Genomic DNA, 86467 nt, shown 5'->3' on the forward strand with positions numbered 1-86467 from the left:
GTCGCCGGGGACACCGCCGCCCGGGCGGCCAGGTCCGCCACGGTCAGCGGCTCCGCCAGCCGCTCCTGCGCCCACGCCAGCAGTGGGCCCAGGGACTCGTCCGGCACCCTGGGCAGCGGCCGCTCCACGAACTGCTTCTGACCGCCGTCCCGGTGCGCGGCGAACACCAGGCGCCGGGAGACGGCGCCCGCGATCTCGGCGCCGTGGTCCCGGCGCCAGATGTACAGCCCGAGGTCGAGGGCCGCCGCACTGCCGGCCGCGGTCAGGAGGTCGCCCTCGTCCACGAAGAGCACGTCCGGCTCCAGCCGCACCTTCGGGTGCAGCTCCCGGAACGCCTCGGCCCAGCGCCAGTGCGTGGTGGCCCGGCGACCGTCGAGCAGCCCGGCCTCGGCGAGCGCGAAGCCACCGGTGCAGAAGCTCACGACGCGAGCCCCGCGCGCGTGGGTACGCCGGATGGCGTCCAGGACGGCGGGGGCGCGCGGCACCACGTTGTCGGGGCGGCCGGGTACGACGAGGGTGTCGGCCTCGTCCACGGCCTCCAGACCGGGCACGCCGGTCAGGGCGAAGAAGCCGTGGTTCATCCGGACCTCGGGCGCGGGTGTGCACAGGGTCACCTCGTAGAGGGGCGCCGGGAGGCCGAGTTCGGGACGTGGCAGCCCGAACAGCTCGGTCGCGACACCCACCTCGAACGGATTGGTGCCCTCGTCGACGATCACCGCGACGCGATGCGGCCCCGCCTGCTGAGAGGATCCTTGCGACATGTGCGATTCCTAGCACTCGTGTGCGTACGGCGCCACCGCGCACGATGACCTCATGGAACCGATCTCGCTGACCAGGGCCCTGGCATCCTTCACCGACCAGTGGAGCCCCCGCATCGTCACCGCCGTCAACGACTACGACGTACGCGTCGCCAAGGTCGAGGGCGAGCATGTCTGGCACGTGCACGACCACACCGACGAGTTCTTCCTGGTCATCGAGGGTGAGCTGCACATCGCCCTGCGGGAGGCCGACGGCGAGCGCACGGTCGTCCTGCCACAGGGCTCCCTGTTCACCGTGCCGCGCGGGACCGAGCACAAGCCGTACGCCCCGGTCCCCACCGCGATCCTCCTCTTCGAACCCACCGGCACCCTCACGGTCGGCGACCGGCACGACGAGGTGCCGGCCCATGTGGACGCCACCACGGGACACGCGCTGTCCTAGTCGGTGGGCCCGAGTTCATCACCTTCGACGCTGCATGTCCCCTCCCAGCGTGAGCAACTCAGGGAGGGGACATGGAGCGCTCTGATTCGCACGCCGATATCTATCTGCGTCTGTCGCTGGACCGCGAGGGCAAGACGGCCATTGAACGGCAGGAGGCACGTCCTATGTGTGCCAGGGGGTGCGGCTCGGGCACACCTGCCCAGGGGCGCGTGCCTTGGCGAACCGTGTCGAGGAAGCGGTGATCCATGCGTTTCTGGCGCGGCATCCGACACAGGTGACGCTTTGGGAGGAGAGCGGGACCTCGCAGCGGCGGGCCCTGCTGTCCGATGCCGTGGAGCGAGTGTGGGTTACCCGGGCTCCGAGGAGGGGATGCCGCTTCGATCCTGAGAAGCGGATTCGCATCGTTGGGGCCGGTCCGTAACCACGAGCATCGGGCCTGAGACGGTGTGGTTGGCTGGGGACATGGCAAAGCGAGCACGTGTCCGTGCCCCGGAGCTGGTCGGCAGGGGCGGATGGATCAACACAGGAGGCGAGGAGCTCGGTCTCGGCAAGCTCCGCGGACGCATCATAATTGTTGATTTCTGGACATTTTGTTGCGTGAACTGCCTGCACGTCCTCGACGAGCTGCGTGAGCTGGAGGCCACGCATCAGGACACCGTCGTCGTCATCGGCGTCCACTCGCCCAAGTTCGTGCACGAGGCCGAGCACAAGGCGGTCGTCGATGCCGTGGAGCGGTACGGCGTCGAGCATCCCGTCCTGGACGACCCCGAGCTGGCGACCTGGAAGCAGTACGACGTGCGCGCGTGGCCGACCCTCGTGGTGATCGACCCCGAGGGGTACGTCGTCGCCCAGCATGCCGGTGAGGGGCATGTGCACGCCATCGACCGGCTGGTGACCGAGCTGGAGGCGGAGCACGCGGCCAAGGGCACGCTGCGGCGCGGCGACGGGCCGTATGTGGCGCCGGAGCCGGAGCCGACGGTGCTGCGGTTCCCGGGCAAGGCGCTGCTGCTGCCCGGCGGGACCTTCCTGGTCAGTGACACGACCCGGCATCAGCTGGTGGAGCTGGCGCAGGACGGGGAGAGCGTGGTCCGCCGGATCGGGTCCGGCGCGCGCGGGTTCGCCGACGGTCCGGCCGAGGCGGCGTCCTTCAACGAGCCCCAGGGGCTCGCGCTCCTCGGCGACGGCTCGGTGGTGGTCGCCGACACCGTCAACCACGCCCTGCGCCGCCTGGACCTCACCTCCGGTGAGGTCACCACGCTCGCCGGGACCGGCAGGCAGTGGAGGCAGGGCGACGCGACGTCCGGCCCCGGCCGTGAGGTCAACCTCTCCTCACCGTGGGACCTGGCACTCTTCGCCGGCCGGGTGTGGATCGCCATGGCGGGAGTGCACCAGCTCTGGGCCTACGACCCCGCGGACGGCACCGTCGCCGTGGCGGCCGGAACCACCAACGAGGGCCTCGTCGACGGCCCCGGCCCGGAGGCCTGGTTCGCCCAGCCGTCCGGCCTCGCGGCCACGCCCGACCGGCTGTGGCTGGCGGACTCCGAGACGAGCGCCCTGCGCTGGGTGGACCTCGACGGCACGGTCCACACGGCCGTCGGCACGGGCCTGTTCGACTTCGGTCACCGCGACGGACCGGCCGGCCAGGCCCTGTTCCAGCACCCGTTGGGCGTGACGGCCCTCCCCGACGGCTCGGTGGCCGTCAGCGACACCTACAACCACGCCCTGCGCCGCTACGACCCCGCGACGGGCGATGTCACCACGCTGGCCACGGACTTGCGCGAGCCGAGCGACGCGGTGCTGGTCGGTGACGACATCGTGGTCGTGGAGTCGGCCCGGCACCGGCTGACCCGGCTGCGGCTGCCGGAGGAGGCGGTCCGCGTCGAGGCGGTCGCGCACCGCACGCAGCGTGCCCCGACGGAAGTCACCCCGGGGCGGCTCCAGTTGGAGGTGATCTTCCAGGCTCCCGCAGGCCAGAAGCTCGACACCCGAATACGGCCCCTCGACCCGACTGCTGGTCTCGGCGACCCCGCCGGAGCTCCTGACACACGGCGAGGGCGCGGGACCAGACCTGTCCCGCGCCCTGGAACTCAACCCCGCCGTGCCGGAGGGCGTCCTGCACGTCTCCGCGATGGCCGCGTCCTGCGACGACGATCCTGCGAACGAACACCCCGCCTGCCACGTCCACCAGCAGGACTGGGGCGTCCCGGTCCGCCTCACCGACAGCGGTGCGGACCGCCTGCCGCTCGTCCTGGCCGGCCTGGACGCCTGACCTGGCGGGGCGTCACACCCCGTACCCGTCGCTGTAGCCGTCGCGCCGGTGGTGGCGCCCTTCCTCCTCCACGACCGGCGCCGTGGGCGGCATCACGACACGGCGCCGCCGCGCGATGCTGCTGAACGTCGTGACCCCGATCAGTCCGACGATCATCAGGATGACGCCGACGAGATCGAGGTTGACCCCCTCCATGTTCCAGTCGGTAGCGAACGTGAGGATGGCTCCCACGGCGATGAGGATGATGCACCCGCCGAGGCCCATGAGCGTTGCCTCCCTGTTCCGGTCCGGTGCTTTCCGGAGCTTCCGGTTCAAGGCGGGTACCCCGGTGCGTGAGAGCCATGCTGAAAGCGGGCGCGCGGCGCCAATGCGGCCGCGTGAGTTGGACGTGTGGAGGCCCGTCCGTAGGGTCGTCGCTCAGCCCTCCAAAAACGCAACCAGCGCCCGCGTCAGCAGGTAGGGGTCGTCCGCGCCGCACAACTCCCGGGCGCTGTGCATCGACAGGATCGCCACGCCGACGTCGACCGTGCGGATGCCGTGCCGGGCCGCGGTGATCGGGCCGATGGTGGTGCCGCAGGGCATGGAGTTGTTGGACACGAAGGACTGGAAGGGCACACCGGCCTTGTCGCAGGCCGCCGCCCAGACCGCGCGGCCCGAACCGTCCGTGGCGTAGCGGTTGTTGACGTTGACCTTGAGGATGGGGCCGCCGTTGACGCGCGGGTGGTGGGTCGGGTCGTGGCGCTCGGCGTAGTTGGGGTGGACCGCGTGGCCGGTGTCGGAGGAGAGGCAGAGCGTGGCCGCGAAGGCGCGTGCCCGGTCCTCGTAGGAGCCGCCGCGGGCGAAGACGGAGCGCTCCAGCACGCCACCGAGCAGCGGGCCGTCCGCGCCGGTGTCCGACTGGGAGCCGTTCTCCTCGTGGTCGAAGGCGGCCAGCACCGGGATGCAGGACAGTTCCTCACCGCCGGTCGCGGCGGCGGTCAGCGCGGCCACGCCCGCGTGCACGGAGAGGAGGTTGTCCAGGCGCGGCCCGGCCATCAGCTCCTGGTCGCGGCCGAGATACGCGGGCGGCTCGACGGAGTGCACCATCAGGTCCCAGCCGGCCACCTCGCCCTTTCCGATCCCCGACTCCGCCTCAAGGAAGGCGATCAGGTCGCCGTCGCGCACGTCGTTGCCGAGGCCCCACACGGGCTGAAGGTGCCGCTGCTTGTCGAGCTTGAGGCCCTCCGAGGACACCGAGCGGTCCAGGTGGATCGCCAGCTGCGGCACCCTCAGCAGCGGCCGGTCCACGTTCACCAGGCGCGTCGTACCGTCGCGCAGCGTCAGGCGGCCCGCGAGGCCGAGGTCGCGGTCCAGCCAGGAGTTCAGCAGTGGCCCGCCGTAGATCTCCACGGCGACCTGGCGCCAGCCGTGCGTCCCGGTGTCGGGCAGTGGCTTGACCCGCAGGTTGGGGGAGTCGGTGTGCGCGCCGATGATCCGGAACGGGGTGTGCGGCGCGGCGCCCTCCGGGACGTACCACGCCACGATCGCGCCACCGCGCAGCACGAACCTGCCACCGCTCGTCCCGTCCCAGGCGTCCGTCTCCGCGACCTGCCGGAAGCCCGCCTTCTCCAGTCGCTCGGCGGTGTTCGCCACGGCGTGGTACGGCGAGGGGCTCGCCGCCAGGAAGGACATGAGGTCGTCGGTGTGGCCGCGCTCGAAGCGGGAGGGTTCGCTCATGGGGTTCACCTTAACGACGTACGAGGGCCCGCTCCCCCTTGCCGGGAGCGGGCCCTCGTAAGCGCGATGGGGAAATCGCGGCTAGAACGCCGCCTCGTCCAGCTCCATCAGGTCAAGGTCCACGCCCTGGGCGACCTTGCGGGCCAGCGTCACGCCCGGCAGCACGGTGGCCGCGAAGAACTTCGCCGCCGCGATCTTGCCGGTGTAGAACGCCTTGTCCTTGGCGGAGGCCGACTCGATCTTCTCGGCGGCGACCGCGGCGCCCTTGAGCAGCAGGTAGCCGACGATCACGTCACCGGAGGCCATCAGCAGGCGGGTGGTGTTCAGGCCCACCTTGTAGATGTTCTTGACGTCCTGCTCGGTGGCGGCGAGGTCGGTCAGCATCAGGCCGACGATCGCCTCCAGCTCGACGGCGGCCTTCGCGAGGTGCTCGCGGGCACCGGCCAGCTCCTCGCCGCCCGTGCCGACGGCCAGGAACTTCTTGATGTCCTCGGCGAGGGAGTTCAGCGCTGCGCCCTGGTTGCGGACGATCTTCCGGAAGAAGAAGTCCTGGCCCTGGATCGCGGTGGTGCCCTCGTACAGGGTGTCGATCTTTGAGTCCCGGATGTACTGCTCGATCGGGTACTCCTGCAGGAAGCCGGAGCCGCCGAAGGTCTGCAGCGACTGGGCGAGCTGCTCGTAGCCCTTCTCGGAGCCGTAGCCCTTGACGATGGGGAGGAGGAGGTCGTTGAGCGCGTGCTCGACCGAGGCGTCCTCGCCCGCCGCCTCCTTGACGGCGATCGCGTCCTGCACCGACGCCGTGTACAGCACCAGCGCGCGCATGCCCTCCGCGTACGCCTTCTGCGTCATCAGCGAGCGGCGCACGTCGGGGTGGTGGGTGATGGTGACCTTGGGCGCGGTCTTGTCCATGAAGTTCGCCAGGTCGGGGCCCTGGACGCGCTCCTTGGCGTACTCCAGCGCGTTGAGGTAGCCCGTGGACAGCGTGGAGATCGCCTTCGTGCCGACCATCATCCGGGCGAACTCGATGATGCGGAACATCTGGCGGATGCCGTCGTGCTTGTCGCCGATCAGCCAGCCCTTGGCGGGGTGCCGGTCGCCGAAGGTCATCTCGCAGGTGTTGGAGGCCTTCAGGCCCATCTTGTGCTCGACGTTCGTGGCGTAGACGCCGTTGCGCTCGCCCAGCTCGCCGGTCTCGAAGTCGAACAGGTACTTCGGCACGAGGAAGAGGGAGAGCCCCTTGGTGCCCGGACCGGCACCCTCCGGACGCGCCAGCACGTAGTGGAGGATGTTCTCCGACATGTCGTGCTCACCGGACGTGATGAAGCGCTTCACGCCCTCGATGTGCCAGGAGCCGTCCTCCTGCTGCACGGCCTTGGTGCGGCCCGCGCCCACGTCCGAGCCGGCGTCCGGCTCGGTGAGCACCATCGTCGAGCCCCACTGCTTGTCGACGGCGATCTGCGCGATCTTCTTCTGTACGTCGTTGCCCTCGTCGTAGAGGATCCCGGCGAAGGCCGGGCCGGAGGAGTACATCCACACGGCCGGGTTGGCGCCCAGGATCAGCTCCGCGTACGACCAGATCAGCGACGGGGGAGCCGTCGTACCGCCGATGGCCTCGGGCAGGCCGAGGCGCCAGTACTCGGAGTCCATGAAGGCCTGGTAGCTCTTCTTGAAGGACTCCGGGATCGGCGCGGTGTTGGTCTCCGGGTCGAAGACCGGCGGGTTGCGGTCGGCGTCCGTGAAGGACTCGGCCAGCTCGTTCTCCGCGAGCCGGGTCAGTTCGTCGAGGATGCTCTTGGCAGTGTCGACGTCCATCTCCTCGAACGGGCCGGTGCCGTACAGCTTGTCGCGCCCGAGTACTTCGAAGAGGTTGAACTCGATGTCGCGGAGATTCGACTTGTAGTGCCCCATGGCGACTGGCTCCGTTGAGAGAGATCGGCGAGGCACTGACTCCTCGCGCCCAAGTTCACGTACCAACTAGTAGCTAAGATGATGCTACCCGCCAGTAATAAGACGCAACCCCGATCCGGTCATCTGTGACGGGTCACACCGGCACCGTGAGCGTCGCCGTGTAGCCCCGCTCGACGCTGCCCGTGACCGTGGCCAGCTGCTGGTCGTAGCCGTCACTGAAGATGTTGTCCGTCTCCAGGGACAACTGGCCGAGGTTCCGCACGCTCTGGCTGTAGCCGTCCGTGGCGTACACCGTGTCGCAGATGTCCTTCGGCAGCGCGAGCTGGGAGGTGTTCGTGATCGCGGTGGCGGCGGTGGCGTCCGCCAGGCTGCCGTAGACCTCGAAGTGGATGTGCGGCCAGCGGCCCGGGTAGCAGGCCGGGAAGATGCTCTGGAACGTGACCCGGCCCGTGTCGTCGGTCTCCTGGACGCCCCGCAGGTAGTTCTCGTCGGTGACGCCCTCGGAGTACAGGGAGTAGTTGCCGTCCCGGTCGCAGTGCCAGAGGTAGACGGCGGCGCCCTGCTTGGGGGTGCCGCAGCCGGAGGCGGCGTCGACGACGGTGAGCGTGACGGTCAGGGGCACGCCCTCGGCGGTGCCGCCGGCCGAGTCGCCGAAGCTGGAGGTGATGTCACTGCGGACGACACCGCTCTCCTTGAGGACGTTCACGCCGTTGGAGCCGTCGCCGGGGTAGGGTCCGGCGGTCTCGTTCGGGATGGTGGAGCACTCGGTGGACGACGTGGCGGACGAGGAGGTCGAGGAGTCCGAGGAGGGGGAGCTCGGTGAGCTGCCGCCGGTGGCGGTGTCGTCCTTGGCGGAGCAGCCCAGGAGCGGCACCAGGCTCGCGCCCGCCATCAGCCGGATCATCCGGCGGCGGGCGAGGAGGGGCAGGTCGTGGGAGAGCCCTCGGTCGTGCTCGTGGACCTCGTCGTCGTGGTGTCCGTGCATCGCTGTCCCCTTGCTGGTGTGGTGTGGTGTGGTGTGGTGGTGTCGTGTCCGCCGCTCGACTCGATGCGGCAGACGCTAGGAGTGGCAGCTGTGGGAAACCAGCGCGGGGGCTGTCGACCCGCTGTCGACTCGCTGTCGGTTTGCCGGGGTCCCCGTACCGGCCCGCCGTCCCGGCCGCTCTCGGTACGCTTGCGCCCATGTACGGCTACGACCAGAACGTCGGTGCCCAGCAGGGCTACGTCCCCCCGCAGCAGATGCCCGGCGGGTACGGACAGCAGCAGCCGCCGCTGTACCCCGAGCCGTCCCCGCCCTCGCTCGCGGACGCGGTGCGTGCCTTCACCACCGGCCAGATGTCCGCGGAGGACTTCCAGCAGGTCTTCGCGACGTCGAAGGTCTACTGCCCGCGCGGTGACAACCCCGGCTTCCTCGCCCTGCACAACACCCAGCAGCCGGTGATCCCGATGTTCACCTCGCTGAAGGAGCTGCGCCGGTACGCGGGCAAGGAGTCCAAGTACTTCGTGATCACCGGCGCGGAGGTGATCGACCTGCTGCCGACCGGGTACGGCTTCGTCCTCGACATGGAGGGCGAGCACCGGATGGTGTTCGACGCGAAGGCGGTCGAGGAGATGGTTGATTTCGCCATGCGGCGGATGTACGGCTAGCCGTCCGGTCGACGTCGGCGGTCCGGAAACCCCCTGATTGTCTCCCTGATTGTCGCGCCCATGCCATAAGCTGCCCGGCAGCCGTGCAGCGATGCGGCTGGGAGGAGGCCCGGAGGGAATGCCCTCCGGGTCTTCGGCGTTCCAGGTGGCAGAAAGTTCAACGCTCAACTAAAGTGGAGCGCACGTCGCCCAAGGAGGTACCGACATGCCCGCAGTGACCGTCGAGAACCCGCTGACGCTGCCCCGCGTGACCGCGCCGGCCGACGCCGTGGCACGTCCCGTGCTCGCCGTCACGACCGCGCCGAGCGGATTCGAGGGTGAGGGCTTCCCGGTGCGCCGGGCGTTCGCGGGGATCAACTACCGCCATCTCGACCCGTTCATCATGATGGATCAGATGGGTGAGGTGGAGTATCAGCCCGGGGAGCCGAAGGGGACCCCGTGGCATCCGCACCGCGGCTTCGAGACCGTCACGTACATCATCGACGGGACCTTCGACCACAAGGACTCCCAGGGCGGTGGCGGCACCATCACCAACGGCGACACCCAGTGGATGACGGCGGGCTCGGGCCTGCTGCACATCGAGGCGCCGCCGGAGCACCTCGTCATGTCGGGTGGTCTCTTCCACGGTCTGCAGCTGTGGGTGAACCTTCCGGCCAAGGACAAGATGATGGCCCCGCGCTACCAGGACATCCGCGGCGGCAACGTCCAGCTGCTCACCTCCCCCGACGGCGGCGCGCTGCTCCGCGTCATCGCCGGTGAGCTGGACGGCCACGCCGGTCCCGGTGTCACGCACACGCCGATCACCATGATCCACGCGACGCTGGCGCCGGGTGCGGAGATCACGCTGCCGTGGCGGGAGGACTTCAACGGGGTCGCGTACGTGCTGGCGGGGCGGGGTGCGGTGGGCGCGGAGCGCCGCCCGATCCACCTGGGCCAGACGGCCGTCTTCGGCAACGGCGGCTCGCTGACCGTCCGCGCGGACGAGAAGCAGGACTCGCACACACCGGACCTGGAGGTCGTCCTCCTCGGCGGGCAGCCGATCCGTGAGCCCATGGCCCACTACGGCCCGTTCGTCATGAACACCAAGGACGAGCTGATGCAGGCCTTCGAGGACTTCCAGAAGGGGCGGCTGGGGACGATACCGGCGGTGCATGGGATGTCTGAGGGCGGGCTGTAGGTCTCGCCAGGTACCACACATGAAGGAGCCCCTGTCCGACCATGAAGGAGCCCCTGTCCGACCATGGAAGGGGACTCCTTCGCGCTTTTTCGCGGCGCAACAGCGGTCGACGAGCGCCAGCGGCCCCAGGGAACGGGCGTTGGTGGCTCCCTGTACGAGCGCTTGGAAAGGGGCTTGATGCCCAGTTCGTTGTGGACTTCGCGTACGCAGGCTTGCACGGGGATAGACCAGTTCGGTGAACCGTACGAGGTCGGAGCCTGGCAAACGCGAAACGATCACGGCGAGTGGAAGCCGCCCCTACGGGTCCTGGGCCACGGCTGGGCGGCGCCCACGTGCGGGGGCGAGCGAGACATCGACCGCACGCGGGCCAACGCAGCTGGCGCATCACCGGACACGGTGAGCCGATGGCCCACTACGGCCCGTTCGTCATGAACACCAAGGACGAGCTTGAGACGGTTCCGGCGGTGCACGATATGACGGAGAGTGGCCCGCGCGACTGATGCCCTGACGACCCGTCACCCGGCCGGGCGGTCCGCGCAGGACAGCCCGGTCGTCGCGTGGTCGGGTGGGAGGCGTGCATCTGCTTCCCGTTCCCGTACGGCGGTTCGCCGCCTGGTGTGCGGTCGTGCTGCTGGCCGCCGCCGTCGGGTGGGTCGGGGTCCTGCTCTGCGCTGTGCTGCGCACGGCCGTCGTGCCGGTGCTGCTCGCGCTGCTCGGGAGCGCCCTGCTGGGGCCGATGTACCGGCGGCTCGTCAAGGTCGGCGTCAACCGGTCCGTCGCCGCCGCGCTCACCTGCGTCGCCGTGGTGGCCGTGGTCGGCGGGGCGGTGTACATCGTGGTCGCCGCGCTCATCGACTCCGGTGAGCAGATCATCGGCTCGCTGCGGCGGGCGGCGCAGGACATCGCCGAGCGCTTCGGGGCGGTCGGCACCTCGCTGGACGACATCGCCGCCAACGCACGTGAGCTGCTGAGCCGGTTCGGCCAGACGGCCGCCTCCGGTCTGATCAGCGGGGTCAGCGTGGTCGGCGAGACCATCGCCATGGCCGTACTGGCGCTGCTGCTCGTCTTCTTCTTCCTGCGGGACTCCCACCGGGCCTCGGGCGGTCTGCGCGCGCTCGCCCCGCGCGGCACCGCCGACACCGTCGAGGCCATGGCGCGGCGGGCCTTCCAGGCCGTCGAGGGGTTCATGCGCGGGACCACCTTCATCGCCTTCATCGACGCCGTGTGCATCACGGTCGGGCTGCTGGTCCTGGACGTGCCGGGCGCGGTCGGCCTTGGGGCGCTGGTCTTCGTCGGCGCGTACATCCCCTACCTCGGCGCGTTCATCTCCGGCGCCGTGGCCGTGCTGGTCGCGCTCGCCGACCGGGGGTTCGTCATCGCGCTGTGGGCGCTCGGGGTGGTGCTCGCCGTGCAGATGCTGGAGGGGCATGTGCTGCAGCCGATGATCCAGAGCCGGACCGTGCAGATGCATCCGGCGGTGGTGATGCTCGCGATCACCGCGGGGGCGTCGGTCGCCGGGCTCCTGGGCATGCTGCTGGCGGTGCCGCTCACCGCCGCCGCCTTCGGGGTCGTGCACGAGCTGCGGGCGCGGTACGGAACTGCCCCCGAGCCTTCGAAGCCGTAGCCCGGGCCGGTCGGCCGTACGCCCCGTTACGGCTTCGGCTGCCCGTCGGGCTCGGCGTCCCCGCCCGAACCGTCCGGCTCGTACAGCTCGAACCAGATGCTCTTGCCCTCGCCCCGCGGATCCACCCCCCACGCGTGCGCCAGCAGCTCGATCAGCATCAGGCCGCGCCCGGAGGACGCCAGTTCCCCGGGTCTGCGCCGGTGCGGCAGGTCGTCGCCGGCGTCGGTGACCTCCACCCGTATCCGCCGCGCGCCCGGCTCCCCGGCGATCTCGGCGACCAGCAGCGCGTCGGTGTCGGTGTGCACGAGGACGTTGGTGAGCATCTCGGACAGCAGCAGCACCGCCGAGTCGACCTGGTCGGCGCTGCTCCAGTCGTGCAGCAGCTCGCGCAGCTGCTGCCGGGCCACGGCGACCCGCTCGGGTTCGGCCTGGGCCACCGTCAGCATCGTGCGCCGCACTCTTCGCGGCCGTACGGTCACGGTGTCGCCGCAGCCGCAGCCCTCGGCCTCCCGGCACAGCAGCAGGACGGCGATGTCGTCCTCGCGCCGGTCGGCGAGCGGGCCGGTGGTGTGGTGGGAGGACGGGCCGTGCACGGCCTGGACCAGGGAGTCGGCGAGCTCCTCCAGGTCGCCCTTGTGCTCCTCCAGGATGGTGCGGATGCGCACCCAGCCGGTCTCCAGATCGTGCCCGCCGGTCTCGATCAGACCGTCGGTGCAGATCAGCATGGTCTCGCCGGGTTCGAGGACCAGCTGCGTGGTGGGGTAGTCGGCGTCCGGGTCGATGCCGAGGGGCAGCCCGCCGGCCGTCGGGCGCTTCAGGACGGTGCCGTCGGCCATCCGGATCGCCGGGTCCGGGTGCCCGGCGCGGGCGATGTCCAGCACGCCGGTCTCCGGGTCGGCCTCGACGTACAGGCAGGTCGCGAAGCGCAGGTCGGTGGGGTCCTCGTCGGTGGTGGAGATGCCGTGCAGGAAGCGGGAGGCGCGGGACAGTACGGCGTCGGGGCGGTGGCCCTCGGACGCGTACGCCCGCAGGGCTATCCGCAACTGGCCCATCAGGCCCGCCGCCCGCACGTCATGCCCCTGGACGTCCCCGATGACGAGGGCGATCCTGCCGCTGGGCAGCGGGATCATGTCGTACCAGTCGCCGCCGACCTGAAGCCCGCCGCCGGTGGGGATGTACCGGGCGGCGACGCTCATGCCGGGGATCTCCGGGCCCAGCGTGGGCATCATGGAGCGTTGCAGGCCGTCGGTCAGCTCCCGCTGGGACTCGGCGGCGCCGGCCCGGGTGAGGGCCTGCGCGAGCATCCGGGCGACCGTCGTCAGCACGGACCGCTCGTCCGGTGTGAACGCCACCGGATAGGCGAAGGCCGCCATCCAGGCGCCCATGGTGCGCCCCGCGACGGTCAGCGGCAGAAAGGCCCACGACTGGCGGCCGAACTGCTCGGCGAGCGGCCAGGTGAGCGGGTAGCGGGCCTTGTAGTGCTCGGGCGAGGAGAGATAGACGGCACGGCCGGTGCGTACGACCTCCGCCGCCGGATAGTCCGTCGCCAGGGCCATGTGCGAGAAGGGGCCCTCGTCGCCGGGCCGGTGACCGTGGTGGCCGATGATCGTCAGCCGGTCGCCCTCCACGCCGAAGACGGCGAGCCCGTCCGGGGAGAAGCCCGGCATCGACAGCCCGGCCGCCACCCGCAGTACCTCCGCCGTGGACCGGGCCTCTGCCAGCGCCCGGCCCGCGTCCAGCAGGAACGCCTCCCGGGAGCGCCGCCAGTCGCCGGTGACGGTTCGGCGGTCCGCGGGGGTGCCCGGCGAGGGGTCGGTGACCTCCTGGAGGGTGCCGATCAGCTCGAAGGCCCTCAGTTCGCGGTCGTAGCTCGGCTTGGACCGGCTGCGGACGGTACGGATCACCCGGCCCCGCTCGTCCATGATCCGGACCCGCACCTCGGCGAGCGTGCCCTCGGCGGCGGCGAGGCCGACGACGCTGACGATCTCGTTCCAGTCCACGGGGTGCAGCCGGGCCCTGACCTGGGCCTCGGTAAGGGTCGCCTGCTCGACGGGCAGCCCGAGCAGCCGAGCGGCCTCGGCGTCCACCGTGACCAGCTTCGTGGCCGTGTCCCAGTGCCACAGGCCGGTCGCGAGGGCGGCGAGGACCTGACCCACGGCGGGCAGGGGCTCACCAGTGCGCATTGCCCCACTCTAAGAAGAAGTGATCGAATGCTGCCACCCATGCCGTACACCGGTCATCGTGGAGAGGCCGTTCCGGGCGGCCGGTACCCTGGGGGTGTTTCACGTGAAACGACCCCGATCTGCGAAGGCTGGATGAACGACGATGCATCGGTACAGGTCCCACACCTGCGGCGAGCTCCGCGCCTCTGACGTCGGCACCGACGTCCGGCTGAGTGGCTGGCTGCACAATCGGCGCGACCTGGGCGGCATCCTCTTCATCGATCTGCGCGACCACTACGGCATCACGCAGCTGGTCGCCCGGCCGAACACGGCCGCCTACGAGGCGCTGGACAAGCTCTCCAAGGAGACTGTCGTCCGCGTCGACGGCCAGGTCGTCTCCCGTGGCGCCGAGAACATCAACCCCGACCTGCCCACCGGCGAGATCGAGATCGAGGTCGGCGAGGTCGAGGTGCTGGGCGCGGCCGCCCCGCTGCCCTTCACGATCAACACCGAGGACGGGGTCAACGAGGAGCGGCGCCTGGAGTACCGCTTCCTGGACCTGCGCCGCGAGCGCATGCACCGCAACATCATGCTGCGTACGGCGGTCATCTCGGCGATCCGGCACAAGATGACGGCGCTGGGCTTCAACGAGATGGCGACGCCGATCCTGTCCGCCACCTCCCCCGAGGGCGCCCGCGACTTCGTCGTCCCCTCCCGCCTGCACCCGGGCAAGTTCTACGCCCTCCCCCAGGCCCCTCAGCAGTTCAAGCAGCTGCTGATGATCTCCGGCTTCGACCGCTACTTCCAGATCGCGCCCTGCTTCCGCGACGAGGACGCGCGCGCGGACCGCTCGCCGGGCGAGTTCTACCAGCTCGACATCGAGATGTCCTTCGTCGAGCAGGAGGACGTCTTCCAGCCGGTCGAGAAGCTGATGACCGAGCTGTTCGAGGAGTTCGGGGGCGGCCGCCATGTCACGTCCCCGTTCCCGCGGATCCCGTTCCGCGAGGCGATGCTCAAGTACGGCTCCGACAAGCCGGACCTGCGCGCCCAGCTGGAGCTGGTGGACATCACCGACATCTTCGAGGGCTCCGAGTTCAAGGCGTTCGCGGGCAAGCACGTCCGGGCGCTGCCGGTGCCGGACGTCGCCGCGCAGCCGCGGAAGTTCTTCGACCAGCTCGGCGAGTACGCCGTCTCGCTGGGCGCCAAGGGCCTGGCGTGGGTGCGGGTCGGCGAGGACGGCACGCTGTCCGGCCCGATCGCGAAGTTCCTGACCGAGGACAACGTCGCCGAGCTGACCAAGCGGCTCTCGCTGGCCGCCGGGCACGCCGTGTTCTTCGGCGCGGGCGAGTTCGACGAGGTCTCGAAGATCATGGGCGCGGTGCGGGTCGAGGCCGCGAAGCGGGCCGGGCACTTCACGGAGGGCGTGTTCCGCTTCTGCTGGATCGTCGACTTCCCGATGTACGAGAAGGACGAGGAGACCGGCGCGATCGACTTCTCGCACAACCCGTTCTCGATGCCGCAGGGCGGCCTGGAGGCGCTGGAGACCCAGGACCCGCTGGACATCCTGGGCTGGCAGTACGACATCGTCTGCAACGGCGTCGAGCTGTCCTCCGGCGCGATCCGGAACCACGAGCCGGAGATCATGCTCAAGGCCTTCGAGATCGCCGGGTACGACCGGGAGACCGTCGAGGAGAAGTTCGCCGGCATGCTGCGCGCGTTCCGCTTCGGCGCCCCGCCGCACGGCGGCATCGCGCCCGGCGTCGACCGCATCGTGATGCTGCTGGCCGACGAGCCCAACATCCGCGAGACCATCGCGTTCCCGCTCAACGGCAACGCGCAGGACCTGATGATGGGCGCTCCGACGGAGCTGGAGGAGGCCCGGCTGAAGGAGCTGCACCTGTCGGTGCGCAAGCCGCAGCCGAAGTAGTCCTGCTGAGCGCGGGTGGCCCGGAACCGACGTCGGTTCCGGGCCGCTTTCGTATGCAGGTCGTACGCAGTTCGTAGGCAGGTCGTATTGAGAGCCCTCGGCTCACCTCGCCACGAACTGCGTGAGGATCGCCTGCACCTCGTAGATGTCGACGCCCTTGGTGAAGGTCTTCTGGATCGGGGCCTGGGAGCCGGAGAGCCAGATCTTCAGTTCGGCGTCGAGGTCGAAGGTACCGGCGGTCTCGACGGCGAAGTGGGTGATGCTGCGGTACGGGATGGAGTGGTACTCCACCTTCTTCCCGGTGATGCCCTGCTTGTCGACCAGGATCAGACGGCGGTCGGTGAACAGGATGGTGTCGCGGATCAGCAGGTACGCGGCGTGCACCTGCTCCCCCTGACCCAGCAGACGTGCGTAGTCCTGCTGGGCGGCGCTTGGATCGATGCTGTGCGCGTTTCCGAACAGTGCCATGGATGGACCCCCCACTCAGTGTCCGTGATTTTGGCCGGTCACGGGATCTTGGCCAGGTATACCTGGTGAGTGAGGGGTCCGAGAAGGGCTGTTACGCGGCTGTTCCGCCGCCGAAGCGCTCCTTGTACGTCTCCAGGTCCTCGTCCGTCAGCTTGGCGAACAGCACCGGGGGGACGGTGAAGGGGGTGCCCGCCGGGACCGAGGTGAGGGACTTCGCCTCGTCCTCGGTGATCCAGGGCGCCGTGTCGTCGGGGAGGGTGAAGACCGTGCGCATGGTGGCGGCCGTGGCCGGGATGAAGGGCTCGGAGACCACCGCGTAGAGGTGGATGAGGTTCATCGCCGTGCGCAGGGTGAGGGCGGCGCCGTCCTTGTCGGTCTTGATCTCCAGCCAGGGGGCCTTCTCCTCCAGGTAGGAGTTGCCCGCGGACCACAGCGCGCGCAGTGCGGCCGCGGCCTTGCGGAACTGGAGGGCCTCCAGCTGCTCCTCGTACTCCGCGAGCAGGCGCGCGATCTCCTCGCCGAGCCTGCGCTCCGGCTCGCCGGGCGCACCGCCGGCGGGGACCTCGTCGCCGAAGCGCTTCTTCGAGAAGGACAGGACGCGGTTGACGAAGTTGCCGAGGGTGTCGGCGAGGTCCTTGTTCACCGTCGCCGTGAAGTGCTCCCAGGTGAAGGACGCGTCGTCCGACTCGGGGGCGTTGGCGATCAGGAAGTAGCGCCAGTAGTCGGCGGGGAGGATCTCAAGGGCCTGGTCGGTGAAGACGCCGCGCTTCTGGGAGGTGGAGAACTTTCCGCCGTAGTACGTCAGCCAGTTGAAGGCCTTGACGTAGTCGACCTTCTTCCACGGCTCGCGCACGCCCAGCTCGGTGGCCGGGAACATCACGGTGTGGAAGGGGACGTTGTCCTTGGCCATGAACTCGGTGTAGCGGACGGTGTCGTCCACGTCGTACCACCAGGACTTCCAGTCCCGGTTCTCCGGGTCCTGGTCCGACCACTCCTTGGTCGCGCCGATGTACTCGATGGGCGCGTCGAACCAGACGTAGAACACCTTGCCCTCCGCCGCGAGGTCCGGCCAGGTGTCGGCGGGGACCGGGACGCCCCAGTCCAGGTCGCGGGTGATCGCCCGGTCGTGCAGACCCTCGTTCAGCCACTTGCGGGCGATGGAGGAGGCCAGCTGGGGCCAGTCGGCCTCGTGGCGGGAGACCCACTCCTCGACCTCGTGCTGGAGCTTGGACTGGAGCAGGAAGAGGTGCTTGGTCTCGCGGACCTCCAGGTCGGTGGAGCCGGAGATCGCCGAGCGGGGGTTGATCAGGTCGGTGGGGTCGAGGACGCGGGTGCAGTTCTCGCACTGGTCGCCGCGGGCCCTGTCGTAGCCGCAGTGGGGGCAGGTGCCCTCGACGTAGCGGTCCGGGAGGAAGCGGCCGTCGGTGGGGCTGTACACCTGGCGGATCGCGCGCTCCTCGATGAAACCGTTCTCGTTGAGCTTGCGGGCGAAGTGCTGGGTGATCTCGACGTTCTGCGGGCTGGAGCTGCGGCCGAAGTAGTCGAAGGCGAGGGCGAAGCCGTCGTAGATCGCCTTCTGGGCGTCGTGCGCCTGGGCGCAGAACTCGTCGACCGGGAGGCCCTGCTCCTTGGCGGCGAGCTCGGCGGGGGTGCCGTGTTCGTCGGTGGCGCAGATGTAGAGGACGTCGTGGCCGCGCCGGCGGAGGTAGCGGGCGTAGACGTCCGCCGGGAGCATGGACCCCACCATGTTGCCCAGGTGCTTGATCCCGTTGATGTACGGAAGGGCGCTGGTGATGAGGTGTCGAGCCATCGGGGGCTGCTCCCAGGTCGCTGCGTGTTTACGAACCTTGAAATCGTAGCCGACATGGGTGGGCCGCCCGCTTCTCGTTTTACGGGGTGAGAGGCGGGCGGCCGGGGGTGGGGATTTCCGCGGACGCTACGGCGGACGCTACGGGCGCCAGTTTGCGAGGACGCCCTCGTAGAACTCGGTGTCGGTGAGTTCCTTCGGGGTGGGGCCCGCGTGGAAGAAGGACGTGTTGCCGGTCTTCAGTTTGCGGAGGTAATCGAAGGCCTTGTTGTCGTGTTCACCGAAGGCGACGAAGGCGAAGTGGATGTGGGGGTGGGTTTTCGCGGCGTTGGTGAGGGACTGGGTGGCGGGGGTCTTGGCGTCGGGGGCGCCGTCGGTCTGGAAGATCACGAGGGCGGGGGTGCCGGGGGTGGTGGTCCTGTCGTGGTGGGTGAGGACGTGCTCGACGGCGACGTGGTAGCTGGTACGGCCCATGCGGCCGAGGGAGGCGTGGAGGGTGTCGATCTTGTTCTCGTGGTCGGGAAGGGTGAGTTCGCCGGTGCCGTCGACTTCGGTGGAGAAGAAGGTGACGTGGACCGTTGCCTCGGGGTCGAGGTGGGCGGCGAGGGCGAGGGTCTGCTCGCCGAGGGCCTGGGCGGAGCCGTCCTTGTAGTACGGGCGCATGGAGGCGGAGCGGTCGAGGACGAGGTAGATCTTGGTGGGGGTGGTGGTGGGGCTGGTGGCGGTGGTGAGGTCGTGGGCTTTGAGGGTGGTGGCGGCTGCGGTGTAGGCCGTGCGGAGGGTGGGGGGTACGGGGGTGTCGTGCCCACCCGCACCACCCGTGCGGCTTTCGTCGTCGGGTGCGGGTGGCCCCTGTGGGGTGTCCTCGCCGTTGGCGGGTGCGGGTTCGGGGGTGGGGGCGGCGGCCGGGGTGGGTTCCGGTTCGGTTACGGCTTCGGGCGCGGGCGCGGGCGCGGGCTCCGGCTCCGGCTCCGGCTCGGTTGAGTCGACCGGGGCGGGGGGCTCGGGCGCCACCGCTTCCGCCGCGACCTCGGCCTCCGGCCGCGACATCGCCCCGCCCTCGGCTACCGCCGCGGTCTCCGGCTGCGCCTCGGTCGTCGGGTCGGCTTCCGGAGTGGTCGGCGTGGTGGCCTCAGGCTGGGCCTCGACCTCGGCGGCGGTCTGCGGCTTCGCCGCGACCTCTGCCTCGGCTTCCGGCTGCGGCGCCGACTCGGCTTCGGGCGTGACGTCGGCCTGGGTCTTTGTCTCCGGCTCCGCCTCGACCTCAGCTCCGGCCTCCGGCTCGGGCTGCGGGGTGGGCCCGGCCGCCTCGGCCTCGGCCTTGGTCTGCGGCTCGGGTTGCGAGGTCGGCGCGGTGTCGGTCGCGGCTTCCGGCTCCGCGTCCGCTTCAGTCTCCGGCTCGGTGTCGGTCTTGGCTTCGGGCTTCAGCCGCGCCTCCGCTTCCGTTGCCGGAACGGCGGCCGCTTCGGTTTCCGCCTCGGTCAGGGGGGCGGGCTCGGTGGCGGTCTGCGGCTTCACCGTGACCTCTGCTTCGGCTTCCGGCTGCGGCGCCGACTCGGCTTCGGGCGTGACGTCGGCCTGGGGCTTGGTCTCCGACTCCGCCTCGACCTCGGCCCCGGCCCCGGCCTCCGGCTCGGGTTGCGGGGTGGGCTCGGCCGCCGCCTTGGCCTTGGGCTCCGGCTCGGGCTGCGAGGTCGGCGCGGTGTCGGTCGCGGCTTCCGGCTCCGTGTCCGTTTCGGTCGTCGGGTTGGCTTCCGGTGCGGTCGGCGCGGTTGCCTCCGGCTCGGTCGTCGGCTCAGGTGTCGCCGCGAGGTCGGTGTCCGGCTTCGGCTCTGCCTTGGTCTCCGGCGTCTTGGTAGCCGCCTCTGCGTCGGCCTCCGGCTTCGCCGTCTCGGCCTCGGCCTCCGGCGTCTCGGTCGCCGTCCCCGCCTCCGGCTCCGGCGTCTCGGCCGCCGCCTCGGGCTCTACAGCCGACGCGGCCTTCTCCGTGGCCGTCGGGTCCTCCGTGGCCGTCGCCTTCTCCGTGGCCGTCAGTTCTTCCGCGACCGTCGGCTTTTCCGCGGCCGTCAGTTCTTCCGTGGCCGTCGGGTCCTCCGTGACCGTCGGCTTTTCCGGGGCCGTCAGTTCTTCCGTGACCGTCGGCTCCGCGACCGTCGGTTGGGAGGGAATGCCCCTTTCCTCCCGGTCTCCCGGTGCGGCCGAAATTGGCTGGCGTGTGGTCGGGTGGGGGACCGTCACCCTGTCGAAAGCCGCCGCCACCAGGTCGTGCTCCTCGCGGGGTTCGGGGACCCGCGGCGTCGGGGTGGGGGTTGGTTGTGGCTGCGTGGGGACACCCTCTGCCTCGGGCTTGCGGCCCTTGCGGGAGCGGCCGAATGCGTTCCGCAGGAGAGTGAGAATGCCCATGTGCGCAACCCTTCGCGTGAGTTGATGCCCGTCAATCCCTGGCCAGGACGGACACGTAAGGTTAGCGGCCCGGGGAGGGTCGACGGCGTCCGCGTCAAGGGTTGGTCCAAGACGTGCTCGGCACAGACCTCAACTCCTTGACAGATGCCTCGGGTTCATGTGGCGTTCATTCGATCGCTCCGCTCTCGCACAAACGTGCTCCTACCGTCCGTCACGCTGGATTCAAGGGGAAGCAAGGGGAGTAAAAGTGCGCAACCTGCTGCCGATTATCAGAACGAATGACTCGCATGCGGGCGGTCGGTCCGCTCTGACCTGCCGTTTCCGCTGTGGTGACGCCTGCTTCCACGAGGTGCCCAACACCACCGCCAACCCGTACGTCGGCGACGTCATCGCCGGCGCCCTGAGCCGCCGCAGCGTGATGCGTGCCGCCGCCGTCGTCACCGCGGCCGCCGCCGCGGGCACGGCGGCCACCGTCGCCGCCGCCCCGCAGGCCGAGGCCGCGCCCGCCGACCGCTGGCACAAGCCGGGCAAGCCGGGCAACAAGGGCGCTCGCGGTCTGCGCTTCACGCCCGTCGCGCCGAACACCCACGACACCGTGACCATCCCCGAGGGGTACGCCCAGAACGTCGTCATCCGCTGGGGCGACCCCATCCTGCGCGGCGCGCCCGCCTTCGACCCGGAGAACCAGACCGCCAAGGCCCAGGCCGGTCAGTTCGGGTACAACTGCGACTTCCTCGCGCTGCTGCCGCTGCCCGGCGAGCGCAACCGCCAGATCCTCGTCGCCAACCACGAGTACACCGATGAGATGCTCATGTTCCGCGACTACGACGAGGACAACCCCACCCGCGAGCAGGTCGAGATCGCCTGGGCCGCGCACGGGCTGTCCGCGGTCGTGGTGGAGGGCGACCGGAGGACCGGCAAGCTGACGCCCGTGCCGCGGCATCACCTCAACCGGCGTGTGACCGCCACGACCGAGTTCCGGCTCACCGGCCCGGTCGCCGGGTCCGACCTGGTCAAGACCTCCGCCGACCCGACCGGCACCAAGGTCCTCGGCACCCTCAACGACTGCGCGGGCGGCGTGACCCCGTGGGGCACCACCCTGCACGGCGAGGAGAACTTCAACCAGTACTTCGCCAACGCGAGCCGTGCGACGGACAGGCGCTACGGCATGCCCACCGGCGGCAGCGGCCGCAAGTGGGAGCTGTTCGACAAGCGGTTCGACGTCGCCCAGGAGCCCAACGAGCCGCACCGCTTCGGCTATGTCGTCGAGTTCGACCCGTACGACCCGACCTCCACGCCGCGCAAGCACACCGCCCTCGGCCGCTTCAAGCACGAGGGTGCGACCGTGCGCCTGACGCACGACGGCCGTCCGGTCGTCTACTCCGGTGACGACGAGCGCTTCGACTACTTCTACAAGTTCGTCGGCAGCAAGCGCATGAAGAAGGGCCACTCCCGCGCCGTCCGCGAGCACAACCTGTCGCTGCTCGACGAGGGCACCCTCTACGTCGCCAAGCTCACCGGTGACTCCCCGGCCATCGAGATCGACGGCACCGGCAAGCTGCCGCGCGACGGCGAGTTCGACGGCTCCGGCGAGTGGATCCCGCTGGCCACGGCGACCGCGGACGGCGCGGTGTCCCACGTCGAGGGCATGACCGCCGAGGAGGTGTTCGTCTTCACGCGGCTCGCCGGTGACAAGGTCGGCGCGACGAAGATGGACCGGCCCGAGGACATCGAGCCCAACCCGCACACCGGCAAGGTGTACCTCGCCCTCACCAACAACAGCGCCCGAGGTGTCGGTTCGAACGCCAAGGCGGACGAGGCCAACCCGCGCAACGCCAACAAGCACGGGCAGGTCCTGGAGCTGACCGAGCGCTGGAACCGCGCCGATGCCACCAAGTTCGCCTGGTCGCTGTTCCTCGTCGCCGGTGACCCGGACGACCCGGCCACCTACTTCGCCGGCTTCCCGAAGGACCAGGTCAGCCCGATCTCCTGCCCGGACAACGTCGCCTTCGACCGGTACGGCAACCTGTGGATCTCCACCGACGGCAACCGCCTGGGCTCCCACGACGGCCTCTTCGGTGTCGCTACGCGCGGTGACCGGCGCGGTGAGCTGAAGCAGTTCCTGACCGTGCCGATCGGCGCCGAGACCTGCGGCCCGATCATCCAGGACCGCCGCGTCCTGGTCGCCGTACAGCACCCGGGCGAGGTCGACGGCGCGTCCGTGGAGAACCCGGCCAGCACCTGGCCCGACGGACCCGGCACGTACGTCCGCCCGGCCGTCGTGGCCGTGTGGCGCAAGGACGGCTGCGACATAGGCGCCTGACCGGCTGCCCGCGGCCGGCGCCTAGGCACGGGGTGTGGCGATGGCTCTCGCCGCCGCCACCTCCTGCCGCAGCGGCTCCAGGACGCTGCCCGCCGGGCCCGTGAGGCCGGTGCGGACGGGCGTGAGGGTCTCCGCCTCGCGAAGGCCCTCGGACAGTTCCCTCAGCTGCCGGGCCACCTGATCGATCTCTGCCTTCGACGGCGGTGCGGATCCGTGTCCGATGCGGACCCGTGCCGCCGTCGTCGCGTCCACGATGCGTTCCACGGCGATCACCAGCGGCCACCACGCGGCGGCCCGGCGGCCGGTGGGCGGGGGTTCGGTGAGGGCGCGCTGGAACTCCGTACGGATGCCGGACAGGTCGCGGTACAGGCGGCGGCGCATCCGGGCGCGGGCCGCGGGGTCCGCCGTGGCGGCGAAGGCCGTCTCGACGTAGCGGGCCGTGTCCGCCACCGCGTCGGCGAGGCGGTCGCCGACCCGGGTGCGCCAGCTCTCCGGCCACAGCAGATACCCGGCGGTCAGCGCGATCGCGCAGCCCATGAGGGAGTCGACCAGGCGGGGCAGCAGCAGGCCGGTGCCCTCCTGGTTGAGGATGTCGGACAGGAGCAGGATCACCGGCGTGATCGCCGCGGTCTGATAGCCGTACCCGCGTGGGGTGAGCGCCGGGATCAGCGGGGCGAGCAGCAGCAGGACCGGTACGTCCCACCAGCCGCGCGGCACCTCCGAGAGCACCGCCGCCGCGACGACCAGCCCGGCGACCGTGCCGAGCGCGCGCAGCAGGGCGCGGGAGAAGACCGAGCCGAAGTCGGGCTTGAGGACGAAGGTGATGGTCAGGGCGACCCAGTAGGAGCGCGGGACGGGGACGAGGGAGACCAGGGCCTGGGCGATGCCGATGCACAGGGCGAGGCGCAGGCCGTAGCGCCAGGAGCCGGCCGACAGGACGGTGTTGCGGGCGGCCCCGGCGGTGCGGACGCCGAGCGAGGCGGGGCCGCCGAGGTCGTCGATGCCGTACGGGTCGACGTCCGGCGCGGTGACGACGTCGGCGGCGTGCCGCAGGGCGTGGTCCACCGCGCGGGCGCTTTCGGTGGCGGGCGTCGGCAGGCGGAGCCGGAGCGGTTCGGTACGGCCGGTTTCGACCGCGTCGGCGAGGGCGTGGATGGCCGCGGGCACCTCGGGCGGCAGCGGCCGTCCGCTGAGGTGGGAGGCGGGGGCGGCCTCGACGAGCGGGGTGACGGCGTTCAACTGGGCGACCAGACGGGTCAGTTCGGGGCTGCGGCCGTGATGGCGGGCGCGGTGGGACAGGACCAGGTCGTAGGCCTCGTTGAGGGCGAGGGTGGCGGAGTGGCGGGCGTCGTCGTAGGCCACCGCGGAGTCGGCGCCGCAGACGGCGAGCAGATCGGCGACGGCCCGGTAGGTGCCGGCGACGGCGGCGCGTTCGGGGACGCCGGAGCGCAGCGGCCAGGCGAGCAGCGCGAGGAGCAGCACGAGCAGCCCGCCGCCGGACAGCAGCAGCGGCGCCGTCCACCACTCGCCCGGCAGCGGCAGCCCCGCCCCGATGACGGCGTTCAGCAGCAGGAGCAGCCCGGAGACGGAGGCGATCGCGCCGATCGTCGAGATCATCCCGGAGACCAGCGCGACGCCGGTGACGGTGGCGACGGCGACCCAGCCGTGGCCGTGGACGAGGGTGCCGAGGGTGACGCCGACGGCGCCGAAGAGCTGCGGCACGGCGATGGTCAGCACCCGCAGCCGGTACGCGGCGGCCGTGTCGCTGATGACGCCGGACAGGGCGCCCATGGCGGCGAGGGCGCCGTAGGCGGGGCGGTCGACGGTGAGCCCGATCGCGAGCGGCAGCGCCAGCGAGACGGCCGCTCGGGCGACGGCGGGCCGGTTGACGGGCGCCGGCTGCGACCGGAGGTTCCTGACCAGCCAGTCGGGCGGTGTGAGACTGACGGGGAACTCGCGGGCCATGGGGCCATTATGGCCGTTTGATCACGTCCGGTCAGGAGCGGCCGGTTCCGCCTGAGCGGGACAGAGCGGGACAGAGCGGGGCTGAGCGTGACGGAGAGGCGCTAGGCGTCCACTCGGGCCAGGAACTCCCTCAGCGCCGCGTTGAAGTCGTCCGGGCGTTCCAGGTTCGGCATGTGGGCCGCGCCGTCGATCACGTGGAGGGTGGAGTCGGGCAGGGCCGTGTGCATGGCCCGGGCGTCGGACACCGGCGTGTACGTGTCGTCCGCGCCGACCACCACCAGGGCCGGGACCGTGACGCGGGTCAGCAGTTCGCGGTAGTCGGGGCGTTCGGCCCGGCCGCGCAGGGCCGCCGCGGCGCCCTCCGGCGGGGTGCCGGTCATCATGCCGTGGACGTGGGCCTTGACCTCGGCGGACGCGTACGGGGCGACCATCTTCTCCAGCACCTCGTCGGCGTACCCCCGCATGCCCTCCCGGAGCAGCCGGTCCGCCGTCGCGGTGCGGGCGCGTCTGCCCTCGGGTGTCTCGGCCGCCGGGAAGGTGTCGGCGAGGACCAGTCCCCGGACGCGGTCGCCGAAGCGGGCGTAGCACTCCATCGCGATCTGGCCGCCCATCGACAGCCCGGCCAGGACGTACGACTCCACCTTCAGCTCCTCCAGCAGGGCCCCGATGTCCTGCGCGAAGACGGAGAGCGGGGTGATGCCGGGGGTGACCGGAGACGCGCCGTAGCCCCTCAGGTCGGGGGCGATGACGCGGCGCTCGGCGGCGAACGCCTCGATCTGCGGTGCCCACATCGTGTGGTCGAAGGGGTGGCCGTGGACGAGGACGAGGGGCGGCCGGGACGGCGTATCGGCGCCTTTGTCCTCGTATGCGAGGAAGGAGGTCATGTGGTCGACCCTAGGTGGGCCCAACTCCTCGGTGCAATAGGATCTTTGCTCTCGGTGCAATCCGGATCCGGCGAGGGTGGGGCGACGTGGACGACTATCTGGCGCTGGCCGACCGCATCGCCGCCGACATCGCCGCCGGGCGGCTCAGGCCAGGCCAACGGCTGCCGCCGCAGCGGGGTTCGCGCGGCGGCGCGGGATCGCCGCGTCGACCGCCGGGCGGGTGTACGGCGAACTCGTGCGCCGGGGACTGGTGGTGGGCGAGGTCGGGCGCGGCACCTTCGTGCGGGCCGCGCCGACGGCGCCAGGGGGCCGGGCGCTCACCGAGCCGTCGACCGCCGCCCCCGTCAACCTCGAACTCAACTACCCCACCGCGCCCGGCCAGTCCCGTCTCCTCGCCCCCGCCCTCGCGCCCCTCCTCGACCCCGACACCCTCACCGAGGCCCTCCGCCCGGCCGCCGCCACCGGCACCGCCCCCGCCCGCGAGGCCGCCGCCGGGCTCCTCGGCTGCCCCGACCCGGGACGGCTGCTGTTCACCGGCAACGCCCGGCAGGCGATCGCCGCCGCCCTCGCCTCCCTGGTCCGGCCGGGCGGCCGGGTCGGTGTCGAGGAGCTGACGTATCCGCTGGTGAAGGAGATCGCCGCCCGGCTCGGCAGCACACTGGTCCCGCTGGCCATGGACGAGGACGGGCTCCTGCCCGAGTCGGTGAGGAGCGCCCACCGCAGCGCGCCCCTGTCCGCCCTCTACGTCCAGCCGACGCTGCACAACCCGACGTCGGTGACGATGAGCGAGGAGCGCAAGCGCCACGTCGCCCAGGTGGCAGTGGACTTGGAGATCCCCGTCGTCGAGGACCGCATCTGGTCCTTCCTCCGGCCCGAGCCGCCCCTCGCCGTCCACGCGCCGCACCTCACGCACGTCGTCGACGGTCTGTCCAAGCGTGTCGCGCCCGGACTCACCGTCGGTTTTCTCGTCGTACCGCCGGGACGGGTGGACGCGGTGGCGGGGGCGATCCGGTCCGGGGGGTGGAGTGCGGGGCGGTTCGCGCTCGAGGCGGCGGTGGGGTGGCTCGGGGACGGGACCGTGGAGCGGCTGGTGGCGGCCAAGCGGGCGGACGCGGCGCGGCGGCAGCGGATCGTGCGGCGGTGGCTGGGCGACTTCGCCGTACGGAGCGACCCGGGGGCCTATTACGCCTGGTGGGAGCTGCCGCCGCCGTGGCGGGCGGACACCTTCACGGCGGCCGCCGCCGCGCACGGCATCGCCGTCACGCCCGGGACCGCCTTCGCCGCGGGCGCGAACCGCACGCCGGACGCCGTCAGGCTTGGGCTCGCGTCGGCTGCTGAGGCGGAACTGGAGCGGGCGTCACGGGTGCTGGCCGACGTCGTGCGAGACGGCCGTAACGGCCGGTGACCCAGGCGGTCAGCGCCACCGCGAGGCCCAGGCCCACGAGCAGCCAGGACGTGGTGCGCAGGGTCGCGGTGAGGGCGTCGTAGACCGCGCCGGCGGCGGGCCGGGAGACCGAGGCGGGCAGGTCGGACAGGGTGAGCGCGCGGCCGACGGCCACGGCCGCGCCGAGCAGGGCGCCGCCGAGGGCCGTGCCGAGGGCGGTGGCGGCGAGCGCGCGGCGGCGGCAGGTCGCGACGGCGATCCCGGCGACGGCGAAGGTGACGGCCGCGACCGGCAGCCAGAGGGCGGCGACTTCCAGCACGTCGTATCCCTTTCGGAGCCGGTCCAGAGCGTCGGGCGCGAGGACCGCGACCTCGGTGTGGCGGACCGGGATGTGGTGGGCCAACGGCACGTTGTCGTTGGCGAGCTGGTGCTTGATGCGGGTGGTGACCGGGGCCAGGTCGACGGTGACGGGGGCGGCGCGCGGGTGGTTGTCGTCGCGCAGGGCGCGCAGCACGGCGTCGTGCACGGCCCGGTTCGCCGCGTCCCAGCCCGCCCGGAAGGCGTCGGTCCGGGTGAACGAACGCGCCGTGTCCCGCACGAACGGGCCCAGCGCGCCCCGCGTGCCGTCGATCCGGTGCGCCACCTCGTCCCCGACGGTGTCGGCGACCGCCTCCCGCACGGCCGGGTCACCGGCCAGCGGCGCCATCGTGCGGACGTAACGGCCGGTGTCGGTCAGGCCGTACGCCGCCCAGGCGGCCAGCGCGCCGAACGGGACCAGCAGGCAGCACAGGGCGATCAGCGCGGCGGACAGGGCGCCGCGCAGGCGGGGGGCGTGTGCTGGTCCGGGGGACACCCCTTCAGACAACGGCCTGGGGGCGGGCGGTGCGAGCGGTACGCCTGCAATCGGGTGTATGTGCCGAGTCGTGGTGGCGGAGCCGGGGTTTCGCTCTCCGGTGGAGGGCTGGGCCGAACGGGTGTTTCCTGGAAGGGAAGCGTTTCTCGGGCCTCGTCGGACGACCGGGGCGTGCTGTCCGTCGTCCGGTGAGTGGAGGGATGAGGGAAGGCGTGGACCCCGGCCACCAAGCCGGGGTCCACGCGCAAGACGGTCTGGGCCGCACACCCGACCAAGCCCCACCCCTCCCGCCCGCCGCGCAAACTCACTCAGCCGGGTGAACATCACCAACTGGGCTGGATTCGGGACGGGTTGCCTGCCCTACGCTCAGCGCAACACAACCGCAGACATGTGACGGCCCTCGCCGGGACGGGCAATCCCGGAGCGAGGGCACGGTGATCGGCAACGACCTCGCTCAGCACCGCGAACTCTCGCTGGTCGCGATGGGCCTGGCCCTGCACATCCAGTCGCTGCCCACGGGTGCCCGCGTCGACATCAAGACCCTCGCCGCCCGCTTCCACGAAGGCGCCACCCGCATCGCCGCCGCCCTGCGCGAACCGGAGGCCCACGGCTACCTGCGCCGCGTCCGCGAACGCATCCCCGGCGGCCGCATCATCACCCGCACGATCTCCTGCAACCAGCCCGGCACCCGCCCGAGCCCCCGCCCGCCGCGACCCGCTGAACCGAAGCGACCGGCCCTCCGCAGGACCCTCCCCGCCGTACCCAAGCCGATCTCCCCCTCCCCGGCCCTCCTCCAGGCCGCCACCGACCTCCTCGCCGGCCTCCGCCGCCACGACCCCGGGCTGCTGCTCTCCGCCTGCGACACGGCCCACCTCGCCCCTGGCGTCGCCGCCTGGCTGGAACGCGACGTCACCCCCACCGCCGTACGCCACGCCCTGACCACCGACCTCCCACCCGAAGGCCTCCGCCGCCCCGCCGCCCTCCTGGCCCACCGCCTCACCGCGCACCTGCCGCCCCCACCCCCGTTCCGCGCCCCCGCCCCACCACCGGAAGCCGTACGTCACCCCCGCCAGACCTGCGACGGCTGCGACCGCGCCTTCCGCGCCCCGAACCGGGCCGCTGCCGCGACTGCCGCACGCCAGTTGCCACGGCTGCCTGACGCCGTCCCGTCCCCTTCCCTATGAAGGCAGTTCGCGAACGAGGGCCTCGACCCGCGTTCCTGCCCGGCGATGGCCTGCCGCGATACGGCGACTAGGCGCCAGGGCCCGTGTCCTCGTGCGTGTAGTAGCGGTAGAACAGCACCACGAACACGGCCCCCGCGATCACCACCGACAAGGCGGCCGAGCGCAGCACGCTGGGGCCGGTCTGGTTGTACAGGAAGCCGAACGCGACGCCCCAGAACGCCGCCCAGGCCAGCGCGTGTGCCCCGCGCCGCAGCCGCGCCGCCGCCTGGCGCACGACGGCGTACACCACGACGAACACGAGCGCGGTGACAAAGCCGAACAGCAGGTTCCAGCCGGTGATGGGGCCGCCGCCGCGCCGGTTCGCCGCGGCCCAGTAGCCGTAGAGCAGCCCGACGCAGATCGGTACGGCCCAGTGTGCGATGGCGTGCGTGCGCGGGCTGAAGATGTCGGGTGTGCGGGTGGCGCCGGGCCGGGTGGCGGGCGCGCCGTGCGGGCCGGTGGCGGGCACGGGGGCGCCGGGCGGCCGTGCGCCGGGCGCGGGTGCCGCGTGAGCCATGGGTGCACTCCTCTCTCCTCGCCCCCGCCTTCCAGGGCACACCGCGGGAGGGCGGGCGGCAAGTCGGGTGGCCGGGGTTCGGATGCGCACGGCACGAGGGCGTGTTTCGCTGTGGTGCATGACCAGGCCCGTGACCGGGGGCGGCGGGATGCACAGCCTGCTCGACCGGTATCCCCGCGCCGGGCGCCGGGAGGCCCTGCCGCACCAGATGCTGCGCGTGCGCGGCCGCAGCGTCGCCTGGGTACCGCCGCTGCTGCTCCTGCTCGGGATCGCGGTGGTGGACGTCTTCACGCCCGACGACTTCCGGATCATCTCCTGGATCGTGCTGGTGCCCGGTATCGCCGCCGCGATCTGCGGGGTGTGGGCCACGGCCGCCTTCGTGGTGCTGTCGCTGCTGACGTACCTCGTCGTGGACAGCGCCTGGCCCGACGAGTTCCATGTCGGGCTGCCCGACCTCATCCTGATCGCGCTGGGCGGCCTGCTCGCCACGGCGGCCTGCGCGGTCCGCATCCGCGGCGAGGAGCGCATCCTGCGCATCCGGGGCATCGCCGAGACGATCCGCCGCACCGTCCTGCGCCCGCTGCCCGCGCGGTGGGGCGGCCTCGACCACGCGGCGGTGTTCCTGGCCGCCGACACCGACGCCCGGGTCGGCGGCGACTTCTACGACATCCAGCCGGGCCCGCACGGCACCCGAGTCCTGGTGGGCGACGTCCAGGGCAAGGGCCTCGGCGCGGTGGAGGCGGCGGCGGCCCTGCTGGGCACGTTCCGCGAGGCCGGCTACCACGAGCCGGACCTCGCCACGGTCGCCGAGCGCCTGGAGGCACGCATCCGGCGGCACCGGGACCACGTCGCCGCCCTCGGCCGCGCGGACTTCGACCGCTTCGCCACCGCCGTACTGCTCGGCTTCCCCCCGGACGCGACGGACGCGGTGGACGTCGTCAACTTCGGCCACGACCCCCCGCTCATCGCCGGCCCACAGGGCGTGCGCACCCTGCCCGCGGGCGGTGGCCTCCCCCTCGGCCTGGGCGACCTCGTCCCCCGGGGTGCGCCCACCCTGCCCCCGGTGCGCAGATTCCCCTTCGTGGCGGGCGAGACCCTGCTCCTCACCACGGACGGCGTCACCGAGGCCCGCGGCCCGGACGACACGTTCTACCCGCTGACCGTCGAGGTGACCCGCGCCGTCACCACCGACCCGCGCACCGCGAAGCCACGGCGCCTGGTGGCCTTCGTACGCGACGGGGTGCTGCGGCACTCGCGGGGGCATCTGGAGGACGACACGACGGTGTTCGCGGTGCGGAGGATCCACAGCGACAGCGGGTCGGGGTGAGGGAGACGATCGACGGCACATCGCGGCACTTCCGGCACAGCGCCTGGGTGGGCGTCCGCCGTCCCGGGTCCGGCGGGCGGCGCAGCGGTTACGGTGCTGACGTACGTGATCGACAGGGAGGGACCATGCCGGGGACCGTGTTGCTGGTGGCCGCTTCGCCGGTGGGGAAGGGGCGGCTGGTGGACGCGGCCTCGGTGCTTCCCGTGCTGGCGGCCGTCGCGCCCGGGGTGCTGGCGGGCACGGACACCGCCAACGTCGTCGAGCTGGCCGACCCGGTGGAGCCGCAGGCCGTGCTGACGCGGCTGCGGGCGGCCGCCGGGACCGTGGGCCCGCTGACGGTGTTCGTCACCGGGCAGCTCCTGCTGGACCGGCGGCAGCGGCTGCCGCATCTGGCGCTGGCACGCACGACACCGGCCACCGTGCGCTACACGGGCTTCCCCTGGCACTGGTTCCGGGAGGAACTGCGGCTGCGCGCCCCGGGCACCACGACCGTCTTCCTCGATCTGCACGCCGACGCGGAGAGCTGGGAGCGGCTGCGGAGCACCCCGCTCGACTCCGGGCGGAACTGCGCCGTGTACGGGCGGATCGCGCCGCCGCCGCAGCGGCGTACGGTGGCCGACCCGTCGTACATGAAGGCCGTCGCGACCCTGCTCCGCAGCGGGCACCGGCCGCCCGTGGAGCAGCTGCACCAGCAGGCGCTCAGTCGGATCACGGGGGAGGCCCCCGGCATCGTGCTCGCCGCGCGGGCGCCCGGCGTGAGCGATCCGCACGCCGCCATCTCCGCCGCCGTGCAGGCCGGGCGGCACGCCGACGCCGACGCCCTGGCCGCCCGGTGGGAGCAGGCCGCCGTACGGGCACACGGGCCCGCTTCCGAGGAGGCGCTGCACTGGACGGAGGTGCGGGCGGACCTGGCGATGTTCGCGGGGGACGCCGCCCGCAGCTGCCGTACCTGGCTCGCGGTGGCGTCGGCGCGGCTGGCCGCCGGGCAGGCGCCGGACGCGCCCGCCGTCGAGGCGGCCGTCGACCGCGCCCACCACCAGTGGGCCGAGATCCGCGACCCGGCGCGGGCCCGCGAACTGGGTGCGGTGCTCGCCGAGGTGCGCGGCCGGGTGCCGGGGCGGCGGGTCGGCGCCCTGGACCACGTACAGCGGCAGCTGCGGCAGCTGCAGACGCAGAACTGAACGCACCGGCCGCGTCCGGACCCTCCCCAGGCGACAACCCCGCTGCCATGATGGTGAGTTATGGCTGACGGGGACGGAGTGACGGGCCGGGTCATCCGCGTCCGGTTGGACGAGACCGCGACCGAGAGCGACATCGGCGCGCTGCGCAAGTGGCTGGAGCGGGAGCAGCGCCTGGACGAGCTGGTGCGGGCGGGGAAGCTCCGCATCCACGAGCGGCGCCGCACCGACGAGACCGGCGCTCCCATGGGCGTCGGCATGGAGATCGTCGTCGCGCTGGTCAGCGCGGCCGCGACCGTCGCCTTCAACCAGCTGCTGGTGCAGGTCGGCCAGGCCGTGGAGGCCTGGCGGGCCAACCGGCGCGAGGTGGAGGACGGCGATCCGCCCGAGGGCAGCGTGGAACCAGTGGACCTCGACGGGTAAACCGGTGACCCGTTTCGACCCGCGGGGGAGGGTGAACCGGGCACTGATCGTGGGTGTCTCCACATACGACTTCACCGAGCCGCCGCACGGTGTGCCCGGCGACCTCCCGGCCGTCGAGCACAACCTGGACCGGCTCAGGGACGCCCTCGCCCGCGGCGGGGTCTTCGGCGCGGACGAGATCACCGTCGAACGCTCGCCCTCGCTGGACGACTTCGACCGCGCGCTGCGCACGGCCGCCGAGGAGGCCGAGGGGCTGCTCCTGCTGTACTTCGCCGGGCACGGCGCCATCCCCAGCGCGGGCGACGAGCTGTTCCTGCAGATGCGCAACGCCAGCGTGATCGCGGGCGGGCACGCCGTCTTCCCCGGCGCGGAGATGTTCACCACCGTGCTGACCTGGCTGGCCAGCAGCCCGGCCGAGCGGATCGTGGTGATCCTGGACTGCTGTTTCGCGGGCAACGCGGCGTGGATCTGGGAGCACTTCCGGGACAAGCGGCGCGTCCTGCTGCTGATGAGCGTGCAGGCCAACCACCGCACCGACGCGGGGGACGGCGGTACGCCGACGCCGTTCACCGGGGAGCTGCTGCACCTGCTCGACGCGCCTGGCGAGCTGGGGTTCCGGGAGGTGTCGGACGCGCTGCGCAAGCGGATGGCGAAGGGGCGTCACGAGACGCTGCGCAAGGAGCCGTGGACGCCGCAGAGCCGGGCGGAGCACGACGAGGACGTGCTGTTGTCGGCGCGGAAGGAGAGACCGACGGGGCCCGACGCGGGTGCCGTACGACCGCCCGAGCCGCGGCCGTCGCGGCAGTCGCGGCCGTCGCATCGGCCGCATCCGCCGCATCTGTCGCATCTGTCGCATCCGTCGCGGCCGGAGCCCTCGAACCCCCGTCCGGCACCGTCACCGCACCGGTTCCTCGCCACCTGGATCACGGCCCTTCTCTCCCTCACCGCCACCGGCCTCGGCCTGTGCGCCCTGACGGGCCTCGTCGGCGGTTCCGCCGCCTGCGTCCCGCCCCTCGAACTGCGCGTCCTGACCGACCCCGACCTGGAGGCGACGGTCAGCGCGGCGGCCGACGCGTATCTGACGTCGGAGGCGAACACCACCGGCGACGGCTGCCGGCGCAGCGGCATCACCGTCTACAGCGCGGGCTCCGCCGACGCGGTCACCGCGCTGCGCCACGAGTCGGCCGCCTGGCACGAGCCCCGTAACGAGGACCTCAACCCGCAGCGCGACATCGGCCCGCAGCCCGACATCTGGATCCCCGCCTCGCGGGCGGACGCCGCCCGCGTCACCGACGACCAGGACACGGACGCGCTGGCCCGCCTGACGCCGGACGACCGGGCGCTGGCGTACTCCCCGATCGTGCTGGCCGTGCCCGCGAAGCTCGCCGCCGCCTCCCTGGACGAGCGGGTCGGCGGCCCGCTGACCGGCATGCTCGACGCCCTGCGCGAGCGGCACGAGGACGCCGAAGTACGCCGTCCCGACCCGGAGTTCGCCGACGCCGCGCTGCTCGCCACGATCGGCCTGTACGGCACGGGCGCCGACCCCGGCCGGGTGGAGCAGCAGCTCGCCCCGCCGGGACCGCCCTCCCCCACCGCCGCCGACCTGCTGTGCGCGCTGCCCGACGACGACGCCGTGGACCACCGCACCGCCGCGCTCGTGCCGGAGTTCCTGATGAAGAGCGGCGTCGGCTGCGACCGTACGACGCGCAGCCCGCGTATCGCCCAGTACCCCGGCGACGTACCGGGCCTGGAGCCCGTCTTCGTCCGGGTCCGCTGGGAGGGCGCCGACCGGGACCGGGCCGCGCGCGACGAGGCGGCCGAGGACTTCCGGACGTGGCTCTCCGGGGAGGGCGGTGGGGCCGCGTTCGGCGCGGCCGGGTTCCGCGCCGCCACCGGCGACCGGCCCCTGCTGGACGCGGACGAGGTCCCCGACGGGGTGCTGCCCGCGCCGTCCCTGCTCATCGAGTCGGCCGGGCGGGACGCGATGGAGACGGCCCTGCGGAAGTACCGGGACGCGCGCGGACCCGGGCGGGTGCTGTTCCTGCTCGACAGCTCCGGTTCGATGGCCGGGCTGTGGCAGGGGCCGAGCGGCGGCCCCGGGCTGCTGAAGCAGTCGCTGGGCGGGCTCGGCAGGCGGGACGCGTACGGCGTGTGGGCGGTGGCGGACATCGGGGACCGCTCGTACGAGACCCTGCTGCCCTTCGGCCCGCACAGCCGCCGGTCCGCCGAGGCCGCGATCGACGCCGGGGCCCGGGTCCGGGACGCCGAGGCCGATCCGTACGCCGCCCTGGTGGCCGCGCTCGACGACATGGCGGAGCGCGGCGCCGACGACGACCGGCCCCAGCTGATCGTGCTCATCACCGACGACGAGGACGCCGGCCGCCTCACCGGCGCCCGCCTCGACGACGTACTGAGCCGGGCCCGCCTGACGAACGTGCCGATCACCATGGTGTCGCTGGCGAGCGGCGGCTGCGCCGCGGGCAAGCCGGACGCCCTGATCGCGGTGGCGAGCGGCGGCCGCTGCCTGGACGCCGATGACGAACTCGGCACGGGCCTGAGCGCGGAGGTCGCCCGGACCGGAACGGGGGAGCGGTGAGGGGAGTGCGGCGGCTCGCGGTGCTGCTGGTCCTGTTGCTGGTCGGGTGCGCGGAGGGCGCGGTGGCGTGCGGTGGCGGTTGTCCGGGCGCCGACGGTGAGCTCGGTGCGGGTACCGGAGCGGGGGTGGGGTGAGGGTGGGGCGGGGGGTGGTGTTGCTGGTTGTGTTGCTGGTCGGGTGCGCGGAGGGCGCGGTGGCGTGCGGTGGCGGTTGTCCGGGCGCCGACGGTGAGCTCGGTGCGGGTACCGGAAGGGGGGAGCGGTGAGGGTCCGACGGCTCGCGGTGTTGCTGGTTCTGCTGCTGGTCGCGGCGTGCACGGGCGGCGGGGACGGTACGCGGGTCCGGCCCACCGCCGATGTGCCCGGTGACATCGTGGTCGCCGGTGGACGGGACGTCACCGGCAAGAACGGCATCCGGCAGCAGCTCATCGACGCCTGGAACCGGCAGCAGGAGCAGGACAACACCGGCTACCGGGCCCGCCTGGTCGAACTCCCCGGCAGCGCCGACGAACAGCGCAGCCAGCTGCTCGGCGCCCTCCAGTCCGGCAGCGCCGCCTACGACGTCGTCATCGTGGACGTGACATGGGTGCCGGAGTTCGCCGCCGCCGGTCTGGTCCGCCCGCTGCCCGGCGAGGTACTCGACCCGGACGTCATCGAGTCCGTCGCCGACACCGCCCGCTGGGACGACAGGGTTTACGCCGTGCCGTTCAACAGCGACGTCGGGCTCCTCTACTACCGGCGCGACCACCTCCGCGACGGCGGCGTGCAGCGCACCGACCTCAGCGGCGGCCTGGACTGGCGGGAGCTGGAGGCCATGGCCGAATCCCTCGACGAGAACCCGCCCGACGGCTACGAGAAGGGCTGGACCACCCAGCTCGCCGCCTACGAGGGCCGCACGGTCAACGCCGTCGAGGCGTTCGCGTCGGCCGTGCCCGATCTCGCCCTCACCGACGCCGACGGCCACTACAGCGCCACCGTCGACGAGCTGACCGAGGGCGTCGCGGAGCTGCGCCGGCGCACCCAGGCGCCGTACCTCCTGCAGGACGCCGTCCACTCCGACGAGGCCGCGACCCTCGGCGACTTCGAGGACGGCCGCACGGCGTTCCTGCGGCACTGGCCGTACGCCTACCGCACCCTGCACCAGAGCCTCACCGAGGAACAGCTCGGCGTCGCCCCGCTGCCCGGCCGGGCCGTCCTCGGCGGGCAGAACCTCGCGGTGACCGGCGCCTCGCCGCGGCCCGCGAAGGCGCTGGAGCTGATCAGGTACCTCACCGGCAAGGAGAGCGAACGCTGCCTGCTGGACGCGGGATTCGCGGCGACACGCGCGTCCGCGTACACCGACGACGCCGTACGCTGCACCGCCCCGGCCGCTGCGCCCGCCCCGTCCGGCGAGAGCGCCGACCGCATGCCCCGCGACACCGCCGGCCGCCCCGCCTACGCCCGCCGCATCCTGCTCCCGGCCCTGCGAAACGCCGTGCACCGCCCGCGCACCGCCCTGTACGGCGCCTTCACCCAGACGTTCACCGCCCAGCTGGGCGCCCTGTTCGGCGACCGCCCACCGGGGGACGCGGCACTGGCGGAGAGCCTGGACGCGGCGCTGAAGAGAGCGCTGCCCGACTAGCGCGGCTCGTAGGGATTCGCCGGTTCCGGCACTGTCCGCACGCTCCCGGCGTCGAGCACGGGCGGCCACGCCCCGTCCGTGCCCACGCACGCCCTGCACGGTGATCACGGTGAACACCGTTCACCAGGCCACGACCGGTGGGGTGGAGAGGTCGAGCGCGGGCACGGGCCCGAGCACGGAGGCGACGGTCGCGAGGGCGATCAGCGCGGTGCCGCCGACGGCGGTGTGGACGAGCGCGCGGATGCCGACCCGCAGCCCGTCGGCCAGTGTCGGTTGGTTCTCCTGATGCGCCACATCCTCCACGCGCCTTGCTTCCGGTCGTCCGGTCGGTGCTCGCAGAGGTTGGCCAGGGCCGCTGTGCGTCGCCCCGGTGTCGTCACAGAGGGGGCTGTGCGGGTGCGGGCCCGAGGGTGGTGGTGCCGGGGGCCGTACGGTGGCCCAGTCCCGTCCGGTACGCGTCCAGCGCGGCCTCCACCCGGCCGGTGCGGCGCAGCAGATCGCCGAGCAGTCGGCACAGGTCGGCCAGGTCACCGGCGGCGCCCGCGCGTTCCAGCAGGCTGAGGGCGCGGACGTAGTGCTCCTCGGCCGACTCCGTGTCGCGCGCGTCCTCGGCGATCCGGCCGAGGAGGCGGTGCGCGGCGGCGGCATGTACGGCACCGCGTTCGGAGGAGAGGTCGCCGAGCACGTCGTTCAGGAGGGCGGCGGCGGCCTCGGACTTGCCGCGCCGGTGCAGTACGTCGGCGAGCTCGACGGCGACCTGGCTGCTGTAGAGGGCGGCGCGCTGGGCGGAGAGCATGTCCTGGGCGGCGCGCAGTTCGGTCTCGGCGCGCTCCAGGTCGCCGTTCTGGGCGTAGACGTAGCCGCGCATCCAGTGGCAGTTGGCGAGTTCGGTACGGATCTGGAGCTGGCGGTACATCTCGGCGGCCTTGACCAGCGAGGCGTCGGCCTCGGCGAGGCGGCCCTCGGCGACCAGGGTGCGGGCGACCTGCCGGTGCATCCGGGCGACCAGGGCGGGGTCGCCGGCCTGCGGGGCGAGGGCGAGCGCGAACTCGGCGGCCTGGGCGGCGCGGGCATGGGCGCCCATGTCCATGTAGGGGCCGATGGCGGCGGCGTAGAGAAGGAGCAGGGCGTCCGGGTCGTGCAGTCCGCCGCGGTTGAGTTCGTCGAGGGTGGACTCCAGGAGGTAGACGGCGTACCGGAGTTCACCGGCGAGGTAGTGGGCGACGGCGCGGCCGCGCAGGGCGGGGACGCGGGCGGGAAGGGGTGCCTCGTCGAGGGTCTTCTCGGCGCGCTCGAAGTGCCGGCGGGCGGCGGTCAGGTCGCCGGTGTCCAGCGCGCACTCGCCGAGGCCGAGCAGCGCGGTGGCCTGCTCGTCCACCAGGCCGTGCGTCTCGGCCTGCGCGAGCAGGGCGGCGTACCGCACCCTGGCCTGCTCCGCCTCCCCGGTGGCGAGGGTGCGCTGGGCCTCGGTCAGCTGGAGGCGGAGGTCGGTGGCGAGGCGGGCGGGGCGGCCGGTGGCCAGTTCGTCGAAGGCGACGCCGAGGCGGTCGGCGAGGTGGCGCAGCGCCTCGTCGGAGGGGCGGACGCGGCCGGCCTCCAGGGTGGAGATGTAGGCGGGGGTGTAGGCCGGTTCGGCCAACTGCCGCTGGGTGAGGCCGCGTTCGTGCCGCAGCTGCTGCACCCTGCGCCCGATGGTCTCCGGGTCGTCCCGCTTCGCCATGGGCTTAATCATGCCAGTAAGTGGACTTATGTTGAGGGGTGTTGGGGGAGGAAGGGCCGCTGTCGAGGGCGGGTCGGCTGTGGCCGCCCGGGGCCGGGCGGGATGGGCCGACTCCCCCCGGACCTCTTCCAGGTCGACCTCGGAACCCCCTAGGTTAGGAACGAGATTAAGGCTGCTTAACCCCCCACTGTCGTTGCGAGGTTGCCGTGCACGGACCCACATCCGCTCCCCACGGACGCCCTTCCGCCCGCTACGCCCGAGCGTTCGCCGCGGCGGTCGTCGCGGCCGCGGCCCTGATCACGGCGGCGAACGCGGGGCCTGCGCGGGCTGCGGACGCAGTGCAGCGGGCTGCGGACCCAGTGCAGACGTCTGTGCAGGGGGCGTGCGGCGAGAGCCGGTGAGTGAGGGTGGTGAGGGGGCTGGGGGCCGGGGCCGAGCTTGGGTGAGTGGGGGTGGCAGGTGGTGGCCGAGCTTGGGTGAGCGCGGGCTTCAGGCGCCGACCGAGGTCGGTGAGCCGGGGGCTGAGGGCGGTGAGCCGGGGCGACAGCCGGTGACCGAGGCTGGTGAGCCGGGGCCACAGTCGGTGATCGAGGTCGGTGAGCCGGGGGCTGAGGGCGGTGAGCCGGGGCGACAGCCGGTGACCGAGGGCGGTGAGCGCGGGCGTGGGGCGGTCACCTGCCGGTGCGCCCTCATCGTCTCGGCCAGGGACGCGCAGCGGCCCGCCGGGGCCCGCGTCCGCGCCGTGCCCGCCCGAGGGCGGGCCACTTCGGGCTGCTGCCGGGCGGCGGGTCGCAGGGCCTGACCTCGTCGACATCCGGGTGGCCAGTGCTCCGGCGGACGGTGCGCCGCGAGCTGACGCGGGACGGACGCCGACTGGTCCGGGACTCCCCTGTGCGGGCCGTGGGTGGGCGAACGCGGTTTCGGGTGGCCGGGTACGGGTAGTCGGGCCTCGTTTCCGGGCGGGTCGTGGTGTGTGGTGCCGCCGCGTGCGACGCCATCCCACGTCGTCCGAAGCGGTCGTCGGAGGAGGGAGTCGCCGTGCGGCCCAGGGACGAACCGGAACAGGCGCGGGCCGCCGACGCGATCGCCGACGGGGTGCGGGGCGCCGAGCCCGGTGAGATACCCCACAGGCTGTGCCGCGTCGCGGTCCGGCTGCTACCGGTGGCCCGGGCGAGCGTGTCGCTGTGCAACGAGGGCATGCCCGTACCGCTGAGCGCCAGCGACGACCGGGCGGCGTACCTGATGGAGGTCCAGGCCACCCTGGGTGAGGGCCCGTGCCTGCACGCCGCGCGCACCGGCGCACCCGTGATCGCGTCCGACCTGGCGGGCGGCCGGGACGCCGACCGCTGGCCGGTCTTCGCCCAGCAGGCGACGGAGCTCGGGGTACGGGCGGTGTACGCGCTGCCGCTCGGCGACGACGCGGGATGCCTGGGCACGCTGGACCTCTACCGCGACGTACCCGGCATGCTCAGTCCCCGCGAACTGCGCACGGCGTACCTCATGGCCGGCGTCATGACGGTCGCCCTGATGGCCCTGCCCACCGGCGAGGAGAACGGCGCCCGCCCCCCGGACGGCGTCTGGCTCAGCGAACTGGCCACCGGGCACGACGAGGTCCACCAGGCCATCGGCATGGTCATGGCCCAGCTGGGCGTGAGCGCGGACGCGGCGCTGGCGCGGCTGCGGGGGCACGCGTTCGCACGGGGCCTGACGGTGCTCGACGTCGCGCACGAGGTGGTGGCGCACAGGGAGCGCTTCGAGCGGGACTAGCTGTATTGATCACGAGCGTTGCTGACGCCTGCCCGGCGGATCATGCCGCGGCCGCGGGATCTGGCACGCCACGCTCACGAGCTCGCGCGGGACGCCCCCGTCGCCCCCACTCAGCTGCGCTCATGGAGGTGCCGTCGATGTCCTGCGTCTGCAACCTGATCCGCCGGACAGGGCCCTGGCGGGGCCAGCCGGGGCCAGCCGGGCCGGGCCGTGCCGTGGGCTGATGGGGTGCCGCGTGCGCCGGATTCACACCTGCACGCGCCCCTGCTTGCGCACCTCCGCCAGCCGCTTCGCCCCCAGCTCGGCCGCGGCCTGGGTGACCTCGGGGTACACCTCGCCGATCCCGCCGTTGGTGACGGTGAAGGCGTCCTCGCCGACGCGGACGGCGGCGACGTCGAGGGTGAGGGTCACGGGCTGACCGGCGCCCTGACCGTCGTCGTCCCGGGTGACCGTGACGCGCAGCCCCTGCCGTGCGTCACCGAACGCCGGCAACCGGGAGTCGACGACCTGCACGCCCTGCACCACCCCGCGCGCGGTGGTGGCCGTGAACTGTCGGCACCTCTGCGGCAGGGTCCGCATCCAGACCAGCGCCCGATCGACCTCCGTGGGCCGCTGGGCGGACACCTGGTACCGCAGCTGGGCGTCGGCGTACCCGTCATCGAGCCCGACGACGGCACGGGCGGGCGCCCCGAGCAGTTCATCGCTGTACAGCACGTCGAGCAACCGCTGACAGTCGGGCATCCCGCGAGGCGCGGACGCCTTGAGAAACCCGTCCCGCCAGGTGGCGATGCCCTGCGTGGGCGCCCAGGGGTCCCCGAGATCGGCCTCGGTGATGAGCGCGGCCCGGGCCTGGTCGTCGGTGAGGGCGGGCGGTGCCTTGGGGGGCGCAGGCGAGGAGTCGGGCGAGCTGGACGAGAGCCCGGGGGAGGTCGCGTACCGCGCGACATCGGAGGCGAGTCCGGAACAGGCACCGACGGCGATCAACCCGGCCGCCGACACCAAGGAGACGACGAAGAAGCGGGCGGAGAGGCGCGGGGTCATCGGGGTGCCTCCAGGGGACTTGCCGAAGGGGGTGGATCAACAAGACCACCCGGCCCGCCGAGTCACCAGCACGCCGGGCCGTACGGGGCAGGGGGGCGGGCCGTACGGGTCAAGGCGACGGGCCGTACGGGTGAGCGGGGTCGGCCGGGAGGCCGAGCACCGACCGCCATCTGGTCGGCGACCGTCGGCCGCGCCGACGCATTCCTACTGCCGGCTACGGCGGTGGCGTCCGGCCGCCGTGGAGATAGGCCGTCTGCCCCTGGGCGAGTGCCTGGACGGCGGCCTTGAAACGGTCGGCGAGGCGGGTGCGGAGCATGGCGGCGGCGGGTGCAGCGGAGGCGATCTTCGTGGGAGCAACCAGTCCTCCTCGGCCAGTGCCTGGAACCACTTCGCGACCCCTGCCACGAGGATCACCTTCGTCGCCCCGTCACGACCTCGGCGGCGTAGCCCGTACCAGGCCCGTCTGGTACGCGATGACGACCAGTTGGGCGCGGTCGCGGGCGGCCAGTTTGGTCATGGCTCTGTGGATGTGGGTGCGGATCGTCAAGGGGCTGAGCGTGAGGTGTTCGGCGATCTCCGTGTTCGACTTGCCCTCCGCCGCCAGGGCCATCACCTCGCGTTCTCGGTCCGTGAGGTCGGACAGGCGTTCCGGGGAGGCGAGTTGGGTGCCGGCGGCCGGGGTGGTGAGGAAGCGGGTGATGAGGGTGCGGGTCGCCGTGGGGGAGAGCAGTGCCTCGCCGGAGGCCACCGTGCGGATTCCGGCCAGCAGGGTGCCCGCCGTGACGTCCTTGCCCAGGCAGCCGCTCGCGCCCGCGCGCAGTGCCTGAGCCACGTAGTCCTCCGTCTCGAAGGTGGTGAGGATCAGGACGCGGGTGGCGGAGAGGGTGGGATCGGCGCAGATCGTGGACGTGGTCCATCGTGAACGCCTCGAGGAACGGACGTCCGACGGGACCGCCCGTGTCCTTCGTCACGGGCGGTCCCTGTGAGGCCTCTCAGATGCGCGCCACTTCAAGGTCGGCCGGTGCCGGATCCGCCTCCGCCCGCCGACTGAGCGCCTCGCCCTCCACGTCGACGCGGGGCAGCAGCCGGTCGAGCCGGCCCGGCAGCCACCAGGCCCTGGCGCCGAGCAGGGCGAGTACGGCGGGCACGATCGCCATGCGGACGACGAACGCGTCGAACAGGACGGCGGAGGCCAGTCCGAACCCGATCATCTTGATCACGGAGTCGCTCTCGCCGACGAACCCGGCGAAGACCGCGATCATGATCAGGGCGGCGGCCACGACCACCCGGGAGCTGTGCCGGAATCCGGACGTGACCGCCTGGCCGGGCCGCTCGCCGTGGACGTACGCCTCCCGCATCCGCGAGACGAGGAAGACCTCGTAGTCCATGGCCAGGCCGAAGACGATGCCCACCAGGAAGATCGGCATCAGGCTTGTGATCGGGCCGGTCTGCTCCACGCCCAGGAGTTCGGCGCCGTGGCCCTGCTGGAAGACCACCACGACCGCGCCGAGGGACGCCAGCACCGACAGCAGGAAGCCGAGGGCCGCCTTGAGCGGGACGAGCAGGGAGCGGAAGACCACCAGCAGCAGGACGATCGCCAGGCCGACCACGACGATCAGGTACGGGACCAGCGCGGCCTGCACCTTGTCGGAGATGTCGATGTTCAGGGCGGTGGTGCCGGTGACCTCGAAGGTCGCGCCGGTTTCGGACTCGACCCCGGGACGCTCGTCCCGGATGGTGTTCACCAGGTCCTTGGTCCGCTCGTCGGTCGGCGCGGTGGACGGTACGGCCGAGAAGACCGCGGTGTCACCGGCGTCGTTGAAGCGGGCCGGGGAGACGGAGACGACGCCCTTCGTGGCGCCGATCTCCTGGGAGACCGCCCGGACCGCGCTCTTCGGGTCGGCGGCGCCCTCGGCGTCGACGACGATCGTCAACGGGCCGTTGAAGCCCGGCCCGAAGCCCTCGGCGAGCGCGTCGTAGGCGCGGCGCTCGGTGGTGGAGGTCGGCTTGGCCTCGTCGCCGGGCATGCCCAGCTGGAGGTCGGTCACCGGCACCGCGAGGGCGCCGAGGCCGACGACTCCGAGGAGCAGTACGGGCAGGGGGCGGCGCAGCACGAAGCGCGCCCAGCGGGTGCCGCCGTTGGTCTCGCCGCTCCCCTCCATACGGCCACTCCTGCGGGCGCGCCGGGTGAGCACGGCGTTGGGCCAGAAGCCGAGGAACGCCGGGACGAGCGTCAGCGCGATCAGTGCGGCGACGACGACCGCGCCCGCCGCGGCGAGCCACATCTTGGTGAGCATCGGGATGCCGACCACCGCGAGCCCGGCCAGCGCGATGACGACGGTGAGCCCCGCGAACACGACCGCCGAACCGGCCGTACCGACCGCCATGCCGGTCGCCTCCTGGGGCGTACGGCCCTTGGCGCGTTCCTCGCGGTAGCGGGAGACGACGAACAGGGCGTAGTCGATGCCGACCGCGAGGCCGATCATCATCGCGAGGGTGCCGGTCGTGGTGGACAGGCCGAGGGCGCTGGACAGCGCGAGGATGGTCGCCATGCTCATGCCGACGCCGATCACCGCGGTCAGCAGCGGCAGTCCGGCGGCGGCCAGGGAGCCGAAGGTGATGAGCAGGACGACCGCGGCCACCGCGATACCGATCACCTCGGCGAGCCCGCCCGCACCGGCGTCGTCCGCCATCGCGGTCCCGCCCGCCTCGACGGTGAGCCCGGCTTCCCGGGCCTCGTCGATGGCCCGCTCCAGCTGCGTCCGGCTCGCGTCGGTGAGGTCGTTCGCCGCGACCTTGTAGGTGACGGTGGCGTACGCCGTCGTACCGTCCGCGCCGACGGTCCGCGCCTGGAACGGATCGACGGCGCTCGCCACCTGTGTGCCGTCGCCCAGCTCGGCCACGGTCTTCTCGATCGCCCTCTTGTTGTCGGCGGCGGTCACCCTCTCACCGCCCGGCGCGACGAAGACGACCCGCGCGGTCGCGCCGTCGGCCGAGGCGCCGGGGAAGCGCTCCTCCATCAGGTCGAACGCCCTCTGGGACTCGATGCCCGGCATGGAGAACTCCTCGTCGGAGGCTCCCGGGGCCTTCAGGGCGCCCAGCCCGACGGCGGCTAGGACGGCCGCCCAGACCAGGGCGACGTACCAGCGCCGCCGGAAGGCCAGACGGCCCACTCGATACAGGAAAGTAGCCACGACAGGGGGTCTCCACATCTGGGGGTGATCGTCTGCCCCAGGCTGTCCGGGAACGGCTTGTCCTGTCGTCGTCCGCCTGCCGACAATCGGTGGTACTCGCCTCGCAGTACGGGGTGGGTGCTGGGTCCACCGGGGGGACGACGGGGGGCGAAAATCCTTCGCGGTGACGTCCCTCCCTCCGATACCGTCCCCCTCATGAAGCGCGCCCGTCCGTCTGTGACGACGACGCCGGAGAGTGTCCCGGCGCGCTGACTGCTGAGTTGATGTCGAAGCCCCGGGGTGAGGGACCCGGGGCTTCGGTCGTTGCAGCGGGTTCTCGCCCCCCACGCAGGAAAGAGGGAGACCCGTGAACTCGATGGAGCCCGCGTACGACCATCGGCGGCTCGGGCGGGAGCTGGAGCTCTTCGGCACTGATCCGCTGATGGGGGCCGGGCTGCCGTACTGGCTGCCTGACGGGGCCGTCGTACGGCATGTGCTGGAGGAGTATCTGAGGGACGTCGAGCGGCGGGCCGGGTATCGGCACGTCTACTCGCCCGTGCTCGGGAAACGGGAGCTGTACGAGATCTCGGGGCACTGGGAGCACTACCGCGACGACATGTTCCCGCCGATGCAGGTGGGCGCGGAGGAGGTCGTGCTGCGGCCGTCCCTCTGTCCGCATCACGCGCTCATCTATCGGGCGCGGGCGCGGAGTCATCGGGAGCTGCCGCTGCGGATCGCCGAGTTGGGTGGGATGTATCGCGCCGAGTTGTCGGGTGTGCTCGGTGGGCTCACCCGCGTCCGGGGGATTCAGCTCAACGACGCTCATGTCTTCTGCACCGGTGAGCAGGCCGTCGACGAGGCCTGTGCCGCGCTGGAGTTGATGCGGCGGGCGTATGCCGATCTCGGGATCTCCGCCGCTCGGTACCGGCTGTCGTTGCCGGGGGCCGGGGGTAAGTACGTCGACGACGACCGGCTGTGGCGCAGGGCCACCGAGGTGTTGCGGGACGTGCTCCACGCGGCCGGGGTGGCCTACGAGGCCGTGGAGGGGGAGGCCGCCTTCTACGGGCCCAAGATCGATGTGCAGGTCGTGGACGCGGCGGGGCGGGAAGCCACCCTGTCCACCGTGCAGATCGATTTCCATCAGCCCGAGCGGTTCGGGCTGCGGTACGTCGGCGCGGACGGCGGGAAGCACCGGCCCGTCATGGTGCACCGCAGCGTCATCGGGAGTGTGGAACGGGCCGTCGCGCAGCTCATCGAGGTGCACGGGGGCGCGTTTCCCGTGTGGCTCGCGCCCGTGCAGCTGGTCGTGCTGCCGGTGGGGGAGGCGCAGCGGGAGTGGGCCGAGGAAATCGTGCGGCGGGCCCTGGCCTGTGGGGTGCGGGCCGAGGCGGCCGGGGCCGATCAGGGGTCCTTGGGCGCTCGGATCCGGGCCGCGCGCTTCGTGCCGTACCAGGTCGTCGTCGGGGAGCGGGAGGTCCAGGGCGAGGCGGTCGCCCTGCGGCTGCGGGACGGACGGCGGATGGGGAGCCTGAGCGTGGAGGAACTGCTGCGCCGGATCGCCGCCCGCGTGGCGGCTCGCGGCACCGCGTTGTGGGAATCCGCGTAGGGTCGCTCGCGTAGGCAGGGGCCGTACCGGCCCGGTGAGAGGAGCCCCGCGTGAAGGAGCCCCGCGTGAACGGTCAGCCCATCCCGGTGATCATCGACTGCGACACCGGCGTCGACGACGCCTTGGCCCTGCTGTTCGCCGTACGGCACCCGGCGCTCGACCTGCGCGCCGTCACCTGCGTCGCCGGGAACACCGACGTGGACGGCGTCGTACGGAACACGCTCACCGTGCTGGAGCAGGCCGGCGCCGGTGACGTACCCGTCGCCCGGGGTGCCGCACGGCCGCTGGTCGAGGCGCCGCGGTCCGCCCGGCATGTGCACGGGCACGACGGGATGGGCGACCTCGGGCTGCCCGCGCCGACCCGTACGCCGGTGGACGTGGACGCCGTGACGCTGCTGCGCCGCGAGATCCTCGCCTCCCCGCGGCCGGTCACCCTCATCCCCACCGCCCCGCTCACCAACATCGCCCTGCTGCTGCGCACCCACCCGGACGTGACCGCCAACATCGAGCGGATCGTCTTCATGGGGGGTGCGGTGGCCGCCGGGAACGCGACGCCCGTCGCCGAGTTCAATGTGTGGCACGACCCGGAGGCGGCCGCGATTCTGCTCACCGCCGGGGTGCCGATCACCATGTACGGGCTGGATGTGTTCACGCGGGTCGTCGTCCCGGCGTCGGACGTACGGCGGCTGCGGGCCGCCTCCGAGCCGGGTGCGCGGCTCGGGGGTGAGCTGCTCGCCCATCGCGGTCCGGGGACGGAGGAGGATCCGGCGGGCGGGCTCGGCGATGCCGGTGCGGTCTGCGCGGTCGCCGATCCCGCGGGGCTCACCACGCGTGAGCTGCCCGTCGAGGTGTCTCTCGCGCCGGGGCCGACCCGGGGGCAGACGATCGTCGATCTCCGGCTGCGGCCCGGTGAGTCCGAGATCCACGGCGAGGCGCGTGAACAGCCGCTGGTCGATGTGGCGTGGGACATCGACGAGGAGCGGTACGTGAAGCTGTGGCTGGCGACCGTGGAGGGGTAGCCACGGGCCGACCTGCGCGGATGCGAGGGCGTCCGGGTGGGCCTTCACTGGGGGGAGGACAGTTCCTTTCGGGCTGGAGGCGGCCATGGCCGGTTACCGGACGCGGTGGGCGGTCGCAGCGGTCCTGGTGGGGGGCAGTGGGCGCCGGGACGGTGGGATGTGGGGGCGGCGGTGAGGACGGGCCGGGTGCGCAGGCCAGTGAGGCCGCCTCGCAGGCCGCGGACCTGTGGGCGTCCGCCACGGCGGAGGCGGACCGCAGGTTCGGCGACATCGACGAGATCAAGGAGGACGTCGACGTCACGAAGGACGTCACGCTCGGTGATCCGGTGAGCGGGCGGGACGGGCGGACGACCGTCGAGGTCAGTGTGCGCAACACCGCCGACAGCACGAGATCCTTCGCCGTACAGGTCAACTTCACCGACCCGGACGGGGACTTCCGGGACGCCGTCGTGCTGACCGTGTCCGACGTGCCGGCCGGGGAGACCCGGCAGGGCACGGCCCGCAGCACACACGAGCTGTCCGGCGAGGTGCGCGCGGAGGTGGCGCGGGCGGTGCGGTACTGACGCGGTGGGCGGGACGGCCGCCGTATCACTCGGATGGGCCAGTTCGCACACGCACCGACCCGGCCGAACCCGTCCAATGGACGGGACCGCGACGGACAGCCACGGCCGAGCGACGAGGCGGCGGCGATGAGCGAGACAGCGGGATCGAGATGAGCGAGACAGCGGGACCGATGGGCGCGATGGACCCGGTGCACCCGGAGCACCCCGGGCACCAGCATCACCAGGAGCACCCCGCGCACCCAAAGCACCGGGGTCACCAAGAGCACCCCGCGCACCCTGCTCACCCGGAGCACCCCGCGCACCCGGAGCACCCCCAACCCCTCAGCACCGCCAGCACCCAAGAGCACCGCGCAGAGCACCCCATGCACCAGGAGCACCCCAAGCACCGAGAGCACCCCACGCACCCGGCGCACCCGGTGGCATCCGGCGACCACGACCCCATCGCCTTCACCGAGCACGACTACGCCACCCGGATGCGCCGCGCCGCCCATGACGCGGCCGCCGCCGGGCTGTCGGGGGTGCTGGTCACGCCCGGCCCGGACCTGGCGTGGCTGTGCGGGTACCGGCCGCCGGTCACCGAGCGGCTCACCCTCCTCGTCCTCACCCAGGACTCCGAGCCCCGCCTCCTCGTCCCGGTCCTGGAGCGGCCGGACGCCGCGGCCGCGCCGGGGGCGGGGGCGGTGCGGATGACGGAGTGGCGGGACGGGCAGGACCCGTACGCCGCCGCGGCCGGGCTGCTGCGGCCGGGCGGGCGGTACGGCGTCGGGGACGCGACCTGGGCGCTGCATCTGCTCGGACTGCAGGAGGCGCTGCCGCTGACGACGTACCGCGCGCTGAGTGCCGTACTGCCGATGCTGCGGGCGGTGAAGGACGCGCACGAGGTGGAGCGGCTGGCCGCGGCGGGGGCGGCGGCGGACGCGGCGTACCGGGAGATCCTGGACGTGCGGTTCGCGGGGCGGCGGGAGGCGGACGTGGCCGCGGATCTGGCGCGGCTGCTGCGCGAGCACGGGCACGGTCAGGTCGATTTCACCGTCGTGGGCTCGGGCCCGAACGGCGCGAATCCGCACCATGAGGCGGGGCACCGGGTGATCGAGGACGGGGACATGGTCGTCCTCGACTTCGGTGGGCTCAAGGACGGGTACGGCTCCGACACCACCCGTACCGTGCACGTGGGCGAGCCGAGCGCCGAGGAGCGCAAAGTGCACGACATCGTGCGGGTGGCGCAGGAGGCGGCGGTGCGCACGGTGCGGCCGGGGGTGCCGTGCCAGGAGATCGACCGGGTGGCGCGGGCGGTGATCGAGGAGGCCGGGTACGGCGAGTACTTCGTCCACCGCACCGGCCACGGCATCGGCGTCACCACCCACGAGCCGCCGTACCTCGTCGAGGGCGAGACGCAGCCGCTGGTGCCGGGGATGTGCTTCTCCGTGGAACCCGGGATCTATCTGCCGGGCCGGTTCGGGGTCCGGATCGAGGACATCGTGACGTGCACGGAGGACGGCGTGCGGCGGCTGAACGACACGCCGCACGAGATGGCCGTCGTGGCGTAGGAGTACGGGTCACTCCGGGCCGGTGACCTCCACGCCGGCCGGACGCAGCAGCTGGTCACCGACCCGGTAGCCGGGGCGCAGGACCGCCGTGCAGGTCGGGCGGGGCCAGGCCGGGGAGACATGGTGGGCGAGCGCCTCGTGGCGCGCCGGGTCGAAGGGGTCGCCCACCTCCCCGAACGCCACCAGGCCCAGCGCGCCGGTCTGCTCCTGAAGGGCCTCGGTGATCTCCCGCAGCCCCGGAGTCATCGGCTCGTGCGCGCACGCCCGGTCCACCGCGTCCAGCACCGGCAGCAGCCCGCGCAGCACATTGGCCACCGCGATCTCCCGTACGGCGAGCCGGTCCCGCCGTACCCGCTTGCGGTAGTTGTCGTACTCGGCCTTCACGCGTTGCAGGTCGGCGGTGCGCTCGGCCAGCTCCGCGCGGGTGCTCCCGCCGGAGGGCTGGGTTCCGGCCATCCCGGCCACCTCCTCGCCCAAGCGAGCTGTGCCTACCAGCCCTGGGTAAGCCGAGGGCCGCGGCTTGTCAAGGGGAGGCCTGCCCGGGCAGGGGGTCAGCGGCCGAGCCAGACCGTGGTGTCCGGGCCCAGGCGTCCGTCGGGCTCCAGGGGGGCGCTGGACAGCAGCGGATCGCCGGGGGGCAGGGGCACGGGGCGGCCGGAGAGGTTGGCCAGGCAGCGCCAGCCGTCGCAGCGGACGAAGTGCAGCACGCCGGGCGGGGTGTCGTCGGCCCAGGTCAGCGACTCGCCCTGGAGCAGCTTGCGGCGCAGCCGCAGGGCCGTGCGGTACAGCTCCAGGGTCGAGTCCTCGACCCCGTCCTGGGCCTCGACGGCGTACGACGCGAAGCTCGCCGGCTGCGGCAGCCAGGCGCCGCCCGCACCGAAGCCGTACGACGGACCGGTCGTCGTCCACGGCAGCGGCACCCGGCAGCCGTCGCGGCCCTTGCGGACGTGGCCCGTCTGCTCCCAGATGGGGTCCTGGAGGACGGCGGTGGGCAGGTCGGCGACCTCGGGGAGGCCGAGTTCCTCGCCCTGGTAGACGTACGCCGATCCGGGCAGCGCCAGCATCAGGAGCGTGGCGGCGCGGGCGCGGCGCAGACCGGCCGCCGCGTCGACGGTGGGCGCGTTGCCGCCGGACAGGAGCCAGGCGTCGGCGTCCGTGCCGGGCGGGAGCATCAGGCGGGTGGCGTGCCGGATGACGTCGTGGTTGGACAGCACCCAGGTGGCGGAGGCCCCGGCCGCGTGCGCGGTGGCGAGGGACGCGGTGATGACCTCGCGGAGTTCGTCGGCGTCCCAAGGGGCCTTCAGATACTCGAAGTTGAAGGCCTGGCCGAGTTCGTCCGGGCGGGCGTACAGCGCCCGGCGGGCGCCGGGGACCCAGGCCTCGGCGACCGCCATGCGGGGCGGCGAGTAGGCGTCGAGGATCTTGCGCCAGTCGCGGTAGATCTCGTGGACCTCGTCGCGGTCGAAGAAGGGGTGGCTGCCCGGGGGCAGGGTCGCGAGGGCGGCCTCGTCACTGAGCTCGGGGGCGCCGAGGTCGCGGAGCGGTTCACCGAGGTCCTTGGCCAGGGCGTGGGCTACGTCGACGCGGAAGCCGTCGACGCCGCGGTCCGACCAGAAGCGCAGGGTGGTGCGGAAGTCGGCGCGGACCTCCTCGTTCTCCCAGTTGAGGTCGGGCTGCTGGGGGGCGAAGAGGTGCAGGTACCACTGGCCGTCGGGGACGCGGCGCCAGGCGCTGCCGCCGAAGACGGACTGCCAGTCGGTGGGCGGGAGTTCGCCGTGCGCGCCGCGGCCGTCGCGGAAGACATAACGGTCCCGGGCGGCGGAACCGGGCCCGGCGCGCAGCGCCTCCTGGAACCAGACGTGCTGCTGGGAGGTGTGGTTGGGGACGATGTCGACGAGCACCTTCAGGCCCAGGCGGTGCGCCTCGGCGACCATGGCGTCGAAGTCGTCGAGGGTGCCGAGGCGGGGGTCGACATCGCGGTGGTCGGCCACGTCGTAGCCGCCGTCGGCCAGTTCGGAAGGGTAGAAGGGGCTGAGCCAGAGGGCGTCGACCCCGAGGGCGGCGAGGTGGGTGAGGCGCTGGGTGATGCCCTTCAGGTCGCCGAGTCCGTCGCCGTCGGCGTCGGCGAAGCTGCGGGGGTAGACCTGGTAGATGACGGCCTGGCGCCACCAGTCGGGGCTTTTGGGGGAGAGATCGGCAGTGCTCACTCGGGCTCCTCCTGGGGTGGGCTGCTCTGCGCCGGACGATACGGGTACTTTGTCCACATCCCCGGAAAGGTGAACCTCGGCGTGTGGGGACGGGCCGTTCGACGTCCGGCGGCCAGTGCAAGCCCGGGGCCGATGCCAGGTCAGTCAGCCCAGGCAGAGCACCAGTACGCAGAGCCGGGTTGACGTGGGCGTCGCCGTCGGTCCGGGGGGCGGCGTCGTCCCGGGGGCCGTGGGCTCGGTGCCGGTGTCGGCCGGGGGCTGGTCCGGTTGGGGGGTGGTCGGGGCGACGCTGGGGGCCGTGTCGAGCGGGGGTACGGGGGAGACGGACCGGTGCTGCGGGGCTTGCGGTGCCGCCGGGGCCGCGACCGGCGCCTCCGGGCGCGCGTGGTGCGGGGCGGGGGTGGTGGGGCGCTGCTGCGCACGGCTCGTCGTGGCGTCGGAGTCCGGGGACCGCGGGGCGCTCGGCCCGGTCGCGGTGCGCTGTCTCTCCGGCTGGCTGGGACGTACGCGCTCCACCGGCTGCCGCCGCGTGGTGTCCGGAGTCAGCTCGTCGGGGGCGGCGGCCGCCCGGGCGCGGTCGGTGGAGGCGCCACGGTCCATGGTGGTGAGGGTCAGTCCGCCGCCGGCCAGGGCGACCGCCGTCGCCACCAGGGCCCGGCGCCGGCTCTTCTTCCAGCGGACCCGCTGCCGACGCCGGGCCGCGCGGCCCTCCGGCAACGGCGCCGCCTCCGCGATCTCCGGCACCTGCGGGGCGTACACCGGCTCCGGCTCGGCCCCGGCCCGGGTGACCGGAGCGCCGTCCGGGGCGTGGGCGCCGCATCCGGGGCACACCAGGGCGCCGTTGAGATGCCGACGGCACGAGGAGCAGTAGTCCATCCGCCAGTAGTCCATCCGCGCGGTCTTCCTGAGTCGACAGCCCCCCGAACGGCCAGCAACGGTAACGACGGATTCCGGCCACTGGGTGCAGCCGATGTGACGCTCCTGCACAGATTCGCCGGGGCGGGAGCCGGCCGTCCAGGCTCCCTCAGGACCGGACTCGCGCGAACGTCGGCCCAACAGGCAACCCGCACACCGGTTTTCCCTGTCTCACAGGATGCTCACAGACTCTCGGGCGCCAGGCGCGTGGGGTGCGCCGGTACAGCGGTGGCCGGGGAGACGTGGGCTGTCCGGTCCGATGCCGCCCACGGGTGGCACTCGAAGACGAGGAACCGATGACCAGTCAGCAACACCGCAATCGCGTGAAGCGTTCGGCGCTCGCCGCCGGCACCGCGCTCACCGTCGTCGTCGGCGGTGCCGCGGTCGCCTCCGGGGCCGACCCGGCGAGCACCACGCCCGGCACACCGCAGCTCAAGCTGATCGCCGCGTCGAAGTCCGTGACGCTGGACCGCTGGGAGGGGGAGCCCGGGGTCTATCTCGACCTCGGGACGTATGTGACGGTCGACAACGCGCCGCTGGAGTTCAGGGTGACGCGGAAGTCGTACAAGAACCCGGTGGTCGCCCAGCAGATCCTGCGCCACGGCAACAGCGTCCAGACCAGGAAACTGCCCGCCGGGCTGGTGAAGGACTTCTCCGGGCTGCCCGGCTTCCTGGAGGTGTCGGTCAAGAACGCGGCCGGCGAGGAGGTCGCGCGGTCCAAGGGCACGTTCTGCCCGAACAACGCCTCGGGCCGGATCCGCCCGGACGCCCCGGCGACCTCGCACTACCCGGAGAGCTGCCCCACCAACCCGTGGACGCTGGGCTCGGTGTGGGGCGTGGAGAAGGGCTGGGCGTCCAACTCCAGCACCGTCGACTACGACAAGCCGGTGGATCTGCCGGCCGGTGAGTACACGGCGAAGGTGGCGGTGGCGAAGAAGTACCGCGACCTGTTCGGCATCCCGAACGACCAGCCGACCATCAAGGTGACCGTCCGGCAGGTCGGTGACGGTGGTGAAGGCCAGGGCGCGGCCGCCTCGCGCTCGGGCGCGCGGCACGGCGGGCACGGCGGCCACGCCGCGGGCGGACCGGGCGCCGCAGGCGGACACGGCGCCCACCACTACGGCCCCCGCGGCGCGGACGCCCCCACCCCGCCCCAGCTGTCGCACGCGCTTCAGGACCGAGGGCGCGCCTCGCACCTGGGCGACGGGCCGGGACACACCGACGGCTCGCGGATCGCGCCCGCGCTGACGCCCAACGCCAAGCGGCCCACCGGGCGCGCGGGCGTCCCGGCGGGCGTGCCCAAGCCCGACCTGCGGTCGCTGCCGGCGTGGGACATCGCCATCACGGACGGCGAGGACGGGGACGTACCCGGCAAGGACTACCTCGCGTTCAGCGCGAACGTGTGGAACGCCGGGCCCGCGCCGCTCGTCGTGGACGGGTTCCGCAGCCCGGGCGCGGACCTGATGGACGCGTACCAGTACTTCTACGACGCGAACGGCAAGCAGGTCGGCTACACGCCCACCGGCACCATGGAGTGGGACCCGCGCATCGGGCACGAGCACTGGCACTTCACGGACTTCGCCAGCTACCGGCTGCTGAGCGCGGACCAGACCAAGGAGGTGCGCAGCGGCAAGGAGGCGTTCTGCCTGGCCAACACCGACGCCATCGACTACACGGTGAAGAACGCCAACTGGCACCCGTACAACACGGACCTGTCGACCGCGTGCGGCCAGCAGAACTCCATCTCCGTACGTGAGGTGCTCGACGTCGGCTCCGGCGACACGTACACCCAGTACCGTCCCGGCCAGTCCTTCGACATCACCGACCTGCCGAACGGCACGTACTACATCCAGGTGATCGCCAACCCGGAGAAGCGCCTGCAGGAGACCAACCTCAACAACAACGTCGCCCTCCGCAAGGTCGTCCTGGGCGGCGAACCGGGCGCCCGCACGGTCAAGGTCCCCCCGCACGGCCTGATCGACGCCCCGTGACCGCAGCGGTCGGCGCCGCATGACCGCCCGACGAACGCCCCCGGCCGCCACGCCGGGGGCGTTCCCCTGCTGGCGCAGCCACCGTTTCTTCCGCACCACCTGCGCGTTGGTTCCGTTGTGCACTGAGCGATGCCCAGCAGACACGGTCGCGAACCGGTCGTCTCCCGTGGGCAGGCGAGGCGAACGGAGAATGCTGTGCGAATGACCGACATCCAGCGCTGCGAGATCCGCCCCGGGCGGCTCGTGGAGTGGACGCTGCATCCGGCGGCCGTCGAGGCCGCGGCCGACATGCCGGAGGACGCCCGGCCGCCCGCGTACGTCCAGGAGTCCCACGTGCGCACCGCGCGTTCCGTGCGCGAGGACGGCCTGTTCGTGCCGACCTGGCTCGGCGCGGCGTTCGACATCCCGGGCCGGGTCGATCTCGACGTACTCCAGGAGGCCCTGCGGGCCTGGACGCTGCGGCACGAGACGCTGCGCAGCGGCTTCCGCTGGATCGACGACGACATGCGGCGCTTCACCCTGGACGCGGACGTGGTCGTCCTGCACCGCAAGGACCGGGGCGCCTTCGGCGACGCGGCCAGGCTGACCCGGTATCTGCAGGACCGGTTCGACACCGTGGCGGACGCGCTGAGCTGGCCCAACTTCATCTACACCGCGGTCGTCCGCGACGAGGACACCAGCGTCTACATGGCGTTCGACCACAGCAACGTCGACGCGCACTCCATCCACCGCATCCCCGCCGAGATCCACGGGCTGTACGCCTCCGCTCTCGGCGGCCGTCGCCTCGACGCGCCCCCCGTCGCCAGTTACGTCGACTTCTGCGCCCTGGAACGCACCGAGGCCGACCGCCTCGACGACACCCACGAAATCGTCGCCCGCTGGCGGGAGTTCATCGCCCAGTGCGACGGCAGGCTGCCCAACTTCCCCGTCGAACTGGGGCTCGACCCCGAAGGGCCGCTGCCCACGCAGAAGTTCATGCAGGAGATGCTCGTCGACGGCGCGGCCGCCGCCGCCTTCGAGGCGTACTGCCGGCCGTACGGCGGCAGTCTCGTCGGTCTCCTCGCCGCCACCGCGCTCGTCGTCCGCGAGATCACCGGCCGGCAGGTGTATCGCACGGTCGTGCCCTTCCACACCCGCGTGCGCTCCCAGTGGTCCGACTCCGTCGGCTGGTACGTCGGCGGCGCCCCGATCGTGGTCCCCGTCGCCGAGGCGCCCGACTTCGACAGCGCCCTGCGCATGGTCCGCAGCACCCTGCGCGAGAACCGCCCCCTGTCCCGCAAGCCCATCGCCCGCGTCCTCAAGCTCCTCGGCGCCGACTTCCGCCCCACCTCCCCCGACCTGTACTCCATCGTCTCCTTCGTCGACGCCCGCGCCACCACCGGCTCCGAACGCTGGCAGGACCTGAAGGCCTACGGACTGATCCGGGTGTCGTACGGCGACCAGGTCTGCGTCTGGCTGACCCGCCTCCACGAGGGCCTCCAACTCGCCAGCCGCTACCCGGACACCGACATCGCGCGGAAGAACATGCGGCTGTTCACGGAGCGCCTGCGGGACCACATCGTCGCCGTCGCCCACGGGGCCCTCGTCACCGGCCACTCCGGCGTACGCCCCGCACCCCACGGGTAGTGGACCGGTGTGGCGGAGCCGGGGGAGCAAGGGCTGGACGTGGCGCGCGTCGCCGAGATACTCGTGGCCGCGAGGCCCGGGCGGCGGGGGTCCGGGTATCGGGTGACGAGCGAGTGCGTGCTGACGGCCGCCCATGTCGTGGCCGGGCCGGCCGACTCCGTGCGCGTCCGCTTCGACGCCGACCGGCCCGGTGAGTGGAGCGCCGACGCCCGCGTCGTCCTGCTGGACGAGGCCGCCGACGTCGCCCTGCTGGAGCTGACCGGCACCCCGCCCGGCCTCCCCGCCGTCCCCCCGCCCCGCTACGCCGCCGTCCCGGACGCCGACGTGGTGCTGCCCTTCAGCGCCATGGGCTTCCCCCGCTTCAAGCTCCGCAAGGACACCGCACGGCCCCTGGACGACGGCTCGCCCAGCCGGTACCGCGACTCCTGCCATGTCTCCGGCACCGTCTCCGTCCTGTCCAACCGCCGCGAGGGCACGCTCGAACTGGCCGTCGTCGTCCCGCCCGCCGACGTCGAACCGGAACGCTCGCCGTGGGAGGGGATGTCCGGCGCGGCGGTGTGGTGCGGGGGCGCGGTGATCGGGGTCGTGAGCGCGCACCATCGCGCCGAAGGGCTGGGGCGGCTCGCGGCCCGGCGGGTGGAGCGGTGGTACGACGTCCTGTCCCCGGCCGCGCTGGAGCGGTTCGGCCGGTACGCCGGACTGCCCCCGCGCACCGAACTCGGCTCCGCCGACGGCACCGAGGCGCCCCGCCCGGTCACGCCCCTGACCGGGCTGCCCGGCGAACTGCCCCTGCGCGAGCTGGTCGACCTCGTCGACGCCCTCACGGCCCTGCCCCTGCTCCGCAGCGGCAACGGCATGGCCCTGCTGCTGGACAGCATCAGCGACCGGATCGCGGCCAACAGCCCCCGCGACCCCCGGCTGCGGATGGACGTCTACGGCGTCGTGCGCACCTGCCTGCGCTATCCGGGCACCCTCGACCAGCTCCTCGAAGCGGTACGGCTGCTTCAGGGGCCGTCGCCGGAAGTGGAACGGGTCGACCGGGCCGCCGCCCGGCTGGCCGGGCGCCACCGCTGACGTGATCTCGCCCGGGCGGCCGGGATATGGGGTTTCGACTTGTGCCCCGCTGGGTCATGATGGTTGAGACCGACAGCGCGGACTCGTAGGCACGGGAGGGGACTTGGCAGCCGTGGAGCAAACGATGCCTGCCGTCGAGTCTTGTCTCGTCGATCTCTCGGGGGTCTCTCTTGAAGCGCTGCGCTCCATGGATGGCACGGCCTTTACCGAGTCGCTGGAGCAGTTGCTGCGCCACATCGACGGCCCGCAGGCCATCACGGTGTCGTACAACCCGTCCCGGTTCGACTGACCCGGCCGTGGTGACGGGCATCGACCCGTGGGGGACCCGTGGCCGCTGACGCCATGACGACGGGGGATCTTCTGCAGTTCCACCGGCTGTCGACGGCCGGCGCCCTGGCGCTCGCCCGCGGCGACGGCGACGGCGCGGTCGTGGCGGAACTGCTCGGCGCGGAGCGCAGCCGTCGCCTGCTGCTGATGCGGGCCCTGGACAACGCGCTCCCCCGCGACGACGACCCGGCCGACGACACCCGGGTGTCGTACGCGCAGGCCTGGGCGCTGCTGGAACGGGCGCAGCGGCGGGCGCCCGAGGCGTTCGAGGACATCCTGATGTCCCCCAACACGGGCATGTGGGTCTCCCTCGCGGTGCGCCGGGTGCGCGGACGCGTCTACGAGGACGCCCCGCGGTGGGTGGTCGTCGGCCATCTGGCGGCGCTGGCGGCCGCCGCGGGCACGCGGGCCGGGCTGGACTTCTCGATCACCGTCCCGGTGCGCCGCGGGCTGGTTCCGCTGCCGACCCTGGGCTGCGCCGTCCTGCCGGACCCCCACCCGTGGACCACCGCCCGGGTGACGGGACGCGCGGGCCGGCTGCGCATCACGGGGGCGCGGGGCGCGGTCGTCGAGGTCGCGCCCGGATGGGTCCGGCGCGGCCCGGGTTGGCTGCCGGTGCGCAGGCTGACCCTGGGATCCGGGGCGGACGCGAAGTCGCTGGTGCTGGAGGAACTGGACCCGTACCGGACGTTCCCCCGCCCGAGCGAACCCCGGCTGCTGTCCACGGCGGAGGCGGCGACCTGGGAGTCGATGCTCGCCGACGCCTGGAAGGTGCTGCTGCGCGACGATCCGGTCAGCGCCGACGCCATGCGCCAGGGGCTGATGTCGGTGGCTCCCACCCCGCCGAGAGAAAGGTTTCGGCCGCACAGCAGCACGGCCGGCGACGCCTTCGGCGGGCTCACGGCCTCCCGCCCCGACGACGTACCCCAACTCGCCGCGACCCTGGTCCACGAATTCCAGCACACCAAGCTGGGCGGCCTCATGCACCTGGGCCCGCTGACCGAGCAGGCCCCCGACCCGCCGCCCCCCGCGTGGCTGCACTACGCCCCCTGGCGTGATGACCCCCGCCCGCTGGGCGGACTGCTCCAGGGCATCTACGCCTTCCTCGGCGTGACCCGGTTCTGGCGCGCCCACCGGCACACCGCCGACCCCTCGTACGCCCCGCTGGCCCACTTCGAGTTCGCGATGTGGCGCACGCAGGTGTGGTCCGTGCTCAACGAGGTCCGCGGACACGAGCAGCTGACGCCGCTGGGGCGGTGGGTGCTGGACGGTCTGAGCGAGCGGTGCGCCGAGTGGATGACCGACGAGGTGCCCGCGGCTCAGCTGCGGCTGGCCCACGAGGTCGCGGGCGACCACCTGACCCGCTGGCGGGCGCACCACCTGCGGCCTCCTGCCGCCGCCGTGGAGGAGGCCGTACGCGACTGGCGACGCGGCTCCGCCCGGCCGCCGGCCGCCCTGGCCGCCGAGCCCGCCCTCGTCCCCGACACCGAGGCCCGCCACCTGGACAGCGCTGCCGTCCTCGCCCGCTACCGGCTCAGCGATCCCGACGGGACCTGGCGGCACACCGTGGCCGGGAGCGTCGACGGCGTCGAGGCCTCCGACGTCCTGCTGATCCGCGGTCACCGCGAGGAGGCCCGGGCCGCCTACGCCGCCCGGCTGTCCGGCAAGGGGGCACCCGTGGCCGCCTGGGCGGGCCTCGGCCGCTCCCTGTCCGGCGACCCGTCCCACGAGCCGGCCGCCCGCCTGCTCCTCGGCTTCCCGGAACGGGCCCGGGCCGTGCAGGACGCCCTCATCGCGGCGACCGGCCGGGGCGCCGACCCCGTACGCCTGGCGACGTGGCTGGGGCAGGACGCGGCGCCCTAGATGCGGTCCCTCACAGCGGCAGTGGGTCGATGTCGCAGTTGGCGCGTTGGCCGTCGCGGAACTGGGTGGTGGCCGGGTGTGCGGTGCCCGACTCCACCTGCAGCCGCGGGGCGTCGAGGACGCGCTCCATGCGTGCCAGCGTGTCGGCGCGCAGGGCGGTGCCCCGCTCCTCCTCGCCGACGGAGACGAGGTCCACCGACAGGTTGCCCGCGCAGGCCAGCGTGGTGGGGTGGTTTTCCCCGAACGTGGTCCGGCACAGCGCCAGAGTGTCCTCGCCCCGGCGCCGGGCCTCCTCGTGGTGCCCGAGAGCGGCCAGGTCGCTGGCCAGGTTGATGGCGCTGATGAGGGCGAGCGGATGCCCCGCGCCGAGCCGGTCGGACAGCGAGCCCAGTGCCGTCTCGTCCAGGCGCCGCGCCTCCTCGGGCCCGCCGAGCAGTCGCAGCGTGACGGCCAGGTCGACGTCGGCGGACAGGACGTGCGGGTGGTGCGGGTCGTAGATCTGCCGGTAGCCCTCGGACGCCTTGAGGCCCCGGGTGCGGGCCGCCTGGAGGTCGCCGTTCTGCCGCAGCGCCACCGACAGGGTCAGTGCGGCGGCCAGCGACCGGGGGTGGGTGTCGCCGTAGCGGCGGGTGAACTGGGCGTGTGCCTCGGTGGCCAGCTCCAGCGAGCGCGGGTGGTCGCCCTCCTTGCGGCAGGCCTCGCTCAGCTGGCGCATCGCCTCGATCGTGGCCGGGTTGCCCTGCCCGAAGACGTCGCGGTAGGCGGCCAGCACGGATTCCTGCAGGGCGCGGGCACCGACGTAGTCGCCGGTCTCGCGCACGTCGATGGCCACGTTGTTCTCGGTGGTCAGGGCCCGCTGGTCGTCCCGGCCGAACAGGCGCAGCTTCAGGTCGAGTGTGCGCCGGTCGAGCTCCAGGGCCTGGCGGAAGTCGCCGACCAGACGCAGGCTCACCCCGAGGTTGTGGGTGATGTTGAGCGTCGTCGGGTCGTCCTCGCCGAAGGCCCGGCGGGCCCGTTCGTAGGCGATTCTGTCGAGTTCGGCGCCGGTGGCGAAGCGGCCCTCGACGCGGCGTACGGCCGCTTCCAGCTGGAGCGCGTCGAGCGCGTCCTCGCGGGTGTCCTCCTGGTCGGCCGGGGCGGTGCGGTCGTAGACCTCCCTGAGGTGGGCCACCAGCCGGGCCGCGTCGTCGAACCGGCCCACCACCCAGTACATGAAGCACAGCCACTGCCCCATGAGCAGCGTCTGCTGGTCCTCCTCGCCGAAGATGGTCAGCCAGGCCTCCCAGGTCTGCTCGGAGAAGTCGAGCGAGACGTCGTGGTCGCCCCAGTAGTACAGGTACTCGGCGATGTTCCGCACCAGCTGGCGCACCCACGGCTGGTCGGACTTGATCGCGTCGGAGGCGATGACGTGGCTGTAGAGCTCCGCGTAGCGGGGCCAACTCGCCGGATTGGTGGGCGTCTTGGGGTCGGCGGCGGCCAGCAGGGTGTGGGCGCCGTGGCGCATGCGGGACTGCTCCTCGGGACTCATGCGGTTGTTGAGGACGAGCTGCACCAGGCGGTGCATCTCGATGGAGTTCGTCCGGTGGTCGATGCGGGCGAGGGAGTAGCGGTTCACCTCCCTTATCGCCCGGGCGAGCCGCATCGGGTCGTTCAGCGCCGCGTCCAGCTCGGGGAAGATGCTGCTGTTGCCGAGGCCGGAGAAGATCGAACGGGAGATCGGGTCGGGAGCGAAGTAGGAGCACAGCTGGAGCAGCCGCAGCGCGGCCGGGCTGCGGGTCTCCAGGTGGTCCAGGGAGACGTTCCAGGCGGCGGCGACGGGGAGTTGGTAGTCCGGCGGCGGGGCCACTTCCAGCAGCTCCATCCGCTTGTTCTCGAACAGCCGCAGATACTCCGAGGCGGGCATCCCGGTCTCCGCCCGCCAGGCCGCGGCCTGTTCCAGGGCCAGCGGCAGGTCGCCGAGCGCCTCGGCCAGCGCGTCGGCCTCGTCGTCGCGCAGCGGCGGGCCGGAGCGGCGCAGCAGCTCCTTGCTCTCCTCGCGGGTGAACACGTCCACTTCGAGGGAGCCGCCGACCTGGCCCCAGCGCCGGTTGCGGGAGGTGACGAGGATGGTGCCGTTGCCGCCCTGCGGGAAGTAGTGGCGGACCTGCTCGGGGTTGTCGGCGTTGTCGAAGATCAGCAGCCAGCGGGAGTACGGCCGTCCCTCGCGCAGCGCCTCGCGGACGGCGGGTCCGGCGATGTTGGCCTCGGTGGTGGTGACCAGGCCGAGCCGCTGGGCCAGTTCCACCAGGGCCTGCCCGATCTGGCCGGGCCGCTCGGCGGGGATCCACCACACGATGTCGTACTCGGACTGGTGGCGGTAGGCGTACTCGATGGCCAGCTGGGTCTTGCCGACGCCGCCCATGCCGTGGATCGCCTCGGGCAGCACGGTGGTGGTGCCCTCGCGCAGCCGCTGGTCGAGCAGTTCCAGCAGCTCGGTGCGCCCGGTGAAGTTCGGGTTGCGCGGCGGCAGGTTCCCCCAGACGCGCGGCTGTGTCGCGCGGTCCTCCGTCTCCACGGTCCGCTGGGGTGATGTCGGCATCTGCGAGGCTCCTTCGGAGGCGGTCCGGGGCGCGGGGCCGGGGTCGGCTTCGGTTGCCGCGGGGGCCGAAGCGGACGGTACCGGTTCCGTCACTGCACGTCGTGGTTTCTCCAGGCTGACCGCGTAACGCCGATCGTGCCAGCTCAGCACCTGCGCCAGCATGGCGGCACGCTGGTCGTAGCGGCCGGACAGGGCGCGCAGGGCGGTCAGCTCCACTCGGAGGAAGGCGATGTTGCGGCTGCCGACACGCGGCATCGCCAGGGTGTCCAGCGGCTCGGTGGGGGGCGGCAGCAGGGTGCGGGCGATGTCGTCCGCGGCGAACAGGGCGCGCACCTCGCGCAGCACCCGGGCGGTGGCGCTGCGCCGCCCGAGGGCCAGCAGCTCCTTGCGGATGTCGGGGGCGAAGGTGAACACCACGTCCGCCGGGCCCTCGCCGTGCTCCCAGGTGGGCCGTACCAGACCGCTGATCAGCAGCTCGGAGACATGGACCGGCCCGGCGTCCGGGGTGGTGGCGACGACCCGGCGGATGACGGGCAGGCTCAGCGGCGCGGCGGCCAGCCGGGTCGCCAGGGCGAACCCGGTGGGGCTGGCGACGGCCCGGAAGTCGGAGACCCGTTCGGCGGCGGGCACGGTGCTGAGCGGGTCGGGCAGTTCCTCCGCCCAGGGCAGTGCGCGGGCCGCGTCGGGCCGGCTCTTCCACTCGCGGGCCTGAATGGCGGACAGATCCAGCCATTCGGGCTCCGGCCCGGACACCAGCCGGGTGAGCGCCACCGCCCACGGCTCGGTCAGCGCCAGCACGGGTACGACGACGGCGGTGGCGTCCCGCTCGGCGCCGGCCTCGTCAATGTCCCGCAGCCCGGCCGGGGGTTCGCGTTCCTCCCAGTCCCAGGCGCTGTTGGCGGCCCAGCCGCGCGGGGCCCGGATCCGCACCCGGTACACGTCCAGGCCGGTGCGGAACCACAGATGCTGCGGCAGCAGATGCACCACGGCGACCGGGCAGGTCCGCCCCCAGCCGCGCAGCAGTGGCTGCACGGCGCCGAGCCGCCAGCCGGCCGCGAGGCCGTCGGTCAGCACCAGCACCACGCGGCGGGCGTTCTCGGGGGCGGGGCCCAATGGCTCCTCAGGGCTGACCCGGGCCGGGTCGGTCTCGTCGGTGCCGAGCAGCCGTACCACCCGTACGCGGGTGAAGGCGCCCGTCCGTTCGAGTTCCTCGACCAGGTCGTCGCGGACCGTCTCGTACCACACCCGCATGGTGGGGTGGGTGTCGATGACCAGAACCGCTTCCGCGGGCTGCGGCCCGCCCGGCTGCTGCCCGAGCAGGCTCAGGACATGAGCGGCCTCACGGCGTGCCCGTGCGGACTCTTCCGGTCGCTGGCCATCGTCATCATGCATGCGTGCCCTCAAGGCGTCGTAGTGACGATGAGCGGGTGGCGGAGTCCCGCAGACCCCCGGCATGCGTGACAGCCACGGGCAAAGCCTGACAGCGGTTCCGTTCGTGAAGCAAGTACGCACGGGGGCTCGCGCCGGGTGCATGCGAAAGCATGACGGAAGCAGTGAGGCCGACCTGAAACACAGGCGGGCGGATACGCGCACGCTTGTTCAATTCGGGTCACCCTTCGGCTCGCGGGCGGGCGTTCCGTGCACCTCCGACCCGGTCGGCCGGTGACCCCGCGCAGGAGCGGGTCCCGGGGGCACGGGTCTGCGGTCCGGGTCGTCGAGCAGGATCGCCAGATGGCGTCCCACGTGGTTGTCCCACCCCTCGGGCCCCAGGGCCAGCGCCTCCTTGCGCCATCTTCCGGTCCGCTCCAGCAGACCGGCCAGCCCGCGGTCCTGCACGATGTCGGCGACGGCCTCCTTGAAGGCCGGGTCGGAGCAGTCGCCGCGGTGCCAGATCATGGCCGGGACGCCCGCCCGCAGGCCCGCGAGGTACTCGTGGCGGCCGGACGGCGAGTCGGTGCCCGGCGGTTCGCTGAGCACCAGGCAGACGGCGTGCTCGTCCTCCTTCAGCTCCCGCTCCAGATGGAAGTGGGAGTGGCCGGGCCGGTTCCAGTAGGAGTGGGTGTCGGCCGGGCGTTCCTTGAAGTGCCGCCACTTGTTGTGCCAGGGCCGGTGCCAGGCGGCCCTTCGGAGCCGCTCGAAGCTGCGCACCAGGACGGCGTAGTCCATCACCAGCGGGGTCGGGGCGGGGGAGTCGGACTCCTTGTGCCACCACTCGACGGGTTCGCCGAGCAGCTCCCACGGGAGGATGAACTCCAGCACCACCGGTTGGCGCAGATCCGACCAGCGTTCCTCCGTCTGCTCGATGAGCTGTTCGACCTCGGAGGGGAGTTCGTCGCGGTGCAGATGGAGGGTCTCGCCGGGCACCGGATGCCAGCCCTCCGCGTCCGACTGCCGCCAGTGCGAGAGGTAGTAGCGGTCGCGGTCCACGCCGTCCGGCTCGAACTGGATCATCAGATACGCCGGCATCAGCGAGGACGCCACCGGTTCGGCCACGCCGCTGTCGCGCTGCCACTGGGCCATCTTGTCCTCCAGGCCCCAGGTGCGGGCCTGCCGGCGGTTCCAGCGGCGCAGCCGCTCGGCCGCGTCCACCTGCCCGTCCTCCACCAGCTGGTCGGCGGCCAGGGACAGGAACGCCATGCTCACCGGGAGTTCCTTCGCCGCCGAGTTGTCACCGGCCAGCCGCAGGAACACCGCCCAGCCCGTGTCGCACCACGGCGGCAGCTCCTGGGTGCGCGAACGGCTCGCCCGGCGGGCCATCGCCGCCAGCGTGGACGCGGAGCGGATCTCCTGGAGCGGCGGCCGCAGCGGATGCAGATCGGCCCCGTCGAAGAAGTCGACGGCCTCCCACTCGTCCACCAGCCGCAGCAACGCCGTCACGGAGGTCGACTGCTGCTCGACATACCCCAGACAGCGCACCAGGCAGGGCAGCCCGTCGGGCACGCCCGCGCACTTCTCCACCAGGTGCAGCAGCCAGGGTCGTAACGCCTCGCCGCGTAACGGCTCCACCGGGGAGCCCAGTTCCTGCCCCAGCATGGTCACCAGCAGGTCCGCGCTGCTGGTGTGCCGCAGCGTGGCCGACTCCTGGAGTACGTCGACGACATCGGCGACCAGCTCGTTGCGAACCCGTGCAGGGCTGCGCCCTTCCACCCCCGTGACCTCCCGACCCGCCACCAGTCCCGCCTGAGTTACCACTGACAGTGCCGACCAGCGTACGGCCAGTCGTCCCCCCACGTCAGGGGGTCGAAACGAGCGTGCTGCGCCCTAGCGTTCACCCTCCGCCTCGTCGCCCGTGATCAGCACGTCGTGGTGGGTGCCGTCCGGGGCGACGAGCTTCGGGTGCAGGGTCAGGCAGATCCGGTGCGTCCGCGACGACTCCACCTGCGCCTCACCGCCCGCCTCCACCACCCAGAACCGCACCTTCCCCCCGGCCCCGCCCGTGCGCCCCACGGCGACGGTCGCCTCGATCTCCACCGGCCCCAGCTCGAACCGCACGGGCCCACCGCCGCCACCGGCCAGCGCGGAGTTCAGCTCCTGCCTCAACTCCCGGATCATTTCGGCTAGTTCGACCATACGGGGATCCTAGCGGCGGGAGCGAAGGGGAAACACCGGGTCTCGCCCGGCGGCTCAGGTCCGGCCCTGGCCGGCGCGCAGGGCCTCGACCGCCAGCCGGGCCGCCGTACCGATGACCGCGTCCGCCGCCGGGAGGGTGGCCGCCGGGTGGGCGGTGCGGGTGAAGACGGCCACGGCGTACCGGCCGCCGTCGGGGTACTCGACGACACCGACCTCGTTGCGCAGGGTCGGCAGGGTGCCGGTCTTGCCGGCGACGTGGACGTCGTCGAAGGGGAAGCCGGAGGCCAGGCGGTGCGGCCAGACCTGCAGGCCGAGCAGGCGGCGGACGGCGGCGGCGTGTTCGGGGGCACAGGCCTCGTCCCGCCATACGGCGCTCAGCAGGCGGGTCATGTCGCGGGGCGTGCTGCGGTTGGTGCGGGCCGGGTCGAGGGCCCTGAGGCGGGTGAGGACGTGCGGGTCGGTCAGGATCCGCGCGCCGCCGGGTCCGGCGTCCTCCCTGAGGGTGGCGAGGAGTTCGCTGAAGGTGTGCACGGCGTGCGTGCGGGCGAGGCCGAGGCGGGCGGTGGTGCGGTTGACGGCGTCCAGGCCGACGCGGTGCAGCAGCAGGTCGGCGGCGGTGTTGTCGCTGACGGCCGTCATCAGGTAGGCGAGGTCGCGCAGGGACATCCGCACGGGGTCCAGCATGGCGGCCAGGCCGGTGGGGCCCGGGGTGCGGCCGCCGGGCGGGCAGTCGACCCGCTCCGTGAGGTCCAGGTGCCCCGCGGCGGCCAGCTGGTGCAGGGCGACGAGCAGACACAGCTTGTGGACGCTGCCCGTGCACACCGGCTGGTCAGCGCCCGCGTCGAGTTGTGCGCCGGTGTCGATGTCGACGGCGTGCAGCCAGCCGGTGACGCCGGCTTGGGAGAAGGCCGTGTGGAGGCGGCTGAGGGTGTCGGTCACAGCCAGTACTCCGATGCCGGGCGGAGGTGGAGGGGGCGGGTCGGTACGTCAGGGGTGGCGGTGGTGGTGCTGCGCAGGGCGTGGGTGGCCGCGTCCGTGAAGGCGGTCACCGCCGTGCCGCCGCGTCCCTTGGGCCGGGCGACGGAGTGCCGCCAGGCCAGCGGGGCACCGGCCAGCGGGCGCCAGACGAGGTCCGGGGCGGCCACGGTGTCGCGTGGGGTGAGCGCGACGGCCCCGGCGGACAGCACCAGGCCGCGCACGAAGCTGGTGCCCTGGGCGTGGCGTACGGCGGGCGGGGCGTAGCCGTTGCGGGCGCAGGTGGTGAGGAGGTCGTCGTACAGCGCCGGGGCGTCGCTGCGCGGGAAGAGGATCAGGTCGTGGCCGGTGAGGGAGGCGAGGGGCACCTCGGTGAGGCCGGCGGCCGGGGCGCCGGGCGGCAGCAGCACGCCGAGCTCGCGGCGCAGGACCGGGCCGAGTTCCAGGCCGGTGATGTCGCAGGGGTGGTGGATGAGGCCGACGTCCAGGTCCCGGGAGGCGAAGCGGGCCAGCTGCTGGGCGGTGGACAGCTCGTGCAGTTCCAGTTCCGGCGCGGCACGGTCGTGGCGCCGGTCGAAGTCCGCGAGGAGGGCGGCGACCGTCTCGCCGGAGAGATCCGGCGGCAGCGCGGCCCGCAGCAGGCCGGTCTCGCCGTCCCGGATGCGGTGCGCGGTGGCCAGCAACTCCTCGGAACGGGCGAGCAGCTCACGGGCCTGCGTCAGCAGCAGGGCCCCGGCCTCGGTGATCCGCACCTGACGGCTGGTGCGCTCGAACAGACGGACGCCCAGTTCGCGTTCCAGCCGCTGGATGCGCTGGGACAGGGGCGGCTGCGCCATGCCGAGACGGGCGGCGGCACGGCCGAAGTGTGACTCTTCTGCAACAGCCACGAAGCACTCCAGGTGCCGAACCAGGTCCACGACCAGCGACCATATCGCGGATTGATGAATCCCAGATCGATATCGGACTTGGACAGGTGGGGTGGGGCGTTGCTCTCCTCGGGGCATGGACAACCGCGATGTACACATGCCGGGAAGCGACTACTCCGCCGCCACGACCTGGACGGCGAGACGGCGACGCCCGCGAGGCGGGGTGAGAGCGGTGGCCGCCGTGGGTGTGGTGCTCGCCGTCGGGGCCGGTGGGGCGTACGCCGCCGGGGCCGGCCCCTTCGCCCGGGGCGGCGACGGGCCCGACCCGGCGGCCCTGGAGCAGGCGCGCGCGTTCCTGGCCGACTGGGCGGGCGGCCGCCTGCCGAACGCGGCGGCACGGACGACCAGTCCCGGTACGGCCCAGAAGGTGCTGGGCAACTTCACGGCCGGGCTCGACATCAGCGAGCCGGGACTCACGGCGGCGAAGCCCGAGCTCGGCGAGGACGGGACGGTCACCGTCCCGTTCACGGCCCGGATGCCCATCACCGACCTGGGGACGTGGACGTACACGTCCGAGCTGCCGTTGCGGGAGCAGCCGGACGGGAGCTGGAAGGTGGACTGGCGGCTGTCGCTGGTCCATCCACGGCTGAGCGAGACGGAGAAGTTCCGTCTGGAGCGGGAGGAGGCGTCGGCGCCCGAGGCCACTGATCGGGACGGGGTCGCGTTGTCGGCCGACGCGTTCCCCTCGCTGGGCCCGGTGCTGGGGCAGCTCGCCGGCGAGGGTGCCGGGCCGCGGGGTGCGGTGCGGCTGGTGGACCGGGCGACGGGAGAGGTCGAACGTACCGAGGCCCGCTTCGGGGAGGAGGCGGACGGACCGGACGACGACGAGCCTGTGCGCACGACCCTCGACGCCGACTGGCAGTCCGCCGCCGAGCAGGCGCTCGCCGGTGAGGCCGACGGCAAGAACGCGGCGCTGGTCGCGCTGCGGATCGACAACGGGGAGATCCTGGCGGTGGCGAACTCGCCGTCGTCCGGCTTCAACCGGGCCGTCTCCGGCACCTACGCTCCCGGCTCCACCTGGAAGATGGTCACCAGCACCGCCCTGCTGCTCAAGGGGGCCGTCGGGCTGGACGACGTGGTGGACTGCCCCAAGTACCTGACGGTGGGAAAGCAGTTCCACAACGTCGAGACCTCCGAGTTCCCGGGGGCGACCTTCCGCAAGGACTTCACCGAGTCGTGCAACACGGCGTTCATCAGCCTGCGGGGCAAACTCGGGGACGCGGAGCTCGGTGAGGTCGCGGACGAGTACTTCGGTGTCGGGCAGGAGTGGCGCGTCGGCATTCCGTCGTACGACGGTTCGGTGCCGGTGCCCCGGGACGAGACCGAGAAGGCCGCGTCGATGATCGGGCAGGGGCGGGTGCAGGCCAACCCGCTGATCATGGCGTCGGTCACGGCGACGGCGGTGTCCGGGGCGTTCCATCAGCCGACGATCACGGCGGGGGACGGGGGCGGGACGACGACCTCGACGACGCCGCTTCCGGAGCATGTGGTCGCTCAGCTGCGGGAGTTGATGCGGGCGACCGTGACGGACGGTACGGCGCGGGTGCTGGCCGATCTGCCGGGCGAGGTCGGGGCGAAGACGGGCACGGCGGAGGTGTCCGAGGAGCAGGACAACAACGGTTGGCTGGTGGCGTACCGCGGCAATGTGGCGGTGGCGTGTGTGGTGGAGGAGGGCGTGACGGGCGGCGGCTCGGCGGGCCCGGTTGTCCACAGCCTGTTGACGGCGGTGCCCGAGTGATGAGCAGCAGGTGTTCCGGTCCGTCCCGTCGGCAACTGCTGTGGGCGGCGGCGTTGATGCCGCTGGGCGCGGCGGCGTGCGACCGCGCCGCCCCTGACGAGCGCACCCGCGCCACACCACCGCCCCCCTCCGCCAGTCGTACGCCCGACCTCTCCCGCTACGCGGCACTCGAACGCCGCCACGGGGCCCGGCTGGGCGTCTGCACCGTGGCCACCGGCACCGGCGCGACGCTGACGTACCGCGCGGACGAACGCTTCGCGTTGTGCTCCACCTTCAAGGCCCTGGCCGCCGCGGCGGTCCTGCACGAGCACCCCCTGAGCCACCTGAACCGGCGGGTCACCTACACACGAGCCGATGTGCAGTCCTACTCGCCGATCACCGAGGACCACGTCGAGACGGGGACGACGGTCCGGGAACTGTGCGACGCGGCCGTCCGTTACAGCGACAACACGGCGGGAAACCTGCTGATGCGGGACGTGGGAGGCCCGGCGGGACTGACCGCGTATCTGCGCGGCCTCGGCGACAAGGTCAGCCGCCTGGACCACTACGAGCCCGAACTGAACGACATGCGCCCGGGCGACCCCCGCGACACGACCACCCCCCGGGCGATCGCCACCACCTACCGCGCACTCGTCCTCGGCGACGCCCTCACCCCCGACCGCCGCGCCCTCCTCAAGGACTGGCTCGTGCGCAACACCACCGGCGACAACCGCATCCGCGCCGGTGTCCCCAAGGGCTGGACGGTGGCCGACAAGACAGGCACCGGGAACTACGGCCGGGCCAACGACATCGGGATCGTCTGGCCGTCGCGCACCGACCCGCTCGTCCTCGCCGTGATGACGGACCGCCACGGACACGACACCCCACCCAGGGAGCGCCTGATCGCCGAGGCCACACGCCTGGTCGTGGCCGACCTCACCTGACCGCGCGCTCGTCGGCGCTCTGTGCCGATCAGAGCGTCTCGGGCGTGCCGGGCGACGGTCGTGGTGTTCAGGAAGCGGCGGACCCTGTCCGTCTTCCCGGTCGGCTGCCGAACACCCACGCCCGGAAGAGCAGGAACCGCAGCAGCGTCGCGGTCAGGTTGGCGGCGATCAGGACGGCGAGTTCGACGCGGGCCCCGGCCGACGGCGCCGCCTGGTGCAGCAGGGCGAGCGAGCCGCTGGTGAGCGTCAGGCCGAGCAGGAAGACCGCAAGCCCCCTGGCCTGGTGGCGCACCACCCCGCCGGGGCCGCGGATGCCGAAGGTGAGGCGGCGGTTGGCGGCGGTGTTGCCGATGGCGCAGACCAGCAGCGCCAGCGCGTTGGCCGCCTGGGCTCCCACCACCGGGCGCAACAGCGTGTACAGCAGCAGGTGCGCGAGGGTGCTCACCGCTCCGACGGCGGCGAACCGCACGAGTTGCATGACCAGTCCGCCCGACGGCTCCCCCTCGCCGCTGCGCCGCAGTTCGGCCGGGGGCAGGGTGCCGCGCGCCAGCGCCGCGCCGATCCGGGCGATGCCGCGCAGGTCGGCCAGGGCCGTGGCGAGGATGTCGACCCGGCTGTCGGGGTCGTCCACCCAGTCGACCGGCACCTCGTGGATGCGCAGGCCCGCCCGCTCGGCGATGACCAGCATCTCGGTGTCGAAGAACCAGCCCGAGTCCTGGACGAGGGGCAGCAGCCGCTCGGCCACGTCACGCCGTACCGCCTTGAAACCGCACTGCGCGTCGGAGAAGCCCACGGCGAGGGTGGAGCGCAGGATCGCGTTGTAGCAGCGGGAGGTGATCTCCCGTTTGGGGCCGCGCACGACCCGGGCGCCGCGGGCCAGGCGGGTGCCTATGGCGATGTCGGAGTGCCCGGATATCAGCGGGGCGACGAGCGGGAGCAGCGCGGCCAGTTCTGTGGACAGATCCACGTCGACATACGCGAGCACGGGGGCCGACGAACGGGACCAGGCGGTGCGCAGGGCCCGGCCGCGGCCCTTCTCGTCGAGCCGCAGCCCCTCCACCTCGGCCAGTTCGCCCGCCAGCCGGACGGCGATCTCCGGGGTGCGGTCGGTGCTGGCGTTGTCGGCGATGGTGATACGGAACGGGTAGGGGAAGCTCTCCCGCAGATGCGCGTGCAGCCGCCGGACGCTCGGCTCCAGATCGGTCTCCTCGTTGAACACCGGGACGACCACGTCCAGGACGGGGTCCGGGTGGTCGGTGGGGACCGGCGTGCGGTGGGGCAGTGGGTGTGCGTCCTTCACGGCGGCGGTCCCTCGTTCTCTCACTGACTGGTCCTTGTTCGTACTCGGCGCAGGGTACGAAGGTACGCGGGCCACGGACACATCCCCGCCCCGGTCCCGCAACAGGGCGGTGACGTCCGGTCCATGCCGGGTCCTCACCGGTGATGCGGAATGTAAGGCGAGTCATCGGTTTGTTCCGCGCGGGAAATCGTTTCATTACCTTGATCCTTCACCCGTTTGCTGCGCATCCGGCGCAATGGGGTGCCGTTAGTTTGGTTATGACCAAGGCAACCAGGGACGGTATTTTCGGCCTGTTGGCGAGTCAGCAGCGAGGGGGCAGGGCTGCGGGACATGCGGTGACGCTGGGTCCCTACACATACATTCCCGCCCCGGCACACTGCTCGGCCAGTGTCAACGGAACACTCACCAAAGACGGACCACCGGTCACACTCCGGGCCACCGAGCCGATTCTCCGCCATTTTCTGGACGTCATGGCCGAACTGGAAGCCGATCTCGCCCGACGGTGGATCAGGTCACAGGGCACGTCCGGTTACCGTCCGGCGAAATAACAAGAATTCGCTATGTATGCACAGGGTCATGGCACCGGCCGCCATCGAGGTCCGGCCGAAGCGTTCTCGAACCCCCTGGTTCCACCGGACTCCGCCTGGGATCCCGCCGAGGAGCTGGCGTTCATGCTCCAGGACGCGATGGCGGAGGAAGCCTCGAACATCCCGCCGACGGATGCCTCGGTCACCGCTCCCGCCCCCGGCACACCGCTGGAAAACCTGCAGGAGATCACGGCGGAACTGCCCCCGCTGAGGGATTCCCCGAAAGGTCACCGCAAGCCGCGTGAAAGCGGCGGCCGGAACGTCTTTCGCGCGGTCAGCCGGGTCATGGCCGCGCTGGCGGCGGTCATCGCGTGCGGCGTGAGTTTCTTCGGCGGACTGGCCGTCTACGAACCGCTGCGCCTTTCCGTTTCCGGTACACACAACGGCATTGTTTCCTTGTGGCCTTTGCTCATCTACGGTCCGTGGCTGGTCGCCTCGCTGTCCGTGCTGCGTGCCGCGCTGCACCAGCGCCGGGCGGTGCACTCCTGGTGTGTGATCCTCTTCTTCTCGTCCGCGGCGATGCTCTTATGTGTCGCGCAGGCGCCGAGGACCGTCGTCGACACCGTGACGGCGGCGTTGCCCGGTCTCGCGGCGCTCGCGTGCTTTCAGCAGCTGGTACGGCAGATCACCCTGACCCGCCCGCCCCGGCGCTCGCTGCCCCGCCACCGCTCACGGCCGCCCACCCCGCCCCCGGCCACCGATGAACCGGGCGACTCCGCGACCCGGGAGCTCCACCCGGCCACGCCGGACGTCGCGTCTCCCTCACCACCGCGCGACCCGGAGCCCTCACCGCGGATCCTCCCGAGGCAGGGCGCCACCTCCCGGTAGGCGCCCTGCGGGCCGGACTTGAGTCAGACGAGCCGCTTGCGCCCCCACAGGAAGAGGAACACCGCGACGGCGGCGGTCAGCGCCAGCAGGATCGCCGCGCCGAGCCACTGCATGCCGGGCATCTGGGAGATCGGCAGATAGTCCACCGACCAGCCGACCACATCGGCCTGCTTCAGGCACAGCTCGCGCGCCTGTTCCGTCTCCTCTTGGGCGCAGGTGCTCCAGCCGACCGGCCTCCCGCTGCCGGTGAGGTACGACTGGTCGATCTGGTACGCGGCGTCGGGCAGCGTGGGGAACGCGTCGTCCGCGAGGACACCCTTGTTCGTGGTGACCGTGACCACGTCGCCGAGCGCGAGCCGCAGCTCGCCCCAGACGAGCTGGACGACGACGGCGAACCCGAAGGTGACCACCATCGCCGCCAGCGTTCGGCGGAGCACCAGTCCGATCGCCACACCCCCGACGACGGTGAAGAGGGTGAGCGCGACGGGCACCGGGCCGGTGGTGTCGAAGGCGGCGCCGGACGTCCACTCCATGACCGTGCTCTGCTCCTTGACCGGCTCCCACCACCAGCCGAACGCGACCGACAGCGCGGCCGTGCTCACCGTGACCACCAGAGCGGTCAGCCCCAGCTTGGTGGCCAGCCAGCGGGTGCGGCTCACGGTCTGGGCGGCGACCAGCTTGGCGGTGCCGTGCTCCAGGTCGCCGGCGAGCAGCGGGGCGCCGACGAACACGCCGAGCACCACGGGGATCACGCTCAGGGCGCTGCTGACGGGTTGGAAGGCGGCGGCGTACGGCTCGAACTCGGTGCCCAGGCTCCCGATGCCGCCCGCGGGCCCGCCCTGGCCGCCGAGGAAGTCCATCATGCGGGCGCGCTGGAAGACGATCCACGCCACCAGGAGCACACCGGCGCCGAGGACGGTCAGGAACGCGGCCCGGTGCTGGCGCCACACGAGCCAGGTCACCCCGCCGAGCGGAGAGCGCCGGCGGGAATCGGTCGCGGTGGTGTCCGGGGTCCGGGTGAGGGTGCTCATGCGGCCACCGCCCGCGAGCCGTGCACCTGGGCGGTGGGCGTGATCAGCGCGGGCGCCTCGGCCGAGCGCAGGTGGGCGAGCAGGAGTTCCTCCATGGTGGGTGTGGCGGTCTCCCAAGGGCCGGTGACCGGCCCGTCGGAGCGGACCAGGGCGGTGAACTGCCGTCCGGTGGCGCGGGCTTCGACGACGGTGTGCTGCGCGAGACCGGCGGGCAGGCCCTCGCCCTCGCGGACGCCGGTGACCAGGCGGTGCACGGCGAGCAGTTCGTCCACGTCACCGGCGAGCCGCAGGGTGCCGGAGGCGATCACGACGAGGTAGTCGCACACGTTCTCCAGCTCGGCGAGGACGTGGGTGGACATCAGCACGGTGGTGCCGCGCTCGGCGGCCTCGGCCATGAGGGTGCCCATGAGTTCGTGGCGTACGACCGGGTCGAGGTCGGACATCGGCTCGTCGAGCAGCAGCAGGTCGGGCCGCTTGCCGAAGGCCAGCGCGAAGGCGACGCGGGTGCGCTGCCCGCCGGAGAGGGTGCCGACCTTGGCGTCCAGCGGCACGTTCCCCGCGCGCACGACGGCCTCGGCGGCGCGCTGGTCCCAGCCGGGGTTCAGCTCCCGCCCCAGCCGCAGGGTCTCGGCGACCGTGAAGCGGCGGTACAGCGGCTTCTCCTGGGCGAGGAACGCCGTACGACGACCGGCCTCGGCCGAGTCCGGGGCCGCGCCGAACACCCTGAGGGCGCCCTCCGTCGGCTCCAGTACGTTCGCCGCGATCCCCAACAGCGTGGTCTTGCCCGCCCCGTTGGGCCCGACCAGCCCGCAGATCCGCCCGGCCGGCAGCCGGAACGAGCAGTTCCGCAACGCCCAGCCCCGCCGGTAGCGCACCCCCACGCCGTACGCCTGCAACGCCGTGTCCCCGGCGCCCTGACCGTCACTCATGTCATCCACCACCATTTAACTACTTGATTAGTGGAATGATGATGGAAGGCATTGAGGGCTCCTGTCAACGCCGTTCAGTGCACTGGCTCGTCCTGGGCCGTCCGGGCGTGGTCATGGAACTTCGGGGAACGGGCAGGCGTTGCCAGGAGGACGGGTGCGGACGCACGCCGACGACCGGAACGACACGGCTGAAGCCGAGGTGGCACGGATGGCTATGTGGGATCGGATCAAGGACCAGGCCAAGAGCCTGCAACAGCAGGCCCAGGGCGCGCGTGGCTCCGGCGCACAGGGCGGACACGGTGGACACGGTGGTCAGGGCGGACACGGTGGTCAGGGCGCTTTCGGCGGGCACGGCAGGCCGGGTTCGGGGTCCTCGGGCGGCTCGCGGGCCCAGCTGGTGAGCACGCTCAAGTCTCAGCTCACCTCCCTGAAGACGGAGCTGAAGAGCGGCGCCTACCGGGACGCCAGCATGGCCATGTGCGCCCTGGTCGCTGCCGCCGACGGGCATGTCGACCCGACCGAGCGGCAGCACGTGGAGTCGCTGATCCTGAGCAACGACGTCCTGCAGAACTTCCCGCCGGAGCAGCTGCGCCAGCGTTTCAACCAGCACGTCGACCGGCTGGCGTTCGACTTCCCGCAGGGCAAGACACAGGTCATGCAGGAGATCGCCAAGGCGGCGAAGAAGCCGGCAGAGGCCAGAGCGGTCGTCCAGACCGGGTTCGTCATCGCCGGGGCGGACGGTTATGTCGCACCGGCGGAGGAGCAGGTCCTGCGGGAGGCCTGCTCGGTACTGGGCCTGTCTCCGCAGGAGTTCGGTCTCTGAGCCTGCGCTGAACGTGGCCGCGCCCGTCAAACCTCCCGGCGGGCACCCGTGGTCGTGCTCGCCGGTCGCGTGAGAGTGGGGACACACGCTCGGGCGGACGCCGGGCGCCGGGAGTGCCCCGGGGCGCTCCCACGTTCCGGTGGTCGGCGCCGATCGCGCTGCCGGGCGTATGCCGCCCCCCGTATCCAGGGGCGATGGATGACCACGGCACCACCCTCACCACAAGCGCTCGGCGTCCGTTCTCCCGGCGGGAGTTCACCACCCTGCTCCCCCCGGCCGGCACACGGAACTCCTCACGGCCATCCGCGCCCCCGAGGGCCCGCTCCACTTCGCCGGCGACCACACCTCGGTGAAGCCGTCCTGGATCGAGGGGGCGTTGGAGTCGGGGGTGCGGGCGGCGCTGGAGGTGCACACGGCCTAGCGGGCTGTTCCGATTGCCCGGGAGGTCCGGGCAGCCTCACGGAGTGCGGTTCGGTATCAGGTTCGGTGTCAGCGGTGCTCGGGGTTCTCGTAGTCGTGGCGGCAGCCGGCGTCCCAGGCGGTGCGCTGGTTGCCGTAGGCGGGGATGCCTCCCGCGTCCTTGAGCAGGCGCGCCAGGTGCAGCAGGTTCCAGGTCATGAACGTGGTGTTGCGGTTGGTGAAGTCGTTCTCCGGGCCACCGGAACCGGGGTCGAGGTAGGAGGGCCCGGGGCCCGCTTCGCCGATCCAGCCGGCGTCGGCCTGCGGGGGGATGGTGTAACCGAGGTGCTGGAGGCTGTAGAGGACGTTCATGGCGCAGTGCTTGACGCCGTCCTCGTTCCCGGTGATCAGGCAGCCGCCGACCCGCCCGTAGTAGGCGTACTGCCCCGCGTCGTTGAGGAGGCTGGAGCAGGCGTAGAGCCGTTCGATCACCTGCTTGGCGACCGAGCTGTTGTCGCCGAGCCAGATCGGCCCGGCCAGCACCAGGATGTCCGCCGCCATGACCTTCTCGTACAGCGTCGGCCAGGCATCGCTGCGCCAGCCGTGTTCGGTCATGTCGGGCCACACTCCGGTGGCGATGTCGTGGTCGACAGCGCGCACGACGTCGACCTGGACGCCCTGCGCCGCCATGATGCGCACGCTGCGGTCGATGAGCCCCTGGGTGTTGCTGCGCTCCGGTGACCGCTTGAGCGTGCAGTTGAAGACGAGGGCGCGCAGGTCGTCGTAGCGCGCGGGCGGTGTGTCGGTGGTCGGTGCGGTGGCGGGCGGTGTGTCGGCGGTCGGTGCGGTGGCGGGCGGTGTGTCGGTGATCGGTGCGGCGGTCGGTGACTGGTCGGTCACGGGCTCTCCGGGGGTACGTGCCACCGTGCCCTCTCGGTGGCTGAACCGCTCCATCGTGCTGGCGCGGCAATCGTCGCGTCGGCCGCGCCACCACCGGTCCCCGGCAACCACCCCGACAGCCGAACGGCCCGCGACAGGCCAGAGCCTGCCGCGGTCGCCCGCGCCTGCCCCGCGGACCTACTTGCCCTTCGGCGCCGCCTGCTGGATCACCTCGAAGGACCAGAGGGTCGAGCCCGAGGCCGCGGGCTTGGGGCGCTCCCCGCCCTCGCCCGCACCGGCGCCCTGGTGGGCCGCCTTCATCGGCCCCTCCATCCAGGCCTGGAAGGACTCCTCGTCGCGCCACCGGGTGTAGACCAGGTAGTTGTCGGTGCCGTCGACCGGGCGCAGGAGCTCGAACCACTCGAAACCGTCGGAACCCTCGACGGCGTGGGCGCGGGAGGCGAACCGCTTCTCCAGGACTTCCCGCTGCTCGGCCGGGACGGTCAGCACATTGATCTTGACTACGCTCATGACTCCATCCTGCCCGGTTTGGGGTGGCTGTGGGGCCCGTAGGGGATGTGCCCGGAGGCCCCTGCGGGTCCCCTTAAGGGATCTGTGGGGAAGGTCCGTAAGGGATGTCACAGGTCGGCCGCAAAGCCGGTCCCGGAACCCTCGGCCCGGCCCACCGCTCTTCGAGACCAGGTACGTTCGATGACGTGGCTGGATTCAGGATCGGACGCGGCGGCCGGAACGACCGCGCCCCGCACACGCGACCGCAACACCCCCCGCACGGACAGCAGGCGCCGCAGGGGCCGTCGTACGGCTATCCCCAGGCCCCGCAGCCGCACCCGTACCCCGGGCAGCAGAGCTACGGGAACGCCCCCTGGCCGCAGACGAACGGCGGTTACGGCGGTCCGGGCGGCGGCGGTGGCGGTGGCGAGCCGGAGTACTTCGGCGACGACGGCGCGTACCAGCAGGGCGGGCCGGACCCGTACGCCGCGAACAACCCGGGCCACACGCAGGCCTTCGCGGTCGGCGAGGACCCGTACAGCCAGGGCGACACCTACCGCGCCGGCTCGGCCCCGGCCGCCCCGGTCGGGCCGCGGCTGCACTGGAAGGAGCTGCTGCGCGGCATCGTCCTCGCGCCCCAGCAGACGTTCCTGCAGATGCGCGACTACACGATGTGGGGCCCCGCCCTCACCGTGACCTTCCTCTACGGCCTGCTCGCGGTCTTCGGCTTCGACGGCGCCCGCGAGGACGCGATCAACGCCACCCTCTCCAACGCCATCCCGATCGTCCTGACGACGGCCGTCGCGATGGTGCTGAGCGCGTTCATCCTGGGCGTGGTCACCCACACCCTGGCCCGCCAGCTGGGCGGCGACGGGGCATGGCAGCCGACGGTCGGCCTCTCCATGCTGATCATGTCCATAACGGACGCGCCCCGTCTGGTCGTCGCGATGTTCCTGGGCGGCGACGCCCCCTTCGTCCAGATCCTCGGCTGGGCCACGTGGGTCGCGGGCGGCGCGCTCCTGACCCGGATGGTGTCCAAGTCGCACGATCTGCCGTGGCCGAAGGCGCTGGGCGCGTCGGCGATCCAGCTGATCGCGCTGCTGTCGATCGTGAAGCTGGGCACGGTGTAGTCCCATTGCTCCACACTCACGGAACGGGCCCCGGCGATGCCGCCGGGGCCCTTTCGTCGCTCACCTGTTCGTCACTGTCCTGACGCCTCAGGCGTCGAGCACCTGCCCGGCGCGCCGCACGACGGGCGGCTGGACGGACCAGGGGAAGTTGATCCACTCGTCGGTGCGCTTCCAGACGTACTCGCACTGCACGAGGGAGTGGGACTTCTCATAGATCACGGCGGAGCGCACCTCGGCGACGGCGTCGAGGCAGAAGTCGCGCACGAGCTTGAGCGTCTTGCCGGTGTCGGCGACGTCGTCGGCGATCAGGACCTTCTTGTCGGAGAAGTCGACGACGTTGGGAACGGGAGCGAGCATCACGGGCATGTCGAGGGTGGTCCCCACGCCCGTATAGAACTCCACATTCACCAGATGAATGTTCTTGCAGTCGAGGGCGTAGGCGAGCCCGCCGGCCACGAAGACACCGCCGCGGGCGATGCTGAGCACTATGTCGGGCTCGTACCCGTCGTCGGCGACGGCCTGAGCGAGCTCGCGGACGGCGACGCCGAACTGCTCGTAGGTCAGGTTCTCCCGTACGTCACTCATGTCGCTGATGTCACTCACGTCAGTCGAGGGCTCAGACCTGGGTCCGGTGGAAATTGAGGAAGGACCGTGAGGCGGTGGGCCCGCGCTGCCCCTGGTACCGCGACCCGTACCGCTCACTGCCGTACGGGAACTCCGCGGGCGAGCTGAGCCGGAACATGCACAGCTGGCCGATCTTCATGCCGGGCCAGAGCTTGATGGGGAGCGTCGCGAGATTGGACAGCTCCAGGGTCACATGGCCGGAGAACCCGGGGTCGATGAACCCGGCGGTGGAGTGGGTGACGAGCCCGAGCCGCCCGAGGGAGCTCTTGCCCTCCAGGCGGGAGGCGAGATCGTCGGGCAGGGTGATGACCTCGTACGTCGACGCGAGCACGAACTCACCGGGATGCAGGATGAACGGCTCGTCGCCCTCGGGCTCGACCAGCCGCGTCAGGTCGGCCTGCTCGATGGAGGGGTCGATGTGCGGGTACCGGTGGTTCTCGAACACCCGGAAATACCGATCCAGCCGCACGTCGATGCTCGACGGCTGCACCATGGATTCGTCGTAGGGATCGATCCGTACCCGCCCGGCGTCGATCTCGGCCCGGATGTCCTTGTCTGAGAGAAGCACGCCCCGAGGATACGCAAGGCGCGCGGAGCCCCCACAATCGCGACGGCTCCACGCGCCCACGGCGAGATCAGTCTCTGTGTCTCTCTTCTCTGTCTCTCTCCCGCTACCGCTTCTCAAGACCGACCGGCACGACGCTGCGCAGGCGCGCGCATCGCGGACAGCGAAGAAGCCGACGCGGGCCGAGGCGCTCGGCCTGCTGCATCGGGAACGAAGCGGTGGTGAACACGTGCCCATCGGCACAACGGACGACGGTGCGCTCCATCAAGTCCTGAAGTCCCTTCCCCAAAGAGCCGCGTCTGGCTGATGCCCTGACGAGGAAGGCCACATTACGGGATGAATGGGACGCCCCTCCAGGCGGCACTCCGGCCCCACCGGGCCCCTCTCCCACCCCTCCACCGTACGCCCCAACTCCCGCCGCCCGCAGCCGTATCCCACCCCGCGAACGACCGCAGGCCCCGCGGTGGGAGCACCGGGGGCCTGGGATGAGGTACAGTAAGCGAGCGTTCCGACACCGATCTCGGTCGGCGTCTTACGCGGGTGTAGTTTAATGGTAGAACATCAGCTTCCCAAGCTGAGAGCGCGAGTTCGATTCTCGTCACCCGCTCCACGAAGAAGGCCCAGGTCAGAGACCTGGGCCCTTTTGTTGTCCGTGGTGATCAGTCGTCGCGTGCCAGATTGGTGCCAGAAGGCTCGTCGGGCTTCGGCTTCGTGGCATCGGCGCGAGCCTTCCTGACCATGGCGTCGAGGCTCGCGGCGACCTCCTCTTGCCGCTCGTCGTCGGAGTGCTGGTAGATCAGCGCCGCCTTCTCCGAGGACTGGCCGGCGCGGACCATCGTGTCCTTGAGCGTGGCGCCTGAGCGGGTGGACAGGGTGTGTCCAGTGTGCCGGAGATCGTAGAACCGGAAGCCCTCGGGCATGCCGACGATCTCACGTGCCTTCCGCCACTTCCGCCCGAAGCTGCTGCGCCTGAATGGAGCCCCCTTCTCGCCGACGAAGACCAGCCCGTCGGGACCCGGCTCGGCGTAGCTCTCCAGGTGCCAGCGGAGCTCCCGGCGGAGGAACGCGGGAAGAATCACAGTCCTGGTTCCGGCTTCGGACTTGGTGTCGCCCTGGACGCGTCGCCCGTTCATCCGCTCCGGCTCGGCGAGGCGGACACGGACGCGCAGGTTGTCGAGGTCGATGTCCCGACGGCGGAGGCCGGCCAGCTCTTCCGGCCGCATCGGACCGTACGCGCCGAGGTAGACCATCAGGCGCCACCGCATCCCCACGGCGTTGGCGAGCGCGTCGACTTGGGCGACTGTGGCGATGCGTCGTTCAGCTGCCTTCTCCTTACCAGCGCCCTTGATCCGGCACGGATTGCGCGTGATCAGCTCGTCGTCCACGGCCGTCTCCAGGATGGCCTTGAGGAGCCGGTACGCCTTCGCCGTCATCGTCTTGGCACCCGTGGTGCGCAGCCGATCCGCCCGCCACTCACGGACGCGCGGCGCGGTGATCTCGTCCAGGTCCGCCTCAGCGAAGGCGAAGAGGTGCTTGTCCAAGAGGTACCGGTAGAGATCCCGAGTCAGTGGTGCGAGTTCCCTTTCCTCCACCCACTTGTCCGCGTAGGCCTGGAAGCTGACCGCCCCGGCCTCAGGGTCGCGCCACTCGCCACGGCGGATCTCGGTCTGCTTTTCAGCGAGCCAGTCGTCTGCGTCCGCGGTCGTCTCGAAGGTGAACGGCGCCGGGCGCATCACGCCGTCAGGCCCCGGATAGCGAGCCTGGTACCGGCCGGAGGGGAGCTTTCTGATCGCGCCGAAGCGGCGCCGCCTGCCCTTGCTGTTGGCCATCAGGCAGCCCTCCTGTATCGGGCACGAGGGCGCCTCAGCGGCTCGACCGTGCGAGCAGCGATGTACTCCTCAACCGCGCTCTCCGGGATCCGGACGTATCGGCCGACCTTCACGTACCGGATACGCCGCTCCTCGATGAGCCGCCGGGGGAAACGGGGAGTCGTGCCGAGCAACTCGGCGACCTGGTCCACCGACAGGTAGCGGTCGTTCATGCGGTTGGTTCTCCTTCCGTTCCGGGGGCGGGTTCGAGGGATGCGGCCAGCCAGGCTTCGCCGGTACTGAGGCCCGTCCCGGCGAAGACCCAGTGAGCGAGGACGAGCGTGGTTTCGCCGTCCTGCGGGACGGGCGGGGCGGTTTGCGTGCGGCGCCACTCGGCGCGGGCGTCGCGCAGGGCGCCGAGGGTGGTGGAGTAGCGGCGGGACTTGGTGGAGAAGTGGCCGCGGAAACCGAGCATGTGGGCCCACGCGCGCAGCCGGAGCTCTGCCAGCTCGGGGCGCGCGCCGAGGGTCCAGGCGGTGCGGATCATTCGCCGGGCGTGGTCGGTGATCCGGGCCCCGGCCAGCTCGGCGAGGAAGCGGATCGGCCGGTCCAGGGTGCCGGTCGCTGTCTCGGCGCCTTTGGTGGCGTACTTGGCGATGTACGCGGCGACGGCTCGCTCGGTCAGCTCCTGGCCGTCGTCGAAGTCGGCGGAGCGGATCGGGCGGACGTCGAGCTGGCGGCCGAAGGCGAAGCTGTGCGCCCGGCCGTCGATCTCCGGTCCGGAGACGTGCGTGGCGGTGGCGGCGGCACGGATGGCGTCGCTCAGCAGCTCGGCCGTGGCCCAAGCCGGGGGCGAGGTGTCGCCGCCCTCGGGACCGTCGAGGCGGATGACCGCGTGGAAGTGGACGGCGCCGCGCTTTTGGTACTCGGCCACCTTGGCGAAGGAGACCCGGGCATGGTCGCGGAACGCCCGCTGAGTGAGACCGGCAGGCTTGGCGACCTCCCGGCGGAGGTAGATCGAGAAGCGCCGCCACAGGGCACCGGCGTGGGCATTCCAGAGCACGGCCGCCTCATAGTCGTAGGTGTCTGGGTCGAGGGGCGTGCCGAGGACCTGATCTGTGTCGTCGTGCCGGATACCGCAGCCGCAGGGCCGTCCGCTGGACGGGCGGTTGTGGACCGGCCCGAAGCTCGGAGCCGTGAACGTGGCGAACACACGCGGGTGGACGGCGACCTGTTCGGGCGTGCCCTTGCCGCCGCGCAGTCCGGCGGTGATCAGGTGGTAGGTGTCGCGGCGGTACGTCTCGGCGCAGGCCGCACATGGCGCGGCGGTTGTTGCAACGGACGAGGAGCTGACCGGCGGGGAGGGCAGCGGAGTCGAGGTGGTGCAGGACGCTGCCGATTTCACCGGTCGTGGTGTCGACCGCGTATTCGGTGCGGTGGCCATCGAGGCGTACGGGGCGGGTGCAGCCGCCCAGCGTGGAGAGTTGGCGGGCCAGCTCGGGCATGGTGCCGAGGGAGGCCAGCATGGAGAGTTCCGCCAGCGGGGACGGAGTCTGCCGGGTGATGATGGGACTTCCTTTCGGCTGCTTCGACGGTTGAGAGGGACGGCCCCGGGGCGGCGGGATGCTTGGCGGCTTGTTGCCGCCCCGGCGGCCGGTCAGCGCTTGTTCGCGCCGGTGACGAGGGAGCGCAGGACCACGGCGGCGATGGCCACCGACACGGCCGAGACGGCGACCGCCGCGAGGAGCGCGGTGAGCACGACGCCGACGACGACCACGGCGGCGACCGCGCCGACTCCGACCCCCACGAACGGGGTGACCGAGCGGCTGGCGGAGGGAGCCGGGGCGTGGTCCTGCGGGATGTGGGTGGTGATGCTCGGGACGTGCGGGGTGTCGGGCAGCTTGGGTCGGAACATGGCGGGGTTCCTTGTCGGTCGGGTGGTCATTCGTGGGTGCCGTTGACGACGTCGACTCCGGAGCGGGTGCCGGACTCGATGGCGGGGGCGAGGAAGGTGTGCGAGAGCCAGAAGCCGAACAGGGCGATCACGACGGCGACCCAGAGGCGGATGCCGAGGAACTTGATCGCGGCCCAGGCGATGACACCCAGGACGAAGACGAGCGGCAGAGAGACAGTCACGGGATCTCCTCAGCGGACGCGGCAGCGGTGGGTGCGGGCGGCCAGCTCGGCGGCAGCGCGGCTGTCGTAGTCGGTGGAGAAGCCGCAGCGTGGTGCGGTGCAGGCGGCTGTGTGCTTCTCGCGGCCCCGGCCGTCGTAGTAGGTGGCGACCTGCACGGGACCGATGCGGACGACGCGGCGGAAACGGGGGTTGGCGGGCATCAGGGCATCTCCTTTTCGGTTTCGCCGGTGAAGTCGGTGACGTGGTCGGCAAGCCAGCGCAAGATCTCGTCGCCCTCGTAGCTGTCGGCGGCGAGGATCACCGGCTCGGCGATCAGTACGGCTTCGGTGAGGCGGTTCTGTCGGGTCAGCTCGGCAGCGCGCTTGAGCGCGCGGAGCGTGGACGGGCGCACGGGGAAAGGTCCTCCGGGGTTAGGTGAGTTGGGCGGCGATCGCTTCGGCGAGCGGCATCGGGACGCCGAGCCGTGCGCGAAGCGTTGAGGTGTCGATGGGTGTTCCAGTCCGGGCGCGGTGTTCGTCGGCGACCCTGCGGGCCATGGCGACGAGGGCGGGTGGTACCGGAGAAGGCGAGCCCGGAGCCGACTCCCGCTCAGCGGCAGGCAGTTCGGCCGCCACCGAGGGCGGTTCGACTGGCGCGGCGGTAGGTTCCGGCGCCTCGGCCGTCGAGGGCGGTTCGGATGCCGTCGTCGGAGTCTTGGTCGGCTTCGGTGCTCCGTGGGCGAGCAGGGTGCCGCCGAGGAAGGCGACGGCGGGCCAGCCCGCTACGAGGATGCGGAGCCAGGCCGGTACGTCGTCCAGGTCGAGCAGTCCGGCGGTGGCGACGTTGGCACCGAGGGACGCGGCCAGTGCGACGAGGAACCAGCACCACCCGGCCGCCCTCGCCTCACCGGAGCGGAGCCGCCGCCAGGCCGCCACCATCAGCAGGTCGACGGAGACCGGATAGGCCCACGCCTTCCAGCCGTCCTGTCCGGCGGCCAGCGCCAGGTCATGCAGGTGAGCGAAGGACAGCGCGGCGGCGATCAGTGCTTGGACGAGTACGGCGTCCACGCGGACGGGCAGGGCGCGCACGGCCACTCCTTCCAGTTCCAGGCATGGGTGGGGTAGGGACTTGGCGCGGGACGGCCGCGCCGACCGATGGAGCGTGGGTGGCTACTCGGTGACCGGCTGAGGAGTGGCTACGGAGCCGGACTCCTTCACCGGCCCGGGCGGGACGTACGGCCGGAACGGCGCAAGCGCCGGAACATCCGGAGCGAGGTGTGCCATGTCGCGGCAGGTGGCCGCAGCGTCGGCGAGGGACAGGTGCGGGGTGCGGATACGGGACCAGCCGCCGGACGTGTCACCGACGACGGCGAGGCCAGGCAGTTCGGGGGCGATGGCACAGGCGGCCGTAACCGCCTCGGGGGCAATGTCTCCGAGCGCCATCTTGGCGGAGGCTTCGTCGTTCACTCGGTGGCAGACCCGGCCGGTCAACTGGGCCCGGAGCATCGTCGCGCCCTTGCCCAACTCGGCCCCGAACCGCTGGCCGCAGACCTCCAGGTAGATGCCGGCCGCGCGGCCGAGCTGAGCGAGCCGGATGAGCTGGGTGACCATCTCATCCCGTCGCTCCTCCTCCTTCTTCGTAGCGACGAGGAAGAGTTCGGCCACTTCGTCAATGAACAGCACGATGGGTGGCGGGCGTTCGTCCTCCGGCAGGCCCCAGACATCGGAGGTGATCTCCTCCGCCGGAGTGCCGGGCGCGATGCCCTGACGGGCCTTGACCAGGTCGTATCGGTCCTCCATTTCCTCGACGAGCACGGGCAGCAGTTCGGCCGCCTGCTCCGGGTCGGTGGCCAGTGCGGAGAGCCGGGGCGCGAACGGCGCCAGCTCCACACCGCGCTTGCAGTCGACTCCCACGAGCACCACCGGCTGAGCGGCCAGCCCCGCGAGCAGGTTCCGCAGGTACATGGACTTGCCGGACAGCGGGGCGCCGAGCACGAGTTCGTGAGGTACGGCCCGGTAGTCGCGTACGAAGGCGGTTGCGTCTTCCCGCAGGGCCACCGGCACGCGGAGCGGACCGGCGTCGGTCCGGCGAGGCATCCGCACCTTCCGCAGAACGTCGTAGCCGACGAGCCGCAGTTCCACGACTCCGGGCTTGACGTCCCGGACGTACACGGCGTGAACGCCCCAGGCATGCCGCAGCCGTTCGGCCGAGGCCGCCACGTCCGCGGGTTCCTGCCCCGGGGCCAGCCGCAGCCGGAGCCGCAGACCGGTCGAGGTGGGCCGGATCATGCCCCGACGAGGTGGCACCGGCCGGATCTCACGGCGAGTGGTGGCCTTGACGGCCAGGGCCCGCCACCGGGACGGCTCGACCGTCAGGCCGCACGCGTCCATGGTCGAGGAGTACGAGGCCAGCAGCCGAGCCACCGAGACCGGCAGCCCGACCGTCGACCAGTACGCCGCCGGGTGGGCGCGCCGGGCGTAGGCCGCACCGCCTATCGCAGCGAGCGACCCGCCCAGCTCGGCCCACGTCACCAGGTCCGCCACGGCGATCAGCCCGCCTGGTCCATCGAGAAGGCGCCGGGTGCAACGGCGGTGGCCCGGTAGGCGATGCCGTGCCGCTGCTGTCCGTTGAACACGCTCTGCCAGGGCCGGGCAACGAGACCGGGCAGCGAGACCGGGGCGCCGACGGTCAGGCCGTCCGTCACACCGCTCTCGGGGATGGTGACCTGGATCAGCGACGACTCGCCCTCGTCGATGTAGACGACGCCGACGGTCATCAGCGCCTCACCGCTCACGGCGTCCTTGGCGATCTCACCGGTCTGCCGGTCGCGCACCTTCGGCGCCGGGGCTTCGGTGAGCAGGATCGTGGCGGTCGAGGCGTCAACGCGGATCACACGCACAGGTTTCTCCTTCTGAGTCGATCAACCTGTCACCTGACAAGTTGACTTAGCAAGTTCGAAGCTAGGGATGCCAGGTTGACTTGTCAAGTGAGAATCGGAGAGAAGTCGAGAGCAACTGCCCGCGAAACGCTTCAGTTCAGGCGGTAAGTGTCTTCCAGCTCTTGCCGGTCGGCAGGCAGCAGCACGTCAGAGACTTGCAGCGCCTGCCCGGAAGCGTCGCATGCCACGACCAGGACACTGAGGACGGGAACGCCGTCCGGGAGGTCCAGAAGCTCGGCTTCGGCGCGCT

The 86467-nt window shown here is 72.2% G+C and carries 69 protein-coding genes, 1 tRNA gene and 7 pseudogenes (1 of these 77 cut by a window edge); 33 read left to right on the top strand and 44 right to left on the bottom strand.

Going from position 1 to position 86467, the window contains the following annotated elements; translation table 11 throughout:
* A protein-coding gene (locus tag KWI83_RS21990) for a GlxA family transcriptional regulator (protein WP_218516089.1) crosses the window boundary here: on the bottom strand, positions 1 to 761 show its 5' portion. 244 nt of this gene lie to the left of the window's left edge; only the first 761 of its 1005 coding nucleotides appear in the window; the start codon lies at positions 759 to 761; its stop codon lies beyond the left edge, outside the window.
* A 52-nt stretch (positions 762 to 813) separates the two neighbouring features.
* On the opposite strand from KWI83_RS21990, the gene KWI83_RS21995 reads away from it, so the two are divergent.
* Both KWI83_RS21995 and KWI83_RS22000 read left to right on the top strand, forming a co-directional pair.
* Positions 814 to 1200 carry a cupin domain-containing protein gene (locus tag KWI83_RS21995; RefSeq protein ID WP_218516090.1) on the top strand — a complete coding sequence of 129 codons (387 nt, stop codon included), beginning with the start codon at positions 814 to 816 and terminating at the stop codon, positions 1198 to 1200.
* A gap of 462 nt (positions 1201 to 1662) precedes the next feature.
* Positions 1663 to 3469 (top strand): annotated as a pseudogene (locus KWI83_RS22000) (NHL domain-containing thioredoxin family protein).
* 12 nt (positions 3470 to 3481) lie between these two features.
* Here KWI83_RS22000 and KWI83_RS22005 read toward each other — a convergent pair.
* The 4 genes from KWI83_RS22005 to KWI83_RS22020 form a co-directional block, all read right to left on the bottom strand.
* Positions 3482 to 3733: a DUF6458 family protein gene (locus KWI83_RS22005; RefSeq protein WP_218516091.1), complete on the bottom strand. Its 252-nt coding sequence runs from the start codon at positions 3731 to 3733 to the stop codon at positions 3482 to 3484.
* Between the two features lie 153 nt (positions 3734 to 3886).
* Positions 3887 to 5185: a M18 family aminopeptidase gene (locus tag KWI83_RS22010; protein WP_218516092.1), complete on the bottom strand. Its 1299-nt coding sequence runs from the start codon at positions 5183 to 5185 to the stop codon at positions 3887 to 3889.
* Positions 5186 to 5266: 81 nt separating this feature from the next.
* A complete protein-coding gene (locus tag KWI83_RS22015; protein ID WP_218516093.1) occupies positions 5267 to 7093 on the bottom strand; it encodes an acyl-CoA dehydrogenase in 1827 nt (608 codons plus the stop codon).
* A gap of 133 nt (positions 7094 to 7226) precedes the next feature.
* Positions 7227 to 8078, bottom strand: a complete 852-nt coding sequence (locus KWI83_RS22020) for an intradiol ring-cleavage dioxygenase (protein WP_218516094.1) — start codon at positions 8076 to 8078, stop codon at positions 7227 to 7229.
* A 197-nt stretch (positions 8079 to 8275) separates the two neighbouring features.
* Between KWI83_RS22020 and KWI83_RS22025 the strand changes: the two genes are divergently transcribed.
* The 4 genes and pseudogenes from KWI83_RS22025 to KWI83_RS22040 all read left to right on the top strand — a co-directional run bounded on the left by KWI83_RS22025 (position 8276) and on the right by KWI83_RS22040 (position 11541).
* Positions 8276 to 8740 carry an SseB family protein gene (locus tag KWI83_RS22025; protein ID WP_141312208.1) on the top strand — a complete coding sequence of 155 codons (465 nt, stop codon included), beginning with the start codon at positions 8276 to 8278 and terminating at the stop codon, positions 8738 to 8740.
* Positions 8741 to 8945: 205 nt separating this feature from the next.
* Positions 8946 to 9917: a pirin family protein gene (locus KWI83_RS22030; protein WP_218516095.1), complete on the top strand. Its 972-nt coding sequence runs from the start codon at positions 8946 to 8948 to the stop codon at positions 9915 to 9917.
* Between the two features lie 398 nt (positions 9918 to 10315).
* A pseudogene (locus tag KWI83_RS22035) lies at positions 10316 to 10417 on the top strand (pirin family protein); the annotation flags it as partial.
* Between the two features lie 74 nt (positions 10418 to 10491).
* Complete coding sequence (locus KWI83_RS22040) at positions 10492 to 11541, top strand: AI-2E family transporter (RefSeq protein ID WP_218516096.1); 1050 nt, start codon at positions 10492 to 10494, stop codon at positions 11539 to 11541.
* A gap of 26 nt (positions 11542 to 11567) precedes the next feature.
* On the opposite strand, the gene KWI83_RS22045 is transcribed toward KWI83_RS22040, so the two are convergent.
* The gene (locus KWI83_RS22045; protein ID WP_218516097.1) at positions 11568 to 13724 is read right to left on the bottom strand and encodes a SpoIIE family protein phosphatase; all 2157 of its coding nucleotides are present in this window, start codon (positions 13722 to 13724) and stop codon (positions 11568 to 11570) included.
* A gap of 142 nt (positions 13725 to 13866) precedes the next feature.
* On the opposite strand from KWI83_RS22045, the gene aspS reads away from it, so the two are divergent.
* A complete protein-coding gene (gene aspS, locus KWI83_RS22050) occupies positions 13867 to 15630 on the top strand; it encodes an aspartate--tRNA ligase (protein ID WP_218516098.1) in 1764 nt (587 codons plus the stop codon).
* A 102-nt stretch (positions 15631 to 15732) separates the two neighbouring features.
* Here the strand turns inward: aspS and KWI83_RS22055 are convergent, their stop codons facing one another.
* The 3 genes from KWI83_RS22055 to KWI83_RS22065 form a co-directional block, all read right to left on the bottom strand.
* Positions 15733 to 16098, bottom strand: coding sequence for a PH domain-containing protein (locus tag KWI83_RS22055; protein WP_218516099.1), 366 nt, complete (start codon positions 16096 to 16098; stop codon positions 15733 to 15735).
* A 91-nt stretch (positions 16099 to 16189) separates the two neighbouring features.
* Entirely contained in the window at positions 16190 to 17908 is a 1719-nt protein-coding gene (gene metG / locus KWI83_RS22060) for a methionine--tRNA ligase (RefSeq protein WP_218516100.1), read from the bottom strand.
* Between the two features lie 138 nt (positions 17909 to 18046).
* Entirely contained in the window at positions 18047 to 20308 is a 2262-nt protein-coding gene (locus KWI83_RS22065; RefSeq protein ID WP_218516101.1) for a VWA domain-containing protein, read from the bottom strand.
* A gap of 247 nt (positions 20309 to 20555) precedes the next feature.
* Here KWI83_RS22065 and KWI83_RS22070 point away from each other — a divergent pair, with 247 nt between their 5' ends.
* Positions 20556 to 22631 (top strand): PhoX family phosphatase, encoded by a 2076-nt coding sequence (locus tag KWI83_RS22070; RefSeq protein ID WP_218516102.1) that lies wholly within the window; start codon positions 20556 to 20558, stop codon positions 22629 to 22631.
* Positions 22632 to 22652: 21 nt separating this feature from the next.
* On the opposite strand, the gene KWI83_RS22075 is transcribed toward KWI83_RS22070, so the two are convergent.
* Both KWI83_RS22075 and KWI83_RS22080 read right to left on the bottom strand, forming a co-directional pair.
* Entirely contained in the window at positions 22653 to 24596 is a 1944-nt protein-coding gene (locus KWI83_RS22075) for an FUSC family protein (RefSeq protein WP_218516103.1), read from the bottom strand.
* 101 nt (positions 24597 to 24697) lie between these two features.
* A complete protein-coding gene (locus tag KWI83_RS22080) occupies positions 24698 to 25480 on the bottom strand; it encodes an alpha/beta fold hydrolase (protein ID WP_218516104.1) in 783 nt (260 codons plus the stop codon).
* 86 nt (positions 25481 to 25566) lie between these two features.
* On the opposite strand from KWI83_RS22080, the pseudogene KWI83_RS22085 reads away from it, so the two are divergent.
* A pseudogene (locus KWI83_RS22085) lies at positions 25567 to 26885 on the top strand (PLP-dependent aminotransferase family protein).
* Here the strand turns inward: KWI83_RS22085 and KWI83_RS22090 are convergent.
* Positions 26791 to 27717: a hypothetical protein gene (locus tag KWI83_RS22090; RefSeq protein WP_308122130.1), complete on the bottom strand. Its 927-nt coding sequence runs from the start codon at positions 27715 to 27717 to the stop codon at positions 26791 to 26793. The pseudogene KWI83_RS22085 and the gene KWI83_RS22090 overlap by 95 nt on opposite strands.
* 335 nt (positions 27718 to 28052) lie before the next feature.
* Between KWI83_RS22090 and KWI83_RS22095 the strand changes: the two are divergent.
* Positions 28053 to 28876 (top strand): annotated as a pseudogene (locus KWI83_RS22095) (helix-turn-helix domain-containing protein).
* 92 nt (positions 28877 to 28968) lie between these two features.
* On the opposite strand, the gene KWI83_RS22100 reads toward KWI83_RS22095, so the two are convergent.
* Positions 28969 to 29457 (bottom strand): hypothetical protein, encoded by a 489-nt coding sequence (locus KWI83_RS22100; protein ID WP_256362626.1) that lies wholly within the window; start codon positions 29455 to 29457, stop codon positions 28969 to 28971.
* 118 nt (positions 29458 to 29575) lie between these two features.
* On the opposite strand from KWI83_RS22100, the gene KWI83_RS22105 reads away from it, so the two are divergent.
* From KWI83_RS22105 to KWI83_RS22125, 5 genes are all read left to right on the top strand, one after another.
* Positions 29576 to 30784, top strand: coding sequence for a PP2C family protein-serine/threonine phosphatase (locus KWI83_RS22105; protein ID WP_374106345.1), 1209 nt, complete (start codon positions 29576 to 29578; stop codon positions 30782 to 30784).
* Positions 30785 to 30909: 125 nt separating this feature from the next.
* The gene (locus KWI83_RS22110; RefSeq protein WP_218516106.1) at positions 30910 to 31965 is read left to right on the top strand and encodes a hypothetical protein; all 1056 of its coding nucleotides are present in this window, start codon (positions 30910 to 30912) and stop codon (positions 31963 to 31965) included.
* A 60-nt stretch (positions 31966 to 32025) separates the two neighbouring features.
* On the top strand, positions 32026 to 32385 hold the full coding sequence (locus KWI83_RS22115) for a hypothetical protein (RefSeq protein WP_218516107.1): 360 nt from the start codon (positions 32026 to 32028) through the stop codon (positions 32383 to 32385).
* A gap of 4 nt (positions 32386 to 32389) precedes the next feature.
* On the top strand, positions 32390 to 34981 hold the full coding sequence (locus KWI83_RS22120; protein WP_218516108.1) for a caspase family protein: 2592 nt from the start codon (positions 32390 to 32392) through the stop codon (positions 34979 to 34981).
* A 261-nt stretch (positions 34982 to 35242) separates the two neighbouring features.
* On the top strand, positions 35243 to 36601 hold the full coding sequence (locus tag KWI83_RS22125; RefSeq protein ID WP_308122131.1) for an extracellular solute-binding protein: 1359 nt from the start codon (positions 35243 to 35245) through the stop codon (positions 36599 to 36601).
* A gap of 120 nt (positions 36602 to 36721) precedes the next feature.
* On the opposite strand, the gene KWI83_RS22130 is transcribed toward KWI83_RS22125, so the two are convergent.
* Positions 36722 to 36904 (bottom strand): hypothetical protein, encoded by a 183-nt coding sequence (locus tag KWI83_RS22130; RefSeq protein ID WP_218516109.1) that lies wholly within the window; start codon positions 36902 to 36904, stop codon positions 36722 to 36724.
* A 73-nt stretch (positions 36905 to 36977) separates the two neighbouring features.
* Positions 36978 to 38321, bottom strand: a complete 1344-nt coding sequence (locus KWI83_RS22135) for a helix-turn-helix domain-containing protein (RefSeq protein ID WP_218516110.1) — start codon at positions 38319 to 38321, stop codon at positions 36978 to 36980.
* Between the two features lie 206 nt (positions 38322 to 38527).
* Between KWI83_RS22135 and KWI83_RS40030 the strand changes: the two genes are divergently transcribed.
* Entirely contained in the window at positions 38528 to 38722 is a 195-nt protein-coding gene (locus KWI83_RS40030) for a hypothetical protein (RefSeq protein WP_308122132.1), read from the top strand.
* 637 nt (positions 38723 to 39359) lie between these two features.
* Positions 39360 to 40088, top strand: a complete 729-nt coding sequence (locus KWI83_RS22140; RefSeq protein WP_308122133.1) for a GAF and ANTAR domain-containing protein — start codon at positions 39360 to 39362, stop codon at positions 40086 to 40088.
* Between the two features lie 246 nt (positions 40089 to 40334).
* Here the strand turns inward: KWI83_RS22140 and KWI83_RS22145 are convergent, their stop codons facing one another.
* The 3 genes and pseudogenes from KWI83_RS22145 to KWI83_RS22155 form a co-directional block, all read right to left on the bottom strand.
* Complete coding sequence (locus KWI83_RS22145; protein ID WP_218516111.1) at positions 40335 to 41129, bottom strand: hypothetical protein; 795 nt, start codon at positions 41127 to 41129, stop codon at positions 40335 to 40337.
* A 427-nt stretch (positions 41130 to 41556) separates the two neighbouring features.
* Positions 41557 to 42039, bottom strand: a pseudogene (locus KWI83_RS22150) (DNA-binding response regulator); the annotation flags it as partial.
* 82 nt (positions 42040 to 42121) lie between these two features.
* Positions 42122 to 44323, bottom strand: a complete 2202-nt coding sequence (locus KWI83_RS22155) for an MMPL family transporter (protein WP_218516112.1) — start codon at positions 44321 to 44323, stop codon at positions 42122 to 42124.
* Between the two features lie 355 nt (positions 44324 to 44678).
* On the opposite strand from KWI83_RS22155, the gene thrS reads away from it, so the two are divergent.
* The 4 genes from thrS to KWI83_RS22175 all read left to right on the top strand — a co-directional run bounded on the left by thrS (position 44679) and on the right by KWI83_RS22175 (position 49037).
* Entirely contained in the window at positions 44679 to 45908 is a 1230-nt protein-coding gene (thrS, locus tag KWI83_RS22160) for a threonine--tRNA ligase (protein ID WP_218516152.1), read from the top strand.
* A gap of 65 nt (positions 45909 to 45973) precedes the next feature.
* Positions 45974 to 46927, top strand: a complete 954-nt coding sequence (locus tag KWI83_RS22165) for a nucleoside hydrolase (protein ID WP_218516113.1) — start codon at positions 45974 to 45976, stop codon at positions 46925 to 46927.
* Positions 46928 to 47064: 137 nt separating this feature from the next.
* Positions 47065 to 47490, top strand: coding sequence for a hypothetical protein (locus KWI83_RS22170; protein WP_218516114.1), 426 nt, complete (start codon positions 47065 to 47067; stop codon positions 47488 to 47490).
* 473 nt (positions 47491 to 47963) lie between these two features.
* Positions 47964 to 49037 carry an aminopeptidase P family protein gene (locus tag KWI83_RS22175; RefSeq protein ID WP_256362652.1) on the top strand — a complete coding sequence of 358 codons (1074 nt, stop codon included), beginning with the start codon at positions 47964 to 47966 and terminating at the stop codon, positions 49035 to 49037.
* A gap of 9 nt (positions 49038 to 49046) precedes the next feature.
* Here KWI83_RS22175 and grpE read toward each other — a convergent pair whose 3' ends face one another.
* The 3 genes from grpE to KWI83_RS22190 all read right to left on the bottom strand — a co-directional run bounded on the left by grpE (position 49047) and on the right by KWI83_RS22190 (position 52135).
* A complete protein-coding gene (gene grpE, locus KWI83_RS22180) occupies positions 49047 to 49493 on the bottom strand; it encodes a nucleotide exchange factor GrpE (protein WP_218516116.1) in 447 nt (148 codons plus the stop codon).
* A gap of 95 nt (positions 49494 to 49588) precedes the next feature.
* Positions 49589 to 51244, bottom strand: a complete 1656-nt coding sequence (locus KWI83_RS22185; protein WP_218516117.1) for a glycoside hydrolase family 13 protein — start codon at positions 51242 to 51244, stop codon at positions 49589 to 49591.
* A gap of 144 nt (positions 51245 to 51388) precedes the next feature.
* The gene (locus KWI83_RS22190) at positions 51389 to 52135 is read right to left on the bottom strand and encodes a hypothetical protein (RefSeq protein ID WP_218516118.1); all 747 of its coding nucleotides are present in this window, start codon (positions 52133 to 52135) and stop codon (positions 51389 to 51391) included.
* A 320-nt stretch (positions 52136 to 52455) separates the two neighbouring features.
* Between KWI83_RS22190 and KWI83_RS22195 the strand changes: the two genes are divergently transcribed.
* The 5 genes from KWI83_RS22195 to KWI83_RS40035 all read left to right on the top strand — a co-directional run bounded on the left by KWI83_RS22195 (position 52456) and on the right by KWI83_RS40035 (position 59040).
* A complete protein-coding gene (locus KWI83_RS22195; protein WP_218516119.1) occupies positions 52456 to 54150 on the top strand; it encodes a lysyl oxidase family protein in 1695 nt (564 codons plus the stop codon).
* A gap of 201 nt (positions 54151 to 54351) precedes the next feature.
* Positions 54352 to 55776, top strand: a complete 1425-nt coding sequence (locus tag KWI83_RS22200) for a condensation domain-containing protein (protein ID WP_218516120.1) — start codon at positions 54352 to 54354, stop codon at positions 55774 to 55776.
* Positions 55777 to 55785: 9 nt separating this feature from the next.
* Entirely contained in the window at positions 55786 to 56850 is a 1065-nt protein-coding gene (locus KWI83_RS22205) for a trypsin-like peptidase domain-containing protein (protein WP_218516121.1), read from the top strand.
* A gap of 103 nt (positions 56851 to 56953) precedes the next feature.
* Positions 56954 to 57139, top strand: coding sequence for a hypothetical protein (locus KWI83_RS22210; protein WP_171117266.1), 186 nt, complete (start codon positions 56954 to 56956; stop codon positions 57137 to 57139).
* A 38-nt stretch (positions 57140 to 57177) separates the two neighbouring features.
* Positions 57178 to 59040: an HEXXH motif domain-containing protein gene (locus KWI83_RS40035; RefSeq protein WP_218516122.1), complete on the top strand. Its 1863-nt coding sequence runs from the start codon at positions 57178 to 57180 to the stop codon at positions 59038 to 59040.
* Between the two features lie 10 nt (positions 59041 to 59050).
* On the opposite strand, the gene fxsT is transcribed toward KWI83_RS40035, so the two are convergent.
* From fxsT to KWI83_RS22240, 5 genes are all read right to left on the bottom strand, one after another.
* Positions 59051 to 63010 carry an FxSxx-COOH system tetratricopeptide repeat protein gene (gene fxsT, locus KWI83_RS22220; RefSeq protein ID WP_218516123.1) on the bottom strand — a complete coding sequence of 1320 codons (3960 nt, stop codon included), beginning with the start codon at positions 63008 to 63010 and terminating at the stop codon, positions 59051 to 59053.
* Between the two features lie 207 nt (positions 63011 to 63217).
* Positions 63218 to 64765: a hypothetical protein gene (locus tag KWI83_RS22225; RefSeq protein WP_218516124.1), complete on the bottom strand. Its 1548-nt coding sequence runs from the start codon at positions 64763 to 64765 to the stop codon at positions 63218 to 63220.
* 114 nt (positions 64766 to 64879) lie between these two features.
* Positions 64880 to 65188: a trypco2 family protein gene (locus KWI83_RS22230; protein ID WP_218516125.1), complete on the bottom strand. Its 309-nt coding sequence runs from the start codon at positions 65186 to 65188 to the stop codon at positions 64880 to 64882.
* A gap of 54 nt (positions 65189 to 65242) precedes the next feature.
* Complete coding sequence (locus tag KWI83_RS22235) at positions 65243 to 66127, bottom strand: serine hydrolase (RefSeq protein ID WP_374106346.1); 885 nt, start codon at positions 66125 to 66127, stop codon at positions 65243 to 65245.
* Complete coding sequence (locus KWI83_RS22240) at positions 66124 to 67080, bottom strand: LysR family transcriptional regulator (protein WP_308122134.1); 957 nt, start codon at positions 67078 to 67080, stop codon at positions 66124 to 66126. Before KWI83_RS22240 ends, KWI83_RS22235 begins: the two co-directional genes overlap by 4 nt.
* Positions 67081 to 67186: 106 nt before the next feature.
* Here KWI83_RS22240 and KWI83_RS22245 point away from each other — a divergent pair, with 106 nt between their 5' ends.
* Both KWI83_RS22245 and bla read left to right on the top strand, forming a co-directional pair.
* Positions 67187 to 68827, top strand: a complete 1641-nt coding sequence (locus KWI83_RS22245) for a penicillin-binding transpeptidase domain-containing protein (protein ID WP_218516154.1) — start codon at positions 67187 to 67189, stop codon at positions 68825 to 68827.
* Entirely contained in the window at positions 68827 to 69750 is a 924-nt protein-coding gene (gene bla / locus KWI83_RS22250) for a class A beta-lactamase (RefSeq protein WP_218516127.1), read from the top strand. Before KWI83_RS22245 ends, bla begins: the two co-directional genes overlap by 1 nt.
* Positions 69751 to 69817: 67 nt before the next feature.
* Here bla and KWI83_RS22255 read toward each other — a convergent pair whose 3' ends face one another.
* Complete coding sequence (locus KWI83_RS22255) at positions 69818 to 71050, bottom strand: glycosyltransferase (RefSeq protein WP_218516155.1); 1233 nt, start codon at positions 71048 to 71050, stop codon at positions 69818 to 69820.
* Between the two features lie 671 nt (positions 71051 to 71721).
* Between KWI83_RS22255 and KWI83_RS22260 the strand changes: the two genes are divergently transcribed.
* Entirely contained in the window at positions 71722 to 72465 is a 744-nt protein-coding gene (locus KWI83_RS22260; protein ID WP_218516128.1) for a hypothetical protein, read from the top strand.
* A 23-nt stretch (positions 72466 to 72488) separates the two neighbouring features.
* Here the strand turns inward: KWI83_RS22260 and KWI83_RS22265 are convergent, their stop codons facing one another.
* Both KWI83_RS22265 and KWI83_RS22270 read right to left on the bottom strand, forming a co-directional pair.
* Positions 72489 to 73496, bottom strand: coding sequence for an ABC transporter permease subunit (locus KWI83_RS22265; protein WP_218516129.1), 1008 nt, complete (start codon positions 73494 to 73496; stop codon positions 72489 to 72491).
* Positions 73493 to 74425 (bottom strand): ABC transporter ATP-binding protein, encoded by a 933-nt coding sequence (locus tag KWI83_RS22270; protein WP_218516130.1) that lies wholly within the window; start codon positions 74423 to 74425, stop codon positions 73493 to 73495. Before KWI83_RS22270 ends, KWI83_RS22265 begins: the two co-directional genes overlap by 4 nt.
* A 208-nt stretch (positions 74426 to 74633) precedes the next feature.
* Between KWI83_RS22270 and KWI83_RS22275 the strand changes: the two genes are divergently transcribed.
* On the top strand, positions 74634 to 75248 hold the full coding sequence (locus tag KWI83_RS22275) for a tellurite resistance TerB family protein (RefSeq protein WP_218516131.1): 615 nt from the start codon (positions 74634 to 74636) through the stop codon (positions 75246 to 75248).
* 271 nt (positions 75249 to 75519) lie between these two features.
* A pseudogene (locus KWI83_RS22280) lies at positions 75520 to 75669 on the top strand (FAD-dependent oxidoreductase); the annotation flags it as partial.
* 68 nt (positions 75670 to 75737) lie between these two features.
* Here the strand turns inward: KWI83_RS22280 and KWI83_RS22285 are convergent.
* Complete coding sequence (locus KWI83_RS22285; RefSeq protein ID WP_218516156.1) at positions 75738 to 76424, bottom strand: flavodoxin family protein; 687 nt, start codon at positions 76422 to 76424, stop codon at positions 75738 to 75740.
* Between the two features lie 300 nt (positions 76425 to 76724).
* A complete protein-coding gene (locus tag KWI83_RS22290; RefSeq protein ID WP_218516132.1) occupies positions 76725 to 77057 on the bottom strand; it encodes an antibiotic biosynthesis monooxygenase in 333 nt (110 codons plus the stop codon).
* 104 nt (positions 77058 to 77161) lie between these two features.
* On the opposite strand from KWI83_RS22290, the gene KWI83_RS22295 reads away from it, so the two are divergent.
* Entirely contained in the window at positions 77162 to 78166 is a 1005-nt protein-coding gene (locus tag KWI83_RS22295) for a Yip1 family protein (RefSeq protein ID WP_218516133.1), read from the top strand.
* A gap of 87 nt (positions 78167 to 78253) precedes the next feature.
* Here the strand turns inward: KWI83_RS22295 and KWI83_RS22300 are convergent, their stop codons facing one another.
* Complete coding sequence (locus KWI83_RS22300) at positions 78254 to 78751, bottom strand: phosphoribosyltransferase (protein ID WP_218516134.1); 498 nt, start codon at positions 78749 to 78751, stop codon at positions 78254 to 78256.
* Between the two features lie 31 nt (positions 78752 to 78782).
* A complete protein-coding gene (gene dcd / locus KWI83_RS22305; protein WP_079305965.1) occupies positions 78783 to 79358 on the bottom strand; it encodes a dCTP deaminase in 576 nt (191 codons plus the stop codon).
* Between the two features lie 533 nt (positions 79359 to 79891).
* Here dcd and KWI83_RS22310 point away from each other — a divergent pair.
* Positions 79892 to 79965 (top strand) — tRNA-Gly (locus KWI83_RS22310).
* 49 nt (positions 79966 to 80014) lie between these two features.
* Here the strand turns inward: KWI83_RS22310 and KWI83_RS22315 are convergent.
* The 11 genes and pseudogenes from KWI83_RS22315 to KWI83_RS22365 all read right to left on the bottom strand — a co-directional run.
* Positions 80015 to 81184, bottom strand: coding sequence for a site-specific integrase (locus KWI83_RS22315; RefSeq protein WP_218516135.1), 1170 nt, complete (start codon positions 81182 to 81184; stop codon positions 80015 to 80017).
* A complete protein-coding gene (locus KWI83_RS22320; RefSeq protein ID WP_218516136.1) occupies positions 81184 to 81396 on the bottom strand; it encodes an excisionase family DNA-binding protein in 213 nt (70 codons plus the stop codon). Before KWI83_RS22320 ends, KWI83_RS22315 begins: the two co-directional genes overlap by 1 nt.
* A pseudogene (locus tag KWI83_RS22325) lies at positions 81393 to 82689 on the bottom strand (replication initiator). The gene KWI83_RS22320 and the pseudogene KWI83_RS22325 overlap by 4 nt, the downstream one beginning before the upstream one ends.
* Positions 82690 to 82820: 131 nt before the next feature.
* Positions 82821 to 83078 (bottom strand): SpdD protein, encoded by a 258-nt coding sequence (locus tag KWI83_RS22330; RefSeq protein WP_218516137.1) that lies wholly within the window; start codon positions 83076 to 83078, stop codon positions 82821 to 82823.
* 26 nt (positions 83079 to 83104) lie between these two features.
* Positions 83105 to 83299, bottom strand: a complete 195-nt coding sequence (locus tag KWI83_RS22335; RefSeq protein WP_218516138.1) for a hypothetical protein — start codon at positions 83297 to 83299, stop codon at positions 83105 to 83107.
* Between the two features lie 9 nt (positions 83300 to 83308).
* Positions 83309 to 83500 carry a mobile element transfer protein gene (locus KWI83_RS22340; RefSeq protein ID WP_033321455.1) on the bottom strand — a complete coding sequence of 64 codons (192 nt, stop codon included), beginning with the start codon at positions 83498 to 83500 and terminating at the stop codon, positions 83309 to 83311.
* Positions 83500 to 83691 (bottom strand): hypothetical protein, encoded by a 192-nt coding sequence (locus KWI83_RS22345; RefSeq protein WP_218516139.1) that lies wholly within the window; start codon positions 83689 to 83691, stop codon positions 83500 to 83502. Before KWI83_RS22345 ends, KWI83_RS22340 begins: the two co-directional genes overlap by 1 nt.
* Before the next feature lie 19 nt (positions 83692 to 83710).
* On the bottom strand, positions 83711 to 84367 hold the full coding sequence (locus KWI83_RS22350; RefSeq protein WP_218516140.1) for a DUF2637 domain-containing protein: 657 nt from the start codon (positions 84365 to 84367) through the stop codon (positions 83711 to 83713).
* Positions 84368 to 84448: 81 nt separating this feature from the next.
* On the bottom strand, positions 84449 to 85822 hold the full coding sequence (locus KWI83_RS22355; protein ID WP_218516141.1) for an FtsK/SpoIIIE domain-containing protein: 1374 nt from the start codon (positions 85820 to 85822) through the stop codon (positions 84449 to 84451).
* A gap of 5 nt (positions 85823 to 85827) precedes the next feature.
* Positions 85828 to 86178, bottom strand: coding sequence for a hypothetical protein (locus KWI83_RS22360; protein ID WP_218516142.1), 351 nt, complete (start codon positions 86176 to 86178; stop codon positions 85828 to 85830).
* Between the two features lie 131 nt (positions 86179 to 86309).
* Positions 86310 to 86467, bottom strand: a 158-nt coding sequence (locus KWI83_RS22365) for a UTRA domain-containing protein (protein WP_218516157.1), incomplete at its 5' end; no start/stop codon positions are given.

Origin of the sequence: Streptomyces sp. TRM70350 (assembly GCF_019219825.1) — a bacterium.
Classification (GTDB): Bacteria; Actinomycetota; Actinomycetes; order Streptomycetales; family Streptomycetaceae; genus Streptomyces.

What these genes read in the sequence shown, in the direction of transcription:
- KWI83_RS21995 (WP_218516090.1), top strand. Translation starts at nt 814, where the DNA reads ATGGAACCGATCTCGCTGACCAGGGCCCTGGCATCCTTCACCGACCAG.
- KWI83_RS22005 (WP_218516091.1), bottom strand. Translation starts at nt 3,733, where the DNA reads ATGGGCCTCGGCGGGTGCATCATCCTCATCGCCGTGGGAGCCATCCTC.
- KWI83_RS22010 (WP_218516092.1), bottom strand. Translation starts at nt 5,185, where the DNA reads ATGAGCGAACCCTCCCGCTTCGAGCGCGGCCACACCGACGACCTCATG.
- KWI83_RS22015 (WP_218516093.1), bottom strand. Translation starts at nt 7,093, where the DNA reads ATGGGGCACTACAAGTCGAATCTCCGCGACATCGAGTTCAACCTCTTC.
- KWI83_RS22020 (WP_218516094.1), bottom strand. Translation starts at nt 8,078, where the DNA reads ATGCACGGACACCACGACGACGAGGTCCACGAGCACGACCGAGGGCTC.
- KWI83_RS22025 (WP_141312208.1), top strand. Translation starts at nt 8,276, where the DNA reads ATGTACGGCTACGACCAGAACGTCGGTGCCCAGCAGGGCTACGTCCCC.
- KWI83_RS22030 (WP_218516095.1), top strand. Translation starts at nt 8,946, where the DNA reads ATGCCCGCAGTGACCGTCGAGAACCCGCTGACGCTGCCCCGCGTGACC.
- KWI83_RS22045 (WP_218516097.1), bottom strand. Translation starts at nt 13,724, where the DNA reads ATGCGCACTGGTGAGCCCCTGCCCGCCGTGGGTCAGGTCCTCGCCGCC.
- aspS (WP_218516098.1), top strand. Translation starts at nt 13,867, where the DNA reads ATGCATCGGTACAGGTCCCACACCTGCGGCGAGCTCCGCGCCTCTGAC.
- KWI83_RS22055 (WP_218516099.1), bottom strand. Translation starts at nt 16,098, where the DNA reads ATGGCACTGTTCGGAAACGCGCACAGCATCGATCCAAGCGCCGCCCAG.
- metG (WP_218516100.1), bottom strand. Translation starts at nt 17,908, where the DNA reads ATGGCTCGACACCTCATCACCAGCGCCCTTCCGTACATCAACGGGATC.
- KWI83_RS22065 (WP_218516101.1), bottom strand. Translation starts at nt 20,308, where the DNA reads ATGGGCATTCTCACTCTCCTGCGGAACGCATTCGGCCGCTCCCGCAAG.
- KWI83_RS22075 (WP_218516103.1), bottom strand. Translation starts at nt 24,596, where the DNA reads ATGGCCCGCGAGTTCCCCGTCAGTCTCACACCGCCCGACTGGCTGGTC.
- KWI83_RS22080 (WP_218516104.1), bottom strand. Translation starts at nt 25,480, where the DNA reads ATGACCTCCTTCCTCGCATACGAGGACAAAGGCGCCGATACGCCGTCC.
- KWI83_RS22100 (WP_256362626.1), bottom strand. Translation starts at nt 29,457, where the DNA reads ATGGCTCACGCGGCACCCGCGCCCGGCGCACGGCCGCCCGGCGCCCCC.
- KWI83_RS22105 (WP_374106345.1), top strand. Translation starts at nt 29,576, where the DNA reads ATGACCAGGCCCGTGACCGGGGGCGGCGGGATGCACAGCCTGCTCGAC.
- KWI83_RS22110 (WP_218516106.1), top strand. Translation starts at nt 30,910, where the DNA reads ATGCCGGGGACCGTGTTGCTGGTGGCCGCTTCGCCGGTGGGGAAGGGG.
- KWI83_RS22115 (WP_218516107.1), top strand. Translation starts at nt 32,026, where the DNA reads ATGGCTGACGGGGACGGAGTGACGGGCCGGGTCATCCGCGTCCGGTTG.
- KWI83_RS22135 (WP_218516110.1), bottom strand. Translation starts at nt 38,321, where the DNA reads ATGGCGAAGCGGGACGACCCGGAGACCATCGGGCGCAGGGTGCAGCAG.
- KWI83_RS22145 (WP_218516111.1), bottom strand. Translation starts at nt 41,129, where the DNA reads ATGACCCCGCGCCTCTCCGCCCGCTTCTTCGTCGTCTCCTTGGTGTCG.
- thrS (WP_218516152.1), top strand. Translation starts at nt 44,679, where the DNA reads ATGGAGCCCGCGTACGACCATCGGCGGCTCGGGCGGGAGCTGGAGCTC.
- KWI83_RS22175 (WP_256362652.1), top strand. Translation starts at nt 47,964, where the DNA reads ATGCGCCGCGCCGCCCATGACGCGGCCGCCGCCGGGCTGTCGGGGGTG.
- grpE (WP_218516116.1), bottom strand. Translation starts at nt 49,493, where the DNA reads ATGGCCGGAACCCAGCCCTCCGGCGGGAGCACCCGCGCGGAGCTGGCC.
- KWI83_RS22190 (WP_218516118.1), bottom strand. Translation starts at nt 52,135, where the DNA reads ATGGACTACTGGCGGATGGACTACTGCTCCTCGTGCCGTCGGCATCTC.
- KWI83_RS22195 (WP_218516119.1), top strand. Translation starts at nt 52,456, where the DNA reads ATGACCAGTCAGCAACACCGCAATCGCGTGAAGCGTTCGGCGCTCGCC.
- KWI83_RS22200 (WP_218516120.1), top strand. Translation starts at nt 54,352, where the DNA reads ATGACCGACATCCAGCGCTGCGAGATCCGCCCCGGGCGGCTCGTGGAG.
- fxsT (WP_218516123.1), bottom strand. Translation starts at nt 63,010, where the DNA reads ATGCATGATGACGATGGCCAGCGACCGGAAGAGTCCGCACGGGCACGC.
- KWI83_RS22230 (WP_218516125.1), bottom strand. Translation starts at nt 65,188, where the DNA reads ATGGTCGAACTAGCCGAAATGATCCGGGAGTTGAGGCAGGAGCTGAAC.
- KWI83_RS22245 (WP_218516154.1), top strand. Translation starts at nt 67,187, where the DNA reads ATGCCGGGAAGCGACTACTCCGCCGCCACGACCTGGACGGCGAGACGG.
- bla (WP_218516127.1), top strand. Translation starts at nt 68,827, where the DNA reads ATGAGCAGCAGGTGTTCCGGTCCGTCCCGTCGGCAACTGCTGTGGGCG.
- KWI83_RS22260 (WP_218516128.1), top strand. Translation starts at nt 71,722, where the DNA reads ATGCTCCAGGACGCGATGGCGGAGGAAGCCTCGAACATCCCGCCGACG.
- KWI83_RS22265 (WP_218516129.1), bottom strand. Translation starts at nt 73,496, where the DNA reads ATGAGCACCCTCACCCGGACCCCGGACACCACCGCGACCGATTCCCGC.
- KWI83_RS22270 (WP_218516130.1), bottom strand. Translation starts at nt 74,425, where the DNA reads ATGAGTGACGGTCAGGGCGCCGGGGACACGGCGTTGCAGGCGTACGGC.
- KWI83_RS22275 (WP_218516131.1), top strand. Translation starts at nt 74,634, where the DNA reads ATGGCTATGTGGGATCGGATCAAGGACCAGGCCAAGAGCCTGCAACAG.
- KWI83_RS22290 (WP_218516132.1), bottom strand. Translation starts at nt 77,057, where the DNA reads ATGAGCGTAGTCAAGATCAATGTGCTGACCGTCCCGGCCGAGCAGCGG.
- KWI83_RS22295 (WP_218516133.1), top strand. Translation starts at nt 77,162, where the DNA reads ATGTCACAGGTCGGCCGCAAAGCCGGTCCCGGAACCCTCGGCCCGGCC.
- KWI83_RS22300 (WP_218516134.1), bottom strand. Translation starts at nt 78,751, where the DNA reads ATGAGTGACGTACGGGAGAACCTGACCTACGAGCAGTTCGGCGTCGCC.
- KWI83_RS22315 (WP_218516135.1), bottom strand. Translation starts at nt 81,184, where the DNA reads ATGGCCAACAGCAAGGGCAGGCGGCGCCGCTTCGGCGCGATCAGAAAG.
- KWI83_RS22320 (WP_218516136.1), bottom strand. Translation starts at nt 81,396, where the DNA reads ATGAACGACCGCTACCTGTCGGTGGACCAGGTCGCCGAGTTGCTCGGC.
- KWI83_RS22330 (WP_218516137.1), bottom strand. Translation starts at nt 83,078, where the DNA reads ATGTTCCGACCCAAGCTGCCCGACACCCCGCACGTCCCGAGCATCACC.
- KWI83_RS22340 (WP_033321455.1), bottom strand. Translation starts at nt 83,500, where the DNA reads ATGCCCGCCAACCCCCGTTTCCGCCGCGTCGTCCGCATCGGTCCCGTG.